The organism is Arthrobacter sp. MYb23 (assembly GCF_002979775.1).
Classification (GTDB): Bacteria; Actinomycetota; Actinomycetes; order Actinomycetales; family Micrococcaceae; genus Arthrobacter.
Genome location: NZ_PCPR01000001.1, coordinates 398,284 through 513,626, shown reverse-complemented (window position 1 = coordinate 513,626; position 115,343 = coordinate 398,284). Strand labels below are relative to the sequence as shown.

Below are 115,343 nucleotides of genomic sequence, written 5' to 3'. Positions count from 1 at the left end.
ACGGACTCCGTGACGATGCTGCCGTGGTCCTTGCGCCAGATGTAGGCGCCGGCGGCACGGGTGTAGGTTCGGCCTCCCCAGAAGTTGATGCCGTCAACGTCCTGGAGGGCCACTCCGGCTCCGAGGTGCCACACGTGGTCCTCCGGGATGTGATCGGTGACCACCGTTCCCGCCAGCGTCCGCACGGGGTGCAGGTAAGGGCGCGGGGACGACGTGGGCCGGATCCGGGTTCCGTCCTGAAGCGTGGCGACAGGGATGCCGTTAACAGAGAGGGAGGTCCCGGCGGAGGCAGTCCACGGCGCTCCGAGCTCAGCGAAGGTGGCCTGCCCTAGAGCTGCCCGACGGATCAATGATTCGATGCCGAGGACCACGGGGTGGGCGGCATCGCCCTCGCCTTCCCAGGTGATGAACTCCGAGGGGATCTGCCGGGGTGCATCTGCTGTGCGGATGGCCTCCAATACGGAGACGTAGGCGCCCGAACCCGACAGCGGGCTGAGGAGATCATCCTCCGTGCGGGCAGCCAGCAGGTTCTCCAGAAGGTCGATCCGTCCAAAGGTCTCCGTCCGGGTGCCCTGAGGAGAGGTGATCTCCAGGCGGTCCTCCGTGTAGAAGAGCGTGAGCTGCCCGAGGGTCCCGTAGATGGTGACCGACGGCGCGGACTGCACGGGCGCACACAGCGTCAGGGCGCACGTCAGCACGGTGCTGCCGTCAAACCCAGTGCTTCCCCCGAGCCCGGTGCTTCCCGCCAACCCAGTGCCCTCCGTGGTCCGGACCCGCACCACGGAGGTGTCATCGCTCTCGGTATCGTTGGCCCGGTAAAGGTCCGTCTCCACGGATTCAACGTCCGCCACAGTCCGCGCACCAGCCAGCCGCAGACCGGTTGCCACAGCGTGGGCCAAGGCGTTGGTGGCCACCCCGTCCACAACATCGGTCCCGTTGAGGCTGCGTTTACCGGCCCACCGTGAGCGCTTGAAGTACGCCTTGCTCCGTAGCCACAGTCCGGTGGCGCTGATACCCCGGACGTCGCCGATCCCGCCGGAAGCCACCAAGGCTTCGATCGCCGGCAGGGCCTCTGAGCCCAGGCTTTGAAAACCCACCTGTACCAGGCGGCCAGCGCTCGCCGCTGCGGCCATGACTTCCTCGAATTGCGCCATGGAAGCCACCGGCGGCTTTTCCAGATAGACGTTGGCACCGGCTTTGAGGGCAGCGATGGCAAGTGGCGCGTGCGTTTGGATGGGGGTGGAGATGATGACCACGTCCGGGGCGGTTCCCGCAGCCAGGAGCTCGTCAAGCGAAGCGAAGACCTTCACCTCCGGGCCCAGCGTTCCGTCTGCGGGGGGCCGGGGATCGGCGACGGCAACCAACTCCAGGGCGCCGTTGGCACTTAGCCGGCCAAGGTTGTCCAAGTGCCGTTCGCCGAAACCGTGCACGCCCACCAGCGCGATGCGGGGGAGCCGGGCGATGCCCTCCGTGGCGGTGTCGGTTGAGGTTTGTGTCATGAGGCTGTCCTAGCGGGATCAGGTGCATGGGTAGTGGTTGTTTGCTTGGGCTGGAGCGCGGATGCGAGGAACGCTGCGGCCTCGTCCTGCATGGCTTGGGTGAAGACGTGGGGTTCCTGCCAAAAGCTGCCGGTGTAGCGGGCGGGCATGCCCTCCAACAGATGCTGGTGGGCGTCGCGCATGCCCTGTTCCGGGAAGAGCGGGTCATCCAGGGCGTACTGGACCAGCACCCTTTCGGCAGCGGAGCGGACGGCGAGGTCTGGCCAGTCGCCCAAACCGGCGAGGCCCGGGGAGTGCAGTAACCAGGAGTGCGCGTCCAGGTATGCGGGCAGGAGTGCTTCGAACGTGGTCATCATGCACGTGACCACGTAGCTGCGGATCAGCGGGCTCAGGGCACCGAGCACCATGGCCCGTCCGCCGCCTCCGGAGAATCCCAGGCAACCGAGCCGATCCGAAGCCACGCCCGGCAGGGACGCGAGGACACCCAAGGCAGCGAGATCGTCATGGGCGACGGTCCCGGCAACGCTGGTACCTATCAGCGTTGCGGCTTTCGCCACAGTTTCCTCGTGGGCGGCCGCGGCTGCGTCGTAGCGTTCCGCCGCGGAAAGTTCGACGCCGGCCTCCCGCCTCAGTGCCTGCTGGCCGTTGACGGCGTTGGCAGTCCGCCAAGGAAGGGGATCGAGCCCGAAGCGGCGGCTGCCCCACATGAAGGTGTCGTGCGCAAGGACGGCGAAGCCCTGGTGGGCCAGCGAAGTGGCGAGTGCCCGGCCGCCGTAGAGCTTCGCCCTGATATCCAGGGGTGGCAACCCCATCGCGTGAGAACCCGCGGCACCGCCGGGTCTGTCGCTCGAGGGGGCGCCGCCGTCGTGATGCTCCGCATCCCGACGCTCAAAATCGTGAGGGAACCGCACAAGCCGCTCAGCACCGTAGGCCTTGATCCCGCCATGGCAGTGGAGGGCGAGCAACCCGGGCAGCGGAGCGGTGGCACCGGCCGGTCGCACGAACCAGGCGGACGTCGCAGGGCCGAATCCCAGCTGCCACTGCAAGTGCGAGGTGATGACGCCGTCGTGCTCTGATTCGGAGATGACTGTGTACTCAAGATCCGGTGTTACCGCGGGCACGCCAAGTGTGTGGGCAAGGTGCCGGATTTCCGCTGAGTCAGCGGTGTACCGGTGCTGGGCATGGGCCGGCCAATCCTCATAGCCAGCCAGCGCGCTGGGCCGGATGGGGGATGCTGCCATGTCAACGCTGGTCATGGCAGGCGGGGTGGGTGGGGAACAATAGTGTCCTGCCTTATCGAGTGCGGAGGGTGTGCTCCAGCGCACGCCGGGCTTCGTCAGCGTGGGAAATCACGTTTAGGCGGCTTCGCAAGAAAACGCTTTCTCAAAAATTAGCAAAAGGCTGTACAAGGGTCAAGAAAACGTTTACTTTGATACGGAGCCGCTGAACGTCCGGACCCCGAATCCTGGCAACTCACGGGTAGCGCCAGTAGATCGGCGGCGTCCCGGACGGCAAGCACCAACCAGACTCGAACTTCCGTGGATGGCCACGATGACCAAAGGAGACCACATGGCCGCTGTACTACGCACGGGGACGCCGCAAGGCGTTCGCGCTCCGGCGAGGGGGAAGCAATGAGCGCTATAGGCGAACTCTCAACGATGACCCGGCGCAAGGGTCCCATGACCAAAGAAGAGAAGAAGGCGAACGGCCGCGACAACAAAGCCGCCTACATCTTCCTCCTCCCATGGCTGATCGGTCTGGTCGCCATCACCGTGGGGCCCATGCTGATGTCCTTGTACCTGTCCTTCACGGACTACAACCTCCTGCAGCCACCGGAATGGGTGGGGTTGGATAACTTCATCCGCATGTTCGGCGATGCCCGCCTCCACAACTCCCTCCGTGTCACGTTCACGTACGTCCTGGTGGGTGTGCCCCTCCAATTGGGGGTGGCCCTGCTGATCGCGCTGGTCCTGGACAAGGGACTGCGCGGCCTTCCGTTCTACCGCTCTATCTTCTACTTGCCCTCCCTGCTGGGTGGCTCGGTGGCAGTTGCCATCCTGTGGAAGCAGATTTTCGGCACCACCGGCCTGGTCAACCAGGTTCTGGCGATGGTGGGCATTGAGGGGCCCGGTTGGATCTCCGATCCCAACACGGCGCTTGGCTCCATCATCCTGCTGCACGTCTGGACCTTCGGCAGTCCCATGATCATCTTCCTGGCCGGCCTTCGCCAGATCCCCGTCATGTATTACGAGGCAGCCAAGGTAGACGGCGCAACCACATTGCAGCAGTTCTGGCGGATCACCCTGCCCATGCTGAGCCCCATCATCTTCTTCAACCTGGTGCTTCAGATCATCGGATCATTCCAGTCGTTCACGCAGGCGTTCATCGTCTCCGGCGGCAACGGCGGCCCGTCTGACTCCACCATGTTCTTCACCCTGTATCTCTACCAAAAGGGCTTCGGCCAATTTGATATGGGCTACGCCTCAGCGATGGCCTGGTTCCTGCTGGTCATCATCGGCGCTTTCACCGCCATCAACTTCATCGCTTCAAAGTATTGGGTGTTCTACGATGACTAAACTCCAGACCCTCCCCGCCGCGTCCAATTCCTCCTCAGGCAAGTCCGGTAAGGACGGCAAGAGCCCGCGCCGCCGCGAATCCCCGGGCAGCCTGGCCTTCAGCCGCAGCGCCCGTATCAAGGGCCTGGTCAAGCACGCCATCCTGATCATTGTGGGCGCGGTGATGATCTACCCGCTGCTCTGGATGGTGGTTTCGTCCCTGCGGCCCAACGATCTCATCTTCCGCGAACCCGGCCTGTGGCTGGAGAGCCTGGAGATGAGCAACTACACCGATGGCTGGTCCGCCCTGACGCACCCGTTCGGGCACTACATGATCAACTCCGCGATCGTGGTCCTGGGCTCAATTCTTGGAAACCTGATCTCCTGCTCCATGGCCGCTTACGCCTTCGCCCGCCTGCAGTTCAGCGGCAAGAAGATCTTCTTCGGCATCATGCTGCTGACCATCATGCTGCCGTTCCATGTGGTGATCGTCCCGCAGTACATCCTGTTCTCGCAGATCGGCTGGGTGAACACCTTCTGGCCGCTGATTGTGCCCAAGCTCCTCGCCACGGATGCGTTCTTCGTGTTCCTGATGGTTCAGTTCATTCGCGGTATCCCGAAGGACCTTGATGAGGCAGCGCGCATCGACGGCGCCGGCCACCCCAGGATCTTCCTCCGCGTGATCCTGCCCCTGATGGTCCCGGCCCTGGCCACCACCACCATCTTCACGTTCATCTGGACCTGGAATGACTTCTTCGGCGCGCTGATTTACCTCACGGACCCGGATATGTTCACGGTTCCGGTGGCCCTTCGCGCCTTCGTTGACTCGCAGTCCGCCACCAGCTGGGGATCGCTCTTCGCAATGTCCATCGTGTCCCTGCTCCCGGTGTTCCTGGTGTTCCTGTTCGGCCAGCGATTCCTCATCAAGGGCATCGCCACCACGGGCATCAAGTAAAACGATCGTTCCGCCGGAAGGGGGTGGCGCCTGCCGCCCCCTTCTCGGTGAGAGCCGCTATCCGGTGAGTACCGCCGTCGGTGAGAGCCGCTAGCGGCGAGTACCGCCGTCGGGCTTCTCGAACAAGTAATACAAGTCAGCATCTTGTCATACAAGAATGTGACTTGTACCATAATGATCAGTAAGAAAACGCTTTCTCACATCGCATCAGGATCAATGAAGATCGGAGACATCAGTGCCGGTACATCCAAAGGGTGAAGCAGTCGCCCCCGCAGCTGCCTCGCAAACCCGCACCTCAGCGCCGAAGGCCAAGCGCAAGCTTCGCGCATCAGCCCTCGTCGCGGCTACAGCTGCCGCAGTCCTCGCCCTCACCGCCTGCGGTGGTGGCGGAGGGTCCGAGGCGAAGAGCGCCGACGGAAAAGTGGAGCTTCGCTTCGCCTGGTGGGGCGGCGACAAGCGCGCCCAGGTAACGCAGGCGGCCATCGCGGCCTTCGAAGCCGAGAACCCCAACATCAAGATCAAGCCCGAGTACGGCGACTGGAGCGGCTACTGGGACAAGCTGGCCACCCAGGTTGCCGCCAACGATGCTCCGGACATCATCCAGATGGACGAGAAGTACATCACCGAGTACTCCACCCGTGGCGCGCTGCTGGATCTGTCCAAGTACGACATCGACACTTCAAAGCTCGATGCCGCAGCCCTGGATGCAGGTAAGGGCGAGAAAGGGCTGACCGGCATCGCCGCAGGCATCAACGCAGCTACCATCCTGGCCAACCCGGCAGTATTCCAGGCCGCCGGCGTCGCGATCCCTGACGACAAGACCTGGACGTGGGAAGACTTTGAGCGGGTCGCCGCCGAGGTCACTGCCAAGTCGCCCAAGGGAACCTACGGCGCAGCTGCCTACGGAACTGATGAGGCCTCCCTGGGTGTGTGGCTGCGCCAGAACGGCAAGTCCCTCTACACCTCTGACGGCAAGCTGGGCTTCGAACCCTCGGACATTGCCGAGTGGTGGGCTTTCCTGAAGCAACTCAGCGAAAAGAAGGCAGTACCTTCAGCATCGGAAGTTGTGGAAGCTGAGGCAGCCCCGCTTGACCAGAGCGGACTGGCAACAGGCAAGAACGGGCTGGCCTTCTGGTGGTCCAACCAGCTTCCGGCCCTTGAAAAGGCTGCCGGCGGCGAACTGCAGATCCTGCGTTTCCCCTCCAAGACGGGCAAGGCCGATGACGCCAAGCTTTGGTACAAGGCCTCCCAGTTCTGGTCCGCTTCTTCGCGCACCAAGCACCCTGAAGAGACGGCCAAGTTCATCAACTTCCTGACTAATAACGTCAAGGCCGGCGAGGCACTTCTGGCAGATCGCGGCGTCTACCCGAACTCTGAAGTTCGCGACGCCATCGCACCCAAGCTCGCCAAGGCAGATGTGAAGGTAGTCGACTTCATCGCCGGTATCAAGGAAGAGCTCGGTGACGCACCGGCCGCACCACCAAAGGGTGCCGGTGCCATCCAGGAAATTGTGAAGCGTTACACCTCGGAGGTTCTGTTCGACAGGCTCTCAACGGAGGAAGCCGGCAAGAAGGCCGTGGATGAAATGAAATCCGCCATCAGCTAGCTTTTTCACAGCAGAAACCGCGCCCCGGATTGGTCCGTCAGGATCAACCGGGGCGCGTTTTTTTGTGTGCCCACCCAACTGTGTAGCAGATCAGGTCGTTCCCAGCGCTGAGAACGGCCTGATCTGCTACCTACTTGGGTCAGTCTTCCGCGATGACGGCCACGGCTCCGGCGGGTACAACGCCGGTGAAGCGGGCGCCGCTGAGCAGTTCGCCGCCGTCGGCCTTCACCGTCACGTCTGCCGGGCTGTGGTTGATGGCGAACAGGAAGCTGCGGCCGTCAGTGGCGCGGCGCCGGACAAGTTCGACGCCGGTGCTCGCCTCAGTCACGGCCGTCACCCCTGCTTCGTCCACGAGCCGGGCGGTCAGTGCGTCGATGCCATTGGAGTCCGGAAGTGTGGCCAGGTACCAGGCCGAACCTGTGCCCACACTGCGGCGGGTCAGGGCCGGGACGTCGCCCAGCGGGTAGTCCGTGAAGGTTGCCAGGACCTCCGTGGAATCCCCGGCAGTGTGCACGTGCTCGCTCCATACGGATCCCAGTGTTCCGGGTTCAAATACTGTTCCGTCGCTCAACGTGACAGATGTGCCTGGGAAGAGCGGGTGGAATTCCTCGCTCCGAAGGCCCAGCAGTTCGCGGAATGCGCCCGGGTAGCCGCCCAGACGGACGTGATCCATTTCGTCAACAATGCCACTGAAGTAGCTGATGAGCACCGTGGCACCGGCCGCCGCCGCGGCAGTAATCGAGGCCGCTGCTGCGTCCGTGACGGCGTACAAAGTACACACCAGGATGAGGTCATATCCGGAGATATCCGAGGATGGGTGCACGAAGTCCGCGGTGATGCCGCGCAGGTACAGCGAGCGGTGGAATGCCCGCATGGTGTCCAGGTATTTCAGGGAATTGCTCGGGTGGGAATCCAGTTCCGAGGCCCACCAGGCCTCGTAATCGAACACGATGGCAACGCTGGATTCCACCCGGGAGCCCTTGACGGGTTCGAGCCTGGACAACGCGTCGCCGAGGTCCACCACGTTGCGCCACACCTGCGTATCGCGGCCGCCGTGGGGAACCATGGCGGAATGGAACTTCTCGGAGCCGGCCGTGCTCTGCCGCCATTGGAAGAACATGACGGCGTCGGCACCACGGGCCACATGCGTCAGTGAGTTCCGGAGCATTTCGCCGGGCATTTTGGGTTGGTTGTGCGGCTGCCAGTTGACCGCCGACGTCGAGTGTTCCATGAGGATCCACGGCTCACCGCCAGCAACGCCGCGGGTCAGGTCCGCGCTGAACGCGAGCTCGATGTCCCGTTCCGGGTCCGCCGCCACAAGGTAGTGATCGTTGGCGATCACGTCCATGTCCTTGGACCAATCGAAGTAGTCCAGGGCCTTGGTGGCGCTCGAAACCATGAAGTTGGTGGTTGCCGGGACGTTGGGGGTGACTTCGCGGATCACGGCCAGCAGTTCGCGGTAGTAGTCAATGAATGCCCAGGAATTGAAGCGCGCGAAGTCCAGTTGCTGCCCGGGGTTGAGCGTTGTGGGCGCGGCGCCCGGCGGAATGATTTCCGCGAAGGAAGCGTAGTGCTGCGACCAAAACGCGGTTCCCCAGGCCTCGTTGAGGGCCTCGATGGAACCGTATCGCCGTTCCAGCCATGTCCGGAAAGCGGCGGCGTCCTCCTCGCCGTGGAACTCACCAACGTGGCAGCCAAGTTCGTTGTCCACGTGCCAGAGCGCCAAGGCTGGGTGGTCTTTGTAGCGTTCGGCGATGACCCGCGTCATGGCGGTGGCGTACCTGCGGTACACGGACGACGACGGCGTGTAGTGGCGTCGCGAACCCCGTTCCAGCCTGACTCCTTCCGCAGTGACGGGGAGGATCTCGGGATATTTGCGGGCCAGCCAGGCCGGGGGAGAAGCGGTCGCGGTTGCCAGGGCCACCTTGATTCCGGCTCCGTCCAGGTTGTCCATGACATCGTCCAACCAACCGAAATCGTAGTTCCCCTCGGTGGGTTCCAGGAGTCCCCAGGAGAAGATGCCGACGCTCAGGAGGTTGACTCCGGCTTCCTTCATGAGCTCGATGTCTTCCAGCCGGATGTCTTCGGGCCATTGCTCGGGGTTGTAGTCGCCGCCGTAGGCGAGACCGTCGATGCTGGTCCAGACGGATGGACGGTTCGGATTTTCAGGGGAGGTCAAGAGGACTCCTTCGTCAGGTTGGCCGTGCTGGTACTGAGGGTATGAGTGCAGCGTATCGGTGAAAGCAAGATCTTTGGAAAACGCTTGCCCAGATTCCCGATTAGGGATATTGTATCGATTCAGAACGAGTGTAAGCGAGATCACTGCCACGTTGTAGAGAACTCGGAAGCTTGCACCAACTGAGCAAGGAGGCTCTCATGATTGATAGAAGGAAATTCCTGGGTACGGTGGCTCTGGGCACTGCATCTGCCGCGTTCCTGGCCGCGTGTGGCCAGTCCTCAACTGCAGGACAGACGGGCTCCGCGGAGAACCCCGTCACCATCAACTACACCTGGTGGGGCAATGATGACCGGGCGGAACGTACCCGCAAGGCGATTGCCCTGTTTGAGTCCAAAAACCCGGACATCAAAGTCAACGGCAACTTCACCGACTTCGCCGGATACTGGCAGAAGCGCGCCACCGAAGCTGCCGGTGGTGGCTTGCCGGACGTGATGCAGTGGGACCTTTCCTACCTTCGCGACTACGGCCAGCGGAACCAGCTCCTTGACCTGAGCACCGTAAAGATCAACACGGACGCCTTCGACAAGTCCCTTCTTCCCTCGGGGCAGATCCGGGGCAAGACCTACGGCATCCCCACCAGCACCAATGCCTTCGCGGTGTACTACGATCCCGCCAAGCTCCAGAGCCTGGGCGTTGCCGAGCCGGATGGCCAGTGGACTTACAAAGAGTTCAACGCGTTCATGACCGAGGTCGGCCAGAAGAGCAACAATGTGTTTTACGGCGGCACCGACTACACCGGCGTGTGGTGGATGTTCAACATCTGGCTGCGCCAGAACAACATCCAGGCTTTCACCGACGACGGCAAGCTGGGTTTCACGAAGGACGATCTCAAGAAGTGGTGGAACACCACCGCCGAACTTCGCGGCACCCCTGCGCTCGTTCCTGAAGAGCGGGTCACCCAGCTCGCCCCCAAGTCCGCCATGGGCTCCAACGTCACTGCCAGCGAAGTCACCTGGGATAACTTCATGGCCGGCTACCTTGGAGACAGCGGCGCCAAGGAAATGAAACTGGTGCCGGTCCCCTCGGACGACCCCGATAACCTGGGCCTCTTCCTCAAACCCTCCATGCTCATGGTTGCCAGCGCCAAGACCAAGTACAAGGACGCTGCTGCCCGCTTCATCGACTTCATGGTCAACGATCCCGAGGTTGGCCAGATCTTCAAGACCTCCCGCGGTGTCCCGGCGTCGAAGACCCAGCGCGACGGAACCACGTTCGAAGGTACTGACAAGCTCGTGGTGGATTACGAGAAGTCCATCGAGAAGTACCTCAAGGACGCCCCTGAGCCTCCCATCGTCGGTTTCGGCACGCTTGAAGCTTCGTTCAAGCGGGTCAGTTCCGATCTCAATTACGGCAAGTTGACCCTGGACGGCGCAGCAGATGCCTGGTTCAAGGAAGCCGAAGACCTCATCAAGCAGAACGCCTGATCAGGATGCGCCTGATTCCGGCCTTCCCAACTGACGGACTGATCTCGTGACTCAAAGCCCAACCTTGAGCAGGCGCTCGTCGTCGTCCGCTTCCCCGCAGCCGCGCAAGTCGCGGCGGCGGGGAGCGGATGCCCGCGCCGGCTACACGTTCCTGTTGCCCTGGCTGCTGGGATTCATCGCCCTGACTGTGGGTCCGATGATTTCCTCGCTGTACCTCTCCTTCACCAACTACAACCTGTTCGAAGCTCCAAAATGGATCGGCTTGGACAACTACACCACCCTCTTCCAGGATGAGCGTTTCCTGCAGTCGGTGGGAGTGACCCTGAACTACGTCATCTTCGGTACTCCACTGAAACTTGCCGCCGCATTGGCCATTGCCATGCTGCTCAACAGCAAGCGTAAGGGCCAGGGTTTCTACCGCTCGGCCTTCTACGCACCGTCATTGATTGGTGCGTCCGTGTCCATTGCCATCGTTTGGAAGGCGATGTTCGGTGACTCCGGTCCCGTGGACCAGGGCCTGTCCTTCTTCGGAATCAACCTTGGCGGCTGGGTGGGCAACCCGAACATGACCATGGGCATGATGATCCTGCTGACGGTCTGGCAGTTCGGCGCCCCGATGGTGATTTTCCTTGCCGGCCTCAAGCAGATCCCGGCCGACCTGTACGAAGCGGCGTCGATGGACGGCGCCGGCCCGGTCCGCAAGTTCCTGAACATCACTTGGCCCATGCTTTCCCCGGTGATCTTCTTCAACCTGCTGATGGAAACCATCCACGCGTTCCAGATCTTCGCTTCGGCCTACATCATCTCCAACGGTGAAGGCGGCCCCGCCGGATCCACCCTCTTCTACACCCTTTACCTGTACTTGCGCGGTTTCAGCGACTTCCGGATGGGCTACGCCTCGGCCATGGCCTGGCTCCTGGTGATCGTGGTCGGCATCATCACGCTGATCTTCTTCAAGACTTCCAAGTCCTGGGTCCACTACAGCGGTGATTCGAAATGACAACCATGGCAACACCCACCCAACCCCAACCAACCAAACCCGCCCCGGCGCCGGTGTACAACCCGAAGTCCGAGTCCGGCACGGCTAAGCGCATCAAGAGCACCATCTTCCACATCGTCGCTTTGGCGCTGGTGGCAATGGTCCTCTACCCGGCACTGTGGATGATCGCGTCCTCCTTCAAACCGAACTCCGAAATCGGCGGCGCCAACACCTCGCTGTGGTCGAACAACTTCAGCTTCGACAACTTCGCCACTGCCATGGAAGGCATCGGCGGGGTCTCCACCCTGACGTTCTTTACCAACTCCCTGATCCTGGCCGTCGGCGCCGTCGTCGGCACCGTGCTCTCAGCGTCCATCTCCGCCTACGCCTTCGCCCGGATCAACTTCCCGGGCCGTGGCCTGTTCTTCGGCATGATGATTGCCACCTTGCTCCTGCCGTTCCACGTGGTGATCATTCCGCAGTACATCGTGTTCCAGCAGCTTGGCCTGGTGGACACCTACGTGCCGCTGCTGATCGGCAAGTTTCTTGCCGCGGACGCGTTCTTCGTGTTCCTCATGGTTCAGTTCATGCGCGGCCTCCCGGCCGAACTTGACGAAGCAGCCAGGATCGACGGCGCAGGTCACGTGAGGATCTTCGGGTCCATCATGCTCCCGCTGATGAAGCCGGCCCTGATTTCCACCTCGATCTTCTCCTTCATCTGGAGCTGGAACGACTTCCTGGGCCCGCTGCTCTACCTCAACACCCCGGAGAAATACCCGCTCCCGCTGGCGTTGCGGCTCTTCGTGGACCAAACCCAGTCCTCGGACTACGGAGCCATGATCGCCATGTCCGTCCTGGCGCTCCTGCCCGTGCTGGTCTTCTTCCTGGTCTTCCAGCGCTACATCGTCGAAGGCGTCTCCACGCAGGGCCTCAAGGGCTAAGGAACCAAGAGATGAGCACCATGAACGCCACAGGCAAGTCTTCGCCGAACCCCGGGATTCCGGTTAACCGCTTTGCCCTCTTCGCCGAGACCATCCTGGCGGGAGTCATCGTGCTCCTCCTCTCCGTCCCGCTGGTGACGGCGCCGGCCGCCTATGCGGCCGGCGTCGCGCACCTGGAAAGGCACCTCAGCGGCAGGGATGATTCCCTCCGCAGCCTGTGGGGCAATTTCCGCCGCGCGCTTCCCGGCAGCTGGAAGCTGGGAATCACGACGGCGGTAGCCGCCGTCGTGATTGTCCTGAACCTGTTGCTCGCTCTGGTGGGTCAACTGCCCGGCCGGGCAGCGATCCTGCCTGCCACGTTGATTCTTGCCGCGGCAGGGGCGGTCCTGTTCCTGCGGATCGCTGCCAACTGGAGTGGCGGGGTGAACTGGGAAGGCGACGCCGGCCAGCAATCCTCCGAGGTACCCGGCCCGCAAAGGTGGGCGCTTGCTTACTCTCAGGCCAAAGCTGATTCGCTGCGGGACTGGACCGGCTCGCTCCTGTTGCTTGCCGCCGTCTTCATGGCCGTTGTCTTCGTGTGGATGCTGCAGGCACTGTTCGTGATCGTTCCCGGGACCTTGGTCCTGGCCGCTGCCGCCATCAAGATCCGTTCCAAACGCTGAGTTTGTGTACAGCTGATGCCCTTTAGGAGCTTCCTTAGGGGCATTAGCTGTACAAAAACTCCATATGAATCCGTCCCGACCCGCTGAATCGAGCAGAACACTCCGTGTCGCCGCGCCCGTTCCCACTGCGCCCCAAATCCACCGAACCGCGTGCCCGATCCACGGAAAGCTGGCATTACCCGCTCAGGCACCACAATTACCGGATCTTCGTCACGCTCTCCCTTGTGGGGAGCGGCGGGGTGTGGATGCAGCGGCTCGCCCAGGATTGGCTGGTGCTGCAACTCACGGGCAGTCCGGCTGCCGTTGGCGTCGCCGTTGCCCTCCAATTCCTTCCCATGCTGGTGGTGGGGCCCATCAGCGGCGTGCTGGTGGACCTCTTCCCCAAACGTCGTATCCTCTTGGTCTGCCAGTCCGTTGCGGTCTTGTTAGCCGCAGGTCTGGCTGTGTGGAACGCGATGGGCGGTACGGATGTGTGGATTGTCTACGCGTCCTGCATCGCCTTGGGCATCACCAGCGCGATCGATGGGCCGGCACGGCAGGTGTTCGTCAACGAGGTAGTGGGCGATGCCGGCCTGCCCGCCGCCATCGGACTCAACAGTGCAATAGGGCAATTGGGAGCAATGGCCGGCCCGGCATTGGCAGGCGTGGTCATTGCCCAAGCAGGTCCGGCAGCGGCCTTCGGAGCCAACGCCTTGATTGGCGTATCGGTCCTGGTGATGATCGCTTCCATCAGGCCGGGGGAGCTTCATCATTCGCCGGAGGGGCCTGAGCCTGGTGCCCGGCGCGGCCAAATCCTGGCGGGCTTCCGCTTCGTCCGTGCTCGTCCGCCGCTGCTGCTGACCATGCTGCTTGCGGGATTGCTGGGTGCGTTCGGCATGAACGGCCCCGTAGTCCTGGCGGCGTTCGCAGACGGAGTGTGGCACAGCGGTCCTGCGGGCTTTGGGCTCTTCAACACTGTGAGTGCATTGGGGGCACTCGCAGGCGCGTTGGTGGCCACCCGCATCAAACGCTTTGGACGGAAGGGGATCGTGGCCAGTGCCGGGCTCTTCGGGCTGACACAAGGGCTCGCTGCTTTGATGCCCACGCAGGAGTGGTTCGTGGTGATGCTCATTGTGGTGGGCTTCATGACCCTGGTGTTCCTCACCAGTGCAGCCACCGCTGTGCAGCTCGAGGCCGGTGCCAGCGTCCGCGGAAGGGTCCTGGCACTCTACTTCCCGCTGCTGCTGGGCGGTCACGCGTTGGGTGGCCTGCTGGCCGGGTGGCTCACAGAGGACTTCGGCGTCCGGACGGGCCTGGTGGTCACGGGAGCGTTGGGTATGCTGTCCGCGGCCGTGATTGGATTCCTGCTGTGGCGCTACTCGGCCCGCCGACGCACCTAGGAGCATGTCAGTCGTTTGAGCGCTTTTGTTAGAAGTGATAGCTCAAACAAACAAAAACTCCCTTGACGAGTGATGTAGCACACATCTACGCTGAGAAAGCGTTTTCTCCCGGTAGCGCACGACTCAGATAAGGACGTTTGATGTCTACTCGAGCACGTAAAAGATTCGCGGCGAAAGTCGCAGCAGCCGCGGTCGCCGTCGCCATCACCATGACCGGTTGTGGCGGCGGATCCCAGCAGGCCTCCTCGGATGGCACCGTCACCCTTCGCTTCAGCTGGTGGGGTTCGGATGTGCGGCACAAGATGACCCAAAAACTTATTGACGCTTTTGAAGCGCAGAATCCCACCATCAAAATCAAAGGCGAATACGGCGATTGGTCCGGCTATTGGGACAAACTAGCCACCCAAGTCGCCTCCCAGGACGCCCCGGACATCATTCAAATGGACGCCGCCTACCTGGGCGAGTACGCCGAAAGAGGCGCCCTGCTCGAGCTGAAAGACGTGGACCTCGCCAAGTTCGACCCAGCAGTGGCAGACGCCGGAAAGGTTGATGGTAAGCAGTACGCGGTAACCGCCGGGGTAAACGCCCAAGTGGTCCTGGCGAACCCCTCGATCCTCGCGGCCAGCGGTGTCACGTTGCCTGATGACAAGACGTGGACTTGGGACGAATACAACAAGACAGCCGCCTCCATTACCGAAGGCAGCAAGAGCGGGGTTTACGGTTCGGGTGCTGTCAGCGGTGACGCACCCATGAACCTCTGGTTCCGCCAGCACGGTAAATCCCTCTTCACCGCAGACGGCAAATTCGGCTTTGATGAGGGCGACTTGACGGGATGGTACGAATACCAGGCAGAGCTCCGTGACTCCAAGGCCGTGCCGCCCGCATCCGTGATGACGGAGGACGCCACGGCCTCCGTTGACCAGCAGGGATTGGCTACCAACAGGTTTGGACTCGCTTGGTACTGGTCCAATCAACTGAGCGCCCTCACCAAAGCTTCGGGCCAGCCGTTGGAGATCCACCGTCCACCGAGCACGGACGGTAACTCCGCCAGTGCACAGCAGTTCTACAAGTCCTCCCAGTTCTGGTCCGCGAGTTCAAGGACCAAACACCCGGTGGAGGTGCAGAAATTCATTGACTTCCTCGCCAACAATGTGGAGGCCGGTGAAATAGCGTTGGCCGATCGGGGTATCCCGGGTAACTCGGAGGTCCGGGCAGCGGTCCTTCCCAAGCTGACGCCGGAGGACGCCGCCACCGCAAAGTTCATCGACGAAATCTCCTCCGAACTGGGAGATGCCGTGCCCGTTCCCCCGGCAGGTTCCAGTTCCGCCGTCGAGGCCTTGGGTCGCTACGCCCTGGAAGTTCACTTCAACCGGTTGTCTCCCGCCGAGGCTGCCAAGAAGGCGATGGACGAAGCGAAGAGCTCGCTGAGCTAGCTCCAGATAGGTCCCGCGGGATGGCATTTGATGACAGTTCCGACGAGGAACATTGTCATTAAATGCCGTCTCGCGGACCGAAATGCCAGGATCCCGGGCCGACCTCGTGCTTGCCGCTCGGAAGGACCACCTCGGCGGCAACTCCCGCGGGAACTGTGCAGTTCAGTTCCATTCCGTCCGCCGTCCGGCGCCACGAGACGGAAACAACGCCGCGCTGTGTCGGCACGCTGCCCTCGGCATGTTCCAGCTGGCACACCGGCGGTTGAATCACGACGGCGGACGCCCCCGGAGCGGTGACGCGGACTCCGAGGAGGTACTCCAGGATCTCCCGGATGACTGATGCCGACCATGCATGAGACTGGCTGTAGTCGGTGCCCTCATCAAGCTCCCAGGCCTCCCAAGTGAAGGAGGCTCCGGCGTCGAGTTGGCGGGCCCACCCGGGCTGGCGTGGATCGGTGAGGAGATCCACAACATCGTCCATCCGCCCCTGCGACAGCAGGGCGCGGAACAGCCGGTGCACGGTCATGGGACCTTGGCGCATCCCCATCCCGGCGATCCGTTCAGCATCCTTCGCCGCGTGTTCAGCGGGAGTGATCCCCATGGACAACGGGAACGACGTCGCATGCTGTGAGGCGTTGAGGCTGGGGCGGCCATCTGAGTACAGTCCGTCCACCATGACGCCGTTCACCCTGAGGCGGGCATTGATCTGTCCAGCCAGCGATGCCGCCGCCCCACCGAACCTGGCCGCCTCCCGCTCAAGGCCAGCGGACGCGCATAGCCGGCTGACGACGTCGAGCACTGACCACGACTGGGCGTTCACCGTGGTGCGCGCCGCGCAGTCCATGTCGTAGCCGAAGCGCCCGGGAGCAGGCCAGTCCACGATGCCGTGGAGGTAGGGCCCGCCGCCGCCACCCAGATCCGTGACCAACCCGGCAGTGGGACCGTTGTCAGGGGTGTGCCGGAGGACGTATTCCGCCGTGTCCTTGAGCTGGGGCAAGAGCTCGGCCACTAAAGCGTCGTCCCCGCTGAGCCGGTGGTAGTCCTCCACCCACTCGGGCATCATGAGCGAGAAATCAGGGATGTCGCGCTTGCCGTCGCCGTTGGGATAGACCGCGTTGTAGCGCCCTCGCTCTTGTGGCGAATGCCAGTAGCGTTGCGCCGACGCCGCGAACTCGCGCAACGCCTTGGCCGTGAAGTGACGCTCAGCAAACAGGGCCATGGTGGCGTAGGAGATGTTCGCGGCGTCGCCCAGGAACTGGCCCTTCTCGCGGGTTGGTGTGTCCACGAACTGCTCCTGGACACCCAGCAAGGCCGAGTCCCGCAGAAGCGTGAAGACCCGGTTCAACGTGTGATCGGAGCTGTGGAAACTGCCCTCCGCCGGGTGATCGGCATGGATGACCGTTGCGCCGACAGCGCCGAGGTCTGCAATCTCGACACCAGGCATTTCGAGGTAGCGGAAGCCCAAGTGCACGGCTGCCTCGTAGCGCTGCGGGCCATCTACCTGGGTGTACGGAAACGACATGTCCGTGTTCTGGCTGGGTGTCTTTCCAGTATCAACGCGGCCGTCGGCCCGGACGTTGTAGCCCGCCCGGAGCACCACGGTCCGTCCAAGCTCACCACGGAGAAATTCCACCACCGGGCGCCCCGGGAGCACTGCGCCGAAGTCAGCTACCGGAGTTCCGTCATCCGCGGTGAGAATGTCGACTGCGGCTGCGTAGTTACGTGCCACGCCCGCACCGTTAGGCATCAGGAGCGGGAAGTCGGGGATTGGGTGGGTTCCAAGGGAGATCGCCGGGTGCCATTGCTGTAGTTCCGGCCAGGCTGTCGCATCGAAATGCTCGATGGGATCGCCCTCATCGTTCCGGTATCCGCTCTGCCGGTACGGACCTTCGGCCACCAGCCACCCAGGTCCCGAGCCGAACACGTCACGGGTGCCGTCGTCGTACTCCACCGTCAGCTGGGCCAGTAGGCCCGGGCGGCCGGCGGCGCGGCCCTGACCGGGACCATACCAATGCGCGACGGCGGTCACGGTGGCGGTGTCGCTGCTCTGCAGGGCTTCAGTGACGTCGGCTGCGTTGTAGAACTGCTCTCCCGGGTAGCCGAAGTTGGTTGTCTCCAAGCACGGGTTGCCGTTGATGGAGAACGCGGCGTGATGGCTCGCGGCGGCATAAAGGCGGGCGCGGACAACATTGCCCCCGGGCTTGATGGTGGTCTTCGCGAGGGTCCATTCGTCCGGCTGCCGGAGGGGAGTGGTGGTGCACCAGCCCGTGAGGGCGGCGGGCTTGGTGAAGTCTGCATCGAGGACGGTGGCCCCGCCACTCTCGACGCTGATCGACACGTACTCGGCCTGGCTGCGGGGCCCTTGGTGGAACGCGATTCCGGTGCTGCCGGCGCCAGGGACTGTGGCGTCCAGGACCATGTCACCGTCGATGGTGACTGTGATGCGTTCGCCGTCATCCGCGATGACCAGATCCTGCCAATCGTCCTCGGGAAGGGCTCCCGCACGCGAAGCCGTGGTCATCCCAAACGCCTGAGTCTCCGCCAACGGCTCAGTATGCGGTGCCGACATTGCGCCGATCTCCCACTCAGGGGCGGGGCGAAGGAGTGCTGACCGGTTCGGTTTGATCTCCAAGAGCACCCCGGATCCAGGCCCGTCGCTGCGAAGGAGTATCCCGGCAGTCCCAAGGCGCAGGCGGAACCGCGCGGTGATCACCGTGCTGCCGTTGGCTGCAACCGGCCACGGAAGATACGGCGAGCCGCTCACGCGCAGGTGGCCGCCCACCAGCTCCAGTGGCGCCCGTCCGCCGGCTTCCCGATGAATCCACTCTGCGTTCCAGCCGGCTGCGCCAGGCAGGCCTGTGCTGGCGAGACCTGTGCTGAAGCGGGCCGGCTCGCTGGGATCACCAATGTTTCCGGCCGCATCAGTGAGCTGCGCAGTCCATTGATAGTCGTTGTCCGGGGCCAGGTCCGGGCCTGTGTAGGGACGGTGGTGCTGCTGCCCCGTGACAACGGTGCCCGAGTCCCATACGTCCTTGCCGGTGTGGTCCAGCACCCTGAGGCGATATGCGGTTTGGACCATTTGCCCCGCGCTCGCGGAGGTGCCTGCATCCAGCAACCAGCCGAAAACCGGTGCGGCCGGAGCGGTCAAGCACTGCGCTGAGCCCTCCACTGTGAGGCTCGTGGCCATAAGTGGGGTTGCCGCGGTGCGCTTGCTCATCGGCCTGAAACCAGACCCTCGATCTCCGCCACATCCAGGGTTCCGTCGCTGATCCACACCGTGGTGCTCCGGGTGAGGGATTCGCTTTCCGCCACTTCCACTGCTGTGTCCCACGCCAGTGCGGAACCCACGGCGGGGTAGCCGCTGCACCGCACGAACCATGGGTCCGCAGACTCGGCAGGTGCGCCAAACACCAGGGTGCCAGGGCCGCCGTCGAACTCTCCTGTCCAAGCGAGCCACGGCGACACGGAACCATGCACGGAGGGCTCGCCTTCGGCTGTGGAGGAGAAGACGCGAGGGGAGGAATTGACAGGGAGGCGCCAGAAGAAGCCGCCGTAGCCGCTGCCGGAGGCACCATGCGAACCGGGGCTGCCCAGTGAAACATCCACGACGGCGGTAAGCCGGGTCTGGATGTCGAGTCGCCAGGTGCGCTCGTCCAGGACTGTGCGGCTCAGGGAGCGGCTTTCCTTCAGTACCAGTCCGCCGTCGGCCGCGAACCAGTTGAGGTCAAGCATCGTGTGGTCCTTTTCCCGGGAGATGCTTGCCGTTTCGATCCTCCCGTGGTCCTTCATATCCACGTACTTGCCCGCTGTTCTCCGGTAGCTGCGGCCGCCCCAGAAGTTGCTTCCATTGACGTCCTGCAGTGCAAATCCTGCGCCGAGGTGCCAGACGTGATCCGAGGGCAGGTGATCCGTGACCACTATCCCGGCCGGGGTGGTCACCGGGTGCAAGTACGGCCTGGGGGAGAGGTCCGGCTCAAGGTTGCTGCCGCTGCGGAGGACAGCGGCGGCGTTGCCGGCATCGGGAGCGTAGGCGGTGGCAGCTTCGGGGGAGAAGAGAGCCTCGGCACCTCCGGAGACCGGCCGCGCCCAGGGAAGTCCCAGCTCGGAGAACGTGGCGTGGGCGCGGGTGGCGCGTTCCAGGATGTCCTCGATGCTGGGGATCACCGCATGTGCTTGCTCGCCTGTTCCCACCCAATTCACGCATTCCGCCGGAATCAGCGCAGGTGCCTCTGCTGTCCTGATGGCTTCCAGGACACGCATGAATGCGCCAGCGTGATCGAGCGGGCTCAGCAGCGGCGTGCCTTCGGACAGGTGGTGGAGGAGGTTCTCGGTGAGGTCGTCGCGCCCGAAAGTGTGGGTGGTTTCGCCGGCTTCGGTGCGGACGGTCACGCGGTCCTCCGTGTAGTGGAAAACTGCTGTGCCTTCACTGCCGTGGAGTGTCACATATGGTTCCACGGATTCGGTGGCACAGAGGGTGAGGGCGCACGTGATGGGTAGGCCGTTGGTGGTGCGCAGACGGATCACTGACGTGTCGTCGGCTTCGATGTCGTTGGCCCGGTAGAGGTCGGTTTCCACGGTCGCGAGATCCTCGGCGGCCCGTGCTCCGGCGATGCGAAGCGCCGTGGCGATCGCGTGGGCCAGCGGGTTGGTGGCGACGCCATCCACCACATCCACGCCATCGAGGCTGCGCTTGCCTGCCCAGCGGGACCGCTTGTAATAGGCCCGGTCCCGGACCCAGCGGCCCGTAGCTGAGATCCCCTTCAAGGTGCCGATGCCCGGCAACTTTTCGGAAGCCTGCCCGCTGGCCAGCTTTTCCAGTGCTGCCAGCGCATGGGAACCGAGACTCTGGAAACCGATCTGGACACTGCGGCCAGACGTGGCCGCCGCTTCCTGGAGGCGAAGGAAGTCGCTCATGGAGGCCACCGGTGGCTTCTCCAGGTAGAGATCCGCCTCGGAAGCGAGCACGGACAGGGCCAGCGGGGCATGGGTCTGAATGGGAGTAGCCACGATGATGACATCCGGGTGGTGGTCTCCGGCCAGGAGCTCATCAAGGTTTGCGTGGACAGCTGTGCTTTCCGGCAGATCTCCGGGGGCCGGCGGATTCGGATCGGCCACCGCAATCAGGTCCACCTTGCCCGTGGCGCTGAGACGATCAAGGTTGCGGAGGTGGTGCGTGCCGAAGCCGTGGACTCCCACCAGGGCGATTTTGACCGGCGCAGTGGTGTTTTCTCCACTTACGCTGAGGCGTGTTGGACTACTGGCGGACTCTGTTGAAGCGGTGTCCATGGCTCTCCTCAAGCTGGCGCGGCAACGATGGCGCTTGACGCCGTCGTCCGGGTATTCACAAAAGTGTTCGAGCGGGTTTAGGCTACACCTCAGCAAGCGCTTTCCCGTGATCAACTGTGTTTAGTTTAGCCCGATCCCCGCCAAAATGTAACGATTCAAGATCAGCGCCGATTGAGGTTGCCATGACGTAGGATGTCCTCTGGTTGACCGTAGTAATCTCGGCCCCTCTGAACCCGCCAGTCAGACCCACCTGAACCGGAATGGACCATGCCCCTCTTTGACCTTCCCCTTGACCAGCTCCGCAACTACTCCTCCACAGCAATAGCACCAGTGGACTTCGATGACTTCTGGGACCGCACCATCGTTGAGGCGCGCGGGCTCCCGCTCAATGCTGTGTTTGAGCCCGTGGACAACTACCTCAGCGTGATCAACACCTTCGATGTCACCTTCTCCGGCTTCGGGGGAGACCGCATCAAGGGATGGCTGCATCTACCCGCGCAGCTCGGCTCCGGGGAGCATCTTCCCGTGGTGGTGGAGTACATCGGCTACTCCGGCGGGCGGGGTCTGGTGAATCAAAACACCCGTTGGGCTCAGGCAGGCTGCGCGCACTTCATCATGGACACGCGCGGGCAAGGCTACGGCGGGGTTTCCGGCGACACTCCGGATCCACATCCATCGGCCGGCGGCGTCAACTATGCGGGCCTCATGACCCGGGGCGCCGACCACCAGGACAACTATTACTTCCGCCGTGTCTACGTGGACGCCTTCCGCGCGGTGGAAGCGGCACAGAGCCATCCCGCCGTCGACCCCTCAAGAGTGGTGCTGACAGGCGTCAGCCAGGGCGGCGGCATCACCATTGCCGCTGCCGGTCTGGCCGCTGGAAGGCTCGACGGTGTCATCGCCGCACTGCCCGACGTCCCCTTCCTGCAGGACTTCCCGCGCGCCATCGACATCACCCCGCGTGGCCCGTACCCGGAGATCGCAGGACTCCTGGGCCGCCACCGTGAAAAATACGGGCCCATGCTGGCAGTTCTGAACTACTTCGACGGAGTCCACCTTGGCCGGGCAGCAACCGTGCCGGCGCTGTTCTCCGCGGCACAAATGGACGATATCTGCCCTCCGTCAACAGTGTTCGCGAGCTTCAACAATTACGGAACCGGCGTTCGGGAGCAGGGCGGGGCGCCGGAAAAGAACATCGAGGTGTACCGCTTCAACAACCACGAAGGCGGGCAGGAGCACCACTGGATCAAGCAGTTGCAGTTCCTGCGCAAACTGCTGTCATCTTGATGGACGCGATTTGCCCGTGGTCAGGAACCGCGGTTATGGTGTGGCTATGACTAAGCGTTGGTATGCGTATTTTTCGTTGGCTCTGGAGGGGCCCGCGTCTAACTGACACGCATCCAACTTTCCTTCAGAGCCAACAGGGCAGAGATTATTCTCTGCCCTTCGCCATATCCGGCGGGTTCTGAAAAGGGGCCCGCTCCGCATCCCGGAACAGGACCCAGAAATGACCAGCATCGCCGCAGCATCCACCGAATCGCTCGACGCCCCTGACGCGACTCAGCCCGCCACCTCCAACCTGCGGGTGGCCCGCTTCGAGCCGCTTCCGGCCCCGCAGGACCTCATCGCGGAGCTGCCGTTGGACGGCCGCTCAGCTGCCGTCGTCGACCGTGGCCGTGACCAGGTCCGCGCCATCATGGACGGCGTGGACGACCGCCTCCTGGTGATCGTTGGCCCGTGCTCCATTCACGATCCCAAGGCCGGCCTCGAATACGCCCGCCGCTTGGTCAGCCAGGCCGAGAAGCACAAAGAAGACCTGCTGATCGTCATGCGGACCTACTTCGAGAAGCCCCGCACCACTGTTGGCTGGAAGGGGCTCATCAACGATCCCCACTTGGACGGCAGCCACGACATCGCCGCAGGCCTCCGCGCCGCCCGCGGTTTCCTGAAGCAGGTCACAGCGTTGGGCCTGCCCACAGCCACCGAGTTCCTGGAGCCCATCAGCCCGCAGTACATGGCGGACCTCGTCTCCTGGGGTGCCATTGGCGCCCGCACCACCGAAAGCCAGATCCACCGCCAGCTCGCCTCCGGGCTGTCCATGCCCATCGGCTTCAAGAACGGCACCGACGGCGACCTCCAGGTGGCCATCGACGCTTGCGGCGCCTCTGCTGCTGAGCAGGCCTTCCTGGGAATCGACGACGACGGCCGCGCAGCTCTCGTTGCGACCTCAGGAAACCCTGACACACACGTGATCCTCCGCGGCGGACGCAAGGGTCCCAACTACTCTGCCGACGATGTTGCCGCGGCCTCCGCCAAGCTCTCCGCCAAGGGATTGAACCCGCGCCTGATCGTGGACGCCAGCCACGCCAACAGCGGCAAGAGCCACCACCGCCAGGCTGAGGTTGCCTTGGAAATCGGTGCTCAGCTCGAAGCAGGGGAGACCTCGCCGATCGCCGGCGTCATGCTGGAGAGCTTCCTCGTGGGAGGCGCGCAGAACCTGGATGTGGCTAAGCAGCTTGCGGGGGAGCGGGAGCTCGTCTACGGGCAGAGCGTCACCGATGCTTGCATGGAGTGGGACGTCACGGCCTCCGTGTTGGAGCAGCTCGCGGCGTCGGCACGGAAACGCCGGACAGTGGTTGCGGCTTAGGCCCGAATCGGTGGGCCGGGGCCCGGTACGTGGCCCGGCACGGGGGTTCCCTGCCGAACATGCCGTGCGCACGGCACTGCCAGCAGGGAACCCCCGTATTGGACAGAACCAGGCGCCGGGCTCTTTCACATTGGCCCCATCAGCCTCTAGAGTATCTAGCACATGGTTGTTTGATGGCTCAGCATCGGCACACCGTTCCACTGGGGGTGTCCTACTGTCTGAGAGCAAAGGAATATGGGAAATGTCCGCGGAGACTAACTTCTCGAATGCGCGTTTCATGACGGTGGCCGAAGTGGCCGACGTCCTGCGTGTTTCCAAAATGACCGTGTATCGCCTGGTCCACTCAGGGGAAATGCCCGCCGTGAGGTTCGGCCGTTCCTTCCGGGTCCCTGAAGAGGCTGTTGCCCAGTACCTCAAAGGTGCTGTGGTGGACGGACAATCCGAGACCGCCTGAGGCCTGCCGGGGTCCGGCCTTCGGACCGTGGTCATGGGGTGCCCCTTTGAAGCGGTACTCTGTTAAGGAACGTTTTACGTCAATGTAAGAATCTGTCAGTTGTACTGTCTGCTTCCGCGGATCGGTTCCAACAGACAGGAACTTCTAGTTTGTAAGGAACTTTCGTGGGTTCAGTTATTAAGAAGCGCCGCAAGCGTATGGCCAAGAAGAAGCACCGCAAGCTGCTTCGCAAGACTCGCCACCAGCGCCGCAATAAGAAGTAGAGATACTTCATCAAGCGTGAATGCCCGCTGCCTTTCGAGGCGGCGGGCATTTTTGCGTCCTCAACGCTCGCTCACGTCCCGCGTGCTTGGTGTGGACGCTCGCTCACCTCCCGCGTGTTTGGGCTGGACGCTCGCTCACGTCCCGCGTGCAAAACCTGACTCGACGGCGGGATCGACCCAAGCGCCCCTTAGAACTCTCTTGATCTGGCGAACTGCTGCACCAAAATCGTCAGCCAAGTCTGCCTTGTCGAAAACCAGGACTGTCCAGCCCGCAGCTTTGAACGCCTTATCCCTGCGCCGATCGCTAAGCATCTGTTCCTCCTCAAGGTGATGGCCGCCGTCGTACTGGATGGCGACCCGCCGCTTCCGGTACCCAAGGTCCGCGGACGGTGAGAACGGGTCGCTGGGATAGAGCCGCACCTGCAGTTCTGGCTCGGGAAGCCCAGCATCGAGCATCGCGAGGCGCAGCATCGACTCGGGCACTGAATCGGCCCCGATCTGCATAAGGTCAAGAGCCTCCCTGGCTCGGACGACCCCTTGCAGATTCTTGTGCCGGTCCACCATGGCGCGAAGTGCATCGAGTGTTGTGAACGGTGTTGCCCGCTCTTCAAAGTCGGGCCTCGGTACGCGAATGAGTGCGTCACCGATGCACACCAACTCCTTTAGCGGCAGCACGCGCGCCAAATCCAACCAGGTCCTTGAGCGAGTGCTGATCCAGGTGCCTCGAACCAACTCGATTTCGCCGTTCGAGACCACAAGAGTGTGCCCGGTAACTCCATTTCGGCGCACTGACGGCAGATTCCTCGGCTTACTCAGGTGCAGCTCATTTGAGTCAGATAGCCACGGAGGAAGCGGGAATCCATGGAGTTTGGCGGCGGTGACGTGGGAGATCCAAGCGCCAGTGGTAGCAGCTGACAGCGATCGGGCAGCTGCCTCAAGGTCGAATTCCCAATCTACCGGCCGGTAAATGCCCTGGCTGACACTTTCAATGCCGACGCGGTTCCAGAGTTGCGGACGAGCAAGGCCGGCGGCCCTGGCCTCCTTGAGGGTAAATGGAGCGGATGCGAGCTGAGCGGGGACGGGAATCGGCAGTTGCATACCGGCATTCTTGCCCACAATTGAGCTGAGGCGCAGAAGTTATCCACAGGTCTGGAGACGAAGCCGTTGAGGGGTGAGTGAGGGTTGGTTTCAAGCGCGTGGGGAGTGAGTGAGGGTTGGGTTCAAGCGCGCGGGGGGCGAGCGAGGGTTGGGTTCAAGCACGCGGGGGGTGAGTGAGGGTTGGGTTGAAGGGGGTGGAATGTGAGAGAGCGTTAGAGGCGCGGGCCGCGGAACTTTGAGAATCCGCGCCACAGGCCGTAGACGGCTCCGCCGACGGTCGCGGCTTTGAGCCCGAGTGTTGCGGCGCGGCGTCCGGAACGGAAATCGTAGACGGGCCAGTTATTTTCGCGGGCATGGCGGCGCAGCTTTGCGTCCGGGTTGATGACCACAGGATGCCCCACCATAGTGAGCAGAGGGATGTCGTTGGCGGAGTCGCTGTAGGCCCAGCAGTGGTCCAGATCCAGCCCCTCGCGGTCTGCCACGAGTTGGACCGCGATTGCCTTGGCGGGTCCGTGCAGGATGTCGCCCACAAGCTTTCCCGTGTACACGCCGTCGTCTACCTCGCCCACTGTCCCCAGGGCGCCGGTCAGGCCGAGCCGGGTGGAAATGACAGTGGCCACTTCGATGGGTGTGGCCGTCACGAGCCACACTTTCCTGCCAACCCGAAGGTGTTGTTCTGCCAGCGCCTTGGTTCCCGGCCAGATCCGTGACTCGATCATTTCGTCATAGACCTCTTCGCCCAAGGCTTTGATGTCTTCCACGGTGATACCCGCAGCAAGAGTCAGGGCGGAGTCGCGTACCGAATGGACGTCTTCCATGTTCTCGCCCCGCATGACGAACTTGAACTGCTTCCAGGCGAATCCAGCGGCCTGGGAAAGCGTGAACGCTTTGCGCTCATACATTTTGCGAGCCACGTGGAAGAGACTTGCACCCTTCATCAACGTATTGTCGACGTCGAAGAAAGCGGCCTCGCCAGCATACTTCCGGGCGATGTCCTTCTTGGCCGCCTCCCTCTGTGCGGCGTCCTGCTGCACCAAGGCATCTGCGACCACGGCGGCGTTCTTCTCCTCGGGCATGCCTTGAGTCTAGTCAATCACCGGGGCCGGCGTTGAAGACGTACGACGGTGTCACCCGGGGCATGGGATGTGAGTCAGTGTTGGGCCGGTACCTTTGAAACATGGCTATTCCCGACGTCGTTCTTCTCACCAAAGCTGACTGCCACCTCTGCACGGAGGCGCGTGCCGCCGTCGAGCGCGTCACAAAAAGTCTTGGCGTGCAGTGGACCGAGCAGAGGATCGACGGCGACCCCCAACTGCAGGAGCGGTTCGCAGAGGAGATTCCAGTGGTGCTGGTGGACGGCATCCAGCGCGATTTCTGGAAGATCGACGAAGAGCGGCTCACCCGGACCTTGAAGAAAGTCATGGAGGGCTGAGGGTGGAACTACCCGCAAGTAATGGCTTTTGTTGAGTCCGGCCGAGGGTCATAGAGTGGAACAACAAAGCGACGCAATGGAGAGTACCGTGACTGCGCTGGAACCGTCCCCGGAAGCAACAACCGGGGACAACGAACCTGCCACAAAGCAGATCCCGCCCGCGGCTGTGGCCCGGATGACTCTCTATTTGCGCGCACTGAACTCTCTGTTGGCCGAAGGCGTTGAACGGGTTTCCTCTGAAGCCTTGGCGGAAGCCTCGGGCGTCAGTTCATCCACGCTCCGCAAAGACCTCTCCTACGTCGGCTCCTACGGGACCCGCGGCGTCGGTTACGAAGTCCAGTATTTGAGCCGCCACATCGCGGCGGCCCTCGGCTTGACCCACGACTGGAAGGTCGCGATCGTCGGCGCCGGTAACCTCGGCAAAGCCCTTGCCCGGTACGGCGGCTTCGAGTCCCGCGGCTTCGACGTCGTAGCCATCTTCGACGCAGACCCCATGGTGATCGGCAACGAGGTGGGCTGGTTGCGGGTCAGTGACTCCGCTGAACTGGAACGGGTGCTGGAACGGACCCACACCAACATGGTGGTTCTGGCACTGCCGGCCACCGTGGCCCAAGCTGTGTGTGACCGCGTCATTGCCGCCGGGATCCGGAGCGTACTCAGCTTCGCCCCGGTGCTGCTGCAGGTCCCCCCGCACGTCAACCTCCGCAAGGTGGACATGGCAACCGAGCTCCAGATCCTCGCCTACCACGCACAACGGGCGCAGACACCGGGTCAGGCCGTTTAGCCTTCGCCGGGTCCGCGCCCGCGTGGTGTGTTGGGAATCCCTGCGTGTTTAGCGGCCGTAGGGGTTCTGGTACGTGTTGCCGAAGGGCTGCGCCTTACGGAAGTAAGGAGCCGACGCCGGCAGGTACAGCAGGACGATTCCGGCAATTCCCAGGAGCGCGGCAAGCGTGGCGAGGCTCAGCGGCACCAGCATGAAGATGGAGATTGCGGCCAGCACTGTTCCAAGGATTCGTGCCCAGTTGCGGCCCTTGCGCACATTAAGGGCAACCAGGGCGTAGAGCCCGGCCCCGATGATTCCGACAGCTACCATGATGCCCACAAAGACACCTTGAAGGTCCTCGAACCTCATGTCACCTGCACCGCTGGCTGCCATCTGGTCCTCAAACATGGCCCGCGTTGCGGGGTCGTTGATGGCTGCGATGGAAATGATGATGGAGATGAGCCAGATGGCCGCGGCGCCAACAATCAGCCAGAAAGCAATGTTGACCATTTGCGGCACGGTGGTGGGTCCGGGCTGTTGGCTCGGCCAGTTGGTGTCTTGGCCGTACTGCGGGGCCGCGGGAGGCTGGCCGTACTGGGGAGCAGAGGGGGTCTGCTGACCGTACTGGGGAGCAGCGGGGGATTGCTGGCCATACTGCGGAGCTGCGGGAGGCTGACCTTCAGGGGACATCTGGCCGTACTGCGGAGCTGCGGGCTGACCGGGAGACTGCTGTCCGTACTGGGGCGCACCGGGCTGTCCGTACTGGGGTGCCGGGGGCTGCGGTGCAGAAGGCTGGGAGCCCTTGGTTTCGGGCTGGTTGTTCTCGCCCGGGTTGGCCGGCGGGTACGGAGGGTTGCTCATGGCATTCCTTTGCTTGTTCGACTGCTTGTGCGGCCGCCGGGATCAGCAAAATGACCCTGCCCCCAGCGTGGTTCTGCTACCACCGTACCTCCCGGGTCCGACGCTGCAGGCGATCACACGCAGGTATTTCAAGCTGACCCGAAAAATCATCATGTCGGCTTACGCGTTCATGATGAAGGCCGCGGGATCCCGGAGGATTCAACCGCGGCCTTCAGACTGCATTTCCACCGACAACGCTCGACGGCGGCAGTCGCGTCAGCGTTAGACTTGGCCCTTCACTGCCTTGAACCAGAGCTGCGAATTCGGCAACCACATCAGGACAACTGCTACAGCGCTGACGAGGAAGCCGAACCAGTTGCCTCCCAGTCCCATGCCTGATCCACCGCCATTTGCTGCGCCAAAAATGGCCAGCAGCAGGGAGACGGCGGCCACGATGGTCAACGCCAGGCGTGCCCACTCCTTGCCTTCCTTCATTTTCATGGCCAGGACAACCTGCGCGGCGGCCACAGCCAAAGCGAGCAGGAGAAGGATCAGTGCGATAGCGGCAAAGGCCGGAGCGAAGGCGAATGCTGCGACGACGGCGAAGAATCCGATGAGTCCAAACAAGAGGCCCAGGAGTCCGGAGATCACCCAAATGAAGTAGGAAACCTTCAATTCCGTTGGCAGGCCCTGGGTTTTGAACATTCCCGAGAAGCCGCCCTGCGGCATGACGTCGTTGAAGTTGCGGGGACCGTCCGTGGGCATTTCGAAATGGAATCCAGGCTGCCCCGGGGCAGGCTGGCCGGGGCCGGGCGGCGGCGGCGCGGGCTGTGAATACTGGCCCGGTTGCGACGGCGGCTGGTAACCCTGCGGTGGCTGGTATCCCTGGGGCGGTTGGTAGCCCGCAGGAGGAACATTGCCGGGCTGCGGAGGCTGGGAGCCGGGCTGCTGTGGCTGTGGTGTTTCGTCTGGGGTACTCATGGCATCACTTTAGACCGCAGGTTGAAGGATGCATAGGAAATTCGGAGCTAACGCGCAGCTAAATACAGGCTTCTTACCGAACAATTGCGTAGTGACTTCTCCATATGCGAAACGGCGCCCCCACAGCGTGAGCTGTGCAGGGCGCCGTTTGCGGACGCAGGCAATGAGGATAGGGCCTGCCGTGGATCGGGCCAGCGTTGAAGGACTACGCGGCGGCCGGTGCGATGAACGCGAGCTCGAGGTTGATGACTACCTTGTCGCTGACCAGGACGCCACCGGCTTCGAGGACAGCGTTCCAGGTGAGGCCAAAGTCCTTGCGGCTGATGGTGGTTTCGCCGGAAACGCCGGCCCTGGTGTTGCCGAAGGGATCCACTGCGACACCGTTGAATTCGGTTTCGATGGAAACTTCCTTGGTCACGCCCTTGATTGTGAGATCGCCCACGAGGTCGAAGCTGTTTCCGTTGGCCTTGACGTGGCGGGATACGAAGGTGATTTCCGGGAACTTCTCTACGTCGAAGAAGTCTTCACCCTTGACGTGGCCATCGCGGTTGACGTCGCCGGAGTCGAAGCTGGCGGTCTGGATGGTGGCGGTGACCTTGGAATCGGTCAGCGTCTCGCCAACTTCCAAGGTGGCCGAGGCGTCCTTGAACTGGCCGCGGACCTTGCTGATGCCTGCGTGGCGGACGGTGAAGCCGATTTCGCTGTGGGAAGCGTCGAGGGTCCAGGTGCCGGTGGTGACGGAAGCGGGGAGAGTCATCATGGTGTTGCTCCTATATCAAGTGGTGGGTACTTCGTGCTTGCTTGGTCGAGCTCATTGCTTGAAGCGTCAACCGAGCTTCGTACCCAGTATAAACATGCATATGCATCTTTTATTCCAACTCCACGGAACATTTCGGGAAAACTTTGAGTTCTACTAGCGGTAGAAGATTTCGGATCGCCCCGCTTCTTTGAGAAACTGGTAAACATGCCCCAAGCAACTGTCCATCTGCTTCGCCATGGCGAGGTCCACAATCCCGACGCTGTCCTCTACGGCCGGCTGCCGGAATTCCACCTCTCCGAACGTGGCCGGGAGATGGCCCGGATGTTGGCGGACCACTTCACGGCCCGTGTCAGCCAGGGTGCCAAGATTGTGCACTTGGTAGCCTCGCCGCTGACCCGCGCCCATGAAACAGCCATGCCTACCTCCGAGGCGTTGAACCTGGAAATCACCACGGATCCGCGCATCATCGAAGCCGAGAACCACTTTGAGGGACTCCACCCCACCAAGAGTGAGTTTCTCAAACCAAAGCACTGGCTCTACTTCCGAAATCCCCTGCGGCCTTCTTGGGGCGAGCCCTATAAAGAGCAGGCAGCCCGCGTGCTGGCGGCGGTGGAAGACGCACGTGTGAAGGCGATCGAACTCGGTGGCGACGGTGCTGAAGCCATTCTGGTCAGCCACCAACTTCCCATTTGGTCAACCCGCTTGACCGCTGAGGGTCGCCGCCTTGCGCACGATCCCCGCAAGCGCGAATGCACGCTGACTTCCCTTACTTCCCTGACACTGGACGACGACGGCAAGATCGTGCACGTCGAATACACCGAGCCTGCTGCCGTTCTGCTCCCCGGCGCGGCGAGCACCCCGGGGGCATAGAAGCATGGACAACAATCTTTCACGCCGCGGCGTGCTGACCGCCGGTGGAGTCCTCCTGGCAGGACTGACCATGGGCCTGTCCGCATGCGCCCAGGAAGACACCCTCGCCAAGCAGGCCAAGGCCGGCGACAACAAGAACTACGTGGCAGGCGACGGCTCGGTGACGGAATTCGCGAAGGCTGACCGTGCAGCTCCCGTGGCGCTCAAGGGCACTCTGTTCAATGGCGGGACAGTCAAGCCTGAGGATCTCCAGGGCAAGGTCACGGTGCTCAACTTCTGGTTTGCCGCCTGCGCTCCGTGCCGTATCGAAGCACCCCAGCTTGAAGCCCTGCACCAGGACTTCAAGGACCAGGGCGTCCAGTTCTTCGGGGTCAACCTTCGCGACGAACAAGCCACCGCTGAGGCCTTCGACAAGACCTTCAACATCACCTACCCGAGCTTCAATGACAAGGACGGGGCGGTGCTGCTGTCCGTGTCCGGCATTGTCCCCCCAGGTGCAGTTCCCACCACCCTGGTGCTGGACAAAGAAGGAAAGGTTGCCTCCCGCGTTCTTGGCGAGATTGAGAAGAGCACCCTGAAGGCCCTCATCACCTCCGCAGTGGCCGAGTAGTACCCATGAACAGTCCTTTCGCCGAGACGATCCTCAACGGATCACTGCTGCTGGCTGTGCCGGTGGCATTGCTGGCCGGGCTGGTCTCCTTCCTTTCGCCGTGCGTGCTGCCGCTGGTCCCTGGTTACCTTGGCTACGTCACGGGACTGACCGGCGTCGACCTCCAAAAGCAGCGGCGCGGCCGCATGCTGGCCGGAATCGGGCTGTTCGTCCTTGGATTCTCGGTGATTTTTGTTCTCCTGGGAGGTGCTTTCGGCCAGCTCGGAACATTGCTGACGGGTCCGCAAAACGCCTGGATCACTCAACTGCTGGGCATCCTGGTGATCGTCATGGGCGTAGTGTTCATGGGCGGCTTCGGTTGGCTGCAGCGGGACGCGAAGATCCACGCCAAACCGCCGGCAGGCCTGTGGGGTGCGCCGCTCCTGGGACTCACGTTCGGATTGGGCTGGGCACCGTGTATTGGTCCCACGTACTCCGCGGTACAGTTGCTGAGCTTGTCCGGCGGTTCGTCGGCGGCCAAGGGAGCCCTCCTGGCGTTCGTCTACAGCCTTGGCCTTGGCATTCCGTTCCTTCTGATTGCGCTGGCTGTACGCCGGGGCATGGGAGTCATGTCCTTCTTCCGCAAGCATCGGCTGGCCATCCAGCGGATCGGCGGAGGCATCCTGATTTTGCTCGGCATCCTGATGGCCACCGGAGTGTGGGGAACCTGGGTGACCGAGTTGCAGTACTGGTTCCAAAACGATGTGAAGTTGCCAATCTGATGAGCGAGTCCGTGAAAGCCAAGAAGAAGTCACCAGCCGCTGAAAGCACCTCCTCAGAAGGCACAACAGGCGAAGGAAAACTCCAGCAGGCCAAGTCCGAGGCAGCCCTGCCCGCGCTTGGTTTCAAGGGCATGCTCCGGTGGTCCTGGACCCAACTGACCAGCATGCGTACGGCTCTGTTCCTGTTGCTCCTGCTTGCCGTTGGCGCCGTGCCTGGCTCCCTGTTCCCGCAGCGCCCCGCGAATCCGTCAGTTGTCACGCAATACATCAAGGACAATCCGTCCTACGGCGAGCTTCTCGATGCACTGCAGCTCTACGATGTTTACTCTTCGGCCTGGTTCTCGGCCATCTATATTCTGCTGTTTATCTCCTTGATCGGCTGCGTTACTCCGCGCGCCATCGCCCATTACAAGGCCATGAAGTCCCAGCCACCGCGCACCCCCAAGCGCCTTTCGCGCCTGCCGGAGTACGGCACCCTGGCCCTGCCCGCCGACGCCGGGATCCCGGCGTCGAAGGCCATCAACGATGCCGCCGGGCTGCTCAAGAAGCGCGGCTATCGCGTGGAAGTCAGGGACGTCGACGGCGCCCTGCCGTCCCTGGGTGCCGAACGCGGCTTCCTGAAGGAAGTGGGCAACCTGGTGTTCCACACCTCGTTGATCGGGGTGCTGGTGTCCGTGGCCATTGGCGGCCTGTACGGGTACAGCGGCCAGCGGATCCTGGTGGAGGGAGAAACGTTCGTCAACACCCTGGTGGGCTACGACCAATTCACTCCCGGAACCAACTTCCAGAGCAGTTCGCTCCAGCCGTACTCCATGCAGCTGGACAAGTTCGACGCCACGTTCGATCGCGGTGAGTCTCCTGGCAAGGCCGGCCAGCCCATCGACTACACCGCTGAGGTGACCACCAAGGAAACCCCTGATGCGCCGGGCAAGAAGGAAACACTGAAGGTCAACGACCCCGTTTCCCTCGGAGGAACCAGCCTTTATCTCACCGGCAACGGCTACGCTCCAATGGTCACTGTCCGCGATGGGGAGGGCAATGTCTCCTTCGAAGGGCCAGTGATTGCCAAGGTCCAGGGCGATAACTATTACTCCTCCGTGGTCATCAAGGTCCCGGACGCCAAGCCGGAACAGCTCGGCTTTGTGGGCTTCTTCCTTCCCACGGCTTTCCCTTCCGAGAACGGCGTTTCCTTCAGTGCTTCCCCGGAACTCTTCAACCCACAGCTGAGCCTGAATTCCTTCTACGGAGACCTCGGCCTGGACAAGGGTGTGCCCCAGAACGTGTTCGAACTGGACGTCAAGGATCTGAAGCCCCTCAATGCCCGAGACCTCGCGGCCGGCGGTATCACCTTGAAGCCCGGTGCGACCGTGGACCTGCCCGAAGGTAAAGGCAGCATCACGTTTGACGGCGTCAAGAAGTACATCGGCGTGGACATCCACCACAACCCCGGCCAGCTGTACGCACTGATCTTCGGTTTCCTCGCAGTCGCCGGCCTGGTCATGTCGCTCTACATCAACCGACGCCGCGTCTGGGTCCGCACCGGAACCCACGCCGACGGCCGCACCATGGTGGAGTACGGCCTGCTGGCTCGCGGTGAAGACCACCGTTTGGCCGGCGAAGCAGCAGCTCTTCGCGAAATCTTTGCCCGGGAATGGAACATCCCGGAGACGCCGGACACCGCTACAACAACAGCAGGATCTTCCTCAACCTCGAAGGAACAGTAATGCCCGTCATCAACGAAACCCTGGGTCAGTACAGCGAGCTGTTCATGCTGTTGGCCGCCGGCACGTACACCGTGGCGTTCATCGCCTTCGCCTGGGACCTGGCCAAGAGCAGCAAGATGCTCAGCGCTGTGGACCAGAAGGCCGCGGCCAGCACCACCGAGCACAAGGTGAGCGTTGCTGCAGGCCGCGTCGGAGCAGGTTTGGGAGGCGCCGACGCCGGTGGGCCGGCTGGCCGGGCGGAGCGTCCGACGTCGGGCCTCACCGTTGAGGGCGGCACCGCTGCCGGCGACATGAAGTACGCGGGCCAGCGTCGCGCACCAGCCCGGGTAGCCGTGGCGTTGACGGTTCTGGGTGTCCTTATTCACGGTGCTGGCGTGGTGACCCGTGCCTTTGGTGCAGGCCGCGTGCCGTGGGGCAACATGTACGAGTTCCTCACCACCGGTGCTTTTGTTGCCGTAGCTGTCTTCCTGGTGGTCCTCATCCGCCGCGACCTGCGCTTCCTGGGAACGTTCGTGATCGGGCTGGCCATCATCATGCTCGTGGCCGCTTCGGCCGCCTTCTGGACGCCGGTGGGGCACCTGGTTCCGGCGCTGCAGAGCTACTGGCTGATCATCCACGTTTCCATCGCAGTGCTGTCTTCTGCCCTGTTCACCCTGACGTTCGCCATGTCTGTGCTGCAGTTGCTGCAGTCGCACCGCCAGAAGAATCTTTCTGCCGGCCGCAAAGACAACCTGGGCTTCATGCGCCTGGTTCCCAACGCGCTGAGCCTCGAGAATCTCTCCTACCGGATCAACGCCATCGCCTTCATCGGCTGGACGTTCACCCTCATGTTCGGTGCGATCTGGGCAGAAAAGGCGTGGGGCCGTTTCTGGGGCTGGGACCCCAAAGAAGTTTGGACCTTCGTGATCTGGGTGGTCTACGCGGGCTACCTGCACGCCCGTGCCACCCGTGGTTGGACCGGAACACGTGCCGCGTGGTTGTCGATCGTTGGCTATGCCTGCGTCATTATCAACTTCACACTGGTCAATACCGTTTTCAACGGTCTGCATTCCTACTCGGGCCTCTAAGCCGCGGCATCGACGGTTTGACCCTCTGAGCAGGGGCTTTACCCGTCCACGCGGTGGGTGGTCTTGGGAATGACAAATCGGTGGAGCAATAATGACAAGTTGGTGTTGCACCTAAGCCTTTTGCCCGTCCGGGGCAGGTGCTAACTTGTTCAGAACCCGCTTGTGATGCAGACCGCTAGCGACGCGCCGTGACCTTCTGAGGTACTCATGAGCTATGTTCTCGCCATTGACGTCGGGACAAGTTTTACCGCCGCAGCCCTTGTTAAACCCCATCAAGGACCCGCTCCAACGCCTGAAATTCTCTCGCTGGGATTGCACGGCAGCGCCGTGCCCTCGGTGCTTTTTTATGCCGATGACGGCCGGGTCCTGGTAGGTGAAGCTGCCGAACGTCGCGGGCTTGACGACCCCCGGCGCATGGTGCGGGAGTTCAAACGCCGGATAGGTGACTCCGTCCCCCTTGCCGTAGGTGAGGGCTGGCTGGCCCCCGAGGACGTGTATGCCACCATGGCCCGGTGGGTGGTGGATAAGGCGGAAGAGCGCGAGGGCAGAGCGCCGTCGTCGATCATCATGACCCACCCCGCGGCATGGGGTCAGCACCGCACCTCACTGGTCCTGGCAGCGCTCAACGTGGCCGGTCTGCAGGAAACCACCCTGATCAGCGAGCCGGAAGCGGCAGCCCTGCACTACGCCTCACAGACACGCGTGGAGGACGGCAGCATCATTGCCGTCTACGACCTCGGCGGCGGTACGTTCGACACCGCTGTGCTCCGCAAAGCGGGAGCCGGCGACTTTGAGTTACTGGGCCGTCCCGACGGCATCGAAACCCTGGGCGGCGCCGATTTTGACGCCGCCGTCCTGCGCCACGTGATGGCTCACCTCGGCGATGGCCCGGCCATGGACCCGAGTTCTCCCGAGACCTTGGCGGCACTGTCGCGTTTGAGGCGGGAATGCCGGGAAGCCAAGGAGGCACTCTCCCTGGACAGCGAAGCCAGCGTGGCAGTATCCCTTCCCGGCACCCAGATGTCGGTGCGGCTGGTCCGTTCCGAATTCGAGGCCATGATTGAGGCCCCTGTCAGGGATACTGTGGACGCCCTGCAACGCAGCCTGAGGACCATCAACCTTCAAGCCCAAGATCTCAGTGCAGTGCTGCTCATCGGCGGGTCATCCCGGATTCCCCTCGTGGCAGAGCTGATTTCCGTGGAACTGGACCGTCCAATCGCCGTCGACGCCGATCCCAAATCGTCCATCTGCCTTGGCGCTGCTGTAGCTGGCCTGCGCTCCCACGGGGCGGACGCAGTGGATGCCGCGGCGGCCTCGGCCAGTGCCGCATCCGCCCTGGCACCCTGGTCTGAAGAAGCAACTGCGGCCGCTGTGCTGGGAAGGCCCCACGTCCCGGGCAGGGCTCCGGCATTCAGCCACCTCAAAGCCGCGTCGGTCAAACCAGGCCGGCATGCCCCGCGCACACGAGTGCGGATGGCAGCAGCGGCCGCTGCAGCCGCAGCCGCGCTGACCATCGCTACTGCCACGGCGGCCCAAAGCCCCGACGGCTCAGGACTGCTGGCCACCATGTTCGGGAATCAGGCAGCAGACGTCATGCGCGACGGCGGTGCACAAGCTGCAGCGGCCCATGGCGGTGGTGCTGGTGGCGGCGGTGCTGCAGGCGACGCGGGTTCGTCGCCGGTTGCCGGAGGGCCGGCCGCTGGACTCGAAGCGAGCGCCAAGGCCGGGGTCACGAGGGCTGGATCCAACGGAAAGGCCCCGGCCAAGCAAGGTGCAAACGCAGGTACAGGTAACGCCGGTACGGGCAGCGCGGGCGCCGGCTCCGGGACCGCTGCGGGGACGGGCGCGGGTGCAGCCGGCACCACCCCACCGGTTGCCCCGGGAACTCCCACTTCTCCGGCTTCTCAGGTTCCGGGCACTCAGACGCCGGGGACCCCAGCCACACCAACAACCCCAGCACCCGATCCCACAGGGGGTGCCGCCAGCGGACCGACTCCTCCGCCGACCACAACGCCACCGGTAACCGGGCCCACAACACCACCGGTGGACGAACCGACAACGCCGCCCACCACTCCCGCAGATCCGGTGACTCCATCCCCATCGCCTGAGCCAACCCAGCCCCAGCCCGAGCCGACGGTGGTCCAAGACCCTCCACCGGCGTCACCGGAACCAACATTGCCGCCGGAGACCACGCCGCCGGCCGCCCCTGAACCAGCGCCCTTACCAGTGGAAACCGGGCCTGTGCCGGATCCAGCGCTGCTCTCGGCGGTCTAAACCCATGACGGGACATGACCATAACCCCGGGCACGACGGCGCCGGGGCACACGATCAAGGCCTGTCCAAGAAAACCTCCGCTGCCCAAATGCGTTCCCAGCAAAAGGACCTGGTGGACGAGGCCATTGAGATGGGCCAGCCGTTGGGGGAACTGGCCCGGGAACTCGCGCGGCAAGGGTTCAAAGACCCTCGTGTTGTGGCTGAGCTCGAACGGTCTGCAGATGTTGCCTTGGAAGCTGATCCACGTTTGGCCGCAGAGCTGTATGCCGAGGCACTTTTGGCCGGGGGAGACGAGGTTCCCAGGGCCGCGAGACGCGCCCAGGCCTTAGCGGCAAAAGGTGACTTGGACGCAGCAGGAAGGACAGCGGATCGGCTCCTGGCCGTACCCGGGGCGCCGGACCTTCGCCTGGGAGTGGATGTGGCCGCCGCTGTCTGGGCGCAGCGTGGAATGCTGTCCCGGAGCGCCGATACCTACCGCTGGCTTGGACCGGACAGCATGGATGGCTCGGCCCCGCTTGCTGCGGTGGCCATGATCGGGACGGGAAGCGCCGCGGCCGCCGAAGAACTTCTGGCAGCTACTCCCGCGGGCGGTTCGCCGACGCTCCTGGCGGTTGCTTTGTCCCTGACCCAGGAGGGGCTCTGCCGGACCTTGGGACCGGCCCCGGACTTGGCACTGGCTGAGCTCATCCGTGCTTCGGACATGATGAACGCGGCAGGCACGTTCATTCCTTTGCCGGAAACCCCGGGTGCCCTGGCCGCTTTGTGCGCCCTCCACAATGGCGAGCCGGAGGTGGCGGACACAGTGCTCAAAGCTGCGCTGGCTGCAGGCCAAGGAGGCGACACCTGCCGTCCCCGGCTGTTCCTGTTAAGGGCGTGGTCCGCCATGCAGCAGGACAACGCCGACGACGCCCGCCTGGCCATCAACGAGGCCGTCAAAGCCAATCACTGGCCTCTGGCACCCCGCGATGAGTTCTTGTTGGCGGCGTTGGAAGTGGGCCTTGCCCGGCGTGGCAGCGACGTGCACGAGCTGGTGCTGGCGTGGGAGAGGGCTCGCGAAGCGATGATGCACGTGTCCGTGGATCTCTACAGCCTCCTTCCATGGGGCGAACTCATGATCACCGCAGCCCGTTTGCGGGAATCAAGGAGGGTCAGCCATTACCTTGACAGCGCCTGGGATCTGCTGTCGAGGCTGGGCAACCCACTCTTGTGGTCTGTGCCATTGCACTGGGCAGCGGTACAGGCAGCCCTGCTGAGCGAAGACCCCGCGGGGCTGGCCCCGCACGCGGCAGCACTGGTGCGCGCCTCTGAACACAGCCATCTGGCGTCCGTGCTCGCCACCGGCGGTAAGGCTTGGGTCTCCGTCCTGGCAGGCCGTTTTGAGGCGTCCGACGTCGAAACAGCGGCCCGTGGGTTGGCCGCCGTCGGGATGCCGTGGGAGGGCGCCCGCCTGGCGGGCCATGCAGCAGCGCACGCGGATGAGCGACGCGACATGGTGAAGCTGCTGGCGTGCGCCAGGGATATTCACCCCCAAGGCGCAGCACCTTCTTCCGGGGCGTTGCAGCGGCAGGAGGATGCTCGAACTACTGCCACCGCTCAACCTGTCATGGAGGACGGCGGCGGTCCAGGGGCCCATGACTCCTCTGGGCTCAGTGCGCGGGAACGCGAAGTTGGCCGGCTCATCCTGGAGGGCAAAACTTACCGGGAGATCGGTGAAGTCATCTACATCTCACCCCGCACGGCGGAGCACCATGTGGCACGCATGCGGCGACGCCTGGGAGCCGAAAACCGCTCAGAACTCCTGGTCCGCTTGAGGCTGGCGTTGGGGGAGGGGTACCCGCCTCCGTAGCGTCAACCCCCTCCACCCCCTAACGCGAAACGCCACTATCCCCTAACGGTAGGAGGAGGGTAGGGGGACCACCCCCGATGCCCCACCATGAGCCCCGGCAATAGGTTGAAGGCAAGCCCGGCAAAGGCGCCGGGCGTATCACCATCCATCACAGAATTTGAGGGAGCATTCCAATGCCTACACTCGCACAACAGCTCGTGCAGTTCCTGATGAGCCTGTTCAACGATCCTGATGCCGCTGAAGAGTTCGTAAGGGATCCCGAAGCTGCGCTTGCCGCCGCGGGCCTCCGCGACGTGTCCTCGGCCGACGTCGACGCCGTCCGCCCGGTGGTCCTCGACTACGCACCCATCAACGCCCGTTCGTCCTTCGACCGCGAATACAACACTGGCGGCAACAACGCTTCCACCGGTGGAGGCGGCGCCTGGGGTGGCCACGACGACGATGACCGCCCCAACGGCGGTGGTGGCGGCGGGCGTCCGGATCGCGACGATGACGACCACGGCCACGGTGGTGGCGGCGGGCGCCCGGATCACGACGATGACGACCACGGCCACGGTGGCGGCGGCGGTGGCTGGGGCGGCCATGACGACGATGATCACGACGGCGGTGGACACGGCGGGGGCGGCGGCCACGACGGCGGCGGACACGACGGCGGCGACTGGGATGATCACGCACATGCCGTTCAGCAGCTTGTCCACGTGGTGAACAACTACTCGTACACCACCACCATCGACGACCGCGACACGATCACCGACCAGTCAGTCAACCAGAACATCTGGGCCGACGGAGATGTCACGCAACTCTTCAACCAGGACGCCGTGGTTGCCTCGGGTGACGGCGCGGTTGCTGCCGGCGACGACGTCAGCAATGTGGGCAATACGACCACCACCACAACTACCAATAACAACCAAAACCATTCGGTGAACTACACCGAATCCGGCGACGGCGACCTTGAAGTGGGCAATACGGACATCGAGGTCAAGGATTCGTTCAACGACAATTCCGATCACTCCGTGACCAAGGATTCCTACAACACCGATGTTGATGTTGACGTGGATATTGAGGACTCCTTCAACGAGGACAGCTCCACGAATACGGACAACTCGAACAACTCGGTCAATGTCTCGGATTCGTTCAACGACAACTCGGACAACTCGGACAACTCGGACAACTCAGACAACTCGGACAACTCCGACAACTCGGTCACGGACAACTCCGTGAACGTGGCTGACTCGTTCAACGACAACTCCACCGATGTGGATGTTGACGTCGAGGACGTTCAACTCATCAACGATTCGATCGTGGTCCAGGACAACGAGCTGGAGATCGACAACTCCAAGGAAATCGACGTCGAAGACGTTCAGGTCAACTACGACTCCACGGTTATCCAGGACAACGAGCTGGACCTCGAGTACACCAATGTGGAGGACAACACCGTCATCGCGGACAACGAGCTCGACGTGGAGGTGGAGTACAACGACATCGACGACTCGATTGTGGTTGCCAAGAACGATGTGGAAATCGACTAACACCAAAAAAATCCGAGCGTCGTAACGATCAAAGACACGACGTTCACGAACACCCCAGCAGTGCCCGGCAGACGCGAGAACGTCTGCCGGGCACTTCGTGGCCTCACAGGAACAGAAGAACGAGGCGGCCGGAACAAAGGACAGACGGTGACGGAAACAGGACGCATGACCACGTTGGTTGAGCAGGGCATGGCGCTGGCAGGGGACCGGAACGACCTCCGGCGCCGACTGGAGAATACCCTCTACCGCTTGAGCGATCCCAGCGTCCGCGTGATTGTGGTGGGCGAGTTTAAGCAAGGTAAGAGCCAGCTCATCAACGCCTTGGTGAACGCACCCGTCTGCCCCGTTGATGATGACATTGCCACCTCCGTCCCTACGGTGGTACGGCAGGGGGATCCGGCGTCGGCCGTTGTCCTGGTACCCGGCCAGCACAGCAGCGCGCCGACGCCCGAAGGGGAGACCGGCGTCGGCGAAAGCGGGTTGGAACGGCAACCAGTGCAACTGGATCAACTCGCGGAGTTCGTCTCCGAGAAGGGCAACCCGGGCAATACGAAGAACATCGTGGCCGCCGAAGTCTCACTGCCGCGGAAACTGCTGGCCGGCGGACTGACAATCGTGGATTCCCCGGGTGTAGGTGGCCTGGGCTCAACACATACGCTGACCACGCTGACTGCCCTGCCATCAGCACACGCCATGGTGTTCGTCTCCGATGCTTCGCAGGAATACACCGAGCCGGAGATGCGGTTCCTGCGCCAAGCGATGCGCATCAGCCCGAACGTCCTATGCGTGTTGTCCAAGACCGACCTCTATCCGAGTTGGCGCCAGATCGCTGATTTGGATCAGAGGCATTTGGCAGGCGTCGGCCCGGATATTCCGCTGTTTCCGGTGTCCTCCGAGTTGCGACTCCATGCGGCACGGCTGCAGGATGCTGAGCTGAATGCCGAATCAGGGTTTCCGGCTCTGATAGGTCATCTGCGGAACAACATTGTGGGCGGGGCCGCCAGAATGCAACGCAGATCCGTCAGCACTGACCTCCTGTCCGTCACCGAGAACCTCAGGCTCGCTCTGCAGACGGAACTTGAAGCCCTGGAAAATCCGGCAGGCACGCCTCAGATGATCGCTGGACTGAATGCGGCGAAGGAGGACGCGGACTCGCTGCGCAAACGCTCCGCCCGTTGGCAGATAACGCTCAACGATGGCATTGGTGACCTGATCGCGGACATGGAATATGACCTCAGGGACAGGCTGCGCAGGATCCAACGCGAGGCCGAGATTGCCATTGATCAAGGTGACCCGGGACCCGCGTGGGAGCAGTTCACGCAATGGCTCGAACAAAGCACGGCAGCCGCGGTGTCGGATACCTTCGTGTGGACCAGCGAACGTTCGCAATGGTTGGCCACCCAGGTAGCGGAGCACTTCTCAGAAGAAGTGGTGGCACTCCCCGCCTTGAAGGTGGCAGATACGGGCGGCGTCCTGGACCCCGTAGCCGATATTCAGGAGATGCAAAACGGCAAGCTCGGGCCGCTGCAGAAGGTGCTGATCGGGATGCGCGGGTCCTACGGGGGTGTGCTCATGTTTGGACTCCTGACAGGCCTCTTTGGGATGGCCCTCATCAACCCGCTGTCCGTAGGGGCCGGCTTGATGCTGGGCAGGAAGGCCTACCGGGAAGACAAGGAAGCACGGCTCAAGCAACGGCAAGCAGAAGCCAAGATCCTGGTCCGGAAGCACGTGGACGATGTTGTGTTCCAGGTGGGCAAGCAGCTCAAGGACAGGCTGCGGCTGGTCCAGCGGGCCACACGGGATCACTTCACGGAAATCGCCGAGGAACACCATCGTTCCCTGACCGAATCCGTGGCGGCCGCTCAGAAAGCGGCAGCCACGTATGCCGTGGAACGCGATATGAGGATCAAAGAGATCCGGAACCAACTCACAGCAGTGGACGCGCTGGCCAAGGCCGCGCAGCAGCTGAATCAGGATCCACCCGCGGGTGCGCAGGCCAGCACCACACCAGCGGCGGTCCCGGCAGGATGATGGACCCGGGCCTCGCCGGAGCCTCGGACCTGCTCCGGAAAGCGAAGGAGATCTTCCACCACGACCCAGCGGCGCTCGCGGTGGTGGATGAGCTCGAGGTTCGGCTGGAGGGGCCTCTAAGGATTGCAGTGGCCGGCATGGTCAAAGCAGGCAAATCCACGCTTCTCAATGCGATCATCGGCGAGGAAATCGCGCCCACTGATGCCGGGGAATGCACTCGGATTGTCACGTGGTACCGCTTCGCGCATACTCCCAGGATCACGCTTCATCCCATCATCGGAGAGCCGCGGGCGCTCCCGGTCACCCGGGACGATGGCCGGTTGGTCTTCAGCCTGGGCGATGTCCGGGCCGAGGACGTGGAACGGCTGGTGGTGGACTGGCCGGCAGCGAGCCTGCGGGAGCTGACGCTGATCGATACTCCCGGAATCGCCTCTCTGTCACAGGACGTGTCAGGACGGTCCACGGAGTTCCTGCTGCCGGAAGATGCCCCCATGGCCGCCGATGCCGTCATCTATCTCATGCGCCATCTTCATGCCGCTGATGTCAGGTTCCTGGAGTCCTTCAAGGACACTGCCGTTGGTCAATCCGGGACCGTTAATGCACTGGCAGTCCTTTCCCGGGCTGATGAGATCGGGGCGGGCAGAATCGATTCCCTCATTTCCGCCGCAGTGATCGCTGACCGGTACAGCCGGGATCAGAACCTCAGGCCACTTGCCCTGGGTGTTGTTCCGGTTGCCGGCCTGCTGGCGCAAAGCTCGCGGACCATGCGCCAAACGGACTTCGAGGCCATGCAACTGTTGGCGCAGATGGACAGGAACCAGCGGGAGAGGCTGATGCTGTCGGCGGACCTCTTTGTCCGCGCCACCGAGCCCGCAGGCCTCAGCCAGGAAGCCAGGGCGTCGCTCGTGCAAAGATTCGGCTTGTTTGGCATCCGCCTGGGTGTTGCCTTGATCCGGGGTGGCATCAGCAACCCGACGGAGCTGGCCCATGAGTTGGCACGCCGTAGTGGCCTCGGTCAGTTGCTCGACAAAGTCGCCTCCTTGTTCCGAACGCGAGCGGACGCACTCAAGGCCCGTGCCGCCGTCGTGGGCCTGGAAGCCCTGCTGGGCAGTTCACCGCGAGACAAAGCGTTGCTGCTGGAAGCCAGCATGGAGAAATTTCAGGCCGGCGCGCACGAATTCCGGGAATTGAAACTCCTCGCTGCACTGCGGACCGGTGGCTTGAGCTTGAGCCCGGAGCTGTCCGCAGAAGCCGAGCAGTTGGTGGGTGGCCGTGGGAACACCCCGGCGCTGAGGCTGGGTTTGGAACCCGAAGCAAGCCCGGAGCAGATCAGCGAGGCCGCACGGCAACACCTGAGTCGTTGGCGCTTGATCGCAGAAAACCCGCTCACTGAACCGCCCGCGCTGGGCGCCTGCCGCGTAGTCCTCCGCAGTTGCGAAGGGATGCTTGCCGCTATTCCCGCGGCCCGCTAAGGGACCCGTCCCCGAGGCGACCGTTCGCTGAGCAACCAGCTGGTGGTGGACGGGAGGAACAGCAGGATCAGGCCAGCGGCGGCCAGGATGAATTGGGCAGCCAGCAGAACCGTTGTCAGGGTTCCATCGGCGCCGGGCGCCACCACGAAGTCGGCGGTGATGACGGTGACCACCGCATGCAGGAGGACCAAGGGGGCAAGCGCCCAGCGAGCCCAGATGCGGCGTTTGAAAAGGACCGCCAGGAGGACCGCTTCCATGGCCACCACCAGGGCAAGCATGGTGAGGCTTCCCAGGAACACGACGGCGGTGGCACCCTCCACTGCGGTGGCATCGCCGTCGGGAACCATGCCTCCAATGACGCCTTTCAGGCGTTCGAAGTGGGAGTCCCGGCCGAGGAAGCCTGTTGCTACAACGGCGATCCCGGCCACGAAGCTGGCCACCCACAGGGAACGTGAGAGTCGAGCGGGTGCGGGGGGCTTGACCACCGCCGCTATGGGCGGCGGTGTGGACAGCGAAATGCCTGGGCGTGGTGGTGGCGCGGTGGGTGACGCGGGCCCGCTGACTGATGGCGTGGAGGAAGGTGTCTGCCGTGATCCATCAGCTTGCTGGGCCATGTTCCCTACTTCAGCTCGTCCGTGTCATGGGGATCTGGCTCGGTGCGCTTGGCGTCGCCGGGTTTGAATCCGTTATTTTTGGCGTCGTCACTGCCATCGGCCGGCTTCTCGCCAAGAGCGCGTTCCTTGGCTTCCAGATCTGCCTTGAGCTTCTTCAGGCGATCGTCTTCAGCCTGGTTACGGCGGCGGGTTTCCAGATTGCGGAGGAATTCGGGGTCGTCATCCGGGGCGGTGGGCTGGCGGCGCACGGGTTTGGCCTGGGGCTTGTTATAGGGCCGACCGAAGATGAACCAGAGGACCGCGCCAAGCAGTGGCAGGACGATCATCACAATGATCCATGCGGTCTTGGAAATCCCGCGTGTTTGGTGGCGATCAGTACGTATGACGTCCACCAAGGCATAGACGAAGATGACCAGAACAATAACGACGCCTACAACCCGGAGCATGCACCAAGTCTAGTCGCCGTAAGCCAATCGCTGGACGCCCTCTTCCGGCTGTGATCAGAGTGCAACCATCCGGGCGGCTAAACTTGGATGGTGGCTTTCGTGAAGTATTCCCTCATCCGTCTGGTGCTGTTCGTGCCGTTGTTCGTGCTGTTCGCCTATTTGGGGGTTGGATGGGTCCTGGCTGTGGTCTTCGCCGGCCTGATCGCCTTCGCCATCAGCTACCTTTTCTTCCAGAAGCAGCGCGACGCCGCCACTGCGGCCATGCGTGAACGTTTCTCTGGCCGGGCCAAGCCGATTCGCACTGCGGGTGAGGTTGAAGACGCGGCCGCCGAGGACGGGTTGGTAGAGAAAAACCCGGACATCGCAGTTAATAACGACAAACGCCCCGGCACCGTCTAGATTCTCCGGCACAAGTTTTTTGTACAGCTAACGCCCCTAAGAAAGCTTCTTAGGGGCGTTAGCTGTACAAAAACTCGTATAAAGGGCCTAGAAGCCGCGGCTCAGGATCAGCCCCAGCGAGAACAGCAGGCTGTAACCGAGGTTGATCAGCCCGGTTTGCTTGAGTACCGGGATGAGGCTCTTGCGCTTTTTGCCGTTGACCATGAGCCAGGCCGGCATGAGGCAGGCCGGAATCAGCAGCAGGACAATCAGCATCCACGGCTTGGTGGGTGCCAGGACGATGACCAGCAGAATGGCAACGGCCAGCATCAGCACGTAGCTTTCCCGGGCATGCCGGTCTCCGAGCCGCACTGCAAGGGTCCGCTTTCCGGCGGCCGTATCCGTGGGGATATCCCTGACGTTGTTGGCCATCAGCAAGGCGCAGGCGATGAGCCCGGTTCCGATTGCACCAATGACCGCGGCGAGGCTGACCTGCCCGGCCTGCGTATAGGTGGTTCCGAGCGTGGCCACGAGTCCGAAAAACACGAAGACAAACACGTCGCCCAAGCCCATATACCCGTAGGGGTTCTTGCCGCCGGTGTAACCCCAAGCTGCCAGGACGCACCCGATGCCCACCAGGATCAGCCACCACGTCTGGGTAATGATCACCAGGATCAGACCGCAAATCATGGCGGCCCCGAACAGCGCGAACGCCGCCCATTTCACCTGCTCCGGTTTCGCCGCGCCTGAACCAACCAAGCGAAGGGGACCTACACGGTCCTCATCAGTGCCGCGGATGCCATCGGAGTAGTCGTTGGCGTAGTTAACGCCGATTTGAAGCAGGAGCGCCACGAGTGCTGCCAGGATCGCGTTCGGCAGCCGGAAAGCCTGGAGCTCGTACGCCGCTGCCGAACCGATGAGGACCGGCGCGATCGCCGCGGGCAGTGTGCGGAGCCGGGCTCCTTGAATCCATTGTGCAGCTGTCGCCACGTGTAGTACCTCGTGTATTTCGCGGTTGATCTTGAGTCAGGCTCGGGAGGAAGAACGTGTCTATTGTCCCTGATGCAGATTGGAAAGCAGGTCAATCATGGCCATGCGGTCCGGTTTTCCGTTCGGAAGCATCGGCAATTCCTTGTCGGCCAGGACTGTCTTGGGCGCCAGGACCCCCAGTGCTTCCTCGCGGCGGGCGGTGAATCCCTTCACTCCCTCGGGCGAAGGATCAGTCACGGCAACGTAGGCCGCCACGGCCTGGCCCCATTCGCGCGACGTTACGCCGGTCACGAAAGCCGCCGTGACGCCGTCGAGCTCTTCCAGCTTGCTTTGGATGTACGCGGCGGAGGCTTTGACGCCGCCGGTGATGATCACGTCGTCAGCGCGGCCCAGCACGGTGAGTTTGCCGTCGTCGGACAGTTCCCCAAGATCGCCGGTGACGTACCAACGCACGCCGTCCTCCTCGAAAAACGCAGCCTTGGAAGCGCGGGCAGCGTCAAGATAGCCCGCGGCCACGGTGTCCCCGCCCAACAGGATGCGGCCTTCAAGCTCACCCTCGCCAATGCGGACCTCGACGCCGTCCAGGGGCTCGCCGTCGTAAACGCACCCACCGCAGGTCTCGGCTGAGCCGTAGGTGGTCACCATCTTGAGGCCTTCTGCATGGGCGGTCGCAAGGAGGTCGGCAGAAGCGGGAGCGCCGCCCAGCAGGATCGCGTCAAAGCGGCGCAGCACGGCAAGGGTTTCCGGTGCGGGGGAGTCCAACAGCCGCTGCAGTTGGGTGGGCACCAGGGAGGTGAAGCGGATCTTGTCCGTGAGTTCCTCGGCCGCGGCAGTGAAGGCCTCAGGCGTGAAGCCGTTCGACTGGTCCATCACCCAAGGGCGGGTGCCCGCATAGAGCGAGCGGACCAGGACCTGCACGCCGGCCACATACTGCAGCGGGAGCGCCAGCAGCCACTGGCCTTCGCCGCGCAAAGCCACGGCAGTAGACATCGAGGAGGCCGCGAGGGCTTCAACGGTGAGGATGGTTGCCTTGGGCGTACCTGTGGAACCGGAGGTGCGGACCACCACGGCTGCTTCCTCGACGCCGGTCTCCACCGGAAGTGCCTGCGGCTCCCCGTGTTCGTCCAGGACGATTTCGACGGCGGGGCCCTCGCCGTGGAGGGCGGCCATCAGGGCTTTCAAGACGGGATCGATGTTCACAGTGGTCCTAGAAGTAGTACGGGAAGTTGGACCAGTCGGGGTCGCGTTTCTGGAGGAACGCTTCTTTGCCCTCCACGGCCTCGTCCGTCATGTACGCCAGGCGGGTGGCTTCGCCGGCGAAGACCTGCTGCCCGGCGAGGCCGTCGTCGGCCAGGTTGAAAGCGAACTTGAGCATCCGGATGGCCTGCGGGGACTGGCGGGCGATGTCCGCGGCGTACTCCAAAGCGACTTCCTCGAGGCGGTGGTGGTCCACGGCTTCGTTGACTGCGCCCATCCGGACCATGTCGTCCGCAGAGTATTCGCGTGCCAGGAAGAAGATCTCCCGGGCGGCTTTCTGGCCGATTTGGCGGGCCAGCAGCGCAGAGCCGTATCCGGCGTCGAAACTTCCCACCGTGGCGTCAGTCTGCTTGAACTTGCCGTGCTCGCGTGAGGCGATGGTGAGGTCGCTGACCACGTGCAGCGAGTGGCCGCCACCGGCCGCCCAGCCATTGACGACGGCGATGACCACCTTGGGCATGGTCCGCATGAGCCGCTGGACTTCCAGGATGTGGAGGCGGCCTGCGCGGGCGGGATCGATCGTTTCTTGGGTGTCCCCTTCTGCATAGCGGTAGCCGTCACGGCCACGGATCCGCTGGTCTCCGCCGGAGCAGAATGAGTGCCCCCCGTCTTTCTCCGAAGGCCCGTTACCCGTGAGCAGGACCGTGGCGACGTCCGGTGTCATGCGGGCGTGGTCCATGGCGCGGTAGAGCTCGTCCACGGTGCCCGGGCGGAAGGCGTTGCGCACCTCGGGGCGGTTGAAGGCGATGCGGACCGTGGGGAGGTCCTTGACTGTGCCGTCCGTTGAACGTTCAACCTGCCGGTGGTAGGTCATGTCCTTGAAGTCGTCGAAGCCGGAAACTGCGCGCCAGCGTGAGGGGTCAAAGACGTCGGAAACCTTGGCAGGGAGTTGGTTGTTCACACACCGAGTCTAGTAATGGCCTTAGCTGATGCAGAACTCGTTGCCCTCGGGGTCGGCCATGGTGTGCCATTCGTGGGGTCCCTGGTTGGCGGTCCACAGGTGTTTGGCACCGCGTGCTTCCAGCTGTTTCCGCACGTCATCCTTGTCCCGGCCGTCCAGCCGGACGTCCCAGTGCACCCGGTTTTTCACGGACTTTTCGTTGGGATCGGTTTGGAACAGGATCCGCCGGCCGGTCTTGGGGTCTGCATCCTCGGCGGGCACAATGGCGCAGCCCTCTGCCCACACCAGCTTGCCGTTGTGGGTGATGGTCTGGTCCTCGGTGGCATAACCTTGCTCGATCATGGACCGGATGAACGCCTCGTCTTGGGACTCCACCGTCCATTCGAGGGTTTCCGCCCACCAATCAGCGAGTTCGTGCGGCTTTTGGCAATCGACTACTACCTGGATGTTCAGTGTCATGCCCTCAAGCTATTCCCGACGGCGGGTGGCTGGGTAGGGCGTTGCGGTCAGCTTCCGTCCGCGTTCCCCAACTGAGTCGCATTTAAGCGCGTTTTGAGCGCTCAAAACGCGCTCTGCTGCGACCTAGTTGGGTAGGAGTTCGGGCGGGACAGCGTAGATGAGGACAACGGCCATGAGGTTCTTGGTGGCGTGGACAAAGTAGGAGAACATCAGGTTCTTGCCGGTCCACACGTAAACCGCCACCAGCACCACGGCCATCCCCAGGTACGGGGCCAACGCAGGCAGAGCGAGTCCTTCGCGGCCCACCACATGAATTGACGCGAACACCACCACGGAAATCACGCAGCAGATCCAGATGTTCAGGTGCTGAGACAACTTGCCGATCAGGAGGTGCCGGAATAGGTACTCCTCCACGAACGGACCCAGGATCACCAGCAGCGGCACCATCAACCACGCGGGCACTTGTTGCAGCATGCCTTGGATGCCCAGTTGGTTCTCAGAGCTTTGGACGCTCCCGAAGGCTGCCACCAGAAGGGCCGTAAGAATCAGCATCACCACGATGGCAAGCGGAACCATGCCCAGCGTGAACCAGGGCCGGGTCCCCAGAATCTTGAGATCGCGGCCGGCCACACGCCAGGCGGACGCCACAGCAAATATTCCGACGCCGGCATAGAAGATCGCGTTGACGGCATAGGACGCTGTGGCCGGGTTGTCGAAAAGCTGCAGCATCAGGCTGTTGAGCGTCTCACCGGCCAGGAGGAAGTACGCGGTGAAGCCCACATATACGGCAATGGCAAGGCCGTCCAAGGCAGTGAATCTGTACAAAGGTGCCTTGGTGGAAAGAGTGCCCATATGACCAGCCTATCTTTGCCGGGTGGCCCTTGCTTGGCTACACTTTTCGGTATGCCTAACTTTTCGTTTCGGCGCGCCAAAGTTGTCCGCCGTTTCGCTGCTGCCCTGACCGCCTTCGCACTTGTCCTGGGAGTCTCCGCCTGCGGTGGTGATTCCTCAGCTGGAGATGATGACAGGCCCGTGGTGCTCACAACTTTCACCGTGCTGGCAGACGTCGCCAAGAACGTTGCCGGCGACAAACTGCGCGTGGAGTCCATTACCAAGGCCGGCGCCGAGATCCACGGCTACGAGCCAACGCCGGGTGACATCAGAAAAGCCGCCCAAGCTGACCTGATCCTGGACAACGGGCTGAATCTTGAGGCGTGGTTTGCCCAGTTCGTGGAAGACCTCGATGTGCCGCACGCGGTGGTCAGCGATGGCGTGGACGTCATGCCCATTGCCGAGGACTCCTACAAGGGCAAGCCGAACCCGCACGCCTGGATGTCGCCCAAGAACGTCCAGATCTACGCCAACAACATGGCCAAGGCTTTCGCCAAGCTGGACCCGTCCCACGCGGCCGAGTTCGAAGCCAATGCGAAGGCTTACAACTCCCAGCTCCAGACCGTGCAGGATGAGATGGTCTCCAAGCTCTCCGTGTTGTCGGAGAAGCAGAGGGCGTTGGTCACCTGCGAAGGCGCCTTCTCCTACCTGGCACGCGATGCCGGCCTCAAGGAGGTCTACATCTGGGCTGTGAACGCGGAGCAACAGGCCACTCCACAGCAGATCACCCGGGCCATCGAGTTCGTCAAGGAGAACCAGGTTCCGGCGGTGTTCTGTGAATCCACAGTGTCAGACGCTCCTATGCAACAAGTGGTGGGTGCAACTGATGCCACGTTCGGAGGAGTGCTGTATGTCGATTCCCTCTCTGAAGCGGACGGCCCCGTTCCCACGTACCTGGACCTCATGCGCCATGACGCCAAGGTCATCACCACGGCACTGGCAGGAGGAACGTCATGAGCACACCCGCGATCGCTGTTGAGGACGTCACGGTTCATTACGGTGAGGTCCTTGCCCTGGACAAGGCGTCCCTCATCTTGGACCCTTCAAGGATCTGTGGATTGGTGGGCATGAACGGCTCGGGCAAGTCCACCCTTTTCAAGGTCATCATGGGCATGGTCAAACCGGATTCCGGGCGAGTGCTCATCAATGGGGAGCCTCCGGTGAAGATGCGCAAGGATGCGGGGATCGGCTACGTTCCCCAAAGCGAGGACGTTGATTGGGCTTTTCCCTTGTCCGTCCGGGACGTGGTGATGATGGGCCGCTACGGGCACCTGGGATTCACGCGCCGTCCCCGCAAGGCGGACCGGGACGCCGTCGAGCATGCTTTGGAACGCGTGGAGCTGAGCGAGTACGCCGACCGGCAGATCGGGCAGTTGTCCGGTGGGCAGAAAAAGCGGGCTTTCGTGGCCCGGGGCATTGCGCAAGGCGCCACCATGATGCTGCTGGACGAGCCGTTCGCGGGCGTGGACAAGAGGTCCGAGGCCACCATCACCAGGCTCCTCCGTGAGCTTGCGGACAACGGCGCCACCATCCTCATCTCCACCCATGACCTTCACGCGCTTCCCCAACTCTGCGATGAAGCGGTGCTGCTGATGCGCAAGGTGCTGATGCATGGAAGCCCGGACACCGTGCTCCAACCGGAAAACCTTGCCATGGCTTTCGGCCTCGACGTCATGAACAGGGGCTGAACCGTGGAATTCCTGCTGGAACCACTGTCTTACGACTTCATGGTCCGTGCCCTAGCCACCACAGCCATCGCCGCCGTGGTCTGCGCTGTCCTGAGCTGCTGGCTCGTCCTCATCGGCTGGTCCCTCATGGGCGACGCCGTCTCGCATGCGGTGCTTCCCGGCGTCGTCCTCGCGTACATCGTGGGTGCGCCGTTTGCCCTGGGTGCGCTGGTGTTCGCCCTAATCGCGGTGACGTTGATAGGGGTGGTGCGCAATACCAGCAGGGTGAAGGAAGACGCGGCGATCGGCATTGTGTTCACCTCGTTGTTCGCGCTGGGCTTGGTGCTGATCTCCGTGACTCCGAGCCAAACCGACCTGAACCACATCATCTTCGGTAACCTGCTGGGCGTCAGCATCCCGGACCTCATTCAGGTGGTGGTCCTGGGCGTGGTGGCCTTCGCGATCCTGATCCTCAAACGCCGCGACCTCACGCTCTACGCCTTTGACCCCACGCACGCCCACGCGATCGGCCTGTCACCCAAAAGGCTCGGCGCGCTGCTCCTGGGCCTTCTCGCGCTGACCTCCGTGGTTGCCCTGCAGACCGTGGGCGTGGTGCTGGTGGTGGCCATGCTGATCATCCCGGGTGCCACCGCCTACCTGCTGACGGACCGGTTCTCCCGGATGCTGGTGATCGCGCCCGTCATTTCGGTGGTGTGCTCCGTGGCAGGCATTTATCTGAGCTACTACCTGGACACGGCGTCGGGAGCCATGGTGGTCCTCACCCAAGGTGTGGTGTTCGGCGCCGTGTATTTGTTCAGCCCGCGGCAGGGACTGATCGGCACACGGCTGGCCAAGGCCCGCAGAAAGCGGGCCGTCGTCACGGCTACCGCGCGCTGACGGGGGATCGTGTCACCGCGATGTCGCCGTAGGCGTTGCGGGCGCGAATCTCCACCTTGTCCGTGCCCTCGCCCGGTCCGCTGGTGGCTTCGAGGGCATTGCGGACCCGTCCGTATTTGGTGTTGAGATCAAGCCACGCGGCAGTGCCTTCGCGCACCCCCACTGCCAGTGTGCCTGCTGCCGTTTGAACCGTGAGGCTGCCAGCGGCTACGTCACCCACGGTGATATCACCGCTGGATGTTTTGACGGTGGTGGAAAGGCCGGCGCGCTCCAGCGAGATGTCGCCATTAGCTGCGCTGACGCTCAGTTCCCCGGAAGCGTGGGCGATGTAAGTGTTGCCGTTGCCGTTCTTGACGGTGGCGACCCCGTCCAGGTGACTGATGCGGATTTTTCCTGAGCCGGTCTTTATCCGGGACCGGCCCGAGGCGCGTTCCACCGTGATGTCGCCCATGTCCGTGTGTGCCCTTAGTTCGCCGCAGTGATCGACGCGGATGTGGCCCAAGTCGGTCTTGAGGTCGGCTGCGGCGAATTCGCCTTCGCAGCGGAGGTCTCCCATGGCGGACTTCAGCTCCAGGCTGCTGCCGCTGGGAACCTCCACGGTGATCTCCACCGCGCCGCCGTCGCTGAACCAGCTGTGGCGGAACGATGGGTGAAGCCTCACCTGCAGGCGGCCGTCCGAGTAGTCCACGGTGGTCTGCTCAGCCATCCTGACGTCCACGCTTCGCTTGGCTTTGCGGGGCTGGACTGTCACTTCGGTGGTGGGGTGGTCGCGGGCCACGATCCACATATCGCCGCGGACGGAGACGTCAATCACGACGGCGATTGGCTGGGGGGTCTGGAAGGTCGCCATTAGCGCGCCCAGCCCGTGAAGTTCTGCTCGCCGGGCTCGCGGCGTGAGCTTTTTTGGGGCGAGTGGCCGCCGCGGAGCGCCTCGGCTACCGCCCGGACCAGCCAGGAGTTCACGGACAGTCCGTCCCTGTTGGCTGCCGCTTCAACTTGTTGCTTGAGCTGATCTGGAAGCCGGAGTGTGGTGCGGGAGGTGCTGGTGCCATCGAAGTCTTCCGGTGCAAGGGCGTCTTGGATGGATTGTTCGATCATTGCCTCGAAGTCCCCGCTTGGTGGATTGTTGACCACGAATTCGGGGTCTCGGCCCCGGAGCCTGACCTCCACGGAACCGGGGGCGAGCTCCAGGGTGATCTCGCTCGCGGCATCAGAGAGGGCCTCCAGGAGGACCAATCGGATGGTGGATTCGACGGCGGCGGTGAGGCGTTCACTCAGTGCGCGGGCCTCCGGGCCACCAGCTTCGGCGGCGGTTTCCAGCTGTTGCTGCACCGCAGTGATGTACTGGTTTAGCTGCATGACACCATTGTGACGCCAAGATGGTGTCATAGCAATGTTTTTCTGCGGACGTTTGCGCCATAGGTGGTGTCTTGGCTTGACGCATCCGCTTTACGTTGACAGGCTGGAGCAATGAAGTCTTGAGCGCAGCCCCTCTCAGCGGCTGCATCCCCAGTACCCATGACGGCTTTCTGCCACCCACTGCGGACTTGCGAGGATTCCTCTTGACTGACCACCTGCACCTTTCCGGCGTTTCCCATGGCTACGGGGACCGCAAGCTCCTCAACGCTGTTGACCTCGCCATCCACCATGGCGAACACGTGGCCATCGTCGGCGAAAACGGCGCCGGCAAATCCACCATGCTGCGCCTGCTGGCCGGCGTGGAGAAGCCCGACGACGGCACTGCCGGCTTGTCCGGTAACCCCGGCTACCGCGTGGGTTACCTCGCGCAAACCCACGGGTTCTCCGAGTCCCTCACCGTAGGGGACGCCATTGATGCATCGCTGGCTTCGCTGCGTTCCTTGGAGGCGCGGATCGCAGAGCTTGAGTCCGGTTTGGCTGACGCAGATTCAGAGGACCTGGAATTCTACGGAAGCCTGCAAACTGAATACCAACTCCGTGAAGGCTACGCCGCCGAATCCCGGGTGGAAGCAGCGCTGGACAAGCTGGGGCTGGGAGGCTTGGACCGGCGTCGAACCCTTGGATCTTTATCCGGCGGCGAGCAGGAACGGGTAGCGCTGGCCTGCCTTTTGGCCGACCCCGCCGAAGCCTTGCTGCTGGACGAGCCCACCAACCACCTGGATGCGAACGGCACGGCCTGGCTCGAATCGAGGCTGGCGGCGCATCGCGGCACAGTTGTGGTGGTTTCCCACGATCGTGTGCTGCTGAGGAAAGTAGCCACCACCATCATCGAAGTGGACGCTGACCGGCGGTCCGTGAACCGGTATGGGAACGGCTATGAAGGCTACCTCCGTGAGAAAGCGGCCGAGCGTGCCCGCTGGATCCAGGAATACGATCAATGGCTCGACGCCATGGCTGCTGAACGCCTCCAGGCTGCCACTGTGGCAGATGGCATGGGTTATGGCCGCAAACGCGACAACGACAAGATGGCTTTCGGATTCAAGGCCGGAACCTGGCAAAGCGCGGCCGCCAGCAAGGTCCGCAACGCCCAGGAACGGCTACGCAGGCTAGAGGACAACCCGGTGGATCGGCCACCCGTGCCGCTGAAACTGGCAGCACCGTCCCGGGTGGCGGCTGTGGCGGAGGTGGCCTCCGAAGCGGCGGTGGAAGCCTCTGGTGTGAGCGTCCCGGGACGGCTCCAATCCACGGACCTCAGGGTGGACACCGGACAAAAAGTGCTCATCACCGGCCCCAACGGCGCCGGCAAATCCACGCTGCTCTCCATCCTTGCCGGGACGCTGGAGCCGGCCACCGGGACTGTGAAGCTCAACGGCAAGGTGGGATATCTGCAGCAGGAACTCGAGGTGCCCGCCCGGCCGGGGCTGCGCTTACTCCCCGCGTTTGCCGCCGGACTGGGCGGCAACATCGATGCGCACGCCGAGGGGCTGCTGCGGCTGGGGCTGTTCCGCCCGGCCGAGTTCCACGTTCCTGTGGGAGGCCTTTCAGCCGGGCAGCAGCGCCGGCTAGCCCTCGCAAGGCTCCTCCTGGGTGGCTACGACACCATGATCGTGGACGAGCCCACCAACCATCTGGCGCCGGTGCTGGTGGAGCAGTTGGAAGCAGCGCTCGCCTCCTTTGAAGGCACGGTGGTGATCGTGAGCCACGACCGTGCGTTGGGGGAGTGGTTTGATCGCAGCGCTGCTGCCGGTGTACGCACCGCCGCAGCTGGGACGTGGGTCCGGTACGGGATGCAGGACGGCGCATTGCTGTAGTCCTCGATGTTTCAACCCCGGTGAGCTGTTTGCAAAGCGATCGTTACGCCTGGTGCTGTGGGTGGAAACACGGCATTGAGCGTCCTGTAACAACGGCAGCGCACCATGGGAAGGGAACGGCCGAAAGGACTTTGCTTTGATCATTCAGAACCTCTTCCTGCAGGGCATCTACCACTTTGAGGGCGCAGGGTTGGATAAACCCGTTCCCATCCATGCCGAGCTATCCCACTTCGTGCCCGACGGCATTATCAACCAGACCCTCTACTTCCGCGGAGGCAATTCGAGCGCGGAACTGATCACCGTGGTGCTGATGCGGGACCGCATTCCCATGCGCTATTTCCCCATCGGAGCCAAGAGCGATGTCCACATCCCGCTCAGGGTAGTGGAAGACACCGAGGGTGGATCGGTGATTGAGCTTTTCATTGTGGCGCCCGCCGGCATCAGGGGATATGTGGTGGTGGATCTGGGGATGGTGGAGCACTGATGAAGGTGGCGCGCTGATGAAGAGAAGGCTGGTGGTGATCGGCAATGGAATGGCCGGCGCGCGGGCAGTGGAAGAGATCCTCGCCAGGGGTGGTGCGGATCTTTTCGACATCACCGTGTTCGGCGACGAGTCCTACGGGAATTACCACCGGAGCAGGCTTGGGCTCGTCCTGTCCGGGGAAGAAAACGAGGCGGACATACTCCTCAACTCGCTGCACTGGTACCAAGAGAACACCATCACACTCCATGCAGGGGTCCGGGTGGAACGCATCGACAAGTTCAGCAAGCATGTCTTCGCCGCCGATGGCCGCGTGGTCCAGTACGACCATCTGATCATCGCAACCGGCAGCCGCCCGTTCCTGCCACCCATGGCCGGACTCTACACGCCCAGTGGGACCATCCGCCCCGGAGTCTTTACTTTCCGAACCCTGGACGATGCCCGCAGGATGATCCAGTTCGCCCAGCACAAGGACCATCTCCGCGCAGCAGTGATCGGCGGGGACTCGTTCGGTGCGGAAGCAGCCCGAGGCCTGCAGTCCTGCGGTCTGGAGGTGGACGTTCTTTCCGGACATCGGGTCACCGCGATCCTCGGGGCAGACCGCATCACGGGACTGAGCGTTCGCAATCAACCCGACATCGACTGCCACATGGTGGTGGTCTCCGCAGGCATCAGACCGAACGTTGACGTCGCCGTCGTGAGTGGTTTGGCAGTTGAGCGCGGAATCGTGGTGGACGACCATCTGAGGGTGATGGACGAGGAGGACATTTACGCCGTGGGCGAGTGCGTCCAGCACCGCGGCGAGGTGTACGGGACGGTGGCGCCCTTGTGGGATCAGGCTGCCGTGCTGGCCGACCACATCACGGGCTCGGATCGCGGATCGATGTACCTGGGAACCAGGGCCGTCTCCTAGCCGGGAGCAGCCCTGTCCGCAGCCCCTTGTTGCCTGCGTCACGGGCATTGGGGTTAATCCCGTAAGATAGACGGGTTGCGCGAAGCTTCGGCGTTCTGCGTTCTTTGTCACACTTCGAGCCCTCCAAAGAGGAAAAGCTCGAATTATGTGTGCCAAAGCCGCCCGTGTTCCGGCACTGGCGTAACACCTACAGCAACACCCCAACCCACAAGGAACAGCTGTGCCGCAAAGTACTCCCACAGATCTCCAGAGCTCCAAGGCCTCATCTGCAGCCTCGGACTCCAACCTCAGCGCCGAGGGATATCAGAAGACCCTGAGCCGCCGCCACGTCACCATGATCGCCATGGGTGGCGCAATCGGCGTCGGCCTGTTCATGGGCGCGGGTGGCCGTCTGGCCTCCACCGGCCCGGCCCTGATTTTCTCTTACGCCATTGCCGGCGTCATCGCTTACCTGCTGATGCGCGCCCTCGGCGAACTCATCATGTACCGCCAAACCTCCGGCTCATTCGTGAGCTACGCCGGCGAAATGTTCGGCAAGAAGGGCGCCTTCCTCTCCGGTTGGATGTACTTCATCAACTGGGCCATGACAGGCATTGCTGAGCTCATCGCGATCGGCCTGTACTTCCAGTTCTTCTTCCCCAACGTGCCCATTGAACTGTCCGCCATTGCCGCATTGGTGCTGCTGGTGGCCGTGAACCTGTTCAGCGTCAAGGCGTTCGGCGAGTTCGAATTCTGGGCATCCTGCCTGAAGGTCGCGGCAATTGTGATCTTCCTGGCTGTTGGCACGTTCATGGTTGTCACCAACGCCAAGGTAGGCGACGGAAACGCGTCTGTGGCCAACCTCTTCCACGAAGACGGCGGCATGTTCCCCAAGGGCGGCCTGGTGATGATCCTGGTCCTCAACGCCGTGATCTTCGCTTACAACGCCATCGAGCTCGTCGGTATCACCGCTGGTGAGATGGAAAACCCGGAACGCGAAGTTCCCAAGGCGATCCGCGCCGTCGTGATCCGCATTGTGGTCTTCTACGTTGGTTCGGTGACGCTGCTGGCCATGCTGCTGCCGTCAGACCAATACGTGGCCGGGACCTCGCCGTTCGTTACCGTGTTCGGCCAGATGGGCCTCGGCTGGATGGGTGACGTCATGAACATGATCGTCATCACCGCCGCGCTGTCCTCCTGCAACTCGGGCCTGTACTCGATCGGCCGCATCTTCCGCACCATGGCCAACAACGGCCACGCCCCTCAGTGGCTCACCAAAATGTCCACACGCCACGTGCCGTACGCGGCCATCCTGGCGATCGGCGGCGTGTACCTCGTAGGCATCCTCCTCAACATCTGGCTCGGTGGCTCGCACGCCTTCGACCTCGCGTTGAACACCGCGTCCATCGGCGTGATCTTCACGTGGGGCTCCATCTTCGCCAGCCAGATCGCCCTCCGAAAGAAGCGCGGCAACGTCTCCAGCCTGCCGATGCCCGGTTCGCCGTGGACCAGCTGGGTGGGCCTCATTGCCCTGCTGGCCATCACCGTGCTGATCGGATTCGATTCCATGACGGACAAGGAAACCGGCGAGGTCTTCCTGCTGGGCCTGTGGACCCTTGCCACCATCCCGTTCTTCGCACTGGTGCTGTGGCTCGGATGGCAGAAGGTCAAGAACAACGAGCCCAAGAGCGAGCTGTTCAGCTAAGGCTTCAAACGTACGACGGCGCGTGCCTCCTTCCGGGGGCACGCGCCGTTTTTGTTTCTCGGCACCGGGCGTTGTGGGGCCTGGTTTGCGTGCTATTTGGAGTGCGGGGGGCGCAGAGCGGGCCCCACAACGGGAGGGTCTCGCGTTGTGGGGCCTTCTGTGCGCGCTATCCGAACTCGCGGGCTATCCGAACTTGGGAATCAGCACGGGGGTGTTCTTTTTGTATGCCTCGTACTCGGCCTGGCCACCCCAGGTCTTGTCCGCTTTCTTTTCCAGCAAGGGGATGCCGCTGACCTTGATGAGCAGCATCGCGACGAACACGGGCGAGATCATGGCCACCCACTGCCAACCTTGGAGCACCGGCGCGGCGATGACCGCCACTCCGACCCAGAGCAGGATCTCGCCAAAGTAGTTGGGGTGCCGGGATCGTGACCACAGCCCGGTGGAGATGAACTTTCCCTTGTTGGCTGGGTCAGCTTTGAAGCGGCTCTTCTGCAGGTCTGCCACAACCTCCACACCGAAGCCCGCGGCCCAGAGCAGGAAGCCCAGCAGCGCCAACCAGTCGAGGCCCACGCGCTGTGTACTGCTGATGGCAATCCACGCTGCGGCCGCTGTGAAGACCACCCACAGTCCCTGGACCGTCCACACGTTGAGGAACCGGACGAACGACGGTTTGATCTCGTCAAAGCGGTCGTCCTTCCCTGATGCGCTGATGCGGCGGGACAGGAAGGTGCCCAGGCGCAGGGCCCACACGGCCACCAGCGCGGCCAGCAGGAGTCCGCGGGCATCGATTCCCGGGGTCAGCGCCACCAGCATCACCGTGATCGCCACATAGGTGAGCGATCCGGTGAGGTCAAAGAATTTCTCTGTTTGCGCCTTGAAGGACGGGATGAAGACGAGCCATTGAATGATGAAAGCGGCCACCACTGCCCACGCGAAAATCGGGAAGCCGCCAAGCGTTGCGCCATGGTGGCTGCCTGCAAGCGCGATGAGCACAGCCAGAACCACTACTACTGGAAGAGCGATGAGGCCCTTCCTGTCCGTATCCTTCATGATTTACCTCTGTTTGATGTTCAAATTAATTTGATTACTATATAACCATGCAAAATGTTGAAAAGGCCATTGGAGTGCCGGGCGGCCCGGCTTCCGTGACCTTGCAGGCCCTCTTCGGTCTGGCCAATGAGACGGAGCGCGGGGTGGCCAGAGCGCTGGGACTCAATCTCACCGACTACCGGGCCCTCACCGTCCTCTCGGAGTCAGGCCCCGTCACGGTAGGGGCCTTGGCCGTAAAGCTCAGCGCGACCGCTGCCACCACCACGGCCATAGTCGGTCGGCTGGAAATGCATGGCTTCGTGGAACGCTCCCGCAGCACGGAAGACAGGCGCCAGGTGCGCGTCAACGTCACCGAGGCTGCTTCCGGGAAGGTCAAAGAGCTGATGCAACCCCTTGTTGCCACCGCCGCTGCCCAGCTGGATGCGCTGGAACCGGCCCAGCAGCTGGTCATCACGGACTTCCTCGGCTCCGTAGTGAACCTCATGGAGGACCACTTGCGGTCACTATCGGCAGAGGGTGCCCGTTGAGAGAGTTCACCTCCCCGCCGCTGGTGGAGCCCACACTGCACCGCAACGCCACGGATCTGCTGATGCAACGGGTGCGCAGCAATCCGGACCACGCCGCCTTTGAGGTCAGAACCCCTGGCGGCGCCGTCACTGATCCGTGGCGTGAGGTCAGCACTGCAGACTTCGCCCTTGAGGTCCGCGCCTTGGCCAAGGGCTTCATCGCTGCCGGGATTCAGCCGGGCGAGTCCCTGGCCATCATGTCTCCCACCCGGTACGAGTGGGCCTTGACGGATATGGCGGCCTGGTTCGCCGGCGCCGTCGTGGTTCCTGTTTATGAAACTTCCGCGGCACCGCAGGTGACAGCGATACTTGCCGACGCCGACGTCCGGCTCGCCGTCGGTGGCAGCGCCGAACACGCGGTGTTGCTGGAACAAGGCTTCGCGGGGGCCGGGTTGACGGCGTTGGGGATCTGGACCCTCGATGCCCGGCCCGGCGCCGACCTCGCCGATTTGGTGGAAAGAGGCGCCCGGATTCCGGATAGTGCCGTGGAGGAGCGCCGTCTGCTGGCCACCCTCGATTCTGTAGCCACCATCGTCTACACCTCCGGAACAACAGCCGCTCCCAAAGGTGCCCTAATCACGCACGGCAATTTCGTGGGACAGGTACTGAACGTGGCGGCTGCCTACACGGAGGTTGTCCGTGAAGGCGGCAACACCATCATCTTCCTGCCTATGGCGCATGTGCTGGCCCGCGGGCTGCAGTTGATCTGCCTGGCGAACGGCATGAGGATCGCGCACCTGTCCGATCCCCGTGACGTGGTTCCGGCCCTGGGCGCCTTGAAACCCACGTTCCTTGTTGTGGTGCCGCGCGTGCTGCAGAAGATCCAGGCGTCTGCCGCTGCCACCGCAACGCAGAAGCGCTTGGGACGTGTGTGGGCTTGGGCGCAACGCACGGCTGTTGAGTGGGGCCGGTTTGCCGAAGCGCACGACGCCGACCCTACCGTCCGTGCCTCCGCCGGCCTCCGCATCCGGCGGGCTCTCTTCGACCGCCTTTTCTATTCGCGGCTGCGGCAGTTGGTGGGTGGCAAGCTGGACTACTTGCTCTCCGGTGCAGGTGCCCTTGACGCCGAGCTGTCCCTCTTCTTCCGAGGATTGGGGCTGCCCGTCATCGAAGGATACGGGCTCACGGAAACCACGGCACCGCTGACGGGCAACCTTCCCGGGGCCATCAATTCCGGGTCAGTAGGGGTCCCCATGCCCGGGACGAGCGTGCGGATCTCGGACCAGGGCGAAGTCCTTGCCCGGGGTGTGGGCGTTTTTGCGGGTTACCGCAGGCCAGTGGATAACGCGGAAGCCTTCGTGGAGGGGTATTTCCGAACCGGAGACCTTGGCGAGTTGGACCACTTGGGCCGGCTCACCCTGAACGGGCGGATCAAGGACGTCATTGTCACCGCGGGTGGAAAGACCATCTCACCGGCCATCTGGGAAGGCTATGTGGAAGGTGATCCGCTGGTGGCCCATGCCGTGATGGTGGGGGAGGGCAAGCCTTATCTGGGCGGCCTGGTCCTGCTGGATCCCGAGTCGCTGGCTGCCTGGGCTGAACGCGAAGGCATTGCCGATCTCAAGGGAATCCGCATCCCGGAGGACGGCGGTGCAGTCCAAATCGACGATGCCCGGCTTCTCGCAGTCATTGGGCAAGCGGTCAGTGCTGCCAACGCCAAAATCGCCCGTTCCGAGCAAGTGCGCCGGTTCGTCTTGTTGCTGACCGACCTCAGTGAGGCCAACGGATTCGTGACCCCCACCATGAAGCTCAAGCGCAGTGCCTTCACCAGCCGCGCCAGCCACATTGTGGAAAGCCTCTACAGCCAGCCACGGAGCCAGCCGTGAAGCGGTGGCTGCTCGCCTATGCCCTGACGGCAGTGATCTTCGCCGCGATCGACGTCGCCTGGATCATCACTGTGGCGCAGCGGCAGTACCAGAGCCAGATCGGCCACCTCCTGGCCGCCAGTCCAAATCCGCTCGGAGCCGTAGTGTTCTATCTCATCTTCGTCGCCGGGATAGTGCACTACGGAGTCCGGCCGGGCCAGTTGCGGGCCTCCATGCGGCAGCGGATTGTTGCCGGTGCATTCTTCGGCTTCTTCGCGTACTCCACCTGGGCGCTGACGGCGCTCGCCGTGCTCAAGGATTTCCCGGTCATGATCGCCGTGACCGACATCGCCTGGGGTGCAGGAGTCTGCGCGTTGGTCACGTGGCTCGCTGTTGCCGCCCTCCGCAAAATTCGCCTGGGTGGCACTGCCGCCTAGGCCTGGTGTTGTTGGGACTGTCAGTGCCCGGGTCTAGGCTCGATGTATGGAACACACCACCACCTTGACGCATCACGTCAACGCACGCCCTGAGAAGGATTGGGCCGTCACGGCCCTCAGTATGGACCTCGCCGAGATCGCTGCCAAAGCGGAATCGCTCTGATGGCGGCTGCGAAGGTTGCCGCGCCCAAGATTTCGCCGGTGCGCCTGAATGAACTGCGCGACGACGACGCCCCGGACTTCCAGCGTGGCGAACGGTACGACGGCGTCAGGCTCACCCGTGTTTCTGCCGACGGAGAGGAACTGAGCGGCGCCGATTTCATTGAATGCGAGCTGAACGGGGTCTCCTTCAATGAGGCTCAGCTGCGGGGGGCAACGTTCCGCGAGTGCATCTTCTCCGAGCCGTATGCCCCGGTCTTCATGGCTGCGCGGACTTCCTGGCAGGACGTGGAGATCACCAATCCACGGTGGGGGTCGGCCGAACTCTATGAGGGAAACTGGCGCTCTGTCCGAATCGACGGCGGCAAGCTGGACTACGTGAACCTGCGTGGCTCCAAGCTCATGGATCTTCAGATTTCCGATTGCATCATCAATGAGCTTGATCTTGGCGGCTGCACGGGTACGCGGTTGGCCTTGAAGAACTGCACCATCGGCACGCTGGATGTCACGGGTGCCAAGCTGAAGGACGTGGACCTGCGGACCTCGGAGTTCCGTGGAATCAACGGATTGGCCGGGCTCGCGGGAGTGGTGATCGATGACTATCAGCTGAGCCTCATGGCACCGCTGCTGGCCGGGCATTTGGGAATTCGAGTGCTCTGATCCGGGCCGGGGCCGGTCTCTGCTGATCCGTAACCGAGGACTTCAACTGTTGACCGGCTCCCCGGGCCGTGTAATCTTTATAGAACGAACGGTCGGTATATTATTCCAGGCCGGTCCCTTTCACTTCGCGAAGGATGTTCTCATGGTCGAGGCTTTTCTTGTTGGCGGCGCACGAACGCCTGTAGGTCGCTACGGTGGGGCACTGTCCTCCGTTCGCCCGGACGATCTCGCAGCGCTGGTGGTCCGGGAAGCGGTGGCGCGTGCCGGCGTCGATCCTGACTCCATTGATGAGGTGATCCTCGGCAATGCCAACGGCGCGGGCGAGGAGAACCGGAATGTGGCCCGCATGGCCACCCTCCTTGCAGGACTTCCCCTCCACATTCCAGGCATCACGGTGAACCGCCTGTGCGCCTCGGGCCTCAGCGCGATCATCATGGCCAGCCACATGATCAAGTCCGGAGCGGCGGACATCGTAGTAGCTGGCGGTGTCGAGTCCATGAGCCGTGCCCCGTGGGTGCAGGAGAAACCCACCACGGCGTTCGCCAAGCCAGGCCAAATTTTCGATACCTCCATCGGCTGGCGCTTCGCCAATCCGCTGTTCACCAAGGGTGAGCTCTCCCGCGACGGCAAGATGACCTACTCCATGCCTGAAACGGCGGAGGAAGTGGGCCGCGTGGACAACATCTCCCGTGAGGACGCTGACGCCTTCGCCGTCCGCTCCCACGAACTCGCGCTGGCCGCCATTGCCGGCGGTCGCTTCAAGGATGAGATTGTTCCCGTCACCGTGAAGACCCGGAAGGCGGAGACCGTGGTGGACACGGATGAAGGACCCCGCGAAGGCACCACCATGGACGTCCTGGCCAAGTTGCGGCCCGTCGTCCCGGGTGGCTCCGTGGTGACGGCTGGCAACTCGTCCACCCTGAACGACGGCGCATCCGCCATCATCGTCGCTTCCGAAGCCGCCATCAAGAAGTTCGGCCTGACGCCCCGGGCCCGCATCATCGACGGCGCGTCGGCAGGTTGTGAACCCGAAATCATGGGCATCGGCCCCGTCCCGGCCACACAAAAGGTCTTGGCGCGTTCCGGCCTCACCGTAGATCAACTGGGCGCCGTTGAACTCAACGAAGCTTTTGCCACGCAGTCACTTGCCACCATGCGGCGTCTGGGGCTGAACCCGGACATCGTCAACAACGACGGCGGTGCCATCAGTTTGGGGCACCCGCTCGGTTCCAGCGGCTCCCGCATTGCCATCACGCTGCTGGGCCGCATGGAACGCGAACTCGCCTCCTCCTCCGGACCAAAGCTTGGATTGGCCACCATGTGCATCGGCGTTGGACAGGGCACCGCGATGCTGCTGGAGGGCGTGTAATGGCACTGAATCCCCAAGACTTCACCACCCTCCTGATCGAGGAACGCGAGGACCGCCTCACTGTTTTGCTGAACCGTCCCGAGGTCCGTAACGCGATCGACCAGAAGATGGTGGATGAGCTCCACCTGGTCTGCGGTGAGCTTGAGCGAAACCCTAAAGTGCTGATCATGGCCGGAACTGAGGGCGTTTTTGCCTCGGGTGCGGACATTGGACAGCTACGCGAACGCCGCCGGGACGACGCCTTGCAGGGGATCAACTCCACCATCTTTGTGCGCATCGCCAAGTTGCCCATGCCGGTTATTGCAGCTTTGGATGGGTATTGCCTGGGCGGGGGAGCAGAGCTCGCCTACGCTGCCGACTTCCGTATTGGTACCCCAAGCGTCCGGATCGGCAACCCCGAGACCGGGCTGGGAATCCTCGCCGCCGCCGGGGCAAGTTGGCGGCTGAAAGAGCTCGTGGGTGAGCCGAAAGCCAAGGAGATTCTCCTGGCCGGCGCAGTGCTCCGTGCCGAGGAAGCCCTGCGCATCAGCCTCATCACTGAAATCCACGAGGCCCCCGAACTGATGGATGCAGCACACAAATTGGCGGACCGAATTGCGCGTCAGGACCCTCTGGCCGTGCGGATCACCAAATCCGTGTTCCATGCTCCGGCTGAGGCCCACCCGCTGATCGACACCCTCGCGCAGGGAATCCTCTTCGAATCCCAAGCCAAGTTTGATCGCATGCAGGCGTTCCTGGACAAGAAATCGGCCAAAGCCTCGCAAGACACAGCCGCGCCCACCGCGGCCTCATCAACAACTGCAGACTCGCAAGACAGGACCCAGAAATGACAGAAGCTCCCGCGATCCCGCACGTTGTTGGAGTCCTTGGCGGTGGCCGGATGGGTGCCGGCATTGCGCACGCCTTCCTTACCAAGGGCGCCACGGTGATCGTGGTGGAACGCGACCACGAGGCAGCAGCGGGGGCGCAAGGTCGCGTTGCCGAGGCCGTCACCAAGTCCGCTGCCCGCGGCACCCTGAACGAAACCCCCGAAGAGGTGATGTCCCGCTTCAGCACGTCCACGGACTACGAATCGTTCATCCACTGCGGGCTCGTGGTGGAAGCTGTGCCAGAGGATTACGATCTCAAGGTCACCGCCCTGAAGGCTGTGGAGGACCACCTGTCCGCGGATGCTTACCTGGCCTCGAATACGTCCTCGTTGTCCGTGACCGGACTGGCCAACCACCTTCGCCGTCCGGCCAATTTCGTGGGCCTGCACTTCTTCAACCCGGTGCCTGCGTCCACCCTCATTGAGGTGGTGCTGGCCAAGGAAACGTCTCCCGAACTCGCTGAAGCGGCGAAAAGCTGGACTGAGGCACTCGGCAAGACCGCCGTCGTCGTCAATGACGCTCCCGGCTTCGCGTCCTCAAGGCTTGGTGTTGCAATCGCCCTTGAGGCGATGCGCATGGTGGAGGAAGGCGTGGCATCGGCGGAGGACATCGATGCCGCCATGGTTCTGGGATACAAGCACCCCACCGGCCCGCTGAAGACCACGGATATTGTTGGTCTGGACGTCCGGCTGGGCATTGCTGAGTACCTGCATTCCACGCTGGGGGACCGTTTCGCTCCGCCGCAGATCCTGCGGGACAAAGTGGCCCGCGGGGAGCTCGGCCGGAAGACGGGCAAGGGTTTTTTCGACTGGAACGACTAATGCCCGGTGCCGGTTAGGCTAACCGGGTGACTTCTATTGAACCCATCACCCTGACCGGCCAGTTCGTAACCCTGGAACCGTTGAGCCAGGAACACCATGACGGCTTGGTTGATGCAGCCCGCGACGGCGATCTCTGGAAGCTTTGGTACACGTCCGTCCCCACGCCTGAGGGAATGGCCGCTGAGATAGATCGTCGTCTGGGCCTGCAGTCAGCAGGGTCCATGTTGCCCTTTGCGACGCGCTCCAACGTCACCGGCAAGCTCATTGGCATGACCACGTATATGAACATCGATCACCAGACGCCTCGCTTGGAGATCGGATCCACGTGGAATGCTGCGTCGGCGCACGGCACGGGGACCAACCCGGATTCGAAGCTGCTGCTCCTGCGTCACGCCTTCGAAACCCTGGGCTGCCCCGCCGTGGAATTCCGCACGCACTGGATGAACCAGCAGTCCCGTGAGGCGATCGACAGGCTCGGCGCCAAACAGGACGGCGTCCTGCGAAGCCATTCCCGCAGCCTGGACGGCGCCCTCCGCGACACCGTGGTGTTCTCCATCCTGGAGCACGAATGGCCGGCCGTCCGCAACGGTTTGGAATTCCGGCTGGCCAACTACGGCGCATAGCCCGCCTCGCCCCCAATCGAGGGGCTAGCTCTCGGCTGTAAAGACCCGCCATAGCCTCGAGATCTAACCCCTCGGCGGGGTTGGTGGGAATGTGCTTAGCTGGCTCCTATGGACGGGACTTCTTCAACTCACCGGGGCGTCCGCTGGGACGGCGCCGTCAACGCGTGGCGAATCGCCGGGGATGTTTACCGCATGGGTCGCCACGAATGGGTTACCGAAGCCGGGTGGCAGCAAATGTACGACGACGGCGTCCGCACCGTGATCGATCTCCGCGCCTCGCGCGAGCGGCGGCAACGCGACACCGATCCTGAGGTGCCGGACGAGGCGAAGGCACGCATCGACGTCGTACATTGCCCAACGGAAGATCCTGACCATGGTGATTTCAGCAAGCTTTTCGGCCCGTACCTCAAGGATCCCGCCCAGTATGGGGACTACCTTGAGCTGTTCGCTGAGAAGATCGCGGCCGTCTTCAAGGCCATCGCTGCGTCACCGGGCAAAGTGGTGGTTCATTGCTCCGCGGGCAGGGACCGCAGTGGGGTCATCGCGGTGATGCTGCAGCGATTGGCTGGTGCCGGCGATGAGGAGATCGTGCACGGATATGAACTGGCTGCGCGGGGGATCAATGAGCGGCATCGTACCCATGGGGCGCCGCACGCCCACGATCCCTACCTGTCCGACGACGAGCTCGAGGCGATGCTGAAGACGCGGAGGGAGAGCCTGCAGGCCTTCCTCGTGTCACTGGACGCGGCCGGGTTCCTGGCGGCCAACGGCGTCTCGGATTCGGAGCTGGCCGCCGTGCAGGCCAAGCTTGGCGCGTGTAACGCGGACTGAAGCCGAAAATTCCTGCTGTACTCCGCAGGGCATTCATGTACCCTGTATATATTACCGAACGGCCGGTCAGTAATGTTGGCTCCAGTCAGCAGGGACCGTGCCGATTTCACGTGCCTTGGAAGGACCCGTCGACGATGACCACTACAGCAGTCGCCCCGGAAACCACAGCCGTTGCAACCGTTCCCAGCTACGTCCAGGATGCCTGGTGGACGCCGGCAGCCGACGCGAGGAAAGTCCCGGTCCGTGATGCGAGCACCGGAGAAATTCTGGCCAACGTCAGCACCGACGGCCTGGACCTTGCCGCCGTCGTGGACTTCGGGCGCACCACCGGCCAAACGGAACTTGGGAAGCTGACGTTCCACCAGCGCGCGCTCAAGCTCAAAGAGCTGGCCATGTACCTCAACGGGCGTCGCAACGAGCTCTACGAGTCCTCATCGCAGAGCGGCGCCACCAAGATCGACAACATGATCGACATCGACGGCGGCATCGGCGTGCTCTTCACGTTCGGCTCCAAAGGCCGCCGTGAACTGCCCAACTCGCAGGTTGTGGTGGACGGTCCCATGGAAACGCTGTCCAAGGATGGATCGTTCGTAGCTGAGCACATCTACACCCGCATACCCGGCGTCGCGGTCCAGATCAACGCGTTCAACTTCCCGGTCTGGGGCATGCTGGAGAAGTTCGCTCCCGCGTTCCTGGCCGGCGTCCCCACCATTGTGAAGCCCGCGACGCCCACAGGTTACGTTGCGGCCGCAGCGGTGAAGGCAATCGTCGAGTCGGGCATTCTGCCCGCTGGCTCGCTCCAGCTGATTTCCGGCTCCGCCCGCACCATCCTGGATGAGCTTGATTACCGCGACCTCGTGTCGTTTACGGGGTCGGCATCCACTGCCAACTCCCTGAAGGGCCACCAGAACGTGGTCCAGGGCGGCGTCCGTTTTACCTCCGAAACCGACTCCCTCAACGCTGCAATCCTCGGACCCGACGCCGTTCCGGGCACCCCCGAGTTTGACGCCTTCATCAAGGCGGTAGTCACCGAGATGACCGTCAAAGCCGGACAGAAGTGCACGGCCATCCGCCGCGTCATCGTCCCGCAGTCGCTGACCTCCGAGGTTGCCGCCGCCGTCGGCACCCGCATCAACGAGCGCGTCGTGGTCGGCGATCCCCGGGCCGAGGGCGTCACCATGGGCGCCCTGGCATCGCTGGAACAGCTCGCGGATGTACGCGCCGCCGTTCAATCCATGCTCGACGCCGGCGGTGAGCTTGCGTACGGATCTCTCGACACGCCGTCGGTCACCTCCGTTGGCGGCGCCGTGGGCGTAGTGGAAGACGGCGCGTTCATGTCCCCGGTCCTCCTGAGCTGGGCAGACGCCGAAGCCGAAGAAGTTCACTCGCTGGAGGCGTTCGGGCCGGTTTCCTCAGTGATCGGGTACTCGGACCTGTCCGATGCCATCCGCTTGGCGGCCCGTGGCTCTGGCTCGTTGGTGGCATCAGTCTGCACCAACGATCCTGCTGTTGCACAGGAGCTGGTGCTCGGCATCGCTGCTCACCACGGGCGCGTCCACATGCTGAACCGTGAAGACGCCCGCTCCTCCACAGGCCACGGCTCCCCGGTCCCGCACCTGGTTCACGGCGGTCCCGGCCGTGCAGGCGGCGGTGAGGAATTGGGCGGTATCCGCTCGGTCATGCACCACATGCAGCGCACAGCAATCCAAGGTTCGCCGAACATGCTGACCGCCGTTACTGGTCTTTGGCACACCGGTGCGGACAGAAACTTCACCGTGGAGACCGAGGGCGAGCACCCCTTCCGGAAGCACTTGTCCACGTTGCGGATCGGTGATGCCGTGCGTTCGGAACTCCGCGAGGTCAAGCTTGAGGACATCACCGCTTTCGCGAACTCCACCGGAGACACGTTCTACGCCCACACTAACCAGGAAGCTGCCGAAGCCAACCCGTTCTTCCCCGGCATCGTGGCCCACGGCTACCTGCTGCTGAGCTGGGCTGCCGGACTCTTTGTGGAGCCCGCACCGGGCCCCGTGCTGGCCAACTACGGCTTGGAGAACCTGCGCTTCATCACCCCTGTTGCGGCCGGAGATTCCATCCGGGTCACGCTGACAGCCAAGAAGATCACGCCGCGTGAGACTGACGAATACGGCGAGGTGGCCTGGGACGCCGTGCTGACCAACCAGAACGACGAAATCGTGGCTACCTACGACGTCCTGACCCTCGTGGAGAAGTAACCCTCTCTCACGTCCCACGGGCTTGAGCGATTCGCTCTCTCACATCCCTCGGGTTTGAACGCGATCCTCTCTCACTACGACGAAACGCCTTTCCACAGTATGTGGGAAGGCGTTTCGTCTTGTGCGGGAATACATGCCTGCATCAACCGTTGAGGGGACGTTTACAAAGGGCCCGCTCGACGGCGGTACCTCACGTTGCCGCCCCACGTCACCGTGGGGAGATGGGAATGGTTCCGCTCAAGCCCTAGGGAGGTGAGAGAGGGTCAGGCGGCCGTGTGGAGGCCGTCGAAGGCCATGGTGATGACGTCGTCGGCGAGCTTCTCCGGGGACAGTGAGCCGCCTGGTTTGTACCACTCCACAATCGAGTTGATGGTGCCGAACAGCAGACGGGTGACGGTGCGAGGATCGATGTCCTGGCGCAGGGACCCGTCTTCCCGGGCAGCGGCAATCAGCTCGGCCACCTTGTGGTCGAAGGCGCGCCGACGTTCCAGAGCATCGCGCTCGATCTCCGTATTGCCCCTCAAACGCAGGAGCAGGGTCACGAACGGCAGCCGGTCCACCAGCACCGCAATGGTCTGCCTCAGCACGAACTCAAGCCGCGCGTCGGCGGGTCCGGACGTAGCCGCGGGCTCCTCGAGGATGGCCTCAAGGCCACCCAACGCGTGGTCCAGGGCGAGCTTCAGCAGATCGCCCTTGGACGGCACATGGTGGTAAATGGCTGACTTCGAGATCCCGAGGTTCTCGGCCAGGATGCCCATGGACGTTGCATCGTACCCGTGGCGGTTGAAGACGTCGACGGCGATGCGGAGCACCGACTGCTGGTCATAACCGGGCCGTCCGCGCTTGGTGGTGGTCTCAGTAGGCATGCTGGCATTTTCTCACGATCTCAGTGGTGGACGGCGCTCAGCCCTTGGGTCGCATGTCGTAGATCCGGCGAAGCTTGCCGTTGGACCGTTCGAGGGAACCGGGCTCCACGACGTCGACTACGCAAGATGACCCGACGTGAATCTTGATCTGCTCGCGCAAGGTGTGCGCCGCCGTCGTGCCTGCCTCGGTGGGGACGTTCTCGCGGCGCTCGATCTTCACGGTCAGCGAATCCATGCGTTTGCCCTCGGGGCGGGTGATTTCCAGCTGGAAGTGCGGGCTGAGTTCGGGGATGCGGAGGGCGATTTCCTCGATCTGCGACGGGAAGAGGTTTACGCCGCGCAGGATGATCATGTCGTCGCTGCGGCCGGTAATGCGGCCCATGCGGCGGTGCGCGGGGCGAGCTGTGCCGGGCAGCAGGCGGGTGAGGTCCTTGGTGCGGTAGCGGATGATCGGGAGCGCTTCCTTGGTGAGGGACGTGAAGACGAGTTCGCCGGGTTCGCCGTCGGCCAGGACCGTGGAGTGATCGAACGGATCGATGATTTCAGGGCGGAAGTGGTCCTCCCAGATGTGGCAGCCATCCTGCGTTTCAACGGCTTCGCCGGCAACGCCGGGACCCATGACTTCGGAGAGTCCGTAGATGTCCGAGGCCTTGATGTTCATGGTGGTTTCGAGTTCGTGGCGCATTTCTTCAGTCCACGGCTCGGCGCCCAGGACCGCGTACTTGAGCGAGGTGGACCTGGGGTCGATGCCTTGGTGAGCCATGGCGTCGGCGATGGTCAGCAGGTAGGTGGGCGTGGCCAGGATGGCGTCCGGCTTGAAGTCCTGGATGAGCTGGATCTGGCGTTCGGTTTGGCCGCCGGAGATGGGGATGACGGTGCAGCCGAGGGCTTCAGCACCTGCGTGTGCGCCGAGGCCGCCGGTGAACAGGCCGTAGCCATAGGCATTGTGGACCTTCATGCCGGGGCGGACGCCGGAGGCGCGGAAGGAGCGTGCCACCAGGGTTGCCCAGTTGGCGAGGTCGTTCTTGGTGTACCCCACCACGGTGGGGCGGCCGGTGGTGCCGGAGCTCGCGTGAACGCGTGCCACCTGATCCTGCGGGACGGCGAACATGCCGAACGGGTACTCCAGGCGGAGGTCTTCCTTGGTGGTGTACGGGAATTTGCCGAGGTCGCTGAGTTCCTTCAGGTCCGTGGGGTGCACGCCGGCTTCATCGAACTTCCGCTTGTACAACGGCACGCGATCGTAGGCGTAGGCCACGGTGTGCTGGAGGCGCGTGAGTTGCAGTGCCTCCAGTTCGTCGCGGGAGATGGTCTCTTCACGGTCCAGCACGGGGGCAGTTGCCTCGGAGGAGGAAGCTGCGGGTGCTGCCACGGTGTTCTGGGTCATGGGTTTCCTACTTCTTGGAGATGGTGCGGCTGCGGCCACGGAACTCAGCGATGAGCTCCCCGCTTGCGGGATCAAAAGCTGTGGGATCAAAAACTGCGGGGTCGGAAGTGGCGGGATCGGATTCGGCGTCTGCATTCTGGGGAGCCGCATAAATCTGAATGTCGTAAAGGCCGCTTCGGCCGGTGCTTGCGCGGCGGTTTGCGACGGCGGTGATCACCTGGCCCTGGAACGCCGGCTTGATGAAGTTGATGTCGACGCCGGACGCCACCGTGATGTTGGCGGCTTGCTGGGGCGTGGGGTTGGCCGGGTTGCAGGCCAGAGCGAATGCTGTGTCACCGAAGGCGAAAATCATTCCGCCGTGGGCCATGCCGAATCCGTTGAGCATTTCCTGGCGGAGATGCATGCGGATGGTGGCGTGGCCGTCGTCGAGCTTGAGGACCTCAATGCCCATCCATTCGGACGCGTAGTCGTTCGTCAGGATGTGGTGCTGTGCACCGGAGAGGGTTGTTTCAACCATGCGTCATTGCCTCCAGCTTTATTTACCGAATGTTCATTAGGTAATCCCAGATCGCGCCACGTGTCAAGACTGGGCCATGATTCGCCCTCACCTAGTAGCCTCGGAAGCATGCCCGAAATTGAGCTTCCCATCACCACCGATCGACTCATCCTGCGGCGCTTCGAGGCCGGGGACCTTGAAAGGTTCCATGGATACCAGTCCCTTCCCGAAACAGCCCGGTTCCTTTTGCGCAACGAGCTGACCAGGACCAAGTCCATGGAGGTCCTGGGCCGGTACGCGAACTTCGAGTTCAAGCAGGAAGGGGACTGGGTGTGCCTGGCCATTGAGCGCAAGGACCACCCCGGTCTGATGGGCGAGGTAGTGCTGAAGTGGCTGGAGGGGACCGGTCAGGGCGAGTTGGGCTGGATACTGCATCCGGAGGCGCGCGGCCACGGCATTGCCACCGAAGCCGCCGAGGCAGTGATGAAACTTGCCTTCGAAAAACTGGCCTTCCACCGCATCGACGCCAAACTGGACGCACTTAACGCCGGTTCTGCAGGCGTTTGCAAGCGTCTTGGCATGCGGCTCGAAGCAACCCTGGTGGACAACTGGCACTACAAGGGTCAGTGGGCCACCGAGAATATCTACGCGATGTTGGACTCGGAGTGGCGCACACGGCACCACCCATGGACGCGGACCATCAAGTGACGGGCCAGGTCTTGTGGTGCTTCAGTTGTTCGGTCAGCTGCGCCTCGGGCAGCGGGCGGCTGAAGTAGTACCCCTGGCCGCTGGTGCAACCAATGCTCAGCAGGTAGTCGGCTTGCTCTGCGCTTTCGATTCCCTCCCACACCGCGGCCAATCCACAGGCGCGGATCAGCTGCAGGACAGCAGCCAGAAGGGCCGGTTGGGCGGGGTCGCTGCCCAAGGCGGAAAGCAACGTGCGGTCCACCTTGACCGTGTCCACGGGCAGCTGGCGCAGGTAACTGATGGAGGAGTAGCCCGTGCCGAAGTCGTCAATTTCCAAGCCCACTCCAAGGCGCCTGAGACTGTTGAGCGTATAGCGATCCAGGTCGTTGCCTTGGATGACTGCGCTTTCGGTCAGCTCCAGGACCAGGAGCGACGGATCCAGATCGGCTGAAGTCAAGGCCTCGCGAACGTCTTCAATGAATTCCAGCCGCTGCAGGTCCGCTGCTGAAACGTTGATGCGCATACTGAAGCTGTGGCCCGCCGTCAGGGGGTCGTTGCGCCATTGTTTCAACTGCTCGACGGCGGTGCGGAGCACCCAGCCGCCCAGATCGGAGATCATTCCCGTTTCCTCGGCGATGGGGATGAACTCGTCCGGCATGATGATCCCGCGGGTGGGGTGGTTCCACCGGACCAGGGCTTCAACGCCTTCAATCCCGCGGGTGTCCAGCCTGATGATGGGCTGGTAGTAGAGCACCAGCTGGGAACCGGCGATCGCCTCTTTGAGTTCACCCACCATCTGATTACGCATTTGCCGGGCCAGCAGCATGTCAGGTTCAAACACCTTGAGCTTGCCGCGCCCGTCCGCCTTGGACTCGTACATGGCGATGTCCGCTTCCATCATGAGCTCTTCCGCCCGCTGGCCGGGATCTGCCATGCGGAGGCCCATGCTGACCCCGCATCGGAGATGTTGGCCCTCAATTTCCATGACCTCCACCACGGCGGCGAGGATTCGGCTGCCGATGGCGCTGGCCTCGGCGGGAGCCACTCCCGGAAGCAGGACAGCGAACTCGTCGCCGCCCATGCGGGCCACCATGTCCTGTTCGCGCACCGCGCCGCTGATGCGGGTGGCCACTGTTTCCAGGACTTTGTCACCGATGGTGTGCCCGAGGGAATCGTTGATGGCTTTGAAGCCGTCCATATCCAGCAGGAGGATCGCCGGCCGTTTGTTTCCTTTCACGCCGTTCGCTTGGGCCTCGCCCAGTGCGGTGGCGAAAGCGGAGCGGTTGCTCAGGCCTGTCAGGGGATCGGTCATTGCCATGTGCTGCATGGCTAAGTGGGCCGCATTGAGCTGTTGTGTGCGGGCCTGTACCCGCTGCTCCAACTCTTCGTAGACGATCTGCAGATCTTCGGCCAGGAGGTTGGTGCCCATGATCACGGCGTCAATCTCATCGCGCGCCTCGGAGACAGGGATTCTGGTGTTCAGGTCGCCAGCGGCAAGCCTGACGATGCCCTCCAGGAGCAGCCCCAGGCGGGGGTCGTTCGCGGAATACGATTCTGCGTCAGACATGCTCACCCCCCGTGCGGCCCGCCCCGGCGCCCGAGACTCTGCCGATGATACTCGCGAACGGCTGCGCTGCGCTCCGGCAAAGCCGCCTGTTCGAAAAGTTTTGCTGCTTCTTCGAAAGCAACAAGGCCTTCATCAATTCGTTGGGATGCCAGCAAAGTCCGCCCAAAAAGGAAATGCGCTTCGGCGGATGTTTGGGTGGCCAGAATGGAGGAGCGGGCGCACAGCGGTTCCAGGATCGCCAAGGCTTCCTGCATATCACCGGCGAGGTAATTCCAATGGGCACGTACCAAGGACATTTCCAGATGATCCCGCTCTGATCCGCCCACAATGTCCGTTGCGAGTTCTGCTCTCTCAATGCAGCGAAGGGTGGCCGCGTCGCCGAGTTTCGCCTGCAGGCGCATTTCAGCTGAGGCGCGGTTGAAGCGTGCCCACAAATCCACATCCTTTGACGGGGAAAGCCTTTCTGCGGCCAGATCGTGGTACCGGCTCCCATCGGCTACCCGGTCAGCCAGGAAAGCAACGTTGCCAATCACCCAGTACCCCTTGCCCGCGGTGTCTTCATCGACGTCATCGGTAATCAATGTCTCCAGAACAAGACATTCCCGCCATGCATCATCCAGCAGCCGGCTCTCCGCCAGTGCTGCGATGAGGGCGCGTTGGGCCAGGACCTGGACGTAGAGAAGATCGGAGTCCGTAGCGGCGAGTTTTGCCGCGTCGGACGCCATGGCTGCGGCTTCGGCCAGCCGCCCGAGGCCTTGGAGCCCAATGGCCACCATTGTTCCTGCCTTGGCGCCGAGCTCGGGGGAGGAGGCGGTAAGACTGTGATCATTCAGGGCGATGGCAACTGCCAGGTATTCTTCGATGCTTCCTTGATCGCGGAGGCATTCCGCCTGCAGGTAACGCATGTTCCACCAGGCAGGTTCGTCGCCGGCATCGCGGGCCAGCTCAGCTGCCTCGGCAGCCAGCCGGAAGGCCTCGTCAAAGTCCCGCGCTTTCCATTTGGCGCGTGCAGTGAGTCCGGCAACAAGGTGGGGGGCCAGGTGGGGACTTTGCATATGCCCATTATCCATGTCATTGCGGAAGAAAAGCTCGTATAGTTTGCCCCGTGACTTTATTCAAGTCACGGTCAACAAATTCGCATCAGTACGAAAGGGCACAGCGGATGAAAAAATTTGCGGCAACCCTGCTCATGGCGGCGGTTCTGGCAGTAACCGGATTCGCTGCCCCGGCCAATGCCGAGCCTACGCAAGACAGCACGGCAATTGGCTGGTGGCCGAACAGCACCACCACAGGTAAGACGAACACCACCAGCATCGGTTGGTGGCCGAACTAAACATTGGGGGAGCGCCTCTCAAGGCCTCATGAGCTAAATTGATGCCCCGGGCTGCTGCCCGGGGCATCAGTTTTGTTTCGTTGGATGTCGATCATTAGTGACCGCAGAACAAATCTTTGGAGCCTTGCTTTGACACCGCTGTCATAGCCGCAGGCCTCACTTAACTACCCACCAGCCCGCTGCCGAGTACTTTACGGTCCGCCCACCGGCAACTCCACCGACACCGTGGTTCCGGACCCCAAGATGGAGTCGAAGACCATGCGCCCCATGTGGCGGCTGATGATGTCGTTGGCGATTGCCAGACCCAGCCCGCTGCCGGGCACTGCCGCTGAGGTGGCATTGGAGGCACGGTAGAACCGGGTCAGGATGTGCGGGAGATCGTGCTCAGGGATACCCAGGCCGTTGTCCGCAATCCGGACGAGCGCTGCGGGGCCGCCGTCCTGGGCGGCTGACAAGGCGCTGGTGATGCCGACGCGGCCGCCTTCGGGAGTGAACTTGATGGCGTTGGCCACGATGTTCGTGAACACCTGTTCCAGCTTTGCTTCGTCTGCCGTGACCTCTATGTCCTCGGCGGCCTCCGTGAAGGATACGGAGACGTGCCGGGACTCTGCCAGTGGCCGGAGCGTTGCCACCACCACTTGGAGGAGTTTGTCGATGTCCACCGGCTTAAGGTCCAGGTTGCTGCCGTCCTGCATGGAGACAGTGAGCATGTCCTCAATGAGCCTGCGCAGGCGGTCCGAGTTCCGGGCAATGACTTCCAACATTTTCCTGATGCCGTCGGGGACCGGCCCCCCGGAGCCGTCCTGGATCATGTCCAGGTAGGCAGTAATGGAGGTCAAAGGCGTTCGCAGCTCGTGGTTTACGGTGGCCAGGAAGTCCGTCTTGGCCTTATCCAGTTGCCGTAGTTGGTGCAGGACGCGCTGTTGGGCGCTGATGAGGTGGCCTTGGATGAGCCCGTGGGCCACGTTCCCGGCAACGTGCTGCATCAAGGCGATCTCCGGGCGGGTCCAGTCGTGCCGCTCCTGCACAGTGGACAAGAGGATGATTCCCATGGCGGAAGCGCCTTCGCCAACGGGGAGCAACACGGTGGATACAGCTTGGAGCTCGCCGGACCATTCCCTCAGTGCCTTGGCGATCTTTGAGTCGGGGTCTTCCCGGTGGTCCGCCACGGCAAGGACGTCAGCGTCGGCCCACAGCCTGTTGGCGGTCTCAGAGATGATGTTCTCGCTTTCGCCCAACCTGGCGGGCAGCAGCGGAAGGCCGGGACGGTTCCATTGCGCACGGATGCTGGGGACCCGTTCATCGCGGAAAGTAGCGAACCACACGTGGTCCACGCCCAGGGCCACACCAAAACCCTGGACCACGTGCTCTGCGATCAACTGCGGATCATTGGTCCGCCGGATTGCCGATGAGACGTTTCGGAGGCTTTCCCGCAGTGCTTCGATCTCGCCACGGGAGCGCGCACGTTCCCGTGCACGTCCAATCAGGGTTTGAACCCGGTGGACAAGTTCCCCGGGACGCACCGGGGTGATGACGTAGTCGGCTACGCGCCAGGACTCCACGTCTTCCAGGTCCACGGAGTCCTGCTCATCAAGGAGCAACAGCACAGGAACTCCGGGGCTGCCCAGTGCGTGAGCGAGGGAATTCTCAGCAACCACCACGGAGGGGCGTTGTTGCTGAAGATGGAGGGTCATGGAGGCGGTGTCCGTGGCAGGAAATACCTGGAAGCCCGCGGCCTCAAGCGCGGACGTAGTGGCCGCTAAACGGTCATGGTCTGAGTCCGCCACGACAGCCGGATGCGAGGCATGCTGTTCCCCGGCAACGGTCTGGTCCACTGAGCCCCTTCCGTTCCAACGTTTGTCCGCAGTGATTCAGGATTTGGCAACACCCTATCAGCGGCATCGGGGCCAGCGGCCGCCCTTGTGGAAATGTGCTTTCTGAGTCGTGGGACACACCTTTACATTGGCTCCGGGATTCGACAGCCTTGGGGGAGTGAGCGCGGGGATCCATCCTGGTTTTTCCCGCAGCTGTTTTGAATGTTCGAGGAGAATTGTGGACCACCCAGCTACACCGCAAGACCACCAAGAGGTGACGTTCGAGTTGGAACTCGAAGAGCCAGGGATCCTGCGCCTGACGTGGCCGCGCGGTGCCCGGATCAAGGAATCGGATGCGCAAAGTGCCATGGACAAGGTTAACGAACTCTGCGGAACGGACAGGCACCCCATGATTGTTGACATGGCAACCACGGACGATGTCACCAGAGGCGCCCGGTCAGTCTTTGCCAAACCATGTCAGGCTTCCCGGATCGCCCTCTGGGGTTCGTCCCCGGTGGACAGGGTCATTGCCAATTTCTTCCTGGGGATCATGAAGCCGCCATGCCCCACCAAATTCTTCACCTCCGAAACAGAAGCGTTGGAGTGGTTGGTGGAGGCGTAGCGCCCCATATATTTGGAGGATGTTCTCCGCGCTCAGAAAGTACCTGCTGATACCCAGGCTCATCAGGCTTTCCTCGGCCGCGCCCAAAGATCCGCGCACGGCCTGGGACCAATATTGGGGCAATGTCCGTTCAACCGGTGCCACCGGCGATGTCTTGTGGGATTCGGGAAGCGCTCACGAGCTCAACGGCTACCTTCCTCGCCTGTTGCAGCTGGACCCCACCATCCCCATAGTGGACGTTGGGTGCGGTAACGGCAGTTTCACCCGGCTCCTGGCACAACACTTCCCGCTCGCGCTGGGGCTCGACTACTCCTCCCACGCAGTGGACCGCGCCCGGCAGGAGGCCTCGGGGATAACGACGGCGGCATTCGCAGTGTGCGATATGACAGCGCCTGATGCTGCGCAAACCGTGGAACAGGCGCTCGAGGCTGCAGGCTGGACAGGGAACGCGAACGTGTTCATCCGCGGTGTCCTGCACGTATTGGACCGCAGCGACCAGGCCGCTTTGGCCGCGAACCTGCTGCCCGTCGTCGGGACCCGCGGTGGCGTTTTCCTGGCCGAGACCAACTTCCCGGGCACTCCCGTGGACTACGTCAGCCACCTCGGAGCCACCCGAAAATCCATTCCCGCGCCGCTCGAGGGAGCAATCCGCGGACTGCCCATGCCCGGCCGTTTCGGTGCCGCGCAACGGGCCAAAGCCTTCCCGACGGCGGACTGGAACCTCGTGGAGGAAGGCTCAGCGAGCATCGAGACACGCCCGTTGAGCAATCCCTCGTCTCCGGATCTCATCCCGGGCTACTACGCACTCCTCCGGGCCCGCTGACCCATCTGAGTCGCAGATCAGGCCGTTCTCAGGGCTGAAAACGGCCTGATCTGCGACTTAGATGGGTTCGGGGTGCCTACTTGAGCCCGGCGCCAGGGAGCAGTTCGGTGGCCCCCAGGGAATCTGCGATGAACGCGTAGTCCCAGGCCCGCTCGCGCCACTGCACGTACCGGCCGGACGCACCGCCATGGCCGCCATCCATTTCGATCTTCATGACGATCGGCTCGGAACCTGTGGATGCGGAACGCAGCGCCTGCACCCATTTGGCCGGCTCAACGTACAGCACCCTGGTGTCATTGAACGACGTCACAGCGGCGATCTTGGGGTAGGGCGCAGCCTTCACATTCTCGTAAGGAGTGTAGGACTTCATGTAGGCGTACGCCTCGGGGTCGGTGATGGGGTTGCCCCATTCCTCCCATTCCAAGGCGGACAGCGGAAGCTCAGGGTCCAGGATGGTGGTCAGGGCATCCACGAACGGCACCTGAGCCACCACGGCAGCGTACTTTTCCGGGGCCATGTTTGCCACCGCGCCCATGAGCAGGCCACCAGCGGATCCACCCATGGCAGCTACACGCGAAGGGTCCACCCATCCCGAACCTGCCAGCCAGTCGGTGGCTGCAATGAAATCCGTGAAAGTGTTCTTCTTGGTGAACTTCTTGCCGTCCTCGTACCACGTGCGCCCAAGTTCACCGCCGCCGCGGATGTGGGCAATCACCATGACGATTCCGCGGTCCAAGAGGGACAAGCGGGCCACGCCAAAGCCCGGATCCATGCTCATTTCGTAGGAGCCGTACCCGTAAACCAGCCCCGCGGCAGTGCCGTCCTGCGGGACCGAAGCGTGACGCAGCACGGACAACGGGACTCGGGTGCCGTCGTCGGCCGTTGCCCATTCGCGGGTGGCGACGTAGTCCGTTGCCGAGTAGCCGCCCAACACCGGGCTTTCCTTGCGAAGCAGCAACTCGCCACGGGGCTGCTGTGATGTTGGCAGGACGAAGTCATAGACGCGTGACGGCGTGAAGTACGAGGTATACCCCATGCGGATCACCGGGGCTTCGTAATCAGAGCCGGAAACGCCTGCGGTGTAGAGCTCATCATCGAAGGCCGGCTCCACGGGTGCCCCTTGAGCAGCTGTGCCCAAACCGGTCAGCGGGAGTACCTGCACGCGCTCAATGGTGTCCTTGCGGACGGACAACACCAAATGCGTGGACGTCACTCCTGCGCCGTTGACGCGAACGTCCCGGGAATGCCCGACGACGGTGCGCCAGTCCTGCTCGTCCAGCGGTTTGGTGAGCTCTGCCGGGTCCACCAGGCTGACCATCGAGTTGATGGCGTCCTTGTTGTGAGTGAGGAGCAGCGTTTCCTTGCCATCAAGCAGGAAAGGCTCGGCCTCGTAGAGAACGTGATGGTCGCGGGAAATCACGGTGCTGAGGCCGGCGTCGTAGTCGTCGAACCGGAGCAGCCGTGTTTCACTGAACTCGGAGCAGCCAATGCTCAGCACCAGGTGGCGGCGGTCGGAGGAGAGATCGAAGCCGAGCCACATGGCGACGTCGTCTTCCTGATAGATCACTTCATCCTCAACTACAGGCGTGCCCAGAAGGTGGGCCTTCACCTGATAGGGCCGCCACGAATCGTCCACCACCGTGTAGAAAAGCCTGGTGCCGTCCGGGGAGAAAGCCACTCCGTAGAAAATGTCCTCAATGACGTCCGGGAGGAGCTCGCCGGTGCGCAGATCCTTGATCCGCAAGGTGAAGCGTTCGTCTCCGGAGTTGTCCACCGCGTAGGCGTAAAGGTTGCCGTCAACGGTAACGGCGGCACCACCCACGCTGAAGAACGGTTTGCCCTCGGCTTCAATGTTGCCGTCCAAAAGAACTTGCTCGCCGGGCAGCTCGACGCCTGCTTCCACCGCCGGGGGAGTCCAGTCCGCCACAGGATCGCCGGTGTTGTTGGCCAGGACGCGGCACTGAATGCTGTACTCCTTGCCCTCCACCGAACGGCTGTAGTACCACCAGCCGTCCTTGCGGCTGGGTACGGACAGATCTGTCTCCTGGGTCCGGCCCTTGATCTCCTGGAACATGGCGTCGCGGAGCGGTTCCTGGTGCGCCGTGACCGCTTCCTGGTAGGCGTTCTCCGCTGTGAGATGGTCAACGACCTCGGAGGATTCCTTGTCCCTGAGCCACTCATAGTTGTCCACGAACACATCGCCGTGGTGTTCGCGGCGGGTGGGGACCTGCTTGGCGACAGGAGGCTGGAGAGAAGGTTCCTTGGCAGTGGCAGGCGCGGAAGAAGTGTGGCTCATGTGGCCACTCTATAGACGGGCTCGGACACAGAACCAGCAATTTCGCTCAGAGCGCCCCGGGTCCGAGGACAAGTTGTGAGCGAGGTCCATCATTTGGACACAACGCCCGGACCGGCGTCATGACTTGCGTGCTGGGTCCACTCCATAAAGTGCGAGCACGATTTTCGCCCCCGTTCCCGGATATTGGAGATTCAGATGGTTCCGCTTCACGCGCATGGTGTTCAGACCCGCAGGAGGGGTCTACTTCAGGCAAAACGACATCCAGTCTCTTTGCGTCGCTCCCATGTGGACCTCGAAGTCATCATCCCGGCCTTCAACGAGGCAGCAAGGATCTCCAGCACACTGACTCAAACAGTGGATTTTCTGGCAGGTCAGCCATGGACTTCGCGCATTGTGGTGGTGGACAACGGAAGCGTGGATGACACCGCCGCGGTTGTCCGCCGCGTATCCAGGGAAACCCGGGAAAAGGAAAATGCAGTGCCGATCTCACTGGTGGGGTGTTCCCGTCGCGGGAAAGGGGCCGCTGTCCGCCGTGGCCTCCTGAGCGGCACGTCCAAATACACGGGCTTTTTCGACGCCGATCTGGCCACGCCGCTGGAAACGCTCACTGAAACCATGTCTTATCTGGCTGGCGGGGCAGCCGCGGTTATCGCCTCCCGCCACGCCCCGGGTTCCACCTTTGTTGTGCCCCAACACCTCGGGCGCAGGATGGGTGGCAGGGCCTTCCGGGTTCTGACCAAGTCGAAGGTCAAAGGCATTCAGGACACCCAATGCGGTTTCAAGTTTTTTGAGCGGGACGCGCTCACCGCTGCCATGGTGCAGTGCCGCAGCACCGGATTTGCCTTCGATGTGGAGCTGCTCCTTCGGCTTCAGGACAACGACGCCAGCATTGTGGAACTGCCCGTGGCGTGGACCGATGGCGCCGAGTCCACGTTCCGTCCCTTCCAAGACGGAGTGGCCAGTTTCGCCTCGGTAATTCAACTTCAGAAGGCCGCATCATGACGGACGCCTCAACTGACCTGAATTCCCCCAACAGGCTTGCTGGAAAGCACGTACTGGTGCTCAACTGGCGGGACGTCAAGCACTCCCAGGCCGGCGGCGCAGAGCAGTACATGCATGAAATTTCACGCAGATGGGTGAACAACGGAGTTCGTGTCACGTGGTTTACGGGGCGCGACGCCGGTCAGGCGGCCGAGGAGATCATCGACGGGATTCGAATACTGCGGGGCGGCGGAGCACTCTCCATCTATGGACATGCAGCACTCAGGCTCCTGCGCACTGACGTCCGGTTCGATGCCGTGGTGGACTGCCAAAACGGAATCCCGTTCTTCTCGCCGTTGTTCCTTCGAGGCGACGTCCCTATAGTCCAGCTGGTCCACCACGTCCACCAGGATCAGTTCCGTACCCGGTTCTCGCCGCCCATGGCCGCAGTGGGCCGATTCCTCGAAAGCAGCGGCGCCAAGACGGTCTACGGGCAGCGTGCCATGGTGGCTGTCTCGCCTTCCACACGCATGGAACTGCGGGAGCTTGGATTCTCGGCCCCCATCCATGTGGTGCCGAACGGAACCATCGACATTCCGTCTGCTGTCGCCACCCGGGCCGCTGAGCCCACCATCGCCGTCGTGAGCCGTCTGGTGCCCCACAAGAGATTGGACCTGCTGCTGGGGCAATTTGCCGTGGCGGCGCGGAAGCTGCCGCACCTGCGGATGGATATCGTCGGGGACGGGCCCGAACGGGCACGGCTGCAGCAACTGGCAATGGACCTTGGCCTGGACCACGCCGTCACTTTCCACGGATACCAACCCAACGAAGTCCGCGATGCTTTGTTGAGCCGCGCCTGGATGACAGCTTCCACATCGGCTTCAGAAGGCTGGGGTTGCTCTGTGATTGAAGCAGCAGCCTGGGGAGTTCCCTGTTTGGCTTTGAGGGTCCCGGGTATCAGGGATTCCGTGGTGGACGGCCGCACCGGATGGCTGGTGGACAACCCCACGGACGTGGGCGCTGCCATTGTTCATGCCATCTCGGAGTTGGCCGCGCCGGAGGCCGCCATCATCGTCTCCGGCGAGTGCCGTGAATGGGCCCGTTGCTTTACTTGGGACCGCAGCACCAGGCTGCTCACCGGGGTGCTGTTGGAGGAAACCTTGATGCGACGGGAAGGGGGAGATCCCCGGGCATGCCACTCTGACTTATCTACCCTGGTTCAATTTCATGTCGAGGAATCCGTCGTCGATTTCGCCGCAGCGCTGAGGCCAACGGACGAGTACGCCGTAGCTGACGGCCACGTGTCCATCATTATGAAAGGCCGTGATGAATTCGAGGCCTTTGCGGCGATGAAAAAGATCGGGGTGGCTTCCCCGGAAATTCACTCCGCAGGCCGCAACACCTTGCTTGCCGGGCCCGGGAGCGTCTTCGCGCCGGCGGACGCCGTTGATGGCGGGCGACGGTAGCTGATCAGTGGTTGTATCCGAACAGACAATGACCACAGGAACGAGCTTGCGGCCCAGAGCCGATGACAGGAAAGGGACGCCGGATCAAGAGGTCAACATAGCTCAAAACGGTGGCTTCCTGGCTGTCTCTGCCGGGTTGGTGGGGGTGGTGAGCTACGCCTGCTCCCTTCTCATGGCCAACATGCTGGGCACAGCCGATTACACACAATTTGCGGCCGCCGCCATGATCTTGGGCGTGGTGGGAATCGTTGCCAACGCTCTGGTCCCGCTTCCTTTGTCACATGTGGTGGCTGTCCACAGGCAAGGCTCCGAAGAGCGGCAGGACGGCATGGCCTTCTCGGTTTTCGTCTCGTGCCTGGCCGGACTTGCAGCCGCCGCCATCACAGGCGGCGTGACGCTCGCCATCGCTACGCCGGACCTGGCAGCAGCCGTAGCACTCGCCGCCTTTGCCATTTTTGTTGTGAATGCTCCCGCCGGGTGGCTTCAGGGGGAGCTTCGCTTCACGTGGTACGCCTTATCCACCATCGGCGAGGTTGTCCTCCGGCTGATCTTCAGCCTGCTGGTGGTCGTGATGGCCTGGAGTGCAGGGGGAGCTGTCCTCGGCTTCGTGGCGGGGTGCCTGGCGCCGCTGGTGGTGCCGTGGAGATTCTATCGGGATCTCCGCTGGCGTCCCCGGGTCTTGCTGCAGAGGTGGCGATGGGCTGAAACCACTGATATCGCGTCGGTTCTGTGTGTCGTGTCCGTGTTAGTGGGCCTGGACGTCATGGTGGTTGGCTTCCTTGATAACGGCTCTGTGGACGCTGCCGGGTTCCAAGCGCTCGCAACAATTGCCAAGGGCCCCGTGTACGTGGCCGCGGGCACTGCCTTGGTGGCGTTTCCCCTCTTGCGCACCCCCGGCGTGAAAGTTGGCGAGGTGCTGGGCGCTTCCTTCGCTTCATTTGGACAGCTTGTGGTGGTGGCCTTCGCTATTATCGCCACCGCTCCGCCCCTGATGTCCGGGTTGATTGTTCCGCAGAAATACCACGGCTCCCTTGGCCTTCTGCCTTGGCTGGCGGCTTCCGGTCTGGGCTATGCCGTCCTGATGGTGCTTTCCACCATTCTCCTTGCCATGCGCGCCTACCGCCGCTGCCAAATCGGGCTTGCTTGTGCGTGCCTCATGGTGATTGGCGGGCTGTGGATCGGCTGGCAGCTCAACGCCGTCACAGGTATGGCCATTGGCTCAGCGGTCGGTGCTGTCACAGCCTGTGTGGTCCTGGCAGTCCTGGCACGTCCTGTCCTCGCGACTGCCCACCCCGGAAGGGGTGCCGGAACGTTCCTCGTCCTGGCCTGCATCCTGATCCTGGTCCTCGCACTCACCGCGCAGGTTCACCCCCTGGTCTGGCTGGCTTTCGCCGCCTTCAGTGGCATCACCGTTCTTGCCCACCAGCGCGGCATGCTGCCGCACAGGAATGACTTCAGAATTTCCCGACGACGCCAGGTTGGCAGGCGCAGTAAAACCACAGGCCGCCGGCAGCGCAGGGCAGCCCATCTGCGCTGACATGAGCTATCCCGCTTGATCTTGATGTAGCGGCCACCGAGCCGCAGAGAGCCCTGCGGATGCCCTCAGTAAACCGAAAGAAAGAAAGACTGTAATGAGAGTTTTGCATTTGGGCTTTGAAGATCCGCGCATGCCCGGGGCAGGCGGCGGATCTGTGAGGACGCATGAAATCAACCGCCGCTTGGCGGCAACAGGTTTTGACATCACCGTGTTGACAACCCGCTACCAGGGGTGGCAGGAACGCGTGGACGACGGCGTCCGCTATGTGCCGATCGGTTGGGGGCAGGGCGGCAATCGTCTGACACGGTTGTTGGCCTACATTGCACGGCTGCCGTTCGAGGTACGCCGGCGCGGGGCAGCGGACTTGGTGGTGGAAGATTTTTTTGCTCCGTTTTCCACCATGGCCGCCCCACTGTGGACCAAGCGCCCAACCATTGGAGTGGTGCAATGGCTTCACGCCAGGGACAAGGCACGGCAATACAAACTACCCCTCCATTGGTTGGAACGCTGGGGCGTCCGGAAACACCGCAGGCTCATTTCCGTTTCCCAAGGGATCAGCGATCGTTTGAAGGAACTGAACCCGGCTCTCCATGTTGACGTGATCGGCAACGGTGTGGATCCGGGCATATGGGAAACCCAACCCCGGGCCGGGAAGGATGTCCTCTTCGTTGGGCGCTTGGAGTACGGGCACAAGGGCTTGGACCTGCTGTTGGGAGCTTGGACTGAATGCTGCAGCCGGGTAGACGGCGATTTGTTGATCGCCGGTACGGGCCAGGACGAAGACAGACTGCGCGCGTCCATCCAGGGCGCGGGACTTTCCGGTCGTGTGAAAATGCTCGGATGGCTCTCGGGGGAGCAGAAGCACAAGGCTATCGCCGACGCCCGCCTTTTGGTGGTGCCCTCGCGGCACGAGACGTTCGGATTGGTGGCTATTGACGCGATGGCAGCGGGCACTCCTGTTATCGCCTTTGATATTCCCTGCCTGCGGGAGATAGTCCCCGAGGGAACAGGATGGCTTGTGGAGGCCTTCGACGTCCAGGCACTGGCAGGCGAAATAGCCCTTCGCTACGCACAAGAGGATATAGGCGATGTTGCTGAGCAAGGACGGAAGTTCGCTGCCCTTTACAACTGGGATGTGCTCGCCGGCATGCAAGCAGAGGCCTACAACACGGCGCTCGTAGAACTGGAAAAACCCAAGACCGGGCGGCAGAGGGCCGCCCACCCTGAAAGGGCTTGAAATGCAACCCCCAACTAGAGTTGAAAAGTCCATGGCGGGCGGCGCGCCGTGGTTGTTCCTGTCGCCCCACCTCGATGATGCAGTGCTGTCCTGCGGTGCGCTCATTGAAGCTCAGGCACAAGGGCGTGAAATCATCGTCGCCACAATCTTTACTGAGGCGACGTCGGCTGCCTCCACGCCGGTTGCTTCCACGCGGGCAGCCCGTTCATTCATGCGCCAATGCACCATTTCAAACGCGGGTGAACTCTTCGCCGCGAGACGCGCGGAGGACCGTGCCGTGCTGCAGGAGATGGGTGTTCAATCCATCCATTTGGGCGAAGTCGACGCGCTGTTCCGGCGCCGGCGAAAGCCCGCGATGCTGGGCAGCAGCGCGTGGGAAAGGCTTCTTCCGGAGCTTACGCACCGCTACCCCACCTATCGGTTGGACATCGCCATGGGGCGGATCTCCAGAGGTGACCAAGGGCTGATCCGTCAGCTCCGGAGTAATGTTGCCCAACTTATGGCTCACACCAAAGCGGAGCTCCTCTTTTGTCCCGCGGGAGTGGGCAAACATGTGGATCACCTCATCGCCCGGGACGTAGGCAAGAGCCATCCTGGAAACCTGGTGATGTACTCGGACTTTCCCTACGACCTCGTGGTGGGGCCGGATGAACGCCACATGTCCGAGATGGGATTTGTTTCCTGGACGTGGGACTCCGGAATAGAAGGGAAAACCCAGCGAATCAGGCAGTACGCTTCCCAAGCTGACGCCCTGTTTCCCGAGGGAGAGATTCCTCTGAAGCCGGAAACCTTCTTTGTCCCCGGAAACCTGTGATCCGGCACGCTATACCGCCTGAAACAAGGGGCAGCATGAAGTCGCTAGAGGTGTCTCCAAATGAGGGTCATGGACGGAGGTCGGCACGCCCCCCTCGTAAGCCGCTGCTCAAGCACGGGTGGATTGCTCTCATGGTGGGACTGCTGGCTTTGGTGTTTCGGGTGTTCGGTGTTCAGCGGGCCAACGACATCTTTATTGACGAAGTAACTTACGCGGATATTGCACGGCAGTTAGCGGACGGACAGATGCCATCGATTTTGGGCACTCCGTTCTTCCTTCATCCTCCGGGCACGTACGCCCTGAATGGCTTGGTTATCCGCGTGCTGGGCCTCGGGGGACATTCCACGGATCTGGTGTTGCAGCTGCGCTGGGTCAACGGTGTCCTCGGGGCAGTCACGGTAGTCATTTGCTTTCTGTTGGTTCGCCGACTGGTTGGCATCGGACCCGCGATATGGGCCGGAGTCATGCTGGCGAGCGATCCATTTGTCCTCCGCATGGATGGGCGCTTGATGATGGAAACGCCGGCCGGACTGGCTGTACTGTCCGGGTGGTTCCTGGTCCTGTTGGTGCTTGAACGCAACGGGGGCCGGTCACGCCTGCGGCTGGAGATTGGCGCAGGATTGGTCTTCGGCCTGGCCATTGTCATGAAGGATATGACCGCCGTTTTTACTGTTGTCCCGCTGCTGACGGCCGTGGTCTGGCGGAACACAGTTCCCCGGAAAACGGCGCTGCGCATACTGGCCTTCTCCCTGGTTCCGTACCTGATCTATTTGGGCCTGGTTGCTGCCGGCGGCCTGTTCCCGGAGTTCCTCGGCCAAAAATCGGTGGGCGTCCTGCGGATGGTTGGCGCGGTGCAGATGACCGGCTTCAACTCAGTCCACAGCGTGAGCCTCACTGACCGGCTCATTGATTTGGCAGGCCGGTTTGGGACCAGCTACGTCCTTCTCGGGTTTTCCGTCGTGGCCGGAGCCATGGTGGCCATGTCTCCGGTGGTGGAACGGAGAGTCATTGGTTTGTTCTCGCTGTTTACCGGATCAGTGGGTATCTATTCCGTCTTCTTCGGGGCGGCCGAGGAACAGTTTGGGTACTGCGTGGTTCTGGCCGCGCTGGCTTCAACGCCGGTAGCTGTTGTCATGCTGGTGAACTGGCGGCCTCGCCTTCGCGGGGCGGTGGTCACCGTGGCCGCAATCATGGCTATCCTTAGTCTCTTCCTGGGCATTCAGGCAAGATCGGTGGTGGATGACGGCCTTGTCCGTGCACGTGACTGGATGGTGGCCGAGCTGCCCTCATCCTCGAAGGTGGGGCTGACCTCGGTCACTGGTGAGTTTGCGCTTATGCCCCATGAAGGGTGGGAGGTTCTTCCGTCGTTGCAGTCCCTCAGGGACGGAGGCGCAGAGTACGCGCTGACGCAGGGCAGGCCGTTGAGTGAGGGCTATGGCTTCGCTTCGCCTGAATTCCTGGTCTGGCTGCAGGACAATGCGCGGCCGGTGTTCACGTTCACTGGACCAACATCAGGGGACACCGTTGTGTGGAAGCTCGACCGTGAAAAGTTGGAAGCCGCTGTTAGTGGAGGGCTGATACTGCCTCCTGTGACGGGTGGTTACAAGTGAGCCGCACGGCGGCGTCCCTTGTGCTTTCTGTTGCCTTGATGACCGTGGCCGCCGGCTGCAGCGCGCCGGCCGCACGGGCCCCTGAAACCATGTCCTTCGGCGTTTTAGGGGGCTCATTTACGGCTGAAAGACTGGCAGCACTGCACGATGCCGGGGTCTCAGTGATGGAACTACCGTTGGCTTGGGACAGGTACCAGCCCCATCCGGATCAGGTGGACCGGCGCTATGTTGCTGCTGTCCGGGCACAACTGAAGCGGTGCCGTGAGGCCGGCATGCAGGTGGTACTTTCCCTCGGCGTGCACTACCCGCCCGATTGGGTGCGGGACCTGCCCGGAGGTGCACTGAGGGGAAGCAAAGGGGGCATACCGGCCAGTTCCGGCGCGGAACTGGTGTTCAGCGCCGACGTGCGGGATGCGGCACAAAAGTACTTGGCCCGGGTGGCATCGGATCTGGGCTACCAGGGCGTGGCAGCGATACGGATAGGGACCAACGCCGTGGGGGAGCTGGGGTATCCCGGACCCGAAGACGGCGGAAACGAGCGGGAGTACTGGGCATTTGGCGACGCGCCTCAGTTGGGCATCGGCTTGGCGGAGGGTATGGCACCTTCTCCCATGCCCGGGTGGATTCCGGGCTCTGAGTCCTGGGGCGGGCAGCCCGTGACCGACCAGCAGGTCCAGCAGTGGTGGGCTTGGTACGCGGGATCTGTTGTGGACGCAACCATCTGGCAGATTCAAGAGCTACGAAAGCTCGGGTATTCGGGGCGTGTGCATGTTCCTGTAGCGGGCCGCGGCGTCCTTCCAGCAGACAAGGCTAGAGCTATAAAAGGCCGTCTGGACGGCCGATCAAACCCGGACGGCGCCCAGGAACGTGGTTTGGACTACTCCACCCAGTTCGCTCTGCTGGCATCGTTGCCGGGCGTGGACGTGGACTTCACAGGGCTCGACGACGTATCTGCAGTGAGAGCGGCCGCAGCGGTACCAAGTCAGGACCATTGCCTCCCCGCTGACCAAGAGAGAGTGCTGCAGAGAAACGTGTCATCGTGGTCTTCCCACAGGTACATCAGCGCTTTGGCGCGGCGTGCCGGACTGGGATTGGTGGGCGAGAACCCCGGGCCACCAGATTCACCTTTTACGGGCGGCTCAGCGCTGTCACATAGCCTGGCCGAACAGTTACGGGCCGCTCCGAGATACGCCGCAGAGTGTGGGATGACCATGTTCATGTTCGGCTTCGAAGAGAACCTCTTTCCGGAGGGCAACTCCCCGGGTAGTGGCGTCACGCTTGAGGACTACAAAGAGGTGATCCAAGAGCTGCAGCTTTCTGCTCAGCGGTGAGTCGGGCATGCGTGGGGTGTCAACTCGTTCGGTGAGAGCCCAAGTCATTCCGACCCCCGGGAACCCGCCAGGGACACCCGGTTCCGGCCGGAGGCCTTTGCTGCGTAGAGGGCCAGGTCAGCTTCGCGCAGTAGTTGCTCGGTTCCGGCACGGTGACCGTCGGTGAAGGCGGAGATGCCCGCGCTGATGGTCAGGACGCCGTCGGGATCGCCGGAATGCTCAATCCTCAAGTCCTGCACTGCGGACCGAACACGCTCCATGACCATCCGTGCGTCGTCCGCCTGCTGATCGCGCAGGACCAGGAGAAATTCCTCCCCGCCAAATCTGTACACGCCATCGGACTTCCGGACCTCACCGGCCAGCGTTGATGCGATGGCAATCAGTGCGGCGTCGCCTGCCTGATGGCCGTAGATGTCGTTGTAGCTTTTGAAATTATCCACATCCACCATGGCCAGGCAGTAGTCACGGTCCAGCGTGCCCAGGTCCTCGGCCAACTTCAGTCGGTTGTGCAGTTTGGTGAGGGGGTCAGTGCGCGCCTGTTCCGTCAGCGCGGAACGGTACCTGGCAAGGTCCGCGTGCAATGAGGTGATGCGGTGGGCCGCCAGGAGACGGATGTGCAGGCTGAACGGGTCCAGGGGTTTGGTGACGTAGTCGTCTGCTCCGGCTTCCATCCCGGCCAGGACGTCTTTCCGCGATCCGTGCGAGGTCACCAGGATCACATAGGTGTAGCTGTCCTCTTCGGCGGCCCGGATGGCGCGGCAAAGGTCCAGCCCGTTCAGGCCGGGCATCATCAGGTCCGTCACCACAGCTTCGGGGCTGTGTTCCTTGTAGAGCTGCCATGCCGAGTCGCCGTCGACGGCCACGATGCACTCGTGGCCGGACTGCTCCACGGCGGCTTTGGTGATCATCCTGGAGATCTGGTCGTCGTCGGCGATGAGGATTTTCATGATGTTCCCCGTAGCGGTGCTTCCCGCAATTGTGCCCCCGTTAGTGTGCGTTCAAGTGCTTCATCGACGCCCAAGAGTTCAGCGTGTAATTGGTCCAGCAACAGCGATCCGTTGGCTCCAAGGTCCGGTCCCGCTTGGCGCCCGAGCCGTTCCAGTTCCTTGCAAAGGCCGGCGGCACCTGCCGCTCCTATGTTGGCGGCCGCCCCGGCGAGCTTGTGCGCTGCGGCTTCCACCGTTGCTGCTTGTCCGGTGTCCAACGCCGAGCGCAATGTCTCCAAAGCTCCCTGGGAATCCTGCCGGAAAGCCTTCACAGCTTCAGGCAACAGACCCAAACCGTCGGCTGGCCCCAGTTCGCGCAGGATTTCCAGCCGCTCCACGTCAAGGACAACAGAGTTCGACGCCGGTGCTTCCGCCTGCTGTTGCGCGGCGTCCGGCGCGGCGTCCCGCCCCGTGCCCGGCCCTGCCACGGCGTCCGGCGCGGCGACGGCGTCCACCCCGCCATCCGCCGTCGACGTCTGCTCTTGTTGCGGTACCCAACGGGAGAGGACTTCAGCGAGTTTTGCCATATCCACGGGCTTGCTGATGTAGTCATCCATTCCCGCGGCGAAGCAGCGCTCGCGGTCCTCGTCCAGGGCCCCGGCCGTCATGGCGATGATGGGGATTCTTGCCAAATGGCCGTTGCGGGCACGGATGGCCCGGGTTGCGTCAAAGCCGTCCATCACAGGCATGTGGCAGTCCATGAGCACTGCAGCGTAGCTGCCGGACAGAGCCGCGGACACGGCTTGTTCGCCGTCGTCCACAATGTGCACCTCGTAGCCGAGCCGGTTGGCCATTCCGCGCGCCACCAGCTGGTTCACCTCGTTGTCCTCGGCCACCAGCAGCTTCCCGAGCCGCGGCACGGGATCCGCCGTTTCACCACGGAAGGCAAGCACCGGCGGGGTAGGTGCGCCGGCGGTCTTGGTGGCCAGCACCCGCAGAAGACGGTTGTAGAGCTCGGAGCTGCGGACGGGCTTGGTGAGGTATTCGCGGATTCCGGCGGAGGTGAGGTCGCTCCTTTCCACCTGCATGGTGGAGGTCAGCAGAATGATCCCCGGGCCGCCGGAGCCGTTGGCGTCGTCGTTGATGTTGCGGGCAAGTTGGAGTCCGTCGGTGTCTGGCATGCACATGTCCACCACAGCGATATCGTAAGGGTGGCTCGATCGGGTCGCAGCACGGTATTCGTCCAGTGCGGAGGCGGCGTCGGCAACCGAGACAGGCAGCATGCCCCAACTGGCCAGTTGTGTTTCCAGCACGAGTCGGTTGGTTGCATTGTCGTCCACCACCAGCACCCGGCGTCCCGCCAGCGTGGCTGGCAGGGATTCCATGTCCGAGCCGGCCGGGCCAAGAGGCAGTGCAAGGTCAAACCAGAACCGGCTACCCACTCCAGGCTCACTATCCAGGCCGATTTTGCCGCCCATGACTTCCGTGAGGCGCCGGGAGATGGCCAAGCCCAGTCCGGTTCCGCCGTAGCGGCGGGTGGTGGAGGCATCTGCTTGGGCAAAGGATTCGAAGAGCCTCTGATGATTCTCGGCGCTGATGCCAATGCCGGTGTCTCTTACCTCGAAGCGCAGTGAAGCATTGTTCGGGTCCTGGGCCAGGACAGAGACTTGGACTTCCACTTCGCCGGAGGGAGTGAACTTCACGGCATTGGAGGAAAGGTTCAGCAGAATCTGCCGGATGCGGCCGGCGTCGCCCATCAGGCGGGCCGGAACGTCCGGGTGGCAGTAGGAGATGAGCTCCAGGTTCTTCCCTTGCGCCGCTTCCACCACCAATCCCGCTACTTCTTCCACCAGCGCCCGGGGGTCGAAGACGTTGATGTCCAGGTCCACTTTCCCGGCTTCAAGCTTGGAGAAGTCAAGGATGTCGTTGATCAGGGTCAGCAGGACCTCACCGGCGCCCTTGACGCCTTGGGCGTATTGACGTTGCCCTTCGCTGAGGGGCGTGTCCATCATGAGCGAGGTCAGTCCGATCACCGCATTGAGCGGGGTCCGGATCTCGTGACTCATGGTGGCCAGGAACTCGGACTTGAGGCGGCTGGCCTCCAATGCAGCCTCGCGGGCGGTCAGAAGTTCCTTCTCGGCAGCTTTGCGTTCGGTGATGTCCCGGGAGATCGTGGCGACGCCGCGGATGCCGGATTCACCCCGCACTGGAGACAACGTCACGGACACGGGAATAACCTCGTCGTCGTTGCGTCGACGCAGACTTTCGTAGTTCTGCACCTCGCCGCTTTGTGCAGTGCTTTCCAAGGCAAGGCGTTCTTTGGCCAGCAGGTCCTGCGGAACGAAGAAATCTCCCTTCCGCCCGATGGCTTCCGACGCCGGATAGCCGAAGATGCGCTCCGCGCCCGGGTTCCAGCTGGTGATCACGCCATCGGGGGTCTCGCCAATGATGGCGTCGCCCGAGGAGTTGACGATTGCTCCCAGGCCCTCAAGCTCGGCAGTGCGTTCAGCCACTTTCGATTCGAGGTCGCGGGTCAGCGTCACGTTTTCGACGACGATCAGCACCTGCCGCACGATCACGAAGACGATCACCGCCAGCCCGGTAACCAACAGGATGCGGTCCTCGCCGATGGGGCGGGAGCGCGAGAAGAACACGGCAGTGAAGACGGGCAAATAGGGGAGCAGTTCGAGGGCCGCCGCGTAGGCGCGCCCATCCTTTTGCGTGGTGCCCGATTCCGGGAGCAAAGGGCTCAGGCCCACCAGCAGGAAGGCAAATACCCACCCCAGAGCCAACGGGGAACCTGTGACTCCGGAGATGCCTTGGAACGTCAAGCTCATATACGCCAGATCAGTAATGGCGAGGATCCAGAAGCCGATCCCCAGGCTTAGCCAAGGCAGGCGGCGGCCACGGGCAGCACGCATGGTCAGGACGATCACTAAGGAGACCATGAAGACGTCTGCGATGGGGTAGGCCATCTGCGTTGCATGGGCAAAAGGATCCTGGGCGGTGGCCCCCGACAGCGGGCCCAGCACGGAACTCCAGGCAATGAAGAACGTGGAACTGGCCACTACTCCTGCATCCAAAATGGTGCGGCGCAGCGGAATGCGTCGCCCTTGGCCTTTCAACAGCAGCACCAAGCCGATGGAGGTGGGCAACGCGTACCAAACGAATCCGACGTCCGCGAAGGACGGGAACGGGTATTGGTGGTCCAAGGTGATGCCGCTGATGGTCCACACCGTCTGCCCGGCGCTCCAGAGGGCCAAGCCCGCCACGATGAACCAGCGGCCGCGATTGTTGTCCCGGCGTCTCCGGGCAGCGAGGGCGTGGGTGGTCAGCGCGGTCAGTGCAGCGAGAAGGATTGCCAGGTCGCCGGCAAGTTGCGCCGTCGTGGTTCCTGCTCCGCTTGCCAGACCGAAAGCCAGCAGAACCAAACAGACCCCGACAGGTACCAGAAAGAGCGGCAAAACCTGCCGCATTGACCAGCGCATTGGAGAAACCCCCTGCTTAACTGCTGCCACTGAACCCCCGCCTTCAAAAGTGGCCTTACCCCAAGCGAACAACGCCGCTAGTCTGCGCTGAGGAGAGCATACGCCGAAAAGCCTTGGTGAGGGGTGGATCACACACTTTTGACGGCTGAAGTCATAGCGTGTCCACCCTTCGTGGGACAAGTAGCGGCTCCAGGACAGCCATAGCCCAAGTGCGTCGGTCCGCCTGGGCGGTGGCTCGTTCACTCCTATAGTTGGTGTAGTCCATTACGGGGCGCCGGAACTGTCAGAGTGCGCCGGAAGCGTCAGAGTGCGCGGGAACTGTAAGAGTGCGCCGGAAGCGTCAGACGGCGCCGGGAGCATCAGACGGCGCAGGAGCGTCAAGAAAGGCCAGATGTGCTTGTTCGGCAGTCCGCCGCATGGTGGCTCAAGGCGCTGTTCGTTGCGTACCTGGTTTCGCTCGCCTTCGTTGTCTTCCTGCCTGCGCGTGAAGCCAGCACCGTAACTGGCTTTGTGGGGGTGATTGCCGGCTGGCTTTCCTTCTTCGGCTTTCCAGAGGAGGCCGCCGCCATCGGAGTGGAGTTCGTGGCCAATATCGTCTTGTTCGTCCCTTTTGGGGTGTTCGTCCGGCTGCTGAAACCAACACTGAATTTGTGGCCTGTGGCCCTTGTGGCCGCTGTATCCTCCGGGGCTATCGAAGTTCTCCAGTTGCTGATACCCGGCCGGGTGACTGCCGTATCCGACGTCGTCGCCAACACCTTGGGAGCCTTGGCGGGTCTGATGGTAGCCAGGAAGCTCGCTCCCGCAGGCTAGCCCTTCCTGCTACAACGGCTGTTGCACGGCTTCCCGGGTATCGTAACGTCGGCTCAAAATGAGCGAAAGAAGAGCAATGAGCAATGAAGTTACGGTTTTCAGTCCGCACTCCCGGCGCGCCGTGGTTAAGGGCGCAGCCTGGTCCATGCCCGTGATTGCTGCCGCAGTCGCGGCTCCTGCGGCGGTAGCTTCAGTGAATACCTTGGGCCTTGCTTTCACAGCATCTTCCACCTCCCTCCTCAGCCTCCGGCTTCTTGACGGCACCAGCGCGCTCACAGCCCAGGCACTGGTCACCGTCCCCACCATCCTCACGTTCACCAACGGTCCAGGTGCGGTTACGGAGAACGCTCTGGTGACGGTGTCGATTTCCCGTCCTTCAGGCATCAACCTTCCTGTTGGCCGGGCACGAGGCTTTGGTGTGTACTCCTTCAACGGGGCAGCCACCACCGCCGCCCAACGCACTACGACGTACCAGAGCGCGCCGTTGATCGGACAGTACGGCTTCCCGTCCACCACGTGGAGCAACAGTGTCCCCATCACGGTGGCGGGCAACGGGACACTGAACCTCCCTATTGCTTTCGGATTAGCGGGCACCAGCACTGGTGTGTCCGTGAGCTTGCTTGCCTCTTTCCCCGTCACAGTGACTGTTGTCATTGGAGGACGCACTCTGACCGCTACCAGCAGCATCTCCGTCCCCATTGGCGCGGGCATCCTCTAGACGTCGTTCTCAGACCCTGCCCGCAAACATGACTTCCCAAACGACGAAAGCCGCCAAGCGCCGTTGGACGCTTCGCTCACCGTGGATTCACGTCCTGCTCGCCCTCATAGTGGTCTCCTTGGTTCAAGGTTTCCTGGTGAAGGTCTACTCGGTGCCTTCGGGGTCCATGGAGCAGACCCTCAACGTTGGCGACCGCGTGCTGGTGAACCGCATTGCCTACACGGCTTCGGCACCTCAACGGGGCGACGTTGTTGTCTTCAAGAAACCGACAGGATGGGGGCCCGCGCCGGATAGGGGCGCCCTGCGTACAGGAGTCGGTTGGTTTGGTGAGCTGACCGGAATCGGTCCTGCCAACACCGAATATCTGGTGAAGCGGGTGGTGGGTTTGCCCGGTGACACTGTGGAATGCTGCGATGCCAGCGGTCAGGTCACCGTCAACGGTGCCCCCGTTGCGGAACCGTACGTCTTCGAAGACCTCGCGTTCGTCGGCGGCAGAACGGACTGTTCGACGACGGCAAGGTCGCCGCGTTGCTTCGGACCCATCCACCTGGGCGGGGACCAGTACCTTCTCTTGGGCGACCACCGCTCCAATTCCGAGGATTCCGTCACGTCATGCCGCAGCGTGGGATCACAGCCCAGCTGCGTCAAGACAGCCGGCCGGGCGGACATCATTGGCCGTGTTGACGGTTTCCTGTTCCCATTCAACAAGTGGGGAAGTGCCCACACCCTCACCAGCGGCTGACGCTTACTGTCCTTTGTCGAGGGCGTGCGCCGTAACGTACACGCCCACTTGATCCTTGGAGAGTGCAGCTGCGATGTCGGCGATCGCAGTGGTGTCAGCCAGGACAATCGACTGCCCATCCGTTGAGGTTCCCGTGCCAATGGTAGGGAGGGTGAACATGACGGTGTCTTGGGCGCGGACATCTTTCATGGACAGGGAAAGGTTACCGATCGCTGCAGCGTCAAAGTCCTTGTCCACGCTCACGAACGGGGACACCGCCGAGACCATATTGCTGATGGTCACCGGATTAGTCAGGGTTTCACGGGCAATGATCTTGCCGATCATGGATTTGAGGTAAGCCTGTTGGTTTCGAACGCGCTGGTAGTCGCCATCACTGAACGCATAGCGCTCGCGGACAAAGGCGAGGGCTTCATCGCCGTCGAAGGCATGCTTTCCTGCTTCATATTCCTGCCCGGCCATGGGTCCTGAGCTTGGCGTGAAAGGAATCTTGATGTCAACCTCCACGCCACCGAGAGCGTCAGTGAGGCCCTTGAAGCCTTCGAAGTCGATCATTGCCACGTGATCGATGCGCTGGTCAAAGAGCGACTCGACGGTCTGAACCATGAGCGGGACACCGCCGTGGGCAAGCGCGGCGTTGATCTTTGATTCGCCCTTTCCCGGGATATCAATCCACAGATCCCGCATCAGGGAAATTGCGTAGGCCTTTTTCCGGTCGGCCGGAAGGTGCACCAACATGAGGGTGTCCGCACGCTGGTTAGTTGCGGCATTGGTTTCCACATCCACGTCAGCGCCGCGGCTATCGCTGCCCATCACCAGAATGTTCATTGCGGTGTTTCCCTCGGCTTTTTGTGGCCGGGTGGATTCTTCCGGGAAAGCGTTCTCGATTTTGGTGGAGCCGGAGTCGAATGTTTGTATCAGGTTGTAGACATAGGCCCCGGCAACAATGCCAACCACAAGCACAGCGGCCGCGAATCCAAGGAGCACATTCCGGGCAGTCTTCCTGCGGTTCTTTTGACGGCGGGAACCCGATTCCGCGGAGGGCTTTTGGGCATGGGTCGGGAGCGTCATGAGTTCCTTGGTGTTGGCAGCAGCAGTGAGGGCGTGGGGGCTTGGCTCAACGTACTGCGGCGGAGCACAGGCAAGCCGATCGCTGATCCGTTTGATCCATGCCCGGGGATCAGCGGTTCCTGCCTGCAAGGCTGCCTGCACGGCAGCCTGCTGCTGCCTGCAAGGCAGCCTGCACGGCAGCCTGCTGCTGCCTGCACGGCTGCCTGCACGGCAGCGACTCCGGCCTGAGCAAGTAGTCCATTTCCAGAAACTGCGTAATGCCCAAGTAACCGTTCAGGCCCTCCGGAGGAAAGTCGAGTAGTTCCTACTCGTGCGGCAGGAAGGGCCCATTCCTACTATTGGAATTCGTAGGGTTATTGCACTTCCGTTCCTCCGGCTCAGCGGTGGACTGCACCCCCGCCACTTGTGGGTGGTGCTCCTCCCAATACGTAGCTGCGCTTTCTCATTCGGGCCAATAACGGCCTGTCATGCGCGGTCCAGAGCCATGGAGTCCGGGGTTTCCCATGAATATGAATGACGTAGATCTTCAAACTTCCCTGTCAACCAAGAGCAGTAGAAATGTTCGGCCGCCGCAGTCCAGTAAATCCAAGCTGTTGATTGCCGGTGCGGTGCTCGCGATTTTAGCTTTGATTCCCCTGTTTTTTGGGGTGGTCAACTGGGCGACGCAACCTTCCGGTGACGTTGACCAGACGGTGTCGCAGGACCAAGCACCGTTTTCGAAGGGCGATAGTGCCGAAGCGCCCGCGGCTATACCCATCCAGGATGCGGAGGCAGTAGCCGCGCCCCCAGCTGAAGTGCCTGCGGCTGAAGCGCCTGCAGCGGCAGCGGCCCCGGCTGAAGCACCAGCAGCTCCCGCACAGGAGGGTGCTCCGCCCGCCTCGGAGCCGGCAGCTCAAGCTGCTGTGGAGGCCGCCCCTGCCGCGCCTGCCGGGGATCCCAACCTCTACACGGTGGCGTCCGGTGACACTGTTGGTTCGATCGCTTCGCGCTATGGCGTGGACGTCACGGCCATGTTGGCTGCCAATGGTCTGAGCGCCTACTCGGTGATCGTGCCGGGACAGGTTTTGAAGCTCACGGGACCGCCCATTGCGGTGGCCGCTCCAGCGCTGGCACCAGCACCTGCAGCACCTGCAGCCCCCGCCGCACCGGCTGCGCAAGCACAGGCCGCCGCTCCCGCGATTGTGGTTCCTGCGCCCGCTCCGGCACCAGCCCCCGCACCCGCTGTGAGGACCATTTATGTTGCTGGAGCCGGTGGGCAATCAATGGTGGACGCCTGCATCGGGCCTATTCATTACACGCCAACCAACGCCTACGCCACTTTTATCACCGAGCATGATTTCTGTGGAGGGTGGGGCCGGTTCTCCGGGATCAGCGTGGGCGAAACCGTTTCAATACCGGGCTACGGAACCTTCACGGCCACGGGCAGGGGCCAGGTGCCCAACCCCGGGAGCACCAATGACGTCGCAGCAGTGTTCGGCGGATTCCCTGCAGTGGTCCTGCAGACGTGCATCCCCGGCACCAGCCAGATGCTGGTGATCGCCCTTAACTAATAATCAATAACCAACTAGGCCGGCGCCGTCAGGCGCGCGTAACGGAGGATGCCTAGGATGGCCGGGGCCAGCTCATCCTCCATCTGGTGGTAGACCTCTTCCGATCGTCGGAAGGGGTCTACCACATCGTTGTCTGCAGGATCGGACGGCAATGCGAGGTGGCGCACGGAAGCCGCGCGGGTGGGGAGTGCGCGCCAGAACTCCGTGATGTTACCGGCCGGGACAGTATCACCACGGTTTTCCAGCACGGACAGCATCCGGGCGAATTCGCGCACTGTGAAGGTGCGCTTCAACAGGGATGCATCCAGTTGGAGTACCTCGCCGCGGTGCTTGGAGGTCATGGCCAGCACCAGGTCTGTTTCCTTGAGGATCCGGGGGGTTAGCTGCCTGGCCGCGAAGCCGTCCGGGCTGCCGCGGAACGTGCTGATGATTTGTGCTGAGAGTGGCTGGATGGGCTCACCCACCATGGCCCGTGTTCCGGCGCTGCGCACTTCGAAGGATCCGGGGCTTACCTGGTTCAGCCCGGTCTGCAGCAACCGTTCGGCCACGGGGGAGCGGCAGATGTTCCCTGTGCAGACGGTGAGAATCCTGAAGGGTTGGGGCGATTCCACGTAAGGCTCTTTTCTAGCGGTAAGGGGGACAACCGAGGTCCCACCCCAAGTTAACACGGCGGGAAGCGCGGATCTTGTCAACAACGCAGAGCCGCGCAAACAGGGCTAAGCATCTGCGTCACCGGGGAAGGAACGCTTGACTGAAATCACCCGCTCCGCATATTCTGAACGAACGGTCGGTAATTTATTAGGAGCAACCATGGCATCGCAGAATCTGCAGTCAGTGCCCGCTGAGCTGTCCCCGGAAGAGCAGGAGCGGGAGGCAGCCGGACAGGCGTATTTTGATCGCATCATTTCGGAGGACTCGCGCATCGAACCGCGCGACTGGATGCCGGCGGCTTACCGCAAGACTTTGCTGCGCCAGATCTCGCAGCACGCCCACTCGGAAATCATTGGCATGCAGCCGGAAGCCAACTGGATCACCAGGGCCCCGAGCTTGAAGCGCAAGTCAATCCTCATGGCCAAGGTTCAGGACGAGGCCGGTCACGGCCTGTACCTGTACTCGGCCGCTGAGACCCTGGGCCAGTCCCGGGACCAGATGATGGAAGATCTGATCGCCGGCAAAGCCCGGTACTCGTCCATCTTCAACTACCCCACCATCTCCTGGGCCGACATGGGAGCCATTGGCTGGCTTGTTGATGGCGCTGCCATCTGCAACCAGGTGCCCCTGTGCCGTGCCTCGTATGGTCCTTACGGTCGCGCAATGGTGCGCATCTGCAAGGAAGAGTCGTTCCACCAGCGCCAGGGTTTTGAGATCCTGCTGGAGCTCTCCAACGGCACGCCTGCACAGAAGCAGATGGCCCAGGATGCAGTGAACCGCTGGTACGCGCCGTCCCTGATGATGTTCGGCCCGCCGGATGACGATTCCCCCAACTCCAAGCAGTCCATGGCCTGGAACATCAAGCGCTTCAGCAATGACGAGCTGCGCAGCCGGTTCGTGGGCATGATGGTGGAGCAGGTGCGGGTCCTCGGACTGACCCTGCCTGATAAGGACATCCGTTTCAACGAAGAAACCAAGAAGTGGGAGCACGGACCCCTGGACTGGAACGAGTTCAAGGAAGTCCTGGCAGGCCGCGGCCCCTGCAACTCGCAGCGCGTCGAGCGCCGCCGTGAGGCCCATGAAAATGGTGCCTGGGTGCGCGAAGCCGCAGTGGCCTACGCCCGCAAGCAAGCACAGAAAGAGAGCGCAGCATAATGGCTCCTCACGGTAACCCGGAAGCACCGGCCAGCGCCGCCAGCGAAATCAACCGCGAAGCTCCAAAGGTTGCGGCTACCAACGCTGACAGCTCGACGACGGCACCCGCCTCAGGCCCGGCCGTCACCCCGCGCGGCGCCACGGAAGAAACCCCCTGGTCCCTGTGGGAGGTCTTCGTCCGCTCCAGCCGCGGCCTGTCCCACGTGCACGCCGGTTCCTTGCACGCACCGGATGCGGCCATGGCCCTCCGTAATGCCCGCGATCTGTACACGCGCCGCAATGAAGGCGTCTCCATCTGGGTTGTTCCCGCCGAGTCGATTTCCTCCAGCGATCCGGACTCCAAGGGTTCCTTCTTCGAGTCCCCGCAGGGCAAGGATTACCGCCACGCGACGTACTACACCAAGAGCGAAGGCGTGAAGCACCTGTGACTACCAAAGACGTGAGCACTCAAGAGACTGCCAAAGACACTGACTTCGCCATCGACGGTCATGGGGACATCTCCGTGGGCGTTCACGGTGCAGGCGCATCCGGCGACGGCTCGGCCAGCGCCACCCGCATCACCCCGGGTAATGCGTTGCGTCCGGAGGACATTGCGCTCGAAATCCAAAGAGGGCAGGTCAAGCCCACCGAGGACGTTGCAGAGTTCGCCCTGCGCATCGGCGACGACGGCCTGATCCTCGCCCAGCGCCTGGGCCACTGGATTTCCCGTTCTCCCGAACTGGAAGAAGACATCGCCCTCGGCAACATCGCCCTGGACCAGCTGGGCCACGCGCGCTCGTTCCTCACGTACGCCGGCGCAGCCTGGGGCAAGTCCGAGGATGATCTCGCGTACTTCCGCCGCGAGCACGAGTTCCGTTCCGCGCACCTGTTTGAGCAGCCCAATGGCGACTTCGCGGTGACCATTGCCCGGCAGTTCATTGTGAGCTTCTACCAGTTCGAGCTCTACACCAAGCTCATGGAGTCCACCGACGCCACCATCGCAGCCATCTCCGCGAAGGCCGTGAAAGAAGTGGATTACCACCGCGACCACAGCGCGCAGTGGGTGCTTCGACTGGCCGGTGGCACGGACGAGTCCCGTGCACGCATCATCCAGGGCTTCAAGCTCGTGTGGCCGTATGTGGAAGAACTCTTTGAGGACGATGAACTCACCACCCGCCTGGCTGCGGCTGGAGTCACTGTTCAGCCGTCCAGCCTCCGCGCGGAATTTGATCGCCTCACCGGCGACATCATGGCTGAGGCCGAGCTGGAAATCCCCGGTGTCCCGCAGTCATTGGGCGGCGGGCGGCGCGGCAAGCACTCCGAGTTCCTGGGCTACATCCTCGCTGAAATGCAGGTTCTGGCCCGCGAACATCCAGGCGCGAGCTGGTGACCAGCATGGCAACCATTGCCCGTGCAGGAGACATGGAAAAGACAGCTGAGCAGCGGGCCTGGGACATCGCGTCCACGGTCTGTGATCCGGAGATCCCCGTCCTCACCATTGAGGACCTGGGTATCCTGCGTGGAGTTCGCGTCTTCCCGACGCAAGCGGCAGACCAGCACGACGGCGGCGCCTCAAGTACCGCCGTCGAGGTCACCATCACGCCCACGTACTCGGGTTGCCCGGCGATGGACGCCATTGGTGACGATCTGCGGACCGCCTTCGTGAAGGAGGGCTACGCGAGTGTGCACGTCAACCTGGTGTTGTCTCCGGCGTGGACCACTGACTGGATGACCGAGTCCGGCAAGTCCAAGTTGGAGGAGTACGGGATCGCTCCGCCCAGTGGCATGGCTGCAGCAGGCGGACACTCCGGTCCAGTGCGCCTGAGCCTCGCCGTCAAGTGTCCCCAGTGCAACTCGTTGAACACCAAGGAACTCACCCGCTTTGGTTCCACGTCCTGCAAGGCGTTGTTCGTCTGCCAGGACTGCAAGGAACCGTTCGACTACTTCAAAGTCCTCTAAGGAAGCAGCCATGACCACCGAAACACAGACGGCCAGCCGCCGTCGTGCGTCTTTCCATAACCTGACCGTCTCGGAAGTCCGGCGCCTCACGGACGATGCCATTGAGGTCACGTTTGGTGTTCCGGCCGAGCTTGCCGGGCAGTACGACTACCTGCCCGGCCAATACGTGGCCCTTCGCACCACGTTGCCGGATGAGCAGGGCGAGCCGCACGAGGTCCGCCGCAGTTACTCGATTTGCGCAGAGCCGCGCAGCTTCGAGGACGGCAGCAGCGAGATCCGCGTGGCCATCAAGAAGGACCTGGGCGGCCTCTTTTCCACCTGGGCAAATGCCGATCTCAAGGCTGGTGACGTCCTGGATGTCATGAGCCCGCAGGGTGCGTTCATCTCGCGGCACGGCAAGGACGGCGCGTCGGTCCAGCACAACGTCATGAACTCCATGAATCACCCGGAGGAGCTGGCGGGGGAGCCGGGTAACTTCGTGGCGATCGCTGCGGGTTCGGGCATCACCCCGGTCATCGCCATTGCGAGGACGCTGCTGGCGGCCAATCCGGAGACCACGTTTGACCTCGTTTACGCCAACAAAGCTGCCATGGACGTCATGTTCCTTGAGGAGCTGGCGGATCTGAAGGACAAGTACCCTTCGCGTCTGGCGTTGCACCACGTGTTGTCGCGGGAGCAGCGCATCGCGCCGCTGATGACCGGGCGTATCGATTCCGAGAAACTGCAGGCCCTCCTCAGCAGTGCTATCCGGGCCGAGGATGTGGACGAGTGGTTCCTGTGCGGGCCGTTCGAGCTGGTCCAGTTGTGCCGTGACACCCTCGCTTCCCGCGGCGTGGAACCTGAGCACGTGCGTTTCGAGTTGTTCACCACGGGCCGTCCGGACCGTCCCGAGGGCAACGCCGGCCGTCCGGTGGTGGCCGACGAATCGCAGGACACGTACAAGATCACCTTCACCCTGGACGGGTTGACCGGCGATGTTGCCAGCCCCACCCACGCCCGCGAGTCCATCCTCAACGCGGCTTTGCGCGTCCGCCCGGACGTTCCGTTCGCGTGCGCCGGCGGAGTCTGTGGCACCTGCCGCGCCAAGCTGATCACCGGTACGGTGACCATGGATGAGAACTACGCCCTTGAGCAGGACGAGCTGGATAAGGGCTACGTCCTCACCTGCCAGTCCCACCCCACCAGCGAAGAAGTTACCGTCGACTTCGACGTTTAAGGAGTCCCATGATCGAGCTCTCCCTTGCCAACGGCATTGCCGAAATCGTCCTCAATTACCCGGACAAACTGAACTCGCTGAACGAGGACGCGCTTGCCCAGCTGGACAAAGCGTACGACGACGCTGCTGCCGCTGCCTCACGCGGTGAGATGCGGGCGCTGCTGCTTCGCGGAGAAGGCCGCGCCTTTTGTGCTGGCCGCGACATTTCCGGGGTGACGCCGGAAACTGATGATGCCCAGGCCTACCTCGGCGGTCTCGTGGAGCCACTGCTGAGGAAGATGGCTGCGTTCCCGGCGCCGACGTTCGCTGCCGCGCATGGTGCCTGCTTGGGGGTCGGGCTGGGATTGTTGCTGGCTACGGACGTGGTGTACGTGGCGGACAACGCCAAGTTCGGGTCCCCGTTTGCGAAGCTTGGGGCCACATTGGATTCGGGCGGGCACTGGTACTTCACGGAACGTTTGGGCATGCACCGGACGCTGGACCTGATCTACACGGCGGATCTCATGTCCGGGGCCGAGGCCGTGGCGCAGGGGATGTTCAGCCGGGCGATGCCAGCCGATGTTTTGCTGGACGAGACGCGGGCTATAGTTGCGCGCGTTGCCGTTGGCGCCACTGAGGCCTTCAATGCTTCGAAGGAACTCGTGGCCCACATTCGCGATCAGCGCCTGGGCCTGTGGGCCTCCATGGCCGAGGAAAACTCGGAGCAGGCGCGGCTGTGCAAAACCGACGACTACGCCGAGGGTTTCCGTGCCTTCCAGGAGAAGCGGGCGCCGGTTTTCAAGGGGTGACCTGAGGCAAGGGATGAGCTGCGGGGCGGCGCTGACCTAGACGAATTCTTTGAGGAGCTTGTACCCGGCCACTTTTCCCTCCAAGGAGATGACGGCAGTGTCCTGGTCCGTGGTGCTCACGTCCGTGAGGGCGCCGTAGGTGAAGGCCAGTGTGGCAGAGCCTCCCTTCAGGCACGGGAACGCCGTTTGGGTACCTGCCCCAACATTTCCTCCGGTCTGATCCGCGAAGGGTCCATTTGGAGGAGCGGTGTAGGTGGCGTTCTTCCAGCAGACGAAACCGTCCTCAAAGCTTGCGCCACGAGGTGTGCCGGTTCGGGTGTCCAACAGATTTGAGTCCCAGAAGGTTCCGGCAATCAAGAATTCACCGTGGCTCGCTGAAGGAATGAGTCCGTATTCGTCCCAACTGTAGACATATACAGGTTTGCTTTCCCAAGCGGAAGTTCCGGTGAGGGGGTCGTAGCCCACCACCTTCGATTGGGCGCTCCGGTATTTGCCCGCAGGAAACTCGATGAAGCCGTCCGTGTACTCACAGCGCACAGGAAAAGCAGTTCCGGTGCCCATCTTGGTGAGCTCTGCGCCCATGTTCTTTGAGCATTCAAGGGTGGAGGCGTCGGCCGTCCACAACACCCGTCCGCTGGAGGCCCGGAAGCCGACAGTCTTTGTGGTTTCGCGCAGGTTCATTGACAAAGACTGTTCCGAAATTTTCTCAAGTTCAAAATCTGTCGGATTGATTCCGACCGAGCCTACGTAGAGGTCCAGTTTTTCGGAGTACGTGAAGTGCCAACCCATGTCGGTGGAGGCACCTTTGCCAAACACTTTCTCTACTTCGATTTCCCACAGAACCTCGCCGAAGGAGACGCGGGCCAGCTTTTCAACGCCCTCCTTCACCACTGAGTACAGCTCTTGTCCCACCGGCCGGAAAACCCCCGTTAGCGGGTTGATGTCAGCACCTCCGGACTCCTCACCGGATTCAATGGCCACCCAGCGTTCTTCAGACTGGGACGTCTCATCAAAAGTAATAAAGCAGAGGTCGAAGAGCCCGTCACAGGCGAAGGGGCGGGTGCTGACCAATTCCGCCCGGCCGCGGTAGAGCTCCTTGCCGGTGCTCAGATCAAATGCAACAGGCGCAGTCCACCAAGCCACGTCAGTGTCGAATCCAGCCGGAGCAGAAGCGGCCTGCAGGAAGATCGCAGCGCTCCGTCCCGAGGCTGTTCTGGTGACCGCAGGCTCCAAAGGTATTCCCAGAGATACGTATCCCGGATGAACGGGCTGTGTCCACAGCTGTTTGCCGTCAGCAACAGAGAACGCGTGGGCATTTACGCCGGCGGGGGTCGAGGCGTAAACCAACGCAACGCCGTCGGCAACCACCGGCTGGCCGATGGGTTCGAGCGGTACTTCCCATGCCGCCGTCGCGATTTCTGTATTTCTGGCAGCTGGAGCCGGGCTGGAAGGCGACGTGGTAGCTGCGGGTTTTCCTGGAAGGGGAATCATGGTGCACGCGGACAGCAACATCACGGCGGCAAGGGCCGCGACTCCACGCTTCACCGATGTGATGCGGGCAGGGAATCGCGAGGATCGGGACTGAATCATTGTTCCCCCAGGAACGTCCATGGTTCAGCACCTGCAGGGTGTAGTTCCAAACCAGAAAAGGCCATCAAGATGTGGCTCAGATAGAGAATACAGCTGTTTACCAACCGAAGGTGTTGGTGATGGCACGGTCGGTTTTGTAGTCGGCCTTATCCGGATAGGCCCATCGCAAGATTTTGTACTCGTTTCCCCGCTGTGCAGCTTCAATGACAACAAACTCTTGGTTCCCTGCCCGGTTAAACTCCACCACTATCCCAAGTACTTCTTCCTTTCCCGGGATCAGTTGGTAGATCTTGGGAACCCATATGATTGGTTCTTGGTCGGCCTGCTGCTTTGCAGCCGCTTCTGCTTCGCTTTTCTTGCACTCGTCCACGGTTTGTTCACTGGAACTGTCAAGGTGGTCGCAGAATTTGCCGTTGTGACCTGCAAGTGAGTAGGCGAAGGTGATTCCGAGGTCACTTGCCTTGGCGTCGTCGTGTGCTTGGGCGCATCCGCTCAAAATCAGGGTGGCCGCTGCAAACGATGCCGCCGCTGACAGGTACTTCCGCATGCTGTGTAACTCCTATTTCGCCGCTTGACCGGCAAGTATTTTGATCAGTTCCTCGTTGGTCATTTTCGTCCACGGCGAGTCTGTGGAGCCCTGTAATGCGGCTTCCGGACTCTGCGTTTGGACCCACCATTTGGCTTCGAAGACGTGCTGGTCCAGCATCACCCGGTCGCCCTTGTTATAGACGGTTGTAGCTGACCACGCGGGGTACGTTCCGGCTGGAACCGTGACTTCCGGCTTGGGGCGGTCGCCGGGCAGGACGGGCCCGATCAGTTTCCAGGGTGCCGCGGCCCGGTCCGGGATGGGGTCATTGGGAACGTCTTCCTTGGTCCACCATTTGGCCTCGTACACGTTGCCTTGCCACACGATCCTGTCCGACTGCACGTAGGTGGCCAGCGGCGACCAGACCGGGTAAGGGCTGGTGGCGGGGTCGTCAACAACGGCAGTGGCAGTGGTGGTGCCTGTTGGCAGCACGGGGCTGGGCGAGGCTGTGGCTTTGGAATCGATGTTCGCGCCCAGGACGTCGGAGAAACGCGCAGCGCCTTGCGGTACACCGCTGCAGGCATCAGAGACCACAGTCAGGGTTGGGTAGTTGGGCCCGCATTCGGCATCCCGGTTCAGGGACCACATGGACATGCGGCCCACGCCCTTGCTCCGGGCGAAGTCGTGCAAACCTTCGGCGTCGGACAGGGTGAACACGTCAGCCACAATGTCGTTCTGGCCGATCATTGGAGTCAGGCCGATCTTGCGCCATAGGGTCTGTGCACCCAGACTTTGCTGCGCCGCCGAATAGACATCGTCCAACTGGGCGTGTGTTGCTTCAGCTGCCGCGATGGAAGCCTGCACCATGGACTGGCCGGCCACGCGGCTTTCGCCGAAGTCCATGGTCATGACGTTCACGCCGGCCAGTTCCACTCCGGCTGAGAGCATCTGCTCGACGGCGGCTGTTCCGTCGGGGGTCAGCCCCGTCGGAGCCACGGGTAACGTGAGCCAGACGGACAGGCTCTTGCCCTCGGCCTGCCTGTCTTTTTGCACGGCGGTGATGGCTTTGCCTTGCCGCGCGAGGGCGGCCTTGTCTGCCAGGGCGGTGCCCTCGATGTCCAGGTCTATGGTGTTGAGGTCGTAGCGGTCCACCACGGTTGAGTACGCCTGCTGCAGCCGTGCGTCGTCGGTACATGCGGTGGCGAGTTCCTGGTTGGATAATCCGCCGAAGGAAACGGCGATGTCGCCTCCGGTTTGTCGGAGGCGGGCGATGCGCCGGTCCAGATCAAGGTCTGAGGCAGCTGCGTCCAGGCTGTAGAAGTTTCCCCAAGAGGGGCTGCACCCGTCCTTGGCATCGGCCACGATGAAGGACAAGACCACTGATTTTGTGGTGTCCCCGGCCGGCTGCTCAAACGCGTATCGGGGTGTTGCCGTCACGTCCACGTATCCCATGAACTGCGATGGTGACGCTGCAGCGGCACGGGTATCGGTGTAATTACGCCAGGAAACGACGCCGGCCCCTACAACTACCGCTATGACGGCCAGCAGCACAGAGAGCCGAATCCAGGACAGCTTTCGCCCAGGAAAGTGTTTGGACATTATTCCCCCAACATTAAACAATTTCCGTGGACCGCATCGGAATCGTAAGGCTCCTGCTATCGATTACTATAAGGGCAATCGGCGACGCTTTTACTATGGAGAGCGGACGTTCAACCCGGCTATGAGGCCGGAAGGCGCGGTTCACAGTCTGATGGGGAATTATGACGGACCAGTTGGTTGATTTATCCGATGTAGAGCGAGATCCCACTGAACTTCCCGCTGACCGTCTGGAAACTGCGGGACGAAAACGGCAATGGGGATCGGAGCGGCGTTCTGAGCCGCTGGCCATTGTTCACCCGACGCCCTCTTCCCGAAAGATCGTGCTCGGCAGGCTTGCCATACTTGTGACGGTGGGGGCATGGCTTTATTACGTGGTCTCCACCATTATTCGGCAGTTTGTTGACAACCCGAACTCAGGTTTCCGATTCGGATTTGAGTCGATTTCATACCTCATTGTTGTCACGTTCTTGACGTTTTCTGCCTTGATGTACCTTATGGCGCGGCAAGGTGCGCTGTACCGGTTCAAGGAACACCGCAGGGTGCCCCGCGGCGAGCTTGATCATCACTTCGCCAATTACAAAGAGGGCGTGACGGTGTTGGTGCCGTCCTATGCCGAAGAACCCCAGGTAGTGAGGGGAACGCTATGGTCGGCAGCCCTTCAGGAGTTCCCCGACCTGCGGGTGGTGTTGCTGCTGGACGATCCGCCTCACCCTACGGAGCCTGAGAAGATTCAGCGCCTTGAACGGACCCGGGCGCTGGCGGGGCAGATCGCGGATGCATTGTCTGCTCCGGCAGCGCGCGCCAACAAGGCCCTCGAGACGTTCCGGGAGAGACTCGGATCGCCGCTTCAGTCGGAAAGTCAGGCGGCAGGGAAAGCCGATGAGCTCGGACTCTTGATCGCGGAGTATGAAGCGGCGGTGGAGTGGCTGGAGGCTATGGCTGAAGCCGAGACCGTGGAAGACCACGTGGACGAGTTCTTCGTGGACCTGGTCATCATGGGACTGGCGCGTGAACTCCGCCTCGTGTTGTTGGCGCTCGACGCAGCAAAGGCCCAAGACACGGCTCCCGACCCCGAGCGGATGGAGCAGCTTTACCTCAGGCTCACATGGATTTTCAACGTCCGCACTGAGACTTTTGAGCGTAAGCGGTACGCCAGCCTTTCCCACGAGGCGAACAAGGCCATGAACCTCAACGCCTACATTTCCCTCATGGGCAAGCGGTGGCGGCGGGAGGAGACCGCTGGGAGCGTGGTGCTTCGCCCCTCGTTGGTGCCGCGTGAGGACGATTTGTTGGTTCCGGACAGCACGTATTTGCTGACCCTGGACGCCGATTCCCTGCTGCTGCGCGACTACTGCCTGCGTTTGGTGTACTTCCTGGAATCCGCGGGCAATGAGCGCGTGGCTGTTACGCAGACGCCGTATTCGTCGTTCCGCGGCGCCCCCACCCGCATCGAGAGGATCGCCGGGGCCACCACGGATATTCAGCACATTCTCCATCAGGGAATGACGTTCTACGGAGCCACTTTCTGGGTGGGTGCCAATGCGATTATCCGCAAATGCGCCATTGAGGACATCGTTGAAGTTGAAACGGTTGGCGGGTTCGAAATTCGTACCTACATCCAGGACCGGACTGTCATTGAGGACACCGAGTCCAGCATTGACCTGGGCACCCATGGATGGACCTTGGTGAATTATCCGGAGCGTTTGAGTTACAGTGCCACGCCGCCGGATTTCGGGTCCCTGGTGGTGCAGCGCCGGCGCTGGGCTAACGGTGGATTGCTGATCCTGCCCAAGCTCTGGAACCAACTTTCGCAGCGGCGAAGTCAACGTCAACGGATACTGATCCGTGAGGTCCTCCTGCGTGTGAACTATATGGCGTCCATTACGTGGGCCAGCTTTGGGCTTCTTTTCCTCTTGGCTTACCCCTATGACAGCAGGCTCCTCAGCCCTGCAGTCTTCATAGCGGCCCTGCCGTACTTCCTGTGCATGGGGTCCGACCTCCGCGATTGCGGCCACCGCTTCAGCGACATCTTGCGCATTTACGGCTTCAACCTCATCCTGCTGCCGGTCAACCTTGCAGGTGTTTTGAAGTCTCTCCAGCAAGGCCTGACAGGGGACAAGATTCCCTTTGTCCGAACCCCTAAGGTCAAGGACCGGACAGCCGCCCCCGCCATCTACGTTCTGATTCCCTATGCAATCGTCGCGTTCTCTGTCCTGACGGTTTGGCGGGACGCCCAACAGGGCAATTGGGGCAACGTCGCCTTTGCCTCACTGAATGCGGTGTTGGCCATGTGGTGTATCCAGGCGTATATCGGCTTGTGGAACTCCGTGGTGGATGTTGTTTTGGGGGCGGTCAACTGGCTCTATGTCGCACCAAAATCCAAGGTCAAGCCGGAATCGTTGGTTGTTCCCAAGACTCCCGAAGAGGTGGATTGGGAATCCATCCTTTACCACGGCGACCGCAGGCTCAACCGTGACCTTCGCGGCGGGACGGACCGCCGTCGTCGAATTTCACTGCGTTGATCATCAGTGGGACCCGTTCGGCGGTGACCATTGGCTAGATCAGGGTGTTGAAGATCCCCCAGCCCACCCCTGTGTGCATGTTGCCGAAGAGGCGGAGGCAGAAAGCTGAATCCCCTGAAAGCCAGACAGGGCAGACAAGCCCCGCCCTGCATGGCACAGTAGGCGCCATGACTCGAATTCTGATGATCGGCATCCGCGCCAGCGAGCTCGACTACAGCAAGCTGCCTCCCGGACTTGACGAGGCAATCATGACTGAGCGGATCGAGGCCGGCTTCGGAGCCACCATCGATGCGGGCTTCGACGCCGTATCCTGCCTGATCGGCTCCTCACCGGACGGGGCTGCGGCGGAGGTGCGCGAAGCCCTCGCCCGTGATCGTTTCGGCCTGGTGATGATTGGTGGGGGCATCAGGTTGGTCCCCGAGTATACGGAAGTCTTCGAGCGGGTGATCAACACGTGTAGCGCAGAGTCGCCCGGGATCTCGTTCTGCTTCAACACCTCGCCGGAGACAACCTTGGATGCTCTGAGGCGCCACGTTCAGCCCTAGGCATCAGGGTGCTCAACGCGCATGCCGGACCCATTTCCCTCAGTGCCTGCAGAGGGTAAGTGTCAGATGCGGGGCAGCGTGGAGTAGGGCAGCTGGGAAGGTGACCTGCCACTCTCAATCGGAGTGCCAGCCTGTGCCGTTGGTGTCGTAGCCGAAGTGTAAGAATGAACCATGTTTCAGAAGCCTCCGAACCTCGCCCTCGAACACTTCACAAGCACCACGCAGGACCTGGCCCGCACAGTCATGGCCAGCAAGTACCTGACGCTTGAGCTGCACTTTAGCCTTGAGGGCTTTATTGCCCGCGACCCTGAAGGTGTCCGCATCCTGACCGCCGATATCGGCGTGCGGACGGACAAGAAGACAGGAGCACGCGTCGGTGCTTTGGAGCGGCTCCGCGAACAGTCCACCGAGCCGGGATTCCCGCGGGCGATCTCGGTGTATCAAGCGAAGCTTGCAGTTAAACACTATGACCTGGAACGCGACGGCAAGGGCGCAGCCCCCTACTTCTTCGTGGACCGGCCACAGCCTGGCATCGCGGCAGACGACTAGCCGATTTCCACACCATTACTCGGAGGGGCACCTCATCAGGTCCACCGCGCCATAGCTCGCGTAGGAACACCGTCATGCTCAAGCGGCTGGAAGCCAAGAGCCTTAAGGAAGCGCTCCTGCTTGGGGGTGCCAGCCACCGCGGCCACGGGTGTTCCAAGCGGTAGCTTGGCTTCGCGTATGACAGCCTCCACGAAGGGCACCCCGGCGCCCCATTCAATGCGACGATCTTTCACCAACAATGACAGGACGTAAGCCTGTGATTGGGAAGAGTTTGACCAATCCTTGATTGCCGCATGAGCCCTGCGGGTAGACGGGGCGAGCAGCTTAGGCAGCATGAACAGGGTCGGTAGAAGTAGAAGAACCAACAGAGTAATAGAAGCCAGAAGGAGTGCCGCGCCAAGTACTTCGTCAAAGAGGCCAATGATGAAAGAACCCAGGATGACAACAGAAAACCACCACGGTTGAGAAATTTTTTGGCGATGGGGGCCACCAACGGGCATTGCGACCAACAGCAATCGCGCATCGCTGTGCCACACACTGCCAATGCTGGCCCTTTGCCGGAGACCCTCCAGATTGGAAATGTAGACGAACGGTGCGAGTATCCACCCGAGGCGATTCGCAGTGGCTACGGACAGCATCCAGGCCAGACGAGGAAGTTCCCACCGCGCTACTCGCCGGGGCCGCCCAAGCATCGCATATTCCAAGGTATTCACGGCGGGCATGTCATTCTCCAACTCATTGAGCTGCGCCTCTCGCTGCCCAATGAATGATATCCGTTTCGCGCTGGAGATCCTCTAAGTCGCAGACCTATGCAACATGCATGCTTCTGCACCGCCAAGGATGCACATCGCCCAATGACCTTCGAGTGACCCGCAGATACTGTGAAGTGAATCACTCGAAAGGAATGCATGTCATGTCCACCTCCGACACAGGGCACGATGACTACCCCATCACCAGGGTTCCCGCAACGAAGCGGAAGCACTGGTTCGGCATCGCGGTCCAACGCTTCGGTCAGACTTCTGACCTAAGCCAGTTTCTTCTCGGGGCAACCTTTGGCTTCGGAATGACCTTCTGGGACGCCTTCTGGGCCTTCACCGTGGGTGCGTTGATCGTTGAAGCACTCATGATTTTCGTCGGCATCGCCGGCATGCGCCAAGGCCTCACAACATCCATGCTCGCCCGCTGGACCGGCTTTGGCCGAGGCGGAGCATCGGTCCTCGGCCTCGCCATCTGTATCAGCCTCATCGGCTGGTTCGGTATCCAGTCAGGGATTTCCGGGGCGGGACTGAACCAAATCGTCCCTGAAGTTCCGGTCTGGGCTTGGTCGCTGGGCTTCGGCCTGGTGGTCACGCTGATTGTGGTCCGTGGCTTTGAATCCATGCAGTGGTTGGCCAATATCACTGTGCCCCTGTTCATGATCCTCATCGGCTGGGCGGCGTGGGCGGAGCTGAGCAACCACTCCATCAGCCAACTCATCAAC

At 62.5% G+C, this 115,343-nt stretch carries 103 protein-coding genes (2 of these 103 only partly in view); 68 read left to right on the top strand and 35 right to left on the bottom strand.

The genetic code is table 11. The features are described from left to right. Together CQ020_RS02405 and CQ020_RS02400 are read right to left on the bottom strand one after the other, a co-directional pair. Window positions 1-1,499 carry the 5' portion of a DUF6807 family protein gene (locus tag CQ020_RS02405; RefSeq protein ID WP_105690375.1) on the bottom strand. Its footprint begins 604 nt before the window's first position, so only the first 1,499 of its 2,103 coding nucleotides appear in the window; the start codon lies at window positions 1,497-1,499; the stop codon falls past the left edge of the window. Continuing rightward, a complete protein-coding gene (locus CQ020_RS02400; protein ID WP_181151723.1) occupies window positions 1,496-2,755 on the bottom strand; it encodes an acetylesterase in 1,260 nt (419 codons plus the stop codon). The genes CQ020_RS02405 and CQ020_RS02400 overlap by 4 nt, the downstream gene beginning before the upstream one ends. A 375-nt stretch (window positions 2,756-3,130) precedes the next feature. Here CQ020_RS02400 and CQ020_RS02395 point away from each other — a divergent pair, with 375 nt between their 5' ends. The 3 genes from CQ020_RS02395 (at window position 3,131) to CQ020_RS02385 (ending at window position 6,615) form a co-directional block, all read left to right on the top strand. Continuing rightward, window positions 3,131-4,075, top strand: a complete 945-nt coding sequence (locus CQ020_RS02395; RefSeq protein WP_024817937.1) for a carbohydrate ABC transporter permease — start codon at window positions 3,131-3,133, stop codon at window positions 4,073-4,075. After that, a complete protein-coding gene (locus tag CQ020_RS02390; RefSeq protein WP_105690374.1) occupies window positions 4,068-5,009 on the top strand; it encodes a carbohydrate ABC transporter permease in 942 nt (313 codons plus the stop codon). Before CQ020_RS02395 ends, CQ020_RS02390 begins: the two co-directional genes overlap by 8 nt. Before the next feature lie 235 nt (window positions 5,010-5,244). Beyond that, window positions 5,245-6,615: an ABC transporter substrate-binding protein gene (locus tag CQ020_RS02385; protein ID WP_105690373.1), complete on the top strand. Its 1,371-nt coding sequence runs from the start codon at window positions 5,245-5,247 to the stop codon at window positions 6,613-6,615. A gap of 139 nt (window positions 6,616-6,754) precedes the next feature. Here CQ020_RS02385 and CQ020_RS02380 read toward each other — a convergent pair whose 3' ends face one another. Beyond that, window positions 6,755-8,794: a beta-galactosidase gene (locus CQ020_RS02380; RefSeq protein ID WP_105690372.1), complete on the bottom strand. Its 2,040-nt coding sequence runs from the start codon at window positions 8,792-8,794 to the stop codon at window positions 6,755-6,757. Window positions 8,795-8,991: 197 nt separating this feature from the next. Between CQ020_RS02380 and CQ020_RS02375 the strand changes: the two genes are divergently transcribed. The 6 genes from CQ020_RS02375 (at window position 8,992) to CQ020_RS02350 (ending at window position 15,672) form a co-directional block, all read left to right on the top strand. Next, window positions 8,992-10,278 carry an ABC transporter substrate-binding protein gene (locus CQ020_RS02375; protein WP_105690371.1) on the top strand — a complete coding sequence of 429 codons (1,287 nt, stop codon included), beginning with the start codon at window positions 8,992-8,994 and terminating at the stop codon, window positions 10,276-10,278. A 46-nt stretch (window positions 10,279-10,324) separates the two neighbouring features. Beyond that, complete coding sequence (locus CQ020_RS02370) at window positions 10,325-11,278, top strand: carbohydrate ABC transporter permease (protein ID WP_105690370.1); 954 nt, start codon at window positions 10,325-10,327, stop codon at window positions 11,276-11,278. Next, window positions 11,275-12,198 (top strand): carbohydrate ABC transporter permease, encoded by a 924-nt coding sequence (locus tag CQ020_RS02365; RefSeq protein WP_105690369.1) that lies wholly within the window; start codon window positions 11,275-11,277, stop codon window positions 12,196-12,198. Before CQ020_RS02370 ends, CQ020_RS02365 begins: the two co-directional genes overlap by 4 nt. 20 nt (window positions 12,199-12,218) lie before the next feature. Beyond that, window positions 12,219-12,860, top strand: a complete 642-nt coding sequence (locus tag CQ020_RS02360; RefSeq protein WP_105690419.1) for a Poxvirus protein I5 — start codon at window positions 12,219-12,221, stop codon at window positions 12,858-12,860. 104 nt (window positions 12,861-12,964) lie between these two features. Then, on the top strand, window positions 12,965-14,239 hold the full coding sequence (locus CQ020_RS02355) for an MFS transporter (RefSeq protein ID WP_105690368.1): 1,275 nt from the start codon (window positions 12,965-12,967) through the stop codon (window positions 14,237-14,239). 140 nt (window positions 14,240-14,379) lie between these two features. Continuing rightward, window positions 14,380-15,672, top strand: a complete 1,293-nt coding sequence (locus tag CQ020_RS02350) for an ABC transporter substrate-binding protein (protein WP_105690367.1) — start codon at window positions 14,380-14,382, stop codon at window positions 15,670-15,672. Between the two features lie 58 nt (window positions 15,673-15,730). Here the strand turns inward: CQ020_RS02350 and CQ020_RS02345 are convergent, their stop codons facing one another. Beyond that, window positions 15,731-18,889, bottom strand: a complete 3,159-nt coding sequence (locus CQ020_RS02345; protein ID WP_105690366.1) for a family 78 glycoside hydrolase catalytic domain — start codon at window positions 18,887-18,889, stop codon at window positions 15,731-15,733. Then, entirely contained in the window at window positions 18,886-20,958 is a 2,073-nt protein-coding gene (locus tag CQ020_RS02340) for a DUF6807 family protein (RefSeq protein ID WP_105690365.1), read from the bottom strand. The genes CQ020_RS02345 and CQ020_RS02340 overlap by 4 nt, the downstream gene beginning before the upstream one ends. 267 nt (window positions 20,959-21,225) lie before the next feature. Between CQ020_RS02340 and CQ020_RS02335 the strand changes: the two genes are divergently transcribed. The 4 genes from CQ020_RS02335 to CQ020_RS02320 all read left to right on the top strand — a co-directional run bounded on the left by CQ020_RS02335 (window position 21,226) and on the right by CQ020_RS02320 (window position 24,322). Beyond that, window positions 21,226-22,245, top strand: a complete 1,020-nt coding sequence (locus CQ020_RS02335; protein WP_105690364.1) for an acetylxylan esterase — start codon at window positions 21,226-21,228, stop codon at window positions 22,243-22,245. Between the two features lie 220 nt (window positions 22,246-22,465). Then, complete coding sequence (locus CQ020_RS02330; protein ID WP_105690363.1) at window positions 22,466-23,605, top strand: 3-deoxy-7-phosphoheptulonate synthase; 1,140 nt, start codon at window positions 22,466-22,468, stop codon at window positions 23,603-23,605. 241 nt (window positions 23,606-23,846) lie between these two features. After that, window positions 23,847-24,059 (top strand): helix-turn-helix domain-containing protein, encoded by a 213-nt coding sequence (locus CQ020_RS02325; RefSeq protein ID WP_017199160.1) that lies wholly within the window; start codon window positions 23,847-23,849, stop codon window positions 24,057-24,059. Window positions 24,060-24,223: 164 nt separating this feature from the next. Continuing rightward, entirely contained in the window at window positions 24,224-24,322 is a 99-nt protein-coding gene (locus tag CQ020_RS02320) for a 30S ribosomal protein bS22 (protein ID WP_003792170.1), read from the top strand. A gap of 135 nt (window positions 24,323-24,457) precedes the next feature. Here the strand turns inward: CQ020_RS02320 and CQ020_RS02315 are convergent, their stop codons facing one another. Both CQ020_RS02315 and CQ020_RS02310 read right to left on the bottom strand, forming a co-directional pair. Then, entirely contained in the window at window positions 24,458-25,420 is a 963-nt protein-coding gene (locus tag CQ020_RS02315) for a DUF559 domain-containing protein (RefSeq protein ID WP_105690362.1), read from the bottom strand. A gap of 212 nt (window positions 25,421-25,632) precedes the next feature. Continuing rightward, complete coding sequence (locus CQ020_RS02310) at window positions 25,633-26,496, bottom strand: HAD family phosphatase (RefSeq protein WP_105690361.1); 864 nt, start codon at window positions 26,494-26,496, stop codon at window positions 25,633-25,635. Between the two features lie 101 nt (window positions 26,497-26,597). Here CQ020_RS02310 and CQ020_RS02305 point away from each other — a divergent pair, with 101 nt between their 5' ends. Further along, entirely contained in the window at window positions 26,598-26,852 is a 255-nt protein-coding gene (locus CQ020_RS02305) for a glutaredoxin family protein (RefSeq protein ID WP_105690360.1), read from the top strand. A gap of 76 nt (window positions 26,853-26,928) precedes the next feature. Continuing rightward, entirely contained in the window at window positions 26,929-27,636 is a 708-nt protein-coding gene (locus CQ020_RS02300; protein ID WP_043456823.1) for a redox-sensing transcriptional repressor Rex, read from the top strand. 48 nt (window positions 27,637-27,684) lie between these two features. Here CQ020_RS02300 and CQ020_RS02295 read toward each other — a convergent pair whose 3' ends face one another. From CQ020_RS02295 to CQ020_RS02280, 3 genes are all read right to left on the bottom strand, one after another. Further along, the gene (locus CQ020_RS02295) at window positions 27,685-28,476 is read right to left on the bottom strand and encodes a hypothetical protein (protein ID WP_105690359.1); all 792 of its coding nucleotides are present in this window, start codon (window positions 28,474-28,476) and stop codon (window positions 27,685-27,687) included. A gap of 261 nt (window positions 28,477-28,737) precedes the next feature. Further along, window positions 28,738-29,436, bottom strand: a complete 699-nt coding sequence (locus CQ020_RS02285; protein WP_105690358.1) for a hypothetical protein — start codon at window positions 29,434-29,436, stop codon at window positions 28,738-28,740. A gap of 205 nt (window positions 29,437-29,641) precedes the next feature. Continuing rightward, window positions 29,642-30,193, bottom strand: a complete 552-nt coding sequence (locus CQ020_RS02280; RefSeq protein WP_105690418.1) for a YceI family protein — start codon at window positions 30,191-30,193, stop codon at window positions 29,642-29,644. Window positions 30,194-30,400: 207 nt separating this feature from the next. Between CQ020_RS02280 and CQ020_RS02275 the strand changes: the two genes are divergently transcribed. The 10 genes from CQ020_RS02275 to CQ020_RS02230 all read left to right on the top strand — a co-directional run bounded on the left by CQ020_RS02275 (window position 30,401) and on the right by CQ020_RS02230 (window position 44,380). Then, entirely contained in the window at window positions 30,401-31,066 is a 666-nt protein-coding gene (locus CQ020_RS02275; protein ID WP_105690357.1) for a histidine phosphatase family protein, read from the top strand. 4 nt (window positions 31,067-31,070) lie between these two features. Continuing rightward, on the top strand, window positions 31,071-31,676 hold the full coding sequence (locus CQ020_RS02270; protein WP_105690356.1) for a TlpA disulfide reductase family protein: 606 nt from the start codon (window positions 31,071-31,073) through the stop codon (window positions 31,674-31,676). Window positions 31,677-31,681: 5 nt separating this feature from the next. Beyond that, a complete protein-coding gene (locus CQ020_RS02265) occupies window positions 31,682-32,437 on the top strand; it encodes a cytochrome c biogenesis CcdA family protein (RefSeq protein ID WP_105690355.1) in 756 nt (251 codons plus the stop codon). Then, window positions 32,437-34,161 (top strand): cytochrome c biogenesis protein ResB, encoded by a 1,725-nt coding sequence (locus CQ020_RS02260; protein WP_105690354.1) that lies wholly within the window; start codon window positions 32,437-32,439, stop codon window positions 34,159-34,161. The genes CQ020_RS02265 and CQ020_RS02260 overlap by 1 nt, the downstream gene beginning before the upstream one ends. Then, entirely contained in the window at window positions 34,161-35,228 is a 1,068-nt protein-coding gene (ccsB, locus tag CQ020_RS02255; RefSeq protein WP_105690353.1) for a c-type cytochrome biogenesis protein CcsB, read from the top strand. Before CQ020_RS02260 ends, ccsB begins: the two co-directional genes overlap by 1 nt. 207 nt (window positions 35,229-35,435) lie before the next feature. After that, window positions 35,436-37,502, top strand: coding sequence for an Hsp70 family protein (locus CQ020_RS02250; protein WP_105690352.1), 2,067 nt, complete (start codon window positions 35,436-35,438; stop codon window positions 37,500-37,502). 4 nt (window positions 37,503-37,506) lie between these two features. After that, a complete protein-coding gene (locus tag CQ020_RS02245; RefSeq protein ID WP_258141683.1) occupies window positions 37,507-39,348 on the top strand; it encodes a helix-turn-helix transcriptional regulator in 1,842 nt (613 codons plus the stop codon). A 173-nt stretch (window positions 39,349-39,521) separates the two neighbouring features. Then, the gene (locus CQ020_RS02240; protein WP_105690351.1) at window positions 39,522-40,877 is read left to right on the top strand and encodes an IniB N-terminal domain-containing protein; all 1,356 of its coding nucleotides are present in this window, start codon (window positions 39,522-39,524) and stop codon (window positions 40,875-40,877) included. A gap of 147 nt (window positions 40,878-41,024) precedes the next feature. Further along, window positions 41,025-42,908, top strand: a complete 1,884-nt coding sequence (locus CQ020_RS02235; protein WP_105690350.1) for a dynamin family protein — start codon at window positions 41,025-41,027, stop codon at window positions 42,906-42,908. Next, complete coding sequence (locus CQ020_RS02230; protein WP_105690349.1) at window positions 42,905-44,380, top strand: dynamin family protein; 1,476 nt, start codon at window positions 42,905-42,907, stop codon at window positions 44,378-44,380. The genes CQ020_RS02235 and CQ020_RS02230 overlap by 4 nt, the downstream gene beginning before the upstream one ends. Here CQ020_RS02230 and CQ020_RS02225 read toward each other — a convergent pair. Both CQ020_RS02225 and CQ020_RS02220 read right to left on the bottom strand, forming a co-directional pair. Then, window positions 44,377-44,994: a hypothetical protein gene (locus CQ020_RS02225; RefSeq protein ID WP_105690348.1), complete on the bottom strand. Its 618-nt coding sequence runs from the start codon at window positions 44,992-44,994 to the stop codon at window positions 44,377-44,379. The genes CQ020_RS02230 and CQ020_RS02225 overlap by 4 nt on opposite strands. Window positions 44,995-44,999: 5 nt before the next feature. Further along, the gene (locus CQ020_RS02220; RefSeq protein WP_105690347.1) at window positions 45,000-45,440 is read right to left on the bottom strand and encodes a PLD nuclease N-terminal domain-containing protein; all 441 of its coding nucleotides are present in this window, start codon (window positions 45,438-45,440) and stop codon (window positions 45,000-45,002) included. A gap of 87 nt (window positions 45,441-45,527) precedes the next feature. Here CQ020_RS02220 and CQ020_RS02215 point away from each other — a divergent pair, with 87 nt between their 5' ends. Continuing rightward, window positions 45,528-45,839, top strand: coding sequence for a DUF4229 domain-containing protein (locus CQ020_RS02215; protein ID WP_105690346.1), 312 nt, complete (start codon window positions 45,528-45,530; stop codon window positions 45,837-45,839). Window positions 45,840-45,926: 87 nt separating this feature from the next. Here the strand turns inward: CQ020_RS02215 and CQ020_RS02210 are convergent, their stop codons facing one another. The 5 genes from CQ020_RS02210 to CQ020_RS02190 form a co-directional block, all read right to left on the bottom strand. Beyond that, window positions 45,927-46,808, bottom strand: a complete 882-nt coding sequence (locus CQ020_RS02210) for a 1,4-dihydroxy-2-naphthoate polyprenyltransferase (RefSeq protein WP_105690345.1) — start codon at window positions 46,806-46,808, stop codon at window positions 45,927-45,929. A 60-nt stretch (window positions 46,809-46,868) separates the two neighbouring features. Beyond that, window positions 46,869-48,008, bottom strand: coding sequence for an AMP-binding protein (locus tag CQ020_RS02205; protein ID WP_105690344.1), 1,140 nt, complete (start codon window positions 48,006-48,008; stop codon window positions 46,869-46,871). A 7-nt stretch (window positions 48,009-48,015) separates the two neighbouring features. Further along, on the bottom strand, window positions 48,016-48,966 hold the full coding sequence (locus CQ020_RS02200) for a 1,4-dihydroxy-2-naphthoyl-CoA synthase (RefSeq protein WP_105690343.1): 951 nt from the start codon (window positions 48,964-48,966) through the stop codon (window positions 48,016-48,018). A 21-nt stretch (window positions 48,967-48,987) separates the two neighbouring features. Next, a complete protein-coding gene (locus CQ020_RS02195; RefSeq protein ID WP_105690342.1) occupies window positions 48,988-49,425 on the bottom strand; it encodes a VOC family protein in 438 nt (145 codons plus the stop codon). Between the two features lie 123 nt (window positions 49,426-49,548). Beyond that, a complete protein-coding gene (locus CQ020_RS02190; RefSeq protein ID WP_105690341.1) occupies window positions 49,549-50,277 on the bottom strand; it encodes a CPBP family intramembrane glutamic endopeptidase in 729 nt (242 codons plus the stop codon). A 51-nt stretch (window positions 50,278-50,328) separates the two neighbouring features. Between CQ020_RS02190 and CQ020_RS02185 the strand changes: the two genes are divergently transcribed. From CQ020_RS02185 to CQ020_RS02175, 3 genes are read left to right on the top strand one after another with little or no spacing between them, the layout of a single operon-like run. Next, entirely contained in the window at window positions 50,329-51,273 is a 945-nt protein-coding gene (locus CQ020_RS02185) for a metal ABC transporter substrate-binding protein (RefSeq protein ID WP_105690417.1), read from the top strand. Continuing rightward, a complete protein-coding gene (locus CQ020_RS02180; protein ID WP_105690340.1) occupies window positions 51,270-52,004 on the top strand; it encodes a metal ABC transporter ATP-binding protein in 735 nt (244 codons plus the stop codon). The genes CQ020_RS02185 and CQ020_RS02180 overlap by 4 nt, the downstream gene beginning before the upstream one ends. A gap of 3 nt (window positions 52,005-52,007) precedes the next feature. Then, window positions 52,008-52,880 carry a metal ABC transporter permease gene (locus CQ020_RS02175; RefSeq protein WP_105690339.1) on the top strand — a complete coding sequence of 291 codons (873 nt, stop codon included), beginning with the start codon at window positions 52,008-52,010 and terminating at the stop codon, window positions 52,878-52,880. On the opposite strand, the gene CQ020_RS02170 is transcribed toward CQ020_RS02175, so the two are convergent. Continuing rightward, on the bottom strand, window positions 52,867-53,730 hold the full coding sequence (locus CQ020_RS02170; protein ID WP_105690338.1) for a DUF4097 family beta strand repeat-containing protein: 864 nt from the start codon (window positions 53,728-53,730) through the stop codon (window positions 52,867-52,869). The two genes, CQ020_RS02175 and CQ020_RS02170, sit on opposite strands and share 14 nt — an antisense overlap. Continuing rightward, entirely contained in the window at window positions 53,730-54,239 is a 510-nt protein-coding gene (locus tag CQ020_RS02165; RefSeq protein ID WP_105690337.1) for a histidine kinase, read from the bottom strand. Before CQ020_RS02165 ends, CQ020_RS02170 begins: the two co-directional genes overlap by 1 nt. 203 nt (window positions 54,240-54,442) lie before the next feature. On the opposite strand from CQ020_RS02165, the gene CQ020_RS02160 reads away from it, so the two are divergent. The 4 genes from CQ020_RS02160 to CQ020_RS02145 all read left to right on the top strand — a co-directional run bounded on the left by CQ020_RS02160 (window position 54,443) and on the right by CQ020_RS02145 (window position 59,188). Beyond that, window positions 54,443-56,110 carry an ABC-F family ATP-binding cassette domain-containing protein gene (locus CQ020_RS02160; protein ID WP_105690336.1) on the top strand — a complete coding sequence of 556 codons (1,668 nt, stop codon included), beginning with the start codon at window positions 54,443-54,445 and terminating at the stop codon, window positions 56,108-56,110. A gap of 136 nt (window positions 56,111-56,246) precedes the next feature. After that, window positions 56,247-56,594, top strand: a complete 348-nt coding sequence (locus tag CQ020_RS02155) for a molybdopterin oxidoreductase (protein WP_105690335.1) — start codon at window positions 56,247-56,249, stop codon at window positions 56,592-56,594. Between the two features lie 16 nt (window positions 56,595-56,610). Continuing rightward, a complete protein-coding gene (locus CQ020_RS02150) occupies window positions 56,611-57,504 on the top strand; it encodes an NAD(P)/FAD-dependent oxidoreductase (RefSeq protein ID WP_105690334.1) in 894 nt (297 codons plus the stop codon). Between the two features lie 220 nt (window positions 57,505-57,724). After that, on the top strand, window positions 57,725-59,188 hold the full coding sequence (locus tag CQ020_RS02145; RefSeq protein ID WP_024817890.1) for an amino acid permease: 1,464 nt from the start codon (window positions 57,725-57,727) through the stop codon (window positions 59,186-59,188). A gap of 183 nt (window positions 59,189-59,371) precedes the next feature. On the opposite strand, the gene CQ020_RS02140 is transcribed toward CQ020_RS02145, so the two are convergent. Further along, window positions 59,372-60,241 (bottom strand): DUF1295 domain-containing protein, encoded by an 870-nt coding sequence (locus CQ020_RS02140; RefSeq protein WP_105690333.1) that lies wholly within the window; start codon window positions 60,239-60,241, stop codon window positions 59,372-59,374. Between the two features lie 47 nt (window positions 60,242-60,288). On the opposite strand from CQ020_RS02140, the gene CQ020_RS02135 reads away from it, so the two are divergent. The 10 genes from CQ020_RS02135 to paaZ all read left to right on the top strand — a co-directional run bounded on the left by CQ020_RS02135 (window position 60,289) and on the right by paaZ (window position 70,615). Beyond that, window positions 60,289-60,768, top strand: a complete 480-nt coding sequence (locus CQ020_RS02135; RefSeq protein ID WP_105690332.1) for a MarR family transcriptional regulator — start codon at window positions 60,289-60,291, stop codon at window positions 60,766-60,768. Continuing rightward, complete coding sequence (locus CQ020_RS02130) at window positions 60,765-62,633, top strand: long-chain fatty acid--CoA ligase (RefSeq protein WP_105690331.1); 1,869 nt, start codon at window positions 60,765-60,767, stop codon at window positions 62,631-62,633. Before CQ020_RS02135 ends, CQ020_RS02130 begins: the two co-directional genes overlap by 4 nt. Further along, on the top strand, window positions 62,630-63,049 hold the full coding sequence (locus CQ020_RS02125; RefSeq protein ID WP_105690330.1) for a DUF2177 family protein: 420 nt from the start codon (window positions 62,630-62,632) through the stop codon (window positions 63,047-63,049). Before CQ020_RS02130 ends, CQ020_RS02125 begins: the two co-directional genes overlap by 4 nt. A 162-nt stretch (window positions 63,050-63,211) precedes the next feature. Next, on the top strand, window positions 63,212-63,868 hold the full coding sequence (locus tag CQ020_RS02120; RefSeq protein ID WP_105690329.1) for a pentapeptide repeat-containing protein: 657 nt from the start codon (window positions 63,212-63,214) through the stop codon (window positions 63,866-63,868). Between the two features lie 142 nt (window positions 63,869-64,010). Further along, on the top strand, window positions 64,011-65,237 hold the full coding sequence (locus CQ020_RS02115) for an acetyl-CoA C-acyltransferase (RefSeq protein ID WP_105690328.1): 1,227 nt from the start codon (window positions 64,011-64,013) through the stop codon (window positions 65,235-65,237). Next, window positions 65,237-66,067, top strand: a complete 831-nt coding sequence (locus CQ020_RS02110; RefSeq protein WP_105690327.1) for an enoyl-CoA hydratase/isomerase family protein — start codon at window positions 65,237-65,239, stop codon at window positions 66,065-66,067. The genes CQ020_RS02115 and CQ020_RS02110 overlap by 1 nt, the downstream gene beginning before the upstream one ends. Next, window positions 66,064-66,927 carry a 3-hydroxyacyl-CoA dehydrogenase family protein gene (locus CQ020_RS02105; RefSeq protein WP_105690326.1) on the top strand — a complete coding sequence of 288 codons (864 nt, stop codon included), beginning with the start codon at window positions 66,064-66,066 and terminating at the stop codon, window positions 66,925-66,927. The genes CQ020_RS02110 and CQ020_RS02105 overlap by 4 nt, the downstream gene beginning before the upstream one ends. A gap of 26 nt (window positions 66,928-66,953) precedes the next feature. Continuing rightward, on the top strand, window positions 66,954-67,550 hold the full coding sequence (locus CQ020_RS02100; RefSeq protein ID WP_105690325.1) for a GNAT family N-acetyltransferase: 597 nt from the start codon (window positions 66,954-66,956) through the stop codon (window positions 67,548-67,550). A gap of 108 nt (window positions 67,551-67,658) precedes the next feature. Further along, window positions 67,659-68,381: a tyrosine-protein phosphatase gene (locus CQ020_RS02095; RefSeq protein WP_105690324.1), complete on the top strand. Its 723-nt coding sequence runs from the start codon at window positions 67,659-67,661 to the stop codon at window positions 68,379-68,381. Window positions 68,382-68,515: 134 nt separating this feature from the next. Continuing rightward, window positions 68,516-70,615 (top strand): phenylacetic acid degradation bifunctional protein PaaZ, encoded by a 2,100-nt coding sequence (paaZ, locus tag CQ020_RS02090; protein ID WP_105690323.1) that lies wholly within the window; start codon window positions 68,516-68,518, stop codon window positions 70,613-70,615. A 263-nt stretch (window positions 70,616-70,878) separates the two neighbouring features. Here paaZ and CQ020_RS02085 read toward each other — a convergent pair whose 3' ends face one another. Genes CQ020_RS02085 through CQ020_RS02075 form a run of 3 tightly spaced genes read right to left on the bottom strand, consistent with a single transcriptional unit; the run spans window position 70,879 to window position 73,385 of the window. Beyond that, window positions 70,879-71,481: a TetR/AcrR family transcriptional regulator gene (locus CQ020_RS02085; protein ID WP_091470557.1), complete on the bottom strand. Its 603-nt coding sequence runs from the start codon at window positions 71,479-71,481 to the stop codon at window positions 70,879-70,881. A gap of 37 nt (window positions 71,482-71,518) precedes the next feature. After that, a complete protein-coding gene (gene paaK / locus CQ020_RS02080; RefSeq protein WP_024817878.1) occupies window positions 71,519-72,868 on the bottom strand; it encodes a phenylacetate--CoA ligase PaaK in 1,350 nt (449 codons plus the stop codon). A gap of 7 nt (window positions 72,869-72,875) precedes the next feature. Next, window positions 72,876-73,385, bottom strand: a complete 510-nt coding sequence (locus CQ020_RS02075) for a hotdog fold thioesterase (protein ID WP_105690322.1) — start codon at window positions 73,383-73,385, stop codon at window positions 72,876-72,878. Between the two features lie 108 nt (window positions 73,386-73,493). Here CQ020_RS02075 and CQ020_RS02070 point away from each other — a divergent pair, with 108 nt between their 5' ends. Then, a complete protein-coding gene (locus tag CQ020_RS02070) occupies window positions 73,494-74,072 on the top strand; it encodes a GNAT family N-acetyltransferase (protein WP_105690321.1) in 579 nt (192 codons plus the stop codon). Here the strand turns inward: CQ020_RS02070 and CQ020_RS02065 are convergent. Together CQ020_RS02065 and CQ020_RS02060 are read right to left on the bottom strand one after the other, a co-directional pair. Next, window positions 74,065-75,618, bottom strand: a complete 1,554-nt coding sequence (locus CQ020_RS02065; RefSeq protein ID WP_105690320.1) for a bifunctional diguanylate cyclase/phosphodiesterase — start codon at window positions 75,616-75,618, stop codon at window positions 74,065-74,067. The two genes, CQ020_RS02070 and CQ020_RS02065, sit on opposite strands and share 8 nt — an antisense overlap. A 2-nt stretch (window positions 75,619-75,620) precedes the next feature. After that, window positions 75,621-76,673, bottom strand: coding sequence for a hypothetical protein (locus tag CQ020_RS02060; protein WP_105690319.1), 1,053 nt, complete (start codon window positions 76,671-76,673; stop codon window positions 75,621-75,623). A gap of 107 nt (window positions 76,674-76,780) precedes the next feature. On the opposite strand from CQ020_RS02060, the gene CQ020_RS24090 reads away from it, so the two are divergent. After that, a complete protein-coding gene (locus CQ020_RS24090) occupies window positions 76,781-76,951 on the top strand; it encodes a hypothetical protein (protein ID WP_017199100.1) in 171 nt (56 codons plus the stop codon). A gap of 191 nt (window positions 76,952-77,142) precedes the next feature. On the opposite strand, the gene CQ020_RS02055 is transcribed toward CQ020_RS24090, so the two are convergent. Beyond that, a complete protein-coding gene (locus CQ020_RS02055) occupies window positions 77,143-78,786 on the bottom strand; it encodes an ATP-binding protein (protein ID WP_105690318.1) in 1,644 nt (547 codons plus the stop codon). Window positions 78,787-79,003: 217 nt separating this feature from the next. Between CQ020_RS02055 and CQ020_RS02050 the strand changes: the two genes are divergently transcribed. Together CQ020_RS02050 and CQ020_RS02045 are read left to right on the top strand one after the other, a co-directional pair. Further along, window positions 79,004-79,387 carry an STAS/SEC14 domain-containing protein gene (locus CQ020_RS02050; protein ID WP_105690317.1) on the top strand — a complete coding sequence of 128 codons (384 nt, stop codon included), beginning with the start codon at window positions 79,004-79,006 and terminating at the stop codon, window positions 79,385-79,387. A 19-nt stretch (window positions 79,388-79,406) separates the two neighbouring features. Then, window positions 79,407-80,210 carry a class I SAM-dependent methyltransferase gene (locus tag CQ020_RS02045; protein WP_105690316.1) on the top strand — a complete coding sequence of 268 codons (804 nt, stop codon included), beginning with the start codon at window positions 79,407-79,409 and terminating at the stop codon, window positions 80,208-80,210. Window positions 80,211-80,286: 76 nt separating this feature from the next. Here CQ020_RS02045 and CQ020_RS02040 read toward each other — a convergent pair whose 3' ends face one another. Beyond that, window positions 80,287-82,506, bottom strand: coding sequence for a S9 family peptidase (locus CQ020_RS02040; RefSeq protein WP_105690315.1), 2,220 nt, complete (start codon window positions 82,504-82,506; stop codon window positions 80,287-80,289). 270 nt (window positions 82,507-82,776) lie between these two features. Between CQ020_RS02040 and CQ020_RS02035 the strand changes: the two genes are divergently transcribed. From CQ020_RS02035 to CQ020_RS02005, 7 genes are all read left to right on the top strand, one after another. Then, window positions 82,777-83,508 (top strand): glycosyltransferase, encoded by a 732-nt coding sequence (locus tag CQ020_RS02035; protein ID WP_258141679.1) that lies wholly within the window; start codon window positions 82,777-82,779, stop codon window positions 83,506-83,508. Further along, window positions 83,505-84,953, top strand: a complete 1,449-nt coding sequence (locus tag CQ020_RS02030; RefSeq protein WP_105690313.1) for a glycosyltransferase family 4 protein — start codon at window positions 83,505-83,507, stop codon at window positions 84,951-84,953. Before CQ020_RS02035 ends, CQ020_RS02030 begins: the two co-directional genes overlap by 4 nt. Before the next feature lie 46 nt (window positions 84,954-84,999). Further along, window positions 85,000-86,490 (top strand): lipopolysaccharide biosynthesis protein, encoded by a 1,491-nt coding sequence (locus CQ020_RS02025; protein ID WP_105690312.1) that lies wholly within the window; start codon window positions 85,000-85,002, stop codon window positions 86,488-86,490. A gap of 94 nt (window positions 86,491-86,584) precedes the next feature. Continuing rightward, window positions 86,585-87,727: a glycosyltransferase family 4 protein gene (locus CQ020_RS02020; RefSeq protein ID WP_258141678.1), complete on the top strand. Its 1,143-nt coding sequence runs from the start codon at window positions 86,585-86,587 to the stop codon at window positions 87,725-87,727. 1 nt (window position 87,728) lies between these two features. Further along, window positions 87,729-88,541, top strand: a complete 813-nt coding sequence (locus CQ020_RS02015) for a PIG-L deacetylase family protein (protein WP_258141677.1) — start codon at window positions 87,729-87,731, stop codon at window positions 88,539-88,541. Window positions 88,542-88,672: 131 nt separating this feature from the next. Continuing rightward, window positions 88,673-90,151, top strand: a complete 1,479-nt coding sequence (locus CQ020_RS02010; RefSeq protein WP_105690310.1) for a glycosyltransferase family 39 protein — start codon at window positions 88,673-88,675, stop codon at window positions 90,149-90,151. Beyond that, window positions 90,148-91,482 (top strand): hypothetical protein, encoded by a 1,335-nt coding sequence (locus CQ020_RS02005; protein ID WP_105690309.1) that lies wholly within the window; start codon window positions 90,148-90,150, stop codon window positions 91,480-91,482. Before CQ020_RS02010 ends, CQ020_RS02005 begins: the two co-directional genes overlap by 4 nt. Window positions 91,483-91,526: 44 nt before the next feature. Here CQ020_RS02005 and CQ020_RS02000 read toward each other — a convergent pair whose 3' ends face one another. Both CQ020_RS02000 and CQ020_RS01995 read right to left on the bottom strand, forming a co-directional pair. Next, the gene (locus CQ020_RS02000; RefSeq protein WP_105568074.1) at window positions 91,527-92,429 is read right to left on the bottom strand and encodes a diguanylate cyclase; all 903 of its coding nucleotides are present in this window, start codon (window positions 92,427-92,429) and stop codon (window positions 91,527-91,529) included. After that, window positions 92,426-95,896, bottom strand: a complete 3,471-nt coding sequence (locus CQ020_RS01995; RefSeq protein ID WP_258141676.1) for a response regulator — start codon at window positions 95,894-95,896, stop codon at window positions 92,426-92,428. Before CQ020_RS01995 ends, CQ020_RS02000 begins: the two co-directional genes overlap by 4 nt. Window positions 95,897-96,289: 393 nt before the next feature. Here CQ020_RS01995 and CQ020_RS01990 point away from each other — a divergent pair, with 393 nt between their 5' ends. The 3 genes from CQ020_RS01990 (at window position 96,290) to lepB (ending at window position 98,166) form a co-directional block, all read left to right on the top strand. Next, on the top strand, window positions 96,290-96,706 hold the full coding sequence (locus CQ020_RS01990) for a VanZ family protein (protein ID WP_105690307.1): 417 nt from the start codon (window positions 96,290-96,292) through the stop codon (window positions 96,704-96,706). 76 nt (window positions 96,707-96,782) lie between these two features. After that, window positions 96,783-97,424, top strand: coding sequence for a hypothetical protein (locus tag CQ020_RS01985; RefSeq protein ID WP_258141675.1), 642 nt, complete (start codon window positions 96,783-96,785; stop codon window positions 97,422-97,424). A 28-nt stretch (window positions 97,425-97,452) separates the two neighbouring features. After that, the gene (gene lepB / locus CQ020_RS01980; protein ID WP_105690306.1) at window positions 97,453-98,166 is read left to right on the top strand and encodes a signal peptidase I; all 714 of its coding nucleotides are present in this window, start codon (window positions 97,453-97,455) and stop codon (window positions 98,164-98,166) included. A 3-nt stretch (window positions 98,167-98,169) separates the two neighbouring features. On the opposite strand, the gene CQ020_RS01975 is transcribed toward lepB, so the two are convergent. Then, on the bottom strand, window positions 98,170-99,375 hold the full coding sequence (locus CQ020_RS01975; protein WP_258141674.1) for an LCP family protein: 1,206 nt from the start codon (window positions 99,373-99,375) through the stop codon (window positions 98,170-98,172). 362 nt (window positions 99,376-99,737) lie between these two features. On the opposite strand from CQ020_RS01975, the gene CQ020_RS01970 reads away from it, so the two are divergent. After that, complete coding sequence (locus tag CQ020_RS01970) at window positions 99,738-100,784, top strand: LysM domain-containing protein (protein WP_105690305.1); 1,047 nt, start codon at window positions 99,738-99,740, stop codon at window positions 100,782-100,784. Window positions 100,785-100,798: 14 nt separating this feature from the next. On the opposite strand, the gene CQ020_RS01965 is transcribed toward CQ020_RS01970, so the two are convergent. Next, the gene (locus CQ020_RS01965; RefSeq protein ID WP_105690304.1) at window positions 100,799-101,395 is read right to left on the bottom strand and encodes a low molecular weight phosphatase family protein; all 597 of its coding nucleotides are present in this window, start codon (window positions 101,393-101,395) and stop codon (window positions 100,799-100,801) included. A 199-nt stretch (window positions 101,396-101,594) separates the two neighbouring features. Here CQ020_RS01965 and paaA point away from each other — a divergent pair, with 199 nt between their 5' ends. Genes paaA through CQ020_RS01935 form a run of 6 tightly spaced genes read left to right on the top strand, consistent with a single transcriptional unit; the run spans window position 101,595 to window position 106,532 of the window. Beyond that, a complete protein-coding gene (gene paaA / locus CQ020_RS01960; RefSeq protein WP_105690303.1) occupies window positions 101,595-102,590 on the top strand; it encodes a 1,2-phenylacetyl-CoA epoxidase subunit PaaA in 996 nt (331 codons plus the stop codon). Beyond that, window positions 102,590-103,018, top strand: a complete 429-nt coding sequence (gene paaB / locus CQ020_RS01955) for a 1,2-phenylacetyl-CoA epoxidase subunit PaaB (RefSeq protein WP_105690302.1) — start codon at window positions 102,590-102,592, stop codon at window positions 103,016-103,018. The genes paaA and paaB overlap by 1 nt, the downstream gene beginning before the upstream one ends. Next, window positions 103,015-103,959 (top strand): 1,2-phenylacetyl-CoA epoxidase subunit PaaC, encoded by a 945-nt coding sequence (gene paaC, locus CQ020_RS01950; RefSeq protein ID WP_181151722.1) that lies wholly within the window; start codon window positions 103,015-103,017, stop codon window positions 103,957-103,959. Before paaB ends, paaC begins: the two co-directional genes overlap by 4 nt. A 5-nt stretch (window positions 103,960-103,964) precedes the next feature. Beyond that, window positions 103,965-104,528 (top strand): 1,2-phenylacetyl-CoA epoxidase subunit PaaD, encoded by a 564-nt coding sequence (gene paaD, locus CQ020_RS01945; RefSeq protein WP_258141687.1) that lies wholly within the window; start codon window positions 103,965-103,967, stop codon window positions 104,526-104,528. A gap of 10 nt (window positions 104,529-104,538) precedes the next feature. After that, on the top strand, window positions 104,539-105,744 hold the full coding sequence (paaE, locus tag CQ020_RS01940) for a 1,2-phenylacetyl-CoA epoxidase subunit PaaE (protein ID WP_105690300.1): 1,206 nt from the start codon (window positions 104,539-104,541) through the stop codon (window positions 105,742-105,744). 8 nt (window positions 105,745-105,752) lie between these two features. Continuing rightward, complete coding sequence (locus CQ020_RS01935) at window positions 105,753-106,532, top strand: enoyl-CoA hydratase/isomerase family protein (protein WP_105690299.1); 780 nt, start codon at window positions 105,753-105,755, stop codon at window positions 106,530-106,532. A 36-nt stretch (window positions 106,533-106,568) separates the two neighbouring features. On the opposite strand, the gene CQ020_RS01930 is transcribed toward CQ020_RS01935, so the two are convergent. The 3 genes from CQ020_RS01930 to CQ020_RS01920 form a co-directional block, all read right to left on the bottom strand. Continuing rightward, entirely contained in the window at window positions 106,569-108,143 is a 1,575-nt protein-coding gene (locus CQ020_RS01930; RefSeq protein WP_258141673.1) for a hypothetical protein, read from the bottom strand. 76 nt (window positions 108,144-108,219) lie between these two features. After that, entirely contained in the window at window positions 108,220-108,669 is a 450-nt protein-coding gene (locus CQ020_RS01925) for a hypothetical protein (protein ID WP_105690297.1), read from the bottom strand. A gap of 12 nt (window positions 108,670-108,681) precedes the next feature. Beyond that, window positions 108,682-110,247 (bottom strand): chitinase, encoded by a 1,566-nt coding sequence (locus CQ020_RS01920; RefSeq protein WP_105690296.1) that lies wholly within the window; start codon window positions 110,245-110,247, stop codon window positions 108,682-108,684. Window positions 110,248-110,408: 161 nt separating this feature from the next. Between CQ020_RS01920 and CQ020_RS01915 the strand changes: the two genes are divergently transcribed. The 3 genes from CQ020_RS01915 (at window position 110,409) to CQ020_RS01905 (ending at window position 113,863) form a co-directional block, all read left to right on the top strand. Beyond that, window positions 110,409-112,769, top strand: a complete 2,361-nt coding sequence (locus CQ020_RS01915) for a glycosyltransferase family 2 protein (RefSeq protein ID WP_258141672.1) — start codon at window positions 110,409-110,411, stop codon at window positions 112,767-112,769. A 167-nt stretch (window positions 112,770-112,936) separates the two neighbouring features. Further along, complete coding sequence (locus CQ020_RS01910) at window positions 112,937-113,314, top strand: hypothetical protein (RefSeq protein WP_105690295.1); 378 nt, start codon at window positions 112,937-112,939, stop codon at window positions 113,312-113,314. A 171-nt stretch (window positions 113,315-113,485) separates the two neighbouring features. Further along, window positions 113,486-113,863 carry a hypothetical protein gene (locus CQ020_RS01905; RefSeq protein ID WP_105690294.1) on the top strand — a complete coding sequence of 126 codons (378 nt, stop codon included), beginning with the start codon at window positions 113,486-113,488 and terminating at the stop codon, window positions 113,861-113,863. A gap of 35 nt (window positions 113,864-113,898) precedes the next feature. On the opposite strand, the gene CQ020_RS01900 is transcribed toward CQ020_RS01905, so the two are convergent. Next, on the bottom strand, window positions 113,899-114,585 hold the full coding sequence (locus CQ020_RS01900; protein WP_105690293.1) for a hypothetical protein: 687 nt from the start codon (window positions 114,583-114,585) through the stop codon (window positions 113,899-113,901). A 191-nt stretch (window positions 114,586-114,776) separates the two neighbouring features. Here CQ020_RS01900 and CQ020_RS01895 point away from each other — a divergent pair, with 191 nt between their 5' ends. Further along, window positions 114,777-115,343 carry the beginning of a cytosine permease gene (locus CQ020_RS01895; RefSeq protein WP_105690292.1) on the top strand. Its footprint extends 777 nt past the window's final position, so the window shows 567 of its 1,344 coding nt (coding positions 1-567); its start codon is at window positions 114,777-114,779; the stop codon falls past the right edge of the window.

Coding starts and splice junctions, on each gene's coding strand:
- CQ020_RS02400 (WP_181151723.1), bottom strand. CDS start 2,755: ATGACCAGCGTTGACATGGCAGCATCCCCCATCCGGCCCAGCGCGCTG.
- CQ020_RS02395 (WP_024817937.1), top strand. CDS start 3,131: ATGAGCGCTATAGGCGAACTCTCAACGATGACCCGGCGCAAGGGTCCC.
- CQ020_RS02390 (WP_105690374.1), top strand. CDS start 4,068: ATGACTAAACTCCAGACCCTCCCCGCCGCGTCCAATTCCTCCTCAGGC.
- CQ020_RS02375 (WP_105690371.1), top strand. CDS start 8,992: ATGATTGATAGAAGGAAATTCCTGGGTACGGTGGCTCTGGGCACTGCA.
- CQ020_RS02365 (WP_105690369.1), top strand. CDS start 11,275: ATGACAACCATGGCAACACCCACCCAACCCCAACCAACCAAACCCGCC.
- CQ020_RS02360 (WP_105690419.1), top strand. CDS start 12,219: ATGAACGCCACAGGCAAGTCTTCGCCGAACCCCGGGATTCCGGTTAAC.
- CQ020_RS02350 (WP_105690367.1), top strand. CDS start 14,380: ATGTCTACTCGAGCACGTAAAAGATTCGCGGCGAAAGTCGCAGCAGCC.
- CQ020_RS02345 (WP_105690366.1), bottom strand. CDS start 18,889: ATGAGCAAGCGCACCGCGGCAACCCCACTTATGGCCACGAGCCTCACA.
- CQ020_RS02340 (WP_105690365.1), bottom strand. CDS start 20,958: ATGGACACCGCTTCAACAGAGTCCGCCAGTAGTCCAACACGCCTCAGC.
- CQ020_RS02335 (WP_105690364.1), top strand. CDS start 21,226: ATGCCCCTCTTTGACCTTCCCCTTGACCAGCTCCGCAACTACTCCTCC.
- CQ020_RS02330 (WP_105690363.1), top strand. CDS start 22,466: ATGACCAGCATCGCCGCAGCATCCACCGAATCGCTCGACGCCCCTGAC.
- CQ020_RS02325 (WP_017199160.1), top strand. CDS start 23,847: ATGTCCGCGGAGACTAACTTCTCGAATGCGCGTTTCATGACGGTGGCC.
- CQ020_RS02315 (WP_105690362.1), bottom strand. CDS start 25,420: ATGCAACTGCCGATTCCCGTCCCCGCTCAGCTCGCATCCGCTCCATTT.
- CQ020_RS02310 (WP_105690361.1), bottom strand. CDS start 26,496: ATGCCCGAGGAGAAGAACGCCGCCGTGGTCGCAGATGCCTTGGTGCAG.
- CQ020_RS02305 (WP_105690360.1), top strand. CDS start 26,598: ATGGCTATTCCCGACGTCGTTCTTCTCACCAAAGCTGACTGCCACCTC.
- CQ020_RS02300 (WP_043456823.1), top strand. CDS start 26,929: ATGGAGAGTACCGTGACTGCGCTGGAACCGTCCCCGGAAGCAACAACC.
- CQ020_RS02295 (WP_105690359.1), bottom strand. CDS start 28,476: ATGAGCAACCCTCCGTACCCGCCGGCCAACCCGGGCGAGAACAACCAG.
- CQ020_RS02285 (WP_105690358.1), bottom strand. CDS start 29,436: ATGAGTACCCCAGACGAAACACCACAGCCACAGCAGCCCGGCTCCCAG.
- CQ020_RS02280 (WP_105690418.1), bottom strand. CDS start 30,193: ATGACTCTCCCCGCTTCCGTCACCACCGGCACCTGGACCCTCGACGCT.
- CQ020_RS02275 (WP_105690357.1), top strand. CDS start 30,401: ATGCCCCAAGCAACTGTCCATCTGCTTCGCCATGGCGAGGTCCACAAT.
- CQ020_RS02270 (WP_105690356.1), top strand. CDS start 31,071: ATGGACAACAATCTTTCACGCCGCGGCGTGCTGACCGCCGGTGGAGTC.
- CQ020_RS02265 (WP_105690355.1), top strand. CDS start 31,682: ATGAACAGTCCTTTCGCCGAGACGATCCTCAACGGATCACTGCTGCTG.
- CQ020_RS02260 (WP_105690354.1), top strand. CDS start 32,437: ATGAGCGAGTCCGTGAAAGCCAAGAAGAAGTCACCAGCCGCTGAAAGC.
- ccsB (WP_105690353.1), top strand. CDS start 34,161: ATGCCCGTCATCAACGAAACCCTGGGTCAGTACAGCGAGCTGTTCATG.
- CQ020_RS02250 (WP_105690352.1), top strand. CDS start 35,436: ATGAGCTATGTTCTCGCCATTGACGTCGGGACAAGTTTTACCGCCGCA.
- CQ020_RS02245 (WP_258141683.1), top strand. CDS start 37,507: ATGACGGGACATGACCATAACCCCGGGCACGACGGCGCCGGGGCACAC.
- CQ020_RS02240 (WP_105690351.1), top strand. CDS start 39,522: ATGCCTACACTCGCACAACAGCTCGTGCAGTTCCTGATGAGCCTGTTC.
- CQ020_RS02230 (WP_105690349.1), top strand. CDS start 42,905: ATGATGGACCCGGGCCTCGCCGGAGCCTCGGACCTGCTCCGGAAAGCG.
- CQ020_RS02225 (WP_105690348.1), bottom strand. CDS start 44,994: ATGGCCCAGCAAGCTGATGGATCACGGCAGACACCTTCCTCCACGCCA.
- CQ020_RS02220 (WP_105690347.1), bottom strand. CDS start 45,440: ATGCTCCGGGTTGTAGGCGTCGTTATTGTTCTGGTCATCTTCGTCTAT.
- CQ020_RS02215 (WP_105690346.1), top strand. CDS start 45,528: ATGGTGGCTTTCGTGAAGTATTCCCTCATCCGTCTGGTGCTGTTCGTG.
- CQ020_RS02195 (WP_105690342.1), bottom strand. CDS start 49,425: ATGACACTGAACATCCAGGTAGTAGTCGATTGCCAAAAGCCGCACGAA.
- CQ020_RS02190 (WP_105690341.1), bottom strand. CDS start 50,277: ATGGGCACTCTTTCCACCAAGGCACCTTTGTACAGATTCACTGCCTTG.
- CQ020_RS02185 (WP_105690417.1), top strand. CDS start 50,329: ATGCCTAACTTTTCGTTTCGGCGCGCCAAAGTTGTCCGCCGTTTCGCT.
- CQ020_RS02180 (WP_105690340.1), top strand. CDS start 51,270: ATGAGCACACCCGCGATCGCTGTTGAGGACGTCACGGTTCATTACGGT.
- CQ020_RS02170 (WP_105690338.1), bottom strand. CDS start 53,730: ATGGCGACCTTCCAGACCCCCCAGCCAATCGCCGTCGTGATTGACGTC.
- CQ020_RS02165 (WP_105690337.1), bottom strand. CDS start 54,239: ATGCAGCTAAACCAGTACATCACTGCGGTGCAGCAACAGCTGGAAACC.
- CQ020_RS02150 (WP_105690334.1), top strand. CDS start 56,611: ATGAAGAGAAGGCTGGTGGTGATCGGCAATGGAATGGCCGGCGCGCGG.
- CQ020_RS02140 (WP_105690333.1), bottom strand. CDS start 60,241: ATGAAGGATACGGACAGGAAGGGCCTCATCGCTCTTCCAGTAGTAGTG.
- CQ020_RS02135 (WP_105690332.1), top strand. CDS start 60,289: ATGCAAAATGTTGAAAAGGCCATTGGAGTGCCGGGCGGCCCGGCTTCC.
- CQ020_RS02120 (WP_105690329.1), top strand. CDS start 63,212: ATGGCGGCTGCGAAGGTTGCCGCGCCCAAGATTTCGCCGGTGCGCCTG.
- CQ020_RS02115 (WP_105690328.1), top strand. CDS start 64,011: ATGGTCGAGGCTTTTCTTGTTGGCGGCGCACGAACGCCTGTAGGTCGC.
- CQ020_RS02110 (WP_105690327.1), top strand. CDS start 65,237: ATGGCACTGAATCCCCAAGACTTCACCACCCTCCTGATCGAGGAACGC.
- CQ020_RS02105 (WP_105690326.1), top strand. CDS start 66,064: ATGACAGAAGCTCCCGCGATCCCGCACGTTGTTGGAGTCCTTGGCGGT.
- CQ020_RS02095 (WP_105690324.1), top strand. CDS start 67,659: ATGGACGGGACTTCTTCAACTCACCGGGGCGTCCGCTGGGACGGCGCC.
- paaZ (WP_105690323.1), top strand. CDS start 68,516: ATGACCACTACAGCAGTCGCCCCGGAAACCACAGCCGTTGCAACCGTT.
- CQ020_RS02085 (WP_091470557.1), bottom strand. CDS start 71,481: ATGCCTACTGAGACCACCACCAAGCGCGGACGGCCCGGTTATGACCAG.
- paaK (WP_024817878.1), bottom strand. CDS start 72,868: ATGACCCAGAACACCGTGGCAGCACCCGCAGCTTCCTCCTCCGAGGCA.
- CQ020_RS02075 (WP_105690322.1), bottom strand. CDS start 73,385: ATGGTTGAAACAACCCTCTCCGGTGCACAGCACCACATCCTGACGAAC.
- CQ020_RS02070 (WP_105690321.1), top strand. CDS start 73,494: ATGCCCGAAATTGAGCTTCCCATCACCACCGATCGACTCATCCTGCGG.
- CQ020_RS02065 (WP_105690320.1), bottom strand. CDS start 75,618: ATGTCTGACGCAGAATCGTATTCCGCGAACGACCCCCGCCTGGGGCTG.
- CQ020_RS02060 (WP_105690319.1), bottom strand. CDS start 76,673: ATGCAAAGTCCCCACCTGGCCCCCCACCTTGTTGCCGGACTCACTGCA.
- CQ020_RS24090 (WP_017199100.1), top strand. CDS start 76,781: ATGAAAAAATTTGCGGCAACCCTGCTCATGGCGGCGGTTCTGGCAGTA.
- CQ020_RS02045 (WP_105690316.1), top strand. CDS start 79,407: ATGTTCTCCGCGCTCAGAAAGTACCTGCTGATACCCAGGCTCATCAGG.
- CQ020_RS02040 (WP_105690315.1), bottom strand. CDS start 82,506: ATGAGCCACACTTCTTCCGCGCCTGCCACTGCCAAGGAACCTTCTCTC.
- CQ020_RS02030 (WP_105690313.1), top strand. CDS start 83,505: ATGACGGACGCCTCAACTGACCTGAATTCCCCCAACAGGCTTGCTGGA.
- CQ020_RS02020 (WP_258141678.1), top strand. CDS start 86,585: ATGAGAGTTTTGCATTTGGGCTTTGAAGATCCGCGCATGCCCGGGGCA.
- CQ020_RS02015 (WP_258141677.1), top strand. CDS start 87,729: ATGCAACCCCCAACTAGAGTTGAAAAGTCCATGGCGGGCGGCGCGCCG.
- CQ020_RS02010 (WP_105690310.1), top strand. CDS start 88,673: ATGGTGGGACTGCTGGCTTTGGTGTTTCGGGTGTTCGGTGTTCAGCGG.
- CQ020_RS02000 (WP_105568074.1), bottom strand. CDS start 92,429: ATGAAAATCCTCATCGCCGACGACGACCAGATCTCCAGGATGATCACC.
- CQ020_RS01995 (WP_258141676.1), bottom strand. CDS start 95,896: ATGCGCTGGTCAATGCGGCAGGTTTTGCCGCTCTTTCTGGTACCTGTC.
- CQ020_RS01985 (WP_258141675.1), top strand. CDS start 96,783: ATGAGCAATGAAGTTACGGTTTTCAGTCCGCACTCCCGGCGCGCCGTG.
- lepB (WP_105690306.1), top strand. CDS start 97,453: ATGACTTCCCAAACGACGAAAGCCGCCAAGCGCCGTTGGACGCTTCGC.
- CQ020_RS01970 (WP_105690305.1), top strand. CDS start 99,738: ATGAATATGAATGACGTAGATCTTCAAACTTCCCTGTCAACCAAGAGC.
- paaA (WP_105690303.1), top strand. CDS start 101,595: ATGGCATCGCAGAATCTGCAGTCAGTGCCCGCTGAGCTGTCCCCGGAA.
- paaB (WP_105690302.1), top strand. CDS start 102,590: ATGGCTCCTCACGGTAACCCGGAAGCACCGGCCAGCGCCGCCAGCGAA.
- paaD (WP_258141687.1), top strand. CDS start 103,965: ATGGCAACCATTGCCCGTGCAGGAGACATGGAAAAGACAGCTGAGCAG.
- paaE (WP_105690300.1), top strand. CDS start 104,539: ATGACCACCGAAACACAGACGGCCAGCCGCCGTCGTGCGTCTTTCCAT.
- CQ020_RS01935 (WP_105690299.1), top strand. CDS start 105,753: ATGATCGAGCTCTCCCTTGCCAACGGCATTGCCGAAATCGTCCTCAAT.
- CQ020_RS01930 (WP_258141673.1), bottom strand. CDS start 108,143: ATGGACGTTCCTGGGGGAACAATGATTCAGTCCCGATCCTCGCGATTC.
- CQ020_RS01925 (WP_105690297.1), bottom strand. CDS start 108,669: ATGCGGAAGTACCTGTCAGCGGCGGCATCGTTTGCAGCGGCCACCCTG.
- CQ020_RS01920 (WP_105690296.1), bottom strand. CDS start 110,247: ATGTCCAAACACTTTCCTGGGCGAAAGCTGTCCTGGATTCGGCTCTCT.
- CQ020_RS01915 (WP_258141672.1), top strand. CDS start 110,409: ATGACGGACCAGTTGGTTGATTTATCCGATGTAGAGCGAGATCCCACT.
- CQ020_RS01910 (WP_105690295.1), top strand. CDS start 112,937: ATGACTCGAATTCTGATGATCGGCATCCGCGCCAGCGAGCTCGACTAC.
- CQ020_RS01905 (WP_105690294.1), top strand. CDS start 113,486: ATGTTTCAGAAGCCTCCGAACCTCGCCCTCGAACACTTCACAAGCACC.
- CQ020_RS01900 (WP_105690293.1), bottom strand. CDS start 114,585: ATGCCCGCCGTGAATACCTTGGAATATGCGATGCTTGGGCGGCCCCGG.